The following is a 113,626-nucleotide window of genomic DNA, read 5'->3' as shown; positions in this document are numbered from 1 at the left end:
AGGCGCTGCAGGGCCATCTTGTCCTTGGACAGGTCCACGCCGTGGCCGGACTGGAACTGCTTGACCAGGTAGTCGACGACGCGCTGGTCCCAGTCGTCACCACCGAGGTGGTTGTCGCCGTTGGTGGCCTTCACCTCGACGACGCCGTCGCCGATCTCCAGCAGGGACACGTCGAAGGTGCCGCCACCGAGGTCGAAGACGAGGATCGTCTGGTCGTCCTTGTCGAGGCCGTACGCCAGCGCCGCGGCGGTCGGCTCGTTGACGATGCGCAGGACGTTCAGGCCCGCGATCTCGCCGGCCTCCTTCGTCGCCTGACGCTCGGAGTCGTTGAAGTACGCCGGGACGGTGATGACCGCGTCGGTCACCTTCTCGCCCAGGTAGGCCTCGGCGTCGCGCTTCAGCTTCTGGAGGATGAAGGCGGAGATCTGCTGCGGGTTGAAGGGCTTCCCGTCGAGCTCGATCTTCCAGTCGGTGCCCATGTGACGCTTCACCGAACGGATGGTCCGGTCCACGTTGGTCACCGCCTGGCGCTTGGCGACCTCACCGACCAGCACCTCGCCGTTCTTGGCGAAGGCGACGACGGACGGCGTGGTCCTGGCACCCTCGGCGTTGGTGATGACGGTGGGCTCGCCGCCTTCGAGAACGCTGACGACGGAGTTAGTCGTGCCCAGGTCGATGCCGACCGCACGTGCCATGGTTGATTCCTCCAGCTGACTTGAGTGGAACGGACTCAAGTGTGCATGACCCGTCCCGCCCGGTCAACAGACCTGAGCCGAGCGGACTCAACTCTTATCCGTTCCTTACGCGCAACTGGCCTGTGACCTGCGGCGATGCCCGCCGATGTGACGCGGAAGACGTCAGCACAAGCAGTGCGAGTACGACGCCCAGCACCCCGCCGGCCACCCAGAACAGGGCCGTCGCCCCCAGGGAGCCGGTGTGCACGAGGACCCCGACGGAGACGCTCACGGCGGCCGAGGTGCCCAGCACGACGCTCACCCCGCGCGGGGCGAGTCCGAGCCTGCGCAGCCGGTGCGCGAGATGGTCGGGGCCGCCGCGCAGCAGGGCCCGGCCGGCCAGCCGTCGCGCCGCCACCACCAGCAGCAGGTCCGCGACGGCCGGGGTGCCGAGGGCGAGCAGCACCCCGGCGGAGACGGCCGGATCATGCCCCGCGCGCGTGAGGACGGCCGCCCCGCCGAGCAGGAACCCGGCGAACAGCGAGCCGCACGCCCCGAGCGCGATCCGCGCGGGCCGCCGGCCCTGCATCAGGAACCCGCCCATCGCGGCCGCGAGCACACTCATCAGCACCGCCAGCCCGTCCAGCACCTCCACGGCCGCGCACACCCCGATTCCGAGGGCGGTCACCACCCCGGCCGTGCCGGCCAGCCCGTCGGCGTGGTCCAGCGCCCGGAAGCCGACCGTGACGACGACGACCCACAGCGCCGCGAGGACCCCGCCCGCCACCCCGGTGATCTCGTACGGCACGACGCACGCGGCCGCCACCGCCGTACCGGCGAGCAGGAAGCGGGTGCGCAGCCGCCAGATGTCGGCGGCGAGACCGAGCGCGGCCACGGCCGCTCCGGCCACGAGCAGGCGTGTCGTCTCGGCGTCCAGCGGGGCGGCCCCGAGGAGCTCCCCGGTCCAGGCGACCGCGCCGGCCGTGACGGCGACGGCCACGCCGCCGAGCAGCGGCACGGCGCGGGTGCGGCGGCGCCGGTCGACCAGGCCGGCTCTGAGCGCAGGGGTGCGCAGCAGGGCCGCCAGGAGGGCGGCGAGCAGCAGGGCGGCGGTGGCCGCGGCGGTCCCATAGAGCACGGCACTGAGAGGCACGGCACCAAGTTAAGGCGAATGTCATGATTTGGTACGAATGGCGCATCGAGTCGGCGTGCCGTCGCCGCGCGTCACTGAGGGGTGCCTCAGCGACGCAGATCACCGAGCGCCTGACTACAGTGCGACAAGGGATACGGGTAGTCTCAGAGGACTGCATAAGTTACCGCTTAGTAATCTCACCGAACCTCACCGAAGAACCCCTCGCAGGCCCGAGGAGCCCCGAAATGCAACTCGCCGCGATCATCGTGTCGATGGTCCTGATGGCGGTCGGCGTCGCCCTGTTCGGCCGTGCCGTCCTTCAGATCTTCCGCTTCGTGATGCTCGGCCAGCCGCTCCCGGCCGGTGCGAGGACCAACGACCCCGTGCTGCGCACGATCACGCTGGCCAAGGAGTTCCTCGGCCACACCCGGATGAACCGCTGGGGCATCGTGGGCGTCGCGCACTGGTTCGTGGCGATCGGCTTCTACACGCTGCTGCTGACCATCGTGAACGCCATCGGCCAGCTCTTCCAGGCCGACTGGCTGCTGCCGGTCATCGGCGAGTGGGCGCCGTACAACGTCTTCGTCGAGTTCATCGGCACCATGACGGTCGTCGGCATCCTCGTGCTGATCGTGATCCGCCAGCTGTCCCGGCCGGACCGTCCGGGCCGCAAGTCCCGGTTCGCGGGCTCCAACACGGGTCAGGCGTACTTCGTCGAGACGATCATCCTGATCGTCGGCGTCTGCATCTTCATGCTGCACGCGCTCGAGGGCGCGCAGCACCACGTCGACGGCTACGAGGCCTCGTTCTTCATCTCGTACCCGGTCGTCTCGGCGCTGGAGGGCCTGGACCTGTCCACCCTCCAGAACCTCACCTACCTGTTCGCGGGCCTGAAGATCGCGGCGTCCTTCATCTGGATGATCACGGTCTCGCTGAAGACCGACATGGGTGTGGCCTGGCACCGCTTCCTCGGCTTCCCGAACATCTGGTTCAAGCGCAACGCCGACGGTGAGACCTCCCTGGGCGCCCTGCTGCCGATGACCTCCGGCGGCAAGCCGATCGACTTCGCCGACCCGGGCGACGACGACGTCTTCGGTGTCTCCCAGGTCGAGCAGTTCTCCTGGAAGGGCATCCTCGACTTCTCCACCTGCACCGAGTGCGGCCGCTGCCAGTCGCAGTGCCCCGCCTGGAACACGGGCAAGCCGCTCTCCCCGAAGCTGCTGATCATGTCGCTGCGCGACCACGCCCACGCCAAGGCGCCGTACCTGCTCGCGGGCGGCGGCAAGACGATGGAGGGCGAGGAGAAGGCGTCCGAGGAGCAGCTCGCCAAGGTGCCCGCGGCGGCCCTGGCCGAGGCCGAGCGCCCGCTGATCGGCACCGCCGAGGAGAACGGCGTCATCGACCCGGACGTGCTGTGGTCCTGCACCACCTGCGGCGCCTGTGTCGAGCAGTGCCCGGTGGACATCGAGCACATCGACCACATCGTCGACATGCGCCGCTACCAGGTGATGATCGAGTCCGCGTTCCCGTCCGAGGCGGGCACGATGCTCAAGAACCTGGAGAAGAAGGGCAACCCCTGGGGCCTGGCCAAGAAGCAGCGCCTGGAGTGGCTGAAGGAAGTCGACTTCGAGGTGCCGGTCGTCGGCAAGGACATCGAGGACCTCTCCGAGGTCGAGTACCTCTACTGGGTCGGCTGCGCCGGCGCCCTGGAGGACCGCGCGAAGAAAACCACCAAGGCCTTCGCCGAGCTGCTGCACATCGCGGGCGTCAAGTTCGCGATCATGGGCGGCGACGAGAAGTGCACCGGTGACTCCGCCCGCCGCCTCGGCAACGAGCCCCTGTTCCAGGAGCTCGGCATGGAGAACGTCATGTCCCTCAACGCCGCCTTCGGCGAGGAGATGGACGAGGACGGCAAGGTCGTGCCCGAGTCGGCGAAGCCGAAGTCGGCCAAGAAGATCGTCGCCACCTGCCCGCACTGCCTCAACACGCTCGGCAACGAGTACCCGCAGCTCGGCGGCGACTACGAGGTCATCCACCACACCCAGCTGCTCCAGCACCTCGTCGACGAGGGCAAGCTGATCCCGGTGACCCCGGTCGAGGGCATCATCACCTACCACGACCCCTGCTACCTGGGCCGCCACAACAAGATCTACACGCCGCCGCGCGAGATCATCGCCGCCGTCCCGGGTGTGCGCAACGAGGAGATGCACCGCCACAAGGAGCGCGGCTTCTGCTGCGGCGCCGGCGGCGCGCGCATGTGGATGGAAGAGCGCATCGGCAAGCGCATCAACAACGAGCGCGTCGACGAGGCCCTGTCCGTGAACCCGGACATCGTCTCCACCGCCTGCCCCTTCTGCCTCGTCATGCTGACCGACTCGGTCAACGGCAAGAAGAACGAGGGCAAGGCCAAGGAGTCCATCCAGGTCGTCGACGTCGCCCAGCTCCTGCTGGACTCGGTCAAGACCCCGGTCGACCCGGAGGACTCGACGGAGTCGGAGAGCGAGACCGAGCCGGAGCCGGTGAAGTAACCCGTACGGCCCTTTTCGACGCCCCCTGCCCTCGACGGGCGGGGGGCGTCGGCGTTCGGGGCGACTCGCGCGGTTTCGCGCGCCTCTGGCTGCATCGCCCCAAGGGGCGCGGGGCTGTATCGATATGCGGCTCCGCCGCGTGGGCGCGACCAGCCACACACAACCCGCAGCCCGGGGACGTCGGCAACCACCCCCCGCCGTCCCGGCCCCTGGGCTGTCGCCCCCTGCGAACGCATGCTTCACTACTGAGTCGTTGTCGACGGTACGGACAAGGTGGACGGTGCCGATGCGAACCCCCGGGACGGGCATGGCGGCCGTCGGCTGTCTCGTGCTCCTGGCCGCGTGCGGGCCGACGGACGACCCCGGCGCCTCCGCGAAGGAGGGCACCCCGCTCAAGGCCGCCCAGGCCCCCGCCAAGCTCCCCGTCCCGCGCGGGAGAGGGAGCAAGGTCGCGGACGACTTCAACGGCGACGGCCGGCGCGACCTCGTCCTCAACGACCTGGTCAAGGCGCAGGCGCACAGCGACGACGCCGGCATCGGCATCGTCTACGGCGGCCCGCAGGGCCTCACCCCGGGCGCCCGGCAGCTGCTGAGCCCGGCACGCAACGCCGCCCCGACCGACGGCGAGCTGCCCAACGTGTTCGACGCCGAGGCCGCCTGCGACCTGGACGCGGACGGCTTCACCGACCTGGTCGTCTCCACCGACCCGCCCTTCGACGGGCAGGGACAGCCTCCGGTGCCGCTGCAGATCCTCTTCGGCTCGCCCCAGGGGCTGACCGGCAAGGCCGTCAAGCTCGTCATCCCCCCGGCCGCGCGCGCCGGGAACGACTGGCCCGACCAGCCCGTGTGCGGCGACTTCGACGGCGACGACGCCCATGACCTCGTCGTCCACGCCTCGGACCGGCAACTGAGCTTCCTGCGCGGCCCCTTCACCCGCAAGGGCGTCCCGCGTGCGGCCGGGGCACCGCTGCCCTCACCCGGCAACCTGCCCACGGGTCCGGTCGCCGACGTCAACCGCGACGGCTACGACGACCTGGTCGTACGGGCCGCCGAGGGCCCCGCCACGGCCACGCTCGTCCTCGGCGGCCCCACCGGCCCCGCCCGCACCGGCGCGGCCCTGCCCCGGGGCCTCGACGTGGCCCTGGGCCGCCTCGGCCGCGGCGCCGACCTGGACGCGGCCGTCGGCGGTGTCGCCGAGACGTCCCTGCGCTACGACCTGCCGACCGCCGACCCCGGCATCCTCGACGCGGGCGGCTCCCTGCTGGACACGGCCGACTTCGACGGCGACGGGCTGAGCGAACTCGTCTCCAGCGGCTCCGGAATCCGCGTCTTCCACGGCCGTACGACGGGACCCTCGCCCAAGGACCTGTTCACCGTCGAGGCCACCGCCCACGGCACCTCCCGGGTCCTCGCGGCGGCGGACTTCGACGGGGACGGGCTCGCCGACCTGGCGGTGCGGACGTATCTCGGGGAGACGAAGGACACGGTCGCGGTGTACGCGGGGGTCGAGGGAGGCGTGATCGCGACCACGCCGGCGGTGACGTTCTCGACGGACGACTTCCTGGGTGACTGAAACCCCACGGGTCTCTCGAACTGCCGTACAACCCTTCGGCCTTCGCGTGTGTCTCCTGGTCGCAGATCTTCAGGAGGCCTCACGCATGCACAAGCACCTGCGCACCACCCTCGCGACCACGGCCGCCGCCGCGCTGACGGGTGGGCTGCTCACCCTCGCGGCGACGCCGGCCACGGCCGCCGACTCCATGCACGTCCCGCAGGCCGACTTCAACGGCGACGGCATCGGGGACGTGGGCTTCTCGGCCTGGGGCGCCTACGTCAACGGCAAGGCGCGCGCCGGTCAGTTCGTCGTCCTGTACGGCACCACCGGCGGGGTCTCCTCCGCCAAGCGGTCGGTGATCAGCCAGAACTCCACCGGCACCCCGGACGCCGCCGAGGCCGGCGACACCTTCGGCTCCGAGCACGCCTACGCCGACTTCAACAAGGACGGCTACGACGACGTCGCCGTCTCCGCCCCCTGGGAGGACGTCAACGGGAACGCGGACAGCGGCACCGTGACCGTGCTGTGGGGCTCTGCTTCCGGCATCACCGGCCGGGGCGTCCTGGTCCCCAACCCGGCTCCCTCGGCGAACGACCAGTGGGGCAAGAACCTCGCCGCCGGAGACTTCGACGGCGACGGCAGAGCGGACCTCGCGGTCGGCAACACGTCCAACGTGGTCCAGGTCTACCGCGGGGGCATCACCGCCACCGGCACCGCGGGGCGCGGCCGCAGCTCCTTCAAGGCCCCGATCAGGTCCGGCGGCACGGCCCGCGGCCCGATCAACCTCACCGCGGGCGACGTCAACGGCGACAAGCGCACCGACCTGATCGTCGACGGCTACGAGACCACGTCCGACTACGGCTGGAACCACAACTACTACGTCCCCGGCACCTCGACCGGCCTGAACGTGGCCGCCGCCAAGTCCCTGCGCCCCGGCACGATCACCGGGATCGGCGACATCAACGGCGACGGCTTCGGCGACATCGTCAGCGGCTGGGACGCCGACACGCGCGAGCCCGACGGCACGCCGGTCCCGTACTCCGGCAAGGGCGGCAAGGTCTGGATCACCTACGGCTCGGCCTCCGGCCCCGGCACGGTCACCGGCATCACCCAGGACAGCGCGGGCGTCCCCGACGCCGGCGAGAACACCGACGGGTTCGGCTTCGAGCTGGACCTCGGCGACATCAACGGCGACGGCTTCCAGGACCTGGCCATCTCCTCGGCGGGCGAGAGCGCGGGCGACGACGCCGACACCGGCGCCGTCACCGTCCTCTACGGCTCCCGGTCCGGTCTGCGCACCACCGGCGCCCAGCTGTTCACGCAGAACACCGCGGGCGTGCCCGGCGAGAACGAGGACAAGGACTACTTCGGCTACGACGTCAAGCTCGACGACCTCACCGGCGACGGCCGCGCCGACCTGATCGTCGGCTCCGCCGAGAACGCCGGCGACGGCACGGTGACCTTCCTCCGGTCGGGCGGGGCGAAGATCACCACGACGGGCGCGCGGGTCGTCACCCCGTACGCCGTCGGGGTGTCCCTCGCGGACAAGCCGATGTTCGGCGCCAACATGGCGGACTGAGCGGCGTATCCCCTACGGGGAGGCGTCGGCAGCCCCGTAGGGGATGTCACAGCTCGGCAGCAAAGCCGGGCCCGGAGGGCCGGGCCCGGCACGTCACTCTCCGGGACCAGGTACGTTCGAAGGCGTGGCTGGATTCAGGAACGGACGCAACGGTCGGGACGACCGCGCCCCGCACGCGCGACCGCAACACCCCCCGCACGGACGGCAGGCGCCGCAGGGACCGTCGTACGGCTACCCGTCGGCTCCGCAGCCGTACCCGCACCCGCAGGCGCGGCAGCAGCCGCCGGGGGGCGGCGGGAGCTGGGGCGGCGACGGCGAGCCGGAGTACTTCGGCGGTAGCGGCGGCGGTCAGGGGCAGGGACAGGGTCAGGGCGATCCCTACGGCGCGCCCCCGCACGACCCGTACGCGGCGAACAACCCGGGCCACACCCAGGCGTTCTCGATCGACGACCACGCCCAGTACAACCAGGGTGAGACCTATCACGCGGGTGCCACGCCCCCGTCGGGCCCGATCGGCCCCCGGCTGCACTGGAAGGCGCTGCTGCGCGGCATCGTCCTGGAGCCGAGCCAGACCTTCCTGCGGATGCGCGACTACACGATGTGGGGCCCGGCCCTCATCGTGACCTTCCTCTACGGGCTGCTGGCCGTCTTCGGCTTCGACGGCGCCCGCGAGGACGCGATCAACGCCACCCTCTCCAACGCGGTGCCGATCGTCCTGACCACGGCCGTCGCCATGGTGGTGTCGGCCTTCGTCCTGGGCGTCGTCACGCACACCCTGGCCCGCCAGCTCGGCGGCGACGGCGCCTGGCAGCCGACGGTCGGCCTCTCCATGCTGATCATGTCCCTCACGGACACCCCGCGCCTGCTGGTCGCGATGTTCGCGGGCGGCGACGCCTCCTTCGTCCAGATCCTCGGCTGGGCCACCTGGGTCGCGGCGGGCGCCCTGCTGACCCTCATGGTCAGCCGCTCCCACGACCTGCCCTGGCCCAAGGCCCTGGGCGCCTCCTCGATCCAGCTGATCGCCCTGCTGTCGATCGTGAAGCTGGGCACGTTCTGAGGGACGCAGGACATGAGAAAGGGGGCTCCCGAGGGAGCCCCCTTTCACTTCTGTCCGCTCAGGCGTCGAGGACCTGGCCGGCGCGCTTGACGACGGGCGGTTCGACGGACCAGGGGAAGTTGATCCACTCGTCGGTGCGCTTCCAGACGTACTCGCACTTCACCAGGGAGTGCGACTTCTCGTAGATGACCGCGGAGCGGACCTCGGCGACGTGGTCGAGGCAGAAGTCGTGCACCAGCTTGAGCGTCTTGCCGGTGTCGGCGACGTCGTCGGTGATCAGGACCTTCTTGTCGGAGAAGTCGATGGCGTTGGGGACGGGCGCCAGCATGACCGGCATCTCCAGAGTGGTCCCCACACCGGTGTAGAACTCGACGTTCACCAGGTGGATGTTCTTGCAGTCCAGCGCGTAGGCGAGCCCGCCGGCGACGAACACCCCGCCACGGGCGATGGACAGCACGACGTCGGGCTCGTAGCCGTCGTCGGCGATGGTCTGCGCGAGCTCGCGGATCGCGACGCCGAAGCGCTCGTAGGTCAGGTTCTCCCGTACGTCGCTCATACCTGGGTCCTGTGGAAGTTGAGGAAGGAACGGGAGGCGGTGGGCCCGCGCTGCCCCTGGTAGCGGGATCCGTACCGCTCACTGCCGTACGGGAACTCGGCCGGCGAGCTCAGCCGGAACATGCACAGCTGGCCGATCTTCATACCGGGCCACAGCTTGATCGGCAGCGTGGCCAGGTTGGACAGCTCCAGGGTCACGTGCCCGCTGAAGCCCGGGTCGATGAACCCGGCCGTGGAGTGGGTGACGAGCCCGAGCCGCCCGAGGGACGACTTGCCCTCCAGCCGGGACGCGAGGTCGTCGGGCAGGGTGATGACCTCGTACGTCGACGCCAGCACGAACTCCCCGGGGTGGAGGATGAACGGCTCGTCGCCCTCCGGTTCGACCAGCCGGGTGAGGTCGGCCTGCTCGATGGCGGGGTCGATGTGCGGGTACCGGTGGTTCTCGAACACCCGGAAGTACCGGTCCAGCCGCACGTCGATGCTCGACGGCTGCACCATGGATTCGTCGTAGGGATCGATCCGTACCCGCCCGGCGTCGATCTCGGCCCGGATGTCCTTGTCTGAGAGAAGCACGCCCCGAGGATACGCAAGGCGCGCGGACCCGCCACAATCGTGACGACTCCGCGCGCTGAGCGTGCCACTCCGTGTCGAGAAGTCGGTAACGGAGGGTTACCGATCAGGATCCGGCAGGCCTACCGCTTCTGCAGCACGACCGGCACGACGCTGCGCAGCCGCGCACAGCGAGGACACCGCAGAAGCCGGCCCGGACCGAGCCGCTCGGCCTGCTGCATCGGGAACGAAGCGGTGCTGAACACGTGCCCATCGGCACAGCGGACGACGGTGCGTTCCATCAAGTCCCTTTAGTCCCTTCCCCAAGAGCCGCGTCACGCCTGGGTGGAATCCCGTGACGACGAAAGCCCACATTACGGGATGAAAGGGACGACCCTCCAGGCGGCACTCCGGCCCCATCGGGACCCTCTCCCACACCTCCACCGTACGCCCCAACTCCCGCCCCCCGCAGCCGCATCCCACCCCTGAAACGCACTCAGACCCCACGGCTTCAGCACCGGGGGTCTGCGATGAGGTAGAGTGAGCGAGCATCGACACCGGCTCCTGTCGGCGTCTTACGCGGGTGTAGTTTAATGGTAGAACATCAGCTTCCCAAGCTGAGAGCGCGAGTTCGATTCTCGTCACCCGCTCCATCCAGAGCCCCCAGGCCAGTTGCCCGGGGGTTCTTTGTTGTCTAGCCCAATTAGCACCAGTCATGCCCTCTGCGTGGGCTATTCACGGCCCACGGCATACCGGCCATCACCCTCGACCTCTTGCGAATTCGCGTGCCAGGCGGTCTTGAAGGGCTACTGGCACGGCTACATCAAGGGTGATGAGCCGGCACTGGCGAACCCCGTCGAGATGGCATACCCGCGGAAAGTCGATCGCATTCAGCGGCAGACCCACACCCCGGGCAGAGCTTCTGCGGCCGCGACTCTGCTTGAACAACTGATCCATCCTGGATTCGATCCAGCGAGGGGCGCAGAGGCGACTCGTCGGTACGTGCGGCGGAAGGCGAGCATCGCGGTCATGCAGTACCGGAAGGGCGAGGCACCGGAGCGGTACCGTGGACGCAGGTCGGAATCACACCTAGACCGCGTAGACAATGCGCGAACCGTGCGAGCAACCGCCCTTGAAGTTCTCCGGTCGCACGGCTTCGGCGAAGATGCCGCGCGCAAATGGCTACAGCGGCATCCGCCTCAGGAAGCCCTCGACGCATGGCCGCGTGGTCGGCGCCCACCGGGAGCCTAATGATCTCCGATCCCGCCCGCACACCCCGTGCTGCTTGCCTCTGCTGTTTCAGCAGAGGCAAGCAGCACCGCGCCCCTGACGCTGTTTGGCAGTCTCGGCCACTGCCGCTCACGTCAGGACGTGGGCCGCACCGTCGTTGAACGCACTCCCCCGGTCGGTGGCGAGTGGGCCGTCTCCGCTGTCCGAGGGGCGGCTGCCGCGTTCTAGACCTGCAGAATGAGCGTCTCCACCTGGCTGAGCACGGTCGCACTGGCCTGGGCCGTCGTACGGGCGGACGCTAGGCGCTCCATCCACTGGATCCTCTGGTCTGCGGGCAGCGGGTCCTCGCCCAGCCGGGAGCGCAGCCGACTGGCTTCGTCGAAGTCCGCCAGGAGGGCATTAGCGGCCTCGACGGCACGCTGATAGATACCTTCGGCCAACTCGATCCGAGCAGGTAGCTCCCGCCTGAGCTCTGCCAGCCGATCACGTGGGTCAGACAACGGAGCCTGCCCCTGCACGGTCGTGGCGCCGTCCGTTTGATCGGTACCGTCGGAACTTGTCCCCTCGCTACCGGTGTCACCGCCGGAACGAGCAGCGCGGCCCAACTCCGGCGGGAAGAGGTGGTCGAACCACTCCTTGTCGGCGACGAAGGCGGTGGCAGCACCGTTGAGGTCGGGAGCGAGCACCATCCCCGGCACGATCGGCGTTCGGTCCTCTTCGCTCCACAGGCTCTCGCCGTAGCAGACCGGCTGTCCGCCATCGGGGGCTTCGGGCGCCTGGGTCGCGTCCGGGTGGTGCAACACGGACCGCGCGAACGCAAGGAGCAGCTCCCTGCTGACACCCGGAACCGTCTCGGTATAGGCGAGCGTCAGAGCCGCGAGAGCATTCGTCGGCGTACGGCGCACACCCTTCCGACTCCCTCCCGCCTCGCTGCCCTGGCCAGGAGTGATCAGCGGCTCGGGAGCGTGCATGAGCGCGGGAGCCATCCGGCGCACCAGCGCGGCCCACGCCGTGGCATCTCCCGCTTCGGCCCCAAGGAGCAGTTCCTTGAGCGGCCTCGGGTCCTGCCCGGAGCCCTCCTTGACCTCGGCCGTGCCAAAAAGGCCGAGCGCGGAGAGGATATTGGCGCGGTGTAGGAAGAGCTGCGCGACGGCGGCGGACCACAGCCGGGTCCGGGCCTCCGCGGTCTTGCTTCGGACCTGGCTCCACGGAGCCTCCTGCAGCGCGGCCTTCACGATCGGCCAGTAGGGTCCGGTGTCCCTAACCTGACGCTTGCCCGTCTGCGGGCCGGCCGGGGGGACGTCCGGAAAGACAAGGGCGGTGATCGCCCGGATGGCGATATCGCGCAGGGCGGCCGGCGTGACCTTCTCGTCGACCGGGAGCAGGGAGGCCAGCGGTTCCAAGGGGCCGTTCGCGGTGAGGGCATCGCGTACCCCAGCCAGGTCCAGCAGCCCGGCCCCCTGGGCAGTGGGGAAGGTGTCGGCGAGAATCGGACCGAGCTTGTCCTCCTTGGCGTAGGCGTCGACGAGCGTGGCGAACAGGGAGATCAGGCGCGCGTCCTCGTCGTACGGCTGGATCCCGCGCAGGTGGTCGTTGACGTTCAGCGCCCGCAGCACATGCTCCAGCGCGGTCGGGTTGTTGCAGCCAATGACGATTTCGGCGGGCACTGTGGCAATCTTCATCGCCCGCAACGCCTTGTGATCCGGTTCCGTTGCCTCCAGGGCACCGGCCTGGTTGAAGGCGTGCGAGATTCGGTTGAGGATCTCCCGCTGGTTGAGCAGCAGCAAGCTGGGGTCGTTAGGCCCCTTGGGCAGCGGCACAGCGGCCTGCGGCATCCCTGTCACCAGGTACTCCGAGCGCAGATCGAAGATGTCCAGACGGGCCAGGGCGCGGTTGTTGGCCGTCACCGCGACCATCCGCCACAGCCGGGAGGTGGTGCCGTCGGGGTTGGTGACCTGCCACTGCTGGAGGACGCTCATGCCGCGCGTCAGCTGGCCGGCCGCGACCATGGACTCCTTCAGGTCGTAGCCGCGGGTCTTGCCCGAGCGCCGCAGGTTCTCCACGGCGTAGCCGTGGATGTGGAAGGCCACTTCGTAGGGCTGCTCAGCGAGGACGAGGGCCGCCTTCGGCTCACCGTCTTCCTCAGCCGCGCGGACTACCGGGCGCGGCCGACGCTGGCCGAGTGCGGCGAGCAAGGCTGCTTTCGCGCGCTCGGCCTCCCGCACCCGCCTGGTGACCTGCGCGTACTTCTCCTCCGCCGCGGCGAGCGCCGAAGCGGCGTGCGGGTCGTCGCCGGGCGCCCGCCGACGGGCATTGCGCTCCTTCTCGGCAAGCTTCTGGGCCTTCTCCGCGTTCACCAGGTCATCCTCGGCGGCGACGAGTTCGACGACGCGCTGGGTGGCCTCCGGGCTGGGCGGGGCCCAGGAACTGACAGTGCGGTCGTTGAGGTCCCACGGCACCGTGGCCGCGCCGTGGACGTCGCACAGGAGCAGAAGAACCTTGTCCTCGCCCGACTGGAGAGTGCGCCACGCGGAGGGGGTGAGGACCTTCTTCCCACGCGAGGTGGCGACGATCTTCTTGATCTCCGTGTCGCCGAGAGCGGTGGCGAGGCCCTCGATGATCGCGGAGCGCGGAGGGGGAATCACGCCCTCCTGCTCGCAGTTGTTCTCGACAGCGTCCGCAAGCCGCTCGCCCCACACATCGGTGCCGATGTAGGGGTAGATGCCCTCAGGCCGTTTGGTTGCCAAAGGGATTGCTTCTCCCAGCTCGAGCTGGGCGACAGCGCGCACCCGTCCGCCGAGCGCGCGACACGCGCCCGAGGCGGAGCCTCGCGGCCGCGGGACTGAAGCCGACAAAGCTGGTTGTTCGGCGCGTTCCGCTGCGTACGGTCCACCTGCCGACGCCCGCAGAAGGATCAACCCCAACGGCACCGTGTGCCTGGGCTCTCTCAACTGGTTCCTGATCCGCCGACGGCGGCATGAGGCGGACGCCGGTGACAGACCACCGACGTGCATGGTGGACTCTGCCACCGGGGTGCCCGCATGCCTCGCATCCCTTAGTCAGCACTCACTCGATCTGGTGGGATTCACTGCGAGCTCTACACTGCAAGCGGCAGTTGAGGTAGAGCGCAGCTGCTCGCAAATGGAGCGCCAGCGCGCTCCCGAGGCAGCGTCCCCCCTTACCGCAAGGGTCCGGTCGTAGAGCCTGATGGCGAAATCGCACGTGAGGTCGACCGAAATCTCATGCTCACTCCGAAACGCCACGCGACTCGGCGCAGCCGAAACCAACCGTAGGCGCGCCAAGCAATCTTCGGCCGTTGAGCACCTACGGTGCGGATCCCGATCAAGGTGACATCCTTTGTCCCCGTCTAGCTACCTGGACCGGCAGCCGACGTGACGATGCTCACGCGTTGAGACTCGGCCAACTAACCCTATCTGCATAGATGCCAGAGAAGCGCACACATAGGTTCCTCGGTGACCATTATTGATCGACTCCAGGGGGAACCTTGTCGCTTTCACGCGCGAGATTCTTAGCTTCCACATGCGCCGGGGCCACAGCACTCGCTGCATTCACCGTTCTCGGCAGCGCTCCGTCGGCCAGTGCCGCCGCCCCTAGGGAGGCCTGCAGTCTTCTCTACAGTGCCCGCATCACCTTCTGGGCGATGACGTGCAGCCAGCCGGGCGAGCCGATGATCGGCGGCTTCGCCACCTGGCGCAACGTACCGATCACATTCGATCAGACCGACACCGGCTCGGCATCCGTGCAAGTAGCCAACTACCTCCGTGTCAGCCCGAACACGTCGAGCAGTCCGTTGGCCCCCAACATCGAGATCGGCCTGTACGCGGAGAAGACAGGGAGGACTACCCGCACGTACGGGCCGCGTTGGACGGAGCTGACCACCAGCGGCGGTCGTACGAAGGCCATCACGACGGGGGTTAACCCGACCAAGCCGGACAGGCGCAACCACACCTACATGACCGTCCGCCAGGAGCGCGGCGACCAATGGGATGTCCTGTACGACTTCAACAAGGTCGGTTCCACCACCAAGCAGATCAAGGTGGTCGGCGGAAGCACCAACCGCATCGATGTGGGCCTGGAGGTTACCGGGCCGAAGTACATCAACGTCCCCGCGATCGCCAACCGCATGCAGTTCATGACCGGGAACAAGGTGTGGCAGCAGGTGGCGACGCGCAACGTGGCCCGGTCCGTCACGCTTCCTGCCTGTAGCGCGACCCACAAGCCGCCGAGTTGTTTCACGACCAAGTTGACCGACAACAGCAAGTTCACCCAGTGGACGGCGAGCAAGCCTCGTCGGCAGGCCGCTGCGGCCTCCCAGGCTGCCGCGCTCACTACCCCGTCCCACAGACCCTCTGCAGCTGCGACGGGCCTGCCCGCCTCGTTCAACGGCGTGGACCAGCAGGCTCTGCGGGCTTGCCTGGAGGCCGATCCCGACAGCTGCCTGGGCACCGTGCCCGGCCTGTCCCAGTGCGTGGTCACCGTTCGGGTCTGCAACGCCGCCGCGCTGCGCCCCGACCGAGTCATCGGGAACTCCCCCGCCGGGGCAGACGTCTCGGTGGCCGACATCCGCGCCCGAGCCGCAGCCACCTTCGCTGTCCCCAGCGGCACCCTCACCGTCGAGCCGCCCTCGTCACCTGCCGGGTTGCGAGCGCCCCTGCATGCGGCCGACGAGAGCGGCGGTGCCATCTGGACGGTGACATCAGCCAGCCCCACACCCGGACTGCAGCACACCGACCGCCGTTTCGATGGCTTCACCGCCCGCTACTCCGCACGCACTGGCGCACTGCTGGAGGCGTGCTGGGGCGACTTCTGCGACGCCTCGTGAACGGTGCCCGCCGCAGCCGCCCAGCAGCTTCCTCACGCCCGCAAGGAGTCCACGCGTGAACATACGCACCGCACTCATACGTATCGCACGCCTCACCGCCACCACGGCAGCCCTGACGTTACTCACCGCGGCCACGACCACCGCCTCCGCCGACTCGACCGTAGCCAACCCGCCCTCCGAGGGCGCGGGGTTCGTCGACGCCGCCTCCCTGCCCGCCGAGGAACTGCGCGGGCTCAGCCGCCCCATGCCCTACGCGGAATATGCCCGGTCCCGCAGAGCGAAGTCCTTGGCGCGGCAGACGGCGGCCGATCCAGCTCCCGGCGTTGAGCGGGATCTGCGACAGCAGTGCGCCGGTCACGCGGCACAGGCCAAGGCCGCGACCGGGTGGATCAAGTCCCGCTTCGAAAGCTGCCAGAAGATCCCCTTTGACCTGGTCCTGCGTGATGTGAGCGGCACGACCTCGATCGGCCGTCTCTGGTTCGACCAATGGGTCCTCGGGTTCGCCTACGACGGCAGCCGCCGCGTCGACTACATCTCCAGCATCGAGAACATAAGGGTCCAGCCCATACCGACCGAGGACGCCACCAAGTGGCGCGTCGGACAGCATTTCCGCCACATCATCAACGCATCCAGCAGCGATCCGGACCCCAAGGTGACCGCACCCCAATCCGCGGAGCGCGACGAACTGCTCGGTGTGTGGGACACCAAGCCCCACTGGACTCTCACCTACACCTCCCCCGACAGGGGCCCCCTGTTCGACCAAGGCAACCAGCAGCGCGTTTTCTCGACCGTCACAATGGACCTCAGCGCCAGCTCCCCCAGCTCCCGCCCGTTCACCGGAGGCGTCGGCGTCTACAGCTCAAGCGTCCGCTTCGACTACGCAGGCAAGATCGCCGGCAAGTACAAGGGCACTGTCTTCACAAGGGCCCGCGTGGAACTCGTGATGAGCCAGAAGGACCCGTCCGTCAACGAAAGCGCCCTGCACATCTACGACGCCCTGAAGCGCCCTGAGCGGACCTTCCCCTCCTGGCCCGGCAAGACCGTTCCAGGGGCGAAGGAACCACTGCACCGGCTCGTCGACAAGGAGAAGCAGAAGAAGAACCGCGCCCGCTCCATCAAGGAATGCGAAAAGGTGTGGGGCGACTACACGGGAACCGACCTTCAGTGCGACGAGTACCCCTTCGCATCCACGAAGGAAGGTTCAACCAAGGGCGACAACCGGTTCTCCGTCCGACTGATCGACGGCGACGACAATGAGACCGGCGGCCGCAGGCTCGACCAGATGTACACCCTCAACCGGATCCTCGACGGCGACGCCTTCTACATGAAGATCACCAACTAGTAGAAAGGGCAGCAGCGTCATGACACTCCTGGCCGAATACCGCTGCAAGGCCACACCGGCCCGCCGCGTCGTGGAGGTCTACGACGCCGACGCGTACCTCAGCGACGACGACGCCATGGCCGCTGCCCGCAGACAGGTGGTAGCCGGCAACGGCTACCACCTGTACCTCCGCAGTCTGCAGCCCGACATTGACGTCGAAATCGCTATTCGTGTCTGGGACACCCCGCCGACCCCGCCCTCCGACGCGGAAGGCCATGTTCCCGTGAGCATCGAGTCCGAGACCGGCATCCTCGTCGTCAACCAACTCGACTACGGCCCTGCGGGAGAAATGACCCTGCCTCGCTCCGGCTTGTACGAAGGCCACGCCTGGTGGGAAGGCCGCCAGGCAACCGCCGACTACTACGAGGCCAGCCTCGACCACCCCACGGACGACACCTTCGAAGACCACCTGACCCAGGCATGGAACAACTGCCCCGTCACCGAACGCTACGTCCTCGACCTCTCCTACATCCGCGAACCCGAGCCCGTCGATGACGACGACCTCTGAAATCGCCGCGGCTTCCCTTCGACACCGCGACTGCAATAACGAGCGTGCCTGTGGGCCGGTCGTACCCGCAGGAGTAACCCCACTCGGCCCGTACCTCGCCCTCGTGGCAGCGCCTGCAAAACGACCGCTGATGTGAACCTCATGTCGGGTGGGGTAAGCCCAATCGGAGCCTCGTGGACGCGGCTCTGCTTTCCTCCCCCGGCTCCGCGCCCTCCGCGTGCCCTTAAGGGCGGAGAACTACGGTCAACAGCGGTACCCGTCGACACGCATGGGACTGTAAAGAGAGGGCATCTAAGCAGGTCAGACCCCCAAGAGCACCCGAGCGCCGTCGCTTCCCAAGTTAAGAGCGCGAGTTCGATTCTCGTCACCCGCTCCATGAAGAAGGCCCAGGTCGGTGACCGGGGCCTTTTTGCTGTGCTGACCTTGTCTTTGAGGGTGGCGCCGTCGCACGTGGACAGCGTGGCCGGTGTGCCGGAGATCGTAGAACCGGAAGCCCTGGGGCATGCCGACGATCTCCCGCGCCCGTCGCCACTCGGTGCGACCTTGAATGGGCTGGGCGAGGCAATCGCACATCCCAGCCGAGGCCTGAGTAACAACTTTCTCTACGGGTTCAAGGCCCGCGCACGGCGCGGGCGCGCGCCGCCTCTGCGGCGCGGCCTGCCTCCTGTCTTCGCCCCGGCTGGCCGCGCCCGGCGGCGCGCTCGGCGACTGCGGGCATGAAGCGGGGAGAAACCCTCTGTGGCTGGGGCGGTCGGCTCCACGGCTTTAGGCAGCCACTTTGGGGCGAGCCTCTAAGATCTTGGCCCCAACGTCGTGCTTTAACGGGCAGGTCCACAGACTGCCCGACTCGCCGTCAGCTTACGGGGCCAAGATCACTCGCCCCAAAGCAGCTCCAGCCCAAAGCCGCTCCGCCGACCGTCTTGAATGCGCCCGTAGAATGCTCAGGGACTGAAGCTTAGCCGTCATGAAGTTGGAGGCGACATGGATGCCGGACTGGCTGGACTGCTCGGTGGAATTATTGGCGCAGCTGTCGGAGCCGTAGGCGCCGTTGGATCAGCGGCAGTCACTGGAAGAAAAGCAGAAAACCAAGCGCGCATTCAGTCTCAAATGCAACTTCAACAGCTCAGGATGCAAATAAGAGCGGATACAGTCCGCCAACAACATGACCCGCGCCGAGAAGCCTACGCGAACTTCCTGACGCAGGCACGAAGGATAGGCGAGTCGAAGGCTAACATCTACATGTCCCTGCACAACGCCTATATCGACAGGGAAACGCGCCCCACAGAAGAGATAGTGTCAAGAATTCACGAGCCGCTCGATGAGCTCACGGGGAAGCTAAACGTCCTCACTGAACTCTGGTCGATGGTAAATGTAGTAGGGCCGGACTCTCTCTACCTTCCCGCCAGCCGTCTCTACCGGGTCGCCTGCGAGATAGTGGAAGGGATGCTTGAATACTCTCACGAAGTCAACATTGCAATCATGGAGAATTCCATCTTTCCCGACCCCGAGGATTCATTTACAAGGGACGCCAGCTTGGATCAGGCGCTCTTGGAGGCGTCGAGCAATTTCCTTGACACCATTCGCCCGATACTAGACATCGAATCAATGCGGATATAAACACCCTCACTAAATTCCGTTCCGTACGGGACGTAGCAGGGACGTACCGCGGCGTCAATGGCGCACGCCCCCAGCACGAGCGCCCTCCCGGGCCGTCCTGGGGCCGTGGAAGGGCGCTCGTTGGTGACCAGCGCTGACAACTGGTGACAGCTAAGCCGCAGTTCAGGGCGATAATCCGGTAGATGGCCGCAGATCACGGCCGCCCGTGATCAGTTGTGGCTGTGCTGGGCCAGCGGCACGCAGAGGGCAAGGCCGGCCGACAGGGCTGTAGTCATCGGGCTCCACCACCCGGCACGACATAGAAGCAGCGTGGCTGAGGCCAGCGGGGGTGCAGCGAGGCATACACGCGCCTGGTCGGTCGGCGCATCCGCCGTCGTGACTGACCGTCGTCGGCGGAGGTCCAACAGCCGCATCGCAGGTGTCGCCGTCGGACGAGTGTCTGCGGTGATCACTCCCTGGGCCGTCCCCGGGCCGTGCGAGGGTGCCCGAGGCCGACCAACGGAGACCGACAGTGACAGGTGAGTCGCGGCCGTCTGCGGCGAACGCCCAGGTCAGAGGGCCGGGACCATATGGGTTACCAGCCAAGGGTGGACGTCGGGCAAGATGGGGCGCTTCTTTCCGCCGGACAGCGCTGTCTGGCATGTCCTGGGGGGACTTCGGTGATCATCGCTGTTTCGGACGGCCACAACCCGGCCTACCAGCTCCAGACGAGCGTACTCACGCTGATCTTTGGCATAGCCCTCATCAGCGTCGGCCGGATGCTACGGCGGACCGGACGGCTACCTGCGTATCTCGACATCAGACAGAAGGCGTTGGGCTCGCTGGTGCCGCAAGAGGGCAAGAGTGCCGGCGTCGGGAAGTTCGGCGCAACCATGATCGCCATGGGCGGGTTCTTCCTCTTCGGTACCGCCTGCCTGCTACTCGGCGCGCTGGGCGCCCTCGGTCCCTGAGGACAGGCTCTGCAGGAGCCACGCTGGCTTCGGGGCGAGTGTCTAACTGCGTGACAACGCCGACGCACACCGGCAGACAGGCACGGACGTCTACGGACCATCGCAGCAGGTGAAAGGCGCATTAGCGCAAGGTCGAGCGCCCGCCTAGGTTGCTTCGGGACGAAGCGGTCGTGAGCTATACGCCGTCGTTCTCGACCAGCAAGCCGTCAGGTCCAAAGGTGTAGAAGCGCGGCGGTCCTATGGCTTCCCCAGCGCCTTGCAACGCGGCTTCCTTCTTCGCGGGACCAGAGCCGTGTGAATCTTGTATCCGGAAGCCGTGGAGTCGGATGTGGTCTGCGTTGACGTCGTCGCCCTCGGGGCGGCCCTCCTGGACGAAGCCGCAGAGGGCTCGCAGTGCGTCTTCTCCCAGTTCCAAGGGGTGGAAGGGCAGCGGATAGGGTTCTTCGTCTTCGTCTGGCCAGGGGATGACGTCGGCTGAGCGGTCTCCGGCCCAGTAGGGGAGTTCGAACGGGAACGGTTCGCCGATGTTCTCCATGACGCCGTCATCCGGGGACAGGCGGAGGGAGCGGACGAGCCGGCCGTCTTCCCACACGGCGAAGGCAAGCCAGTCGACGACGCTGTGCATGTTGTGCAGGACGAGCCGTCGGCCCGCCACGAGGTGTTCCGGAGCTGTGTGGGAAGGTCGATCATCATCCCCCGATCACCGACGACCTCCACACCCGGCCAGGAGGCCGCATACACCGTCCCTTCCGGGGGGTACACGCCGTCCGACAGAACTGAGCCCTCGCACTCCTCGATCCCCCTGCCCGGGTAGAGCCGCCGCATCATGGTGGCAGTCCGATCACGGTCGGCCGCCCCCACTCGTCGCAACAACTCGGGTATGTCGCCGTCGGCGTACACCAGCAGTCCCGTTTTAGCTCCCAAGGCCCCTCCCAGAGCGATGCCCTTGATGGCAGACGCACCTTAGCCACCCGCACTGACAACGGAGGCGCACCACAAGCGCACCAGATCCAGCGGGGAGCAGCGGGGAATCACGGTGAAGTAGCCGGGGCCGACAGGGCAGCGGTCAAGCTGTTCACCCAGGTCAGCGCCCGGACCAGGCGCGAATGAACGCAGCTTCCCAAGCTGAGAGCGCGAGTTCGATTCTCGTCACCCGCTCCATGTGAAACCCCTGGGTCAGAGACCCGGGGGTTCTTTGTTGTCCGGCCGTCGTCTGCTGTACGCACGCATCGATCCGCCGGCCACCGACCCCGTCACCCCCGCCCGACTCTGCCTCGCGGCGGGCACCTACACCGACGGGGACCGGCTTCGGGGTGCTGCGGGCTCGGCAAGAGGATCCACCCCCGAGGTGGTGTCTGTCGCGTCTAGTGCGGGGCGGTGTCATCCGCCGGGAACGCGGGACCGTGGCCGGGCACGATGACGTCTGCGGTGGCGAGGACTCGGAGTCGGGATGTCCGGAGTGTCTCGTGGTTCGGGGCCACCGGGTCGAGGACGGGGCCGTTGGGGCGCCACCACAGGTCGCCGACGAAGGCGACGACGCCCGAATCCGTGCCTGCGAGCAGGGTGATGTCCTCGGGGCTGTGGCCCGGGGTGCGGATCAGCCGTAGGGACGGGGCGAGTTCGTGGCCCTCGGCGTCGCGGTCGGTCCACTGGTCGTTGTGGTAGATCGCCTTGTGGTCGTGGACACGGGCCTGGCCGAAGAGACCGACGTTCATGGTGTTGTCCGGGTGGTGGTGGCTGAGGACTACGTCGGTGATGTCGTCAGGACCGAGTCCCAACTCGGCGAGCGGGCCGAGGATCCGGTCCCGGCCGGCCACCATGCCGGGGTCGACGATCACATGGCGTCCCCCCTCACGGACGTAGGAGACGGTGGCGGCGACCCCGGGACCGGTGGAGAGGGTGTAGCCGGTGGTCAGGATCGTGTACACGGCGCTGCGGCCGAGCGGTGCGTCTGTCATGGCCCCAAGTCTTCGGGCTCGGCAGCCGCCCCACGAGTGGCCCTGCTGCCACTGATCGCAGGATTCGTGCCACACTCCCCGCATGCCGCCGTTCGTGACCGTCGCCGCCTACGCCCCGCCCGGTGTCGGCATGCTCGGCGCCGGCATCGTCTCCGAGGTGTTCGACCCGCGCGGCCAGGGCCTGCCCCGCTTCGACTTCGCGCTGTGCACGGACCGGCCCGGAAGGGTCCGCAGCGATGTCGGGCTGCCGCTCGTGGTCGAGCACGGGCTGGACCGGCTGGCCGCGGCCGACTTGGTGATCGCCTTGCCCTGGGCGGACTTCCGTACGCCGCCGGGACCCGCCGTACTCGATGCGCTGACCGCCGCACATGAGCGCGGCGCGCTGGTCGCGGGACATTGCGTCGGTGCTTTCGCGCTCGCCGCGGCCGGGCTGCTCGACGGGCGGCGCGCCACCACCCACTGGCGATTCGCCGGCCTGCTGGCCGACCGTCACCCGGGCATCACCGTCGAACCCGACGCCCTGTACATCGACGAAGGCCAGATCGCCACGGGCGCGGGAGCCGCTGCCGGCTTCGACCTGTGCCTGCACCTCCTGCGACGGGAGTACGGCGCCGCCACGGCCAACGCCATCGCCCGGGATCTGGTCCTTCCGTCCCACCGCGACGGCGGACAAGCCCAGTACCTGGCCACCCCGGCCCCCGAGGACTGTCAGGACGAACGGCTCGCGGACGTACTCGCCTGGGCCCGAGAGCACCTCCACGAGCCGCTTCCGGTGGCGGAACTGGCCCGCCGCGCCCTCATGAGCCGTCGCTCCTTCGCCCGGCGCTTCGCCGCCTCCACCGGCACCACCCCCCACGCCTGGCTGCTCGGCCTGCGACTCAGCCGCGCGGAGGAACTCCTCGAGACCACGGACCTCCCGGTCGAGGAGATCGCCCGCCTGGTCGGCTACGGAAGCGCGGCTGTGCTGCGCGAACAGTTCGTACGGCGCCGGGGTGTGCCGCCCCGTTCCTACCGCCGGTCCTTCACCCGCATGTCGTAGGCGACGAGGGCGCACCCCGTCCGTGCCCCTCGGAGCGGTGGAGAAGTTGCAGCAGGCGGTCCTTGCCGGGCATGTTGCCTCCCCGGCCGGGTAGGCGCGGCTCCAAGGGCCTGTTCATGGGAGCGGGCGCGAACTGCAGGGAGGGCCTGGGATGACGACGGCATTCGTCGGCACGACGACCGACTCCGGCACGGAGTTGCCGCAGATCCCGGACCCCGGGAAGGTCGCGCCCCAGGACGCCCGTGAGCTGACCCGGACGTTCCTCGAGCAGCTCGCTGTACTCGAGGAAGGCACCCAGGAGTACCAGTACGCGCGCAACACGCTCATCGAGATGAACATGTCGCTGGTGCGCTTCGCCTCGCGCCGCTTCCGCAACGGCGGCCAGGACATGGAGGACGTCGTCCAGGTCGGCACGATCGGCCTGATCAAGGCGATCGACCGGTTCGAGATCTCCCGCGAGGTGCAGTTCACCAGCTTCGCGGTGCCGTACATCGTCGGCGAGATCAAGCGGTTCTTCCGCGACACCTCCTGGTCCGTCCACGTACCGCGCCGGCTGCAGGAGGCGCGCTCCGAACTCGCCCGGGCCAACGAGGAGTTGGGGAGTCGGCTGGGCCGGGCTCCCCGGGTCTCCGAACTCGCCGCTCTGCTGAACCTCACGGACGAACAGGTCGTCGAGGTCCAGATCGCGGCGAACGGCTACACCTCCGCCTCCCTCGACGCCGCGATCACCGGTGACGGCGAGGACGGCGAGGCGGCCCTGTCGGAGTTCATCGGGGAAGAGGACACCGCTCTCCAACTCGTGGAGGACTTCCACGCCCTGGCCCCGCTCATCGCCGAGCTGGACGAGCGGGACCGGCGGATCCTGCACATGAAGTTCGTCGAGGAGATGACCCAGGCGCAGATCGGCAAGGAGCTGGGGGTCTCGCAGATGCACATCTCGCGCCTCACCTCCCGCATCCTGGCCCGCCTGCGCTCGGGCATGCTCACCACCGACTAGCGGATCTCTCGCCCGGCCGGAGTTCCTACGATGGCTCGGTCGGCGGTGCTTGATCGGCGGCTCCTCGGGTACCGCGCTTGAATGAGAGTGGTATCCGTATGGGCAGACGATTACTGAAAGCGATGTGCTCGTGACTCGTCTCAGTGGCTCCGGGGACGACCAGCCGGGCGAGCCGGGCGCCGATCCCATGTCCCTGGCGCTGGCGATCGCCGATGCCGTGGACGGTCTCACGAACCTGTGGTCGGTCGCGGCGCAGGGGGCGAGACTGCGCCTGTCCCCGCACCAGTTGCGGGCGCTGCAGGTCCTGAACTCGGAGCCCGGGCTCAATCTGACCGCCCTCGCGGAAGGCATGGACATAGGGCTGCCCACCGCCAGCCGGCTGTGCGACCGGCTGGAGGCGGCCGGTCTGCTGGAGCGGGTGCTGCACCCGCACAGGCGGCGTGAAGTGCGGCTGAACCTCACGGGACACGGTCTGCAGGTCCTGGACGAGGTGGCCTCGCGCAGGGCGCAGGCGCTGGCCGCCGTACTCGCGGCCATGGAGCCGCCCGAGCGGGAGGCGCTGATCCACGGCATGCGGGGTTTCCTGGCCGCACAGGACGGCGGCGCCACGGCCGGGGACGGCGCCGGTCCCTGACCCGGCGCGTCGGTCCCGTCGGCCGTTCCAGTCGAGGCAGACCACAGCGGCGTCGGACTTCAGGTCCCTGCTGCCGAAGTGTTCGACCAGCCCGGACACGACCGCGCGGGCCGTCTCGTGCGGTGGCGCGGGACGGGTGGCGCCGAGGATCTGGCGCAGCGCCTGCTCGCCGAAGAGGTCGCCGCCTGCGGAGCGGGTGCCGTGGACGCCGGTGCTGACCGCGAGGAGACGGTCGCCGGGCTCGATCCGGAAGGTCTGCTCCCGGTAGCGCCTCGTGGCTCAACGCTACCGCGACAGGGGCCGGTTCCAGCAGGCGCGGAGCGGGGACGGATCAGTTCGCGTGCCCCTCCCGCTCCTGCTCCGTGGGCGTCATGGTGTGGCACAGCAGCACACAGACGTCGTCGTCGCGTTCGGAGTCGTGCAGGAGGGGCTTGAGCAGGGCGTCGGCCGCGGCGTCCAAGTCCTGTTCCAGTTCCGGCGTGCTCAGCGTGCCCAGGGCGTGGGCGAGGCGCTCGATGCCGTCGTCGAGACCCTGCGCCCGGCGTTCGACCAGACCGTCGGTGTACAGCACCAGGGACGAGCCGGGCGGCAGCTCGGTGACGTGATCGGTGTACGTGTAGGGCAGCGGGATGCCCAGCATGACGCCCGGTTTGGCGTCCAGGACCCGTACGGTGCCGTCGGCGCCGCGTACGACGGCGGGCGGATGCCCTGCCGATGCCCAGACCACCTCCGGTTCGCCCGGCCGGAAGCGGGCGATCATCGCGGTGGCGTACAGCTCGGGCTGCAGGTGCCCGAGCATGCGGTGCAGGCGGGTGAGCATGTCGCCGGGGCTGTCGTCCTCGACGGCGTAGGCGCGCAGCGCTGTGCGCAACTGGCCCATGACGACCGCGGCGCGCAGTCCGTGACCGGTGACGTCCCCTATGACGGCGAGCAGGCTGCCGTCGGGCTGGAAGAAGGCGTCGTACCAGTCGCCGCCGATGTTCAGGCCCCGGGTGGCGGGCAGGTAGCGCGCGGCCAGACCCATGCCCGACGGGGTGGGCAGCTCGGTGAGCTGGGCGCGTTGCAGGGTCTCGGCGGTGTCGCGGTACTGCTCGTAACGACGGGCGTTGTCCAGCGCGATGCCGACGCGGCGGGCGAGTTCCACCAGCATCACGGACGTGTCCGCGTCGAAGCGCGGGCCGGGGGCCGTGAGGGTGAGGACACCCAGCAGGCGGCGCGCCCCGAGGGGGATGGCCAGCAGCGGCCGCTCCGGGGACAGCACGGAGGGCGGGAGGTCGCCGATGCCGGGCAGCTCGCCGGGGTGCGCGGCGGCGTGCTGGGGACGGCCGGTGCGGGCGGCCAGCACCGCGGCCGCCGAGTGCTGCCGCAGGCGGGGCGGGTTGTGCGGGCGGTTCGGGCGGTTCGGGTGGCGCGGGCTGTGCGGGGGGCGCTCGCTGTACTCGCCGGGCTCGTCGTCCCCACCGGGCTCGTCGTCCCCGCCGCGCCTGTTGTCCTCGCCACGCCTGTCGTCCCCGCCGGGCTCGTCGCTACCCGTGTTCTCGTGACTCCCCTCGTTCTCGCCGGGCTCGTCATCCCCACCGCGCTCGTCGTCCCCACCGCGCTCGTCGTCCCCACCGCGCTCGTCGTCCCCACCAGGCTCATCACTCCCCTCGTCCTCGTCACCCCCCTCGTTCTCGTCGTCGAAGATCCATACGTCGACGTCCTCCGCGTACTTGGGAACCAGCAGGTCGGACAGGCGGCGCAGGATGGCTGCGCGGCTGAGGGAGACCGTGATGGCGGCGCTGGCGTCGCCGAGGAAGGTCAGCAGGCGCCGGGCGCGCTCGGCCTCGGCGCGGGCGGTGCGCTCGGCGCGGAGCAGTTCGCGCTGGGCCAGTGCGGCGGCCTCCAGGTCGGAGTGGAGTGCCAGGACGCCCTGGTTGGTCTGGTGCAGTTCCTCGCGGTGCAGTGTGACGAGGCGTTCGCGGTCGTCCAGGAGGGTCAGTACGGCCGCGGTGTTCTCGTCGGCGCGCAGGAGGGCCTCGGGCAGCGCGATGTCGTCGCCGAGGTTGCTTCGGACGAGCTGTCGGGGCAGGGGGCAGGTGAGGGTGGGCCCGTCGTCCGGGGCCGGGCCGGCCGCGCCGGCCGGGCGCAGCGAGACCTCGAGGTGCCCGTCGCCCACGGCGGTGGTCCGGCGGGCCCGGAGCCGGAGTTCCCAGGCGCCTCCCTGACCGAGACAGCGGCGCAGGCGCGCTGTCAGCGACGTGAGGAAGCGGGCCCGTTCCAGCGTCGGCAGGTCGCCGTCCGCGGTGAGGCGGTCGACGGCGGCGCGGGCCCGGGCCGCGTCGGCGAGCGACGCGATCCTCCAGACGTCGGAGGTCGTGGTCATGGACGTCCGTCCGAAGGGTCGGGGGTCAGTACGGCCACGCTGGTGTCGTCGCGCACGGGGCGTGCGGCGCTGCCGGCGTCCCTGAGGACGACCGCGGCCACCACGGCCGGGTCATGGGCGGCGAGCCGGGGGTCGTGCGGAGGCACCCAGCGGCTGGGGAGCCCGTCGCTGTGCAGCACGAGCAGGCTGCCCGGCTGCCAGGCCGACCGGTGCAGGGGGACGGTGGCGGGGAAGTGCGCTCCGACGATGCCCGGGTGGGATATGAGGTGCTGCCACCCGTCGTCGGTGCGGAGCCTGGCGCCGATGTTGCCGACGCCGGCGTAGGAGAGCCGGCCCGTGCTCTCGTCGAGCTGCGCGACACCGGCGGCCGCGCCCCGTGTGGGCCGCAGCGCGGTGTCCATCTGCCGCAGGATCTCGACCGGCGGCAGATCCGCGCTCCTGCGCAGCACCTCGACTGCGGCGGTGGACGCCTCGGCCGCCTTTGCCCCGTGGCCGAGGCCGTCCGCGAGCATCAGCGTGACCCGGGGTCCGGAGCGGACCCAGGCGAAGGCGTCGCCGGAGTGCTCGGCATGCGCGAGGGAGGTGTTGACGCCCCCGGCCCGGACCCCCGTACGAGAGGAGTACGGCGGCAGCGGCGGCCGTACGGGGCTGATGCGCGCCACGGCGACGGTTCCCCGTCCCGGCCGGCTGTGCAGGTCGAAGTCGCCGGAAAGGCGCAGGCAGGTGCCCAGCCCGGCGCCGAGAGAGGTGCGGGCGGTCGTGTAGCCGTCCCGCAGGGCCGCCGGGACGTCGTCGATGCCGGGCCCGTGGTCGAGCGAGGCGATCTGCACGCCGGGCACGGCCTGCGCCCGGGTGCCGGACGGGCCGGCCAGATTGATGACGATACGGCCGCCACTGGCGTGCTTGACGAGGTTGGTCGCCAGCTCGGTGGCCACCAGCGCGGCGACCGCCGTGGAATGGGCGTCCAGCCCGGCGCGGGCGCAGGCCGCTTCGGCGGCGACCCGGACGTCCCGGACCCGGGTGCTGTCCTGGACCGGGATGTCCCAGACCCTGCTCATGGCGCACCCGCGCGCGGCGAGGGCAGGCCGGCGACCCAGTCGGTGACGGTGACGGTGGTGCCCTGGCCGGGCCGGCTCTCCAGGGTGAACTCCTGGACCAGCCGCCTGGACCCGCTCAGGCCCAGGCCCAGGCCGCCGCCGGAGGTGTAGCCGTCGGTCAGGGCGAGTTCCACGTCACGGATGCCGGGGCCGGCGTCGACGAAGGACAGCCGCAGCCCGCGGCGGGCGCCGTCGCTCAGCGGTGTCATCTCCATGTGCCCGCCGCCGCCGTGGACCAGGGCGTTGCGGGCCAGTTCGCTGGCCGCGGTCACCAGCTTCGTCTGCTGGACCAGGCTGAACCCCAGGTCGGCAGCGGCCTGCCGGACCTGTCGGCGGACCCAGGCCAGATCCGCGTCCGAGCCGATGGGCAGGCGTGTGGTCGAGTCGGGTGGGGCATGCATCACGCACCCTCTTCCGGGTGAGCAGGTGAGGCTGCCGAGGGGGCGCGGTCCAGCAGGGACAGCGCCCTTTCGACGTCCAGGGCGGTGACCAGGCCGGGCAGGGTGAGGCCCAGCTCGACCAGGGTGATGGCCACGGCGGGGCGCATGCCGGCCAGCACGGTCCGGGTGGCGAGCAGCCCGGCGCTCGCGGCGATCTCGGCCAGGACGCGGCCGAGGAAGGAGTCGACGATCTCCACGCCGGAGATGTCGATGACGACCCCTCCCACCGGCACCGGGCCGGAGGCGATGCGATGGGCGATGTCGTGCTGGAGTCGTTCGGCCGCTCCGTCGTGCAGTTCTCCTTGCAGGCTGACCAGCAGGACGTCGCCCAGCGCCGGCACCGGCACCGAGTCCGCTGAGGCGGCGGGGAGGACGGTCACCGCGGGCTCGCTCCCACGACCGCGCGGGAAGACAGGGTGATGCCCTGCCGGCTGAGCGCGTACGCCAGGGCGTCGGCGAGGCCGGCCCGGGTGAGGATCGTGCCGAGGTCGATGCCGAGGTGGACGATGGTCTGCGCGATCGCGGGCCGGATGCCGGAGACGATGCACTCCGCGCCCATCAGCCGGGCCGCGGCCACGGTCTTCATCAGGTGCTGAGCCACGAGCGAGTCGACGGTCGGCACTGCGGTGATGTCGAGGATGGCGTACTGGGCGCGCTGGTCCACGATCGCTTCCAGCAGGCTCTCCATCACGACCTGGCTGCGCGCGCTGTCCAGGGTGCCGATCAGGGGTACGGCGACGATGCCCTCCCACAGCCTGATGACCGGCGTGGCCACCTCCAGCAGTTGCTCGCGCTGGCGGGCGATCAGCTCCTGGCCCGCGCTCACCGTCGTCTCCATGACCACCAGTCGGAGCGTGCCCATGAGGACCGTCAGTGCGAGCGTGCACGCGGTCGCGTGGTCGTCGTGCGGATCGGCGAACTCGGCTCGCAGCAGCGCGACGGCCGGCTCGCGCAGGTCGCCTACCTCACCCGCGATCTGCGACGGGCTGAAGCCGGCCTGGGCCCGGGAGGCGGACGTCCGGCCGAGCTGGTCCCGTACGGCGGCGAAGCCCGGACCCTCGATGTCCTCGAGGCGCCCGGACCGGGCCACGTGGGCCAGGGCGTCCACCACGGCCTTGCACGCCTCGACCGCCTCGTCCCGGGAGACGGTGAAGACGACGCGGAACAGGGCGGCGTCCGCCCACCGCTGCGCGAGCTGCTCGCGGCGCCGTTCCAGGAAGCCCGCGAGCTCCTGCGCCACCTCGGGGGCCGTCTCGTGCTCCGCCACCTGCATCGTCTCCCTGCCGAGGGGCTCTACGGCCCACCATTTGGGAGCCATGAAGCAATTATTGCCGCATGGCAAACATTAATGCGAGGGTGTGCGCCGAACAACACGCGACCGTCACATTCGGCCGGGACCGCGGGGCGGTCTCCCGTGCCAGTCCAGGCACACGATCAGAGCGTCGTCGTCCGGTACGAGCTTGCCGCGGTGGCCGGTCAGCTCCCGCAGGATGGCGCGCGGCACCTCGGCGGCGGGCAGCAGCCGGGTGGAGTGGATGGCCCGGGCGAGGGCCTCGTCCCCGTACGCCTCCCCCTTCGGCGAGGCCACGGCGTGGACGCCGTCGCTGACGAAGACGAGCCGGTCCCCGGGCTCGACGTGGAAGTCCTGCGCCACGTAGTCCGTCTCCTCGAACATGCCGAGGGGGAGCTGGGCGTCGAACGTGACGCGCTCCACGGCACCGGCCCGCAGGCGCAGCAGCTGCGGGGACCCCGCGTCCACGACGCCGGCCCGGCCGGTGGCCACATCGAAGTCGAACATGAGGACGGACAGATAGCAGCGTCCCTGGTAGTGGGCGTAGACGGCCTGGTCGGCCAGGGCGGCCTGGTCGGCGATGGAGATACCGGCCCGCCGCGCGTTGCGCAGGGCGTTGATGGCCAGGTTGGTCAGCAGGGAGGCTTCTATGCCCTCGCCCATGCCGTTGGTCACGTACAGCATCAGATGGTCGGCGGTGCCGGACCAGTCGAAGTTGTCACCGAAAATCGCGTACGCCGGCTCCAGCTGGGCCCCCAGCTCGTACTCGGGGCGCGAGCAGGAGCGGCCGGGCAGCAGTTGCCACTGCATCTCGGCGGCCAGGGTGAGCCGGTCCTTGCGCCGCGCCTGGAGATACAGGTCGGTGTCGCGCTCCGCCACGAGCACCTCGTGGCCCAGCACGTCGGCGATGTCGGCCAGCTCCGGCTCCCACCGGCGTGCGGCGTCGCCGCCGGGCAGGGTCACGGACAGCACGCCGAGCCGGTCGCCGCGCACGCTGACCGGCAGATGCAGCCGCGCCCGCCCGTCCCGCAGCTCCTCGCGGTACGGCTCCTGCGCGCCGAAGGCCCGGCCCGCGGGGCTGTTGTGCACCGACACCGGCTCCAGGGTGTGCGGCAGCACCGACACCGGCTGAAGCACCGTCAGGCCGTAGTCGGCCATGAACAACTCGACGTCCTCGGCGCCGTACTGCTCGATCAGTACGACGCGGACGACGTCGAGCAACGCGTGGGGAGCCGCTGTGCGCAGGGCGCGTTCAGCGGCCATGAATCCATTCATGTGGGAAATACACCAATCTTTCGCCGGACGACGGACAAGCCTCACTGGCGAGGCCGGGACTCCCGAACGAGCCGCGCCGGGCACCCCCCGGACCCCCTGGGCCCCCTGGGTCCGGCGCCTGCGCCTAGTACGCTGACAGGCACCCCAGTGCCTGCGAGAGTGTGACCGTGACTGCCTTCCGCCGCCGCCCCGAGCCCGATGAGGTCGCGCGTGTGACCACCACGGCCGTCGAGCTGCTGGAGGTCGTGTGGGGGCGGGCCTCGACCGCACCCACCTCCGCGTCCCAGCTGCGCGTGCTGCACATCCTCGAGCACCACGACGGCATCAACCTGCGCACGCTCGCCGAGTCGCTCGCCTCGACCCCGCCGTCCACGAGCCGGCTGTGCGACCGGCTGGTCGCCGCCGGGTTCGTCGAGCGGGAGATGGGCGCGGAGGACAGGCGCGAGGTGCGGCTGCACCTCAGCGGCCGGGGCCGCGCGTTCCTCGCCGACCTGCGCGCCCGCAGGGAGAGGGAGCTGCAGAAGGTCCTCGCGGACATGCCCGCCGCCAAGCGGGTCGCGCTTCTGGAGGGACTGGAAGCGTTCTGCGCCACGGCGGCGACGCAGATACACGACGACGCCCCGGACTCGGACAGCCGTAGCGCCTGAATCCGGTTGCGCGGCACGGGTGCCACCCTCGCCTTTCGGCGATGGCGACCAGCACACGGAGCGGTCTCCGTCCACCGGAGCATTCCAGGTCCTTCCCCGCGTACGTCCGACACGGTCACTTTGTTGCCTCACGGCTATTATTGTCAAACGGCAACAGTACGTCTGACAGCCCTTACTCCGACTCGGTTACCCCGAGAGTGGCGCCCTCTGCGCTGGTTGTGCGTCATGTCTCTCGAACGGGTGGCTTCCCTCGCGTCGGGGTGGCAGTTCGTGACCAGGCGCCTACGGGTCGGCCGGCCTGCTCAGGCCGCAGCCCGAGCGGTGGGCTCCTCCGCCTCGGCCAGCAGGTCGATCAGGGTCGCCCGGGCGCGGGCCACGCGGGAGCGGACCGTGCCGATCGGGCAGTCGCCGGCCTCGGCCGCCTCGGCGTAGGGCAGGCCGAGGAGCTGGGTGAGGACGAACGCCTCCCGGCGTTCGTCGGGCAGCGAGTCCAGCAGGTCCAGCAGAGCTATGCCGTCGTCGAAGCCGGGCAGGTCGCGCGGCTGTGCGTTCTCCACGGCCAGTTGCCAGTCCGGTACGTCGGACAGACGCGGCCGGGCGGCGGCGTACCGGTAGCTGTCGACGACCGCCCGGCGGGCGATGGCCAGCAGCCAGGCCCGCGCGGAGGAACGGCCCTCGAAGCGGTGCAGGCTGCCGAGCGCGCGCAGGAACGTGTCCTGCGCGAGGTCGTCGACGGCCTGGGGGTCGGCACAGAGATGGGCGACGTAGCGCTGGACGTCGCGCTGCAGGGCCCGTACGAAACGCTCCACCGCGTCCGTGTCACCGCCGCGGGCGGCGAGCGCCCAGGCGGTCGTCGAGTCGTCGAGCAAGGCAGCTTTCTCGCCCGCGCGGGGCGAGACGGGCAGGACAGAAGTGATCACCTGGTGTCCTTCTCGTCATCCGGTGAATGGGGGACGGCCGCACCACGCCTGTACGGGCGTACGACGCCTCTTCCGGGCGCACGACGCCTGTACGGGGGTACGGCCGATGCCCGAGGCACGCGCAGGGTGACCTCGGGATGCCGGCTGTCGTCAGGAGACAGCGGTCCCCAGCGGCGGACCCCGGGAGGTGATCGCGTGGACGAGAAGACGAAGAGCGGGCGCCCGGTCCGAGCGGGGCCGGAGCGCTCCGGGACGTGGGCCGTACGGGGCGAGGGGCAGGGCGAGCAGCAGCCGCAGCGGCGCCGCCAGCCATCCGGCCACGGCCCGCAGGATGCGGAACGCCGCCCTCTCGCCGTGGGCCAGCCAGAGGCCGGTGAGGAGGGCGGCGAGCAGGTGAGCGGCGAGCATGCCGAACGACGACGCGCCACCGCCGCCGTCCATGGAATGCCCCATGTGATCCATGTGATCCATCTGGTTCATGTGATCCATGGGGTCCATGCCGCTCATGGCCCGTCGGCCCATGGGGCCCATGCCGCTCATGTCCATGGAGGCGGCGCCCGCCGACCCCGCTGCCGACTGCGCGAGCGAGAACGCCCAGTGCAGCGCCGTCTGCGCGGCGACCACGACGGTCACCACCAGCGGCAGCCCGCGCTCACGGCCCGCCAGGCCCCAGCCCGCGGCGCCGGTCGCGGCCACACCGGCGGCCAGTGCCCAGGCGGGCACGGAGGTGCCGGACATCATCACGTGGCCCAGGGCGGCGAGCAGCACGCAGACGGCCGCGAACACCACGGCCCGTACTGCGCGAGAACACCGCCCTGCTGTCATGGCGCCTCATCCTCGCATCCGGGACCGGGTCGTCAGGGGTGGGTACGGATATCGCCCTGCCCCGCACTCAACGCGCCCCCGCGTCCACCGATCGGTGGACGCGAAGTTCAACCCGTCACCTCTGCCGGACAACCGCCCTGTTCAACAAGGCTGTTGGGCATGAATTCGTTCACTGTGCGCATGGCGCAATGGAGTGCTCGGCATCCCTGGCGGGCCGTCGTCGGCTGGGTCGTGTTCGTGGTGGTGTGCCTGGGGGTGGGCAGTGCCGTCGGTACGCACAGTGCGACGACGGCCGACTACCGGGTCGGGGAGGCCGGGCGGGCGGAGGCGATGGCCGCCGAAGGGCTGCTGGAGCGCAGGTCCGCCGAGCAGGTGCTGATCTCGTCCCGGTCGGGTGCCCTGGACCGGGGCGCGGCGGACGCGGCCGCGAGGGATCTGGCCGCCCGGATGCGGCGGCTGCCCGAGGTGGCGGACGTGGCCGCCCCGCAGTTGTCCCGGGACCGATCCATCCTCATGGTCGAGGTGTCCCTGAAGGGCGAGGAGCGGGACGCGAAGGACAAGGTCGACGCACTGGTCGCGCAGACCGAGGCCGTGGCGAAGGCGTATCCGGGGCTGCTGCTGGAGGAGACCGGAAGTCCCTCCATCAGCAAGGGCGTCGACCAGCAGCGCAGTGACGACCTGGCGCTCTCGGAGAAGATCACGCTGCCCATCACCCTGGTCACCCTGCTGGTGGTGTTCGGGTCCGTGACCATGGCCGCAGTGCCGCTGCTGCTGGCGCTGTCCTCGATCGCGGCGGCCGTCGGGCTGTCGATGGTGGTCTCGCACCTGTCCCCCGACGCCGGAGTCGGTACGAACGTCATCCTGATGATCGGCCTCGCGGTCGGCGTCGACTACACGCTCTTCTACCTCAAGCGGGAGCGGGAGGAGCGTGCCCGCTCGGGCGGCCGGCTGAGCTCCGAGGCGCTGGTGGAGCTGGCCGCGGCGACCTCGGGCCGGACGGTCGTGGTGTCCGGGCTCGCGGTCGTGGCCTCCACCGCGACCCTGTATCTCGCCTCCGACGTCATCTTCTCCTCGCTTGCCACCGGCACGATCGTGGTCGTCCTGGTCGCGGTGGCCAGCTCCCTGACAGTGCTGCCCGCGCTCCTGGTCAAGCTCGGACAGCGGCAGGAGCGCAGTGCCCGGCGCCGTGCCGAGCGCGGGAAGCCGGCCCGCCGGGAGCGGGGCGAAGGCGCGGGCCGTGTCTGGGCCGCACTGCTGCGCCCCGCGAGCAGGCACCCCCTCGCCACCCTCTGCGTCTCCGTGCTCGCCCTGCTCGCGCTCGTCACCCCGCTGGCCGGGCTGAAGATCACCGAGATGAGCCGGGACACGCACTCCCGCGACATCCCCGCCATGCGCGTGTACGACCGGCTCAACGAGGCGTTCCCGGAGCACCGGGTCACGCACCAGGTCGTCGTACGCGCCGATGCCGCCCGTGCCGGAGAGGTCGCCGACGCGCTGCGCGAGGTGGCCCGGCGGGCCGGCGACGACCCGCTGTTCGCCGGCGCGTCGAGTGTCCGGACCTCCGCCGACCGGCGGATCAGCACGCTCGAACTGAAGGTGCCGTATCTCGGCGACTCCGAGCAGGCGTACGACTCCCTCGACCACCTGCGCGACGGCTACCTGCCCGCCACCGTGGGGCGGGTCGCCGGGGCGGAGTTCGGGGTGAGCGGGGACGTCGCCCGGTACACCGACTATCCCGCTCACCAGAACAGCAAACTGCCGCTGGTTCTCGGGGCGTTGCTGCTGGTGACCTTCGCGATGACCACGTACGCGTTCCGTTCCGTGATGCTGGGACTGATCGGTGTCGGGCTGAACCTGCTGTCCGCGGCGGCATCGCTCGGACTGCTCGTCCTGGTCTTCCAAGGGTCCTGGGCCGAGGGGCTGTTGGACTTCCACTCCACGGGGTCCATCGGCTCGCGCGTACCGCTGTTCCTCTTCGTGATCCTCTTCGGGCTCTCGATGGACTACCAGGTGTTCGTGGTGAGCCGCATCCGGGAGGCCGTGGTCGCGGGCGTGCCGACGCGGCAGGCCGTGCTGGAGGGCATCCACCGGTCGGCGAGCGTGGTGACGAGCGCGGCGGTGGTGATGACGACCGTCTTCGTGAGCTTCGTCTTCCTGCACATCATCGAGATGAAGCAGATCGGCTTCGTCCTCGCCGCGGCCGTCCTGCTCGACGCCTTCGTCGTCCGGATCATGATCCTTCCGTCGGCGATGCTGCTGCTCGGGGAGGCCAGCTGGTGGCCCGGGCGGCCGGGACGCAGGGCGGCCACCTCGGCTCGAACGGCCGACGCGCGGCCGGTGGTCGACGTACGTTGATCGGTATGACTGCACTCACCGCCCCCCTGACCGACGCCTTCTGGGCCGCGTCGCTGCGCCGGTGGAACACGGTGTGCTGGGTGCTGTTCGGTGCGATGGCCGTCGGGCTGGTGACGACGGCCCCGCCCGGCGGCAGCGCGTTCAAGCCGCTCGCGCTGCTGGCCTGCGTGGTGCTGTGCTACGCGGTCCTCGACCGCTTCCCGGGCAATCCCGTCGTACGGCCGCAGGTCTATCTGTCGGTGCTCGTGCTCGCGCTGGGCGGGCTGGCGTACCTGGGCAGCAGCTATGCGGCGCTGTTCATGGTGACGCTGCCGCACTACTGGATGTTCGGGCGCACACCGAAGGCCTCGATGGGATTCCTCGGGCTCGCCACCGGCGCCACGCTCGCCGGGAGCCTCGTCCGGCAGGGCTGGACGGCGGAGTTCTTCGGCGAGACGCTGGTGTCCACCCTGATCGTGGTCGCGGTGGGCGTGCTGATCGGCCTGTGGGCCCACTCGGTCGTCGCGCAGAGCAGCGAACGGGCCCGGCTCATCGAGGAGTTGGAGCAGACGCAGGCGCGGCTGTCCGAGGCGCACCAGCGCCAGGGCGCGGCGGACGAACGGGAACGCATCGCCCGGGACATCCACGACACGCTCGCGCAGGGCTTCGCGTCGATCATCGTCCTCGCGGAGGCGGCCCGCGCGGGCATGGCCGACGATCCGGCCCGAAGTGCCCAGCAATTGCGGTCGATCGAGTCCACCGCACGGGAGAACCTCACCGAAGCCCGGGAGTTGGTCGCCTCGGCCGGACAGCCCGGCCCGGGCCGGGCGGTGTCCGGGTCGGTGACGCAGACGCTGCGCCGCACCCTGGACCGCTTCGCGGAGGACACCGAACTCACCGTGGACGCCGACCTGGAGGACCTCGACTGCGACCAGCAGACCCGCATCGCGCTGCTGCGCTGCACGCAGGAGTCCCTGGCGAATGTGCGCAAGCACGCGGGCGCGTCCACGGTCGGCGTGGTACTGGTCAGGCGGCCGTACGGGGTGGAGCTGGAGATCACCGACGACGGGGGCGGTTTCGTGGTGGAGGAGTCGACGGGCTTCGGGCTGGACGGCATGCGCAAACGAGTGGCGGAACTGGGCGGGAGACTCACGGTGACGAGTTCGGTGGGCGACGGGACACGGGTCCTGGCGATGATCCCCCTGGCGGACGAGGTGGCGGCATGAGCGCACGGACCCTGCGCATCGTCGTCGTGGACGATCACACCGTGATGCGCGCCGGAGTCGTCGCTCTCCTCGCGGGCGAGGACAGTGTCGAGATCGTCGGTGAGGCGGGGGACGGACGGGCCGCGCTGGACCTCGTGGAGCGGTTCGACCCCGACGTGGCCCTGGTCGATCTGCGGATGCCCGTCCTGGACGGGGTGGCGACCACGACCGAGATCGTCGCCCGGTACCCGCGCACCCGGGTGCTGATCCTGACGACGTACGACACGGACGCGGAGATCGAACGCGCGGTGGAGGCCGGCGCCATCGGCTACCTGCTCAAGGACACCACGCGCGAGCAGCTCGTCGACGCCGTCCACGCGGCGGCCCGCGGCGAGACGGTGCTCGCTCCCCGGGTCGCCGCGAAGCTGGTGGCGCGGATGCGCCGGCCCGCCCAGGAACCGCTCACCGACCGCGAGACCGACGTCCTGGAGGCGGTGGCCGACGGCCTCACCAACGCCGAGATCGGCAGGCGCCTCGTCATCGGCGAGGCCACGGTGAAGACCCATCTGCTGCGCCTGTTCGCCAAGCTCGACGTGAACGACCGTACGAGGGCGGTCGTGGTGGCGATGGAAAGGGGCCTGCTGCCGCGGCCCCGGCCGGCGGTGCGGCGGGCCGACTGAGGGGCGGGGCCGACTTTGTGTCCTTCGTCTCCCTGCCGGGAGTCCGGTGCGTTCGCCGGGCTTCTGTCCCGCGGTGCCGACGACGGTCGCGCTCCCGGCATCGTAGGAGGTCACAGCGCTGCGAGCGGAAACGCTCGACGGTAATGCCGTGCCCCCGGAAGGCAATATCTGTGGTCGTCACATAAGAAATCGATGGGGCGCACGACAAATATTCCCGCGCCCACAATCGAGGCGAAATTACTTACCGGGCAGGGCCGACCCCGACGTGCTACTGTCGTCATCAGTTGCAGGTGTGGTTGCCAGAAGGTTTTTCCGACGGCTGATCATCACGGCGACACGGAATACGCACACTGCGCATTCCTGACACCGTTTCCGAAGGAGAAACAAAATGGCTACTGGCACCGTGAAGTGGTTCAACGCGGAAAAGGGCTTCGGCTTCATCGAGCAGGACGGCGGCGGCCCCGACGTCTTCGCCCACTACTCGAACATCGCCGCCCAGGGCTTCCGCGAGCTGCAGGAGGGCCAGAAGGTGTCCTTCGACATCGCTCAGGGCCAGAAGGGCCCGACGGCCGAGAACATCGTCACCGCCTGACACAGCGCCGCTGACGCGTACTTCGCAGCTGGGGCCCGCACCTTGGGGTGCGGGCCCCAGCTCGCTTTATTCCCAGGGCGATTCGGCCCTGTCATTTTTTTCCGGCCCGTTCTTGCGATTCCCTGCGCCGCTCACCCTGCTGCGGAAATTCCTTGATACGTGCCCGCATCGAGGAAGGTTCCGCATGAACCGCACCCGTACCACTCGCACGCGCCCCACCCGCTCGTACGACCGCTTCGAGGGAAGTGCCTCCGGCCGCTCGGGCGGGCCGCGCCGCTCCGAGGGCCCGCGCCGCTCCGGCGGTTACGGAAAGCGGCCGCAGACCGCTGCCCCGCAGGGCGAGTTCGCCCTGCCGAAGACCGTCACCCCCGCGCTGCCCGCCGTCGAGGCGTTCGCCGACCTCGCCATGCCGGCGCCGCTGCTGGCCACGCTCGGCCAGGAGGGCGTGACCGTACCGTTCCCGATCCAGGGGGCGACCCTGCCGAACTCCCTGGCCGGCCGTGACGTGCTCGGCCGTGGCCGCACCGGGTCGGGCAAGACCCTGGCCTTCGGCCTCGCGGTACTGGCCCGTACGGCGGGCCGGCGCGCCGAGCCGCGACAGCCGCTGGCGCTGGTCCTCGTCCCCACCCGTGAGCTGGCCCAGCAGGTCACCGACGCGCTCACCCCCTACGCCCGCTCCGTGCGCCTGCGGATCGCCACCGTCGTGGGCGGCATGTCCATCGGCAGGCAGGCCAGTGCGCTGCGGGGCGGCGCCGAGGTGGTCGTCGCGACGCCCGGCCGGCTCAAGGACCTCATCGACCGCGGGGACTGCCGGCTCGACGACGTCGCCGTCACCGTCCTCGACGAGGCCGACCAGATGACCGACATGGGCTTCATGCCCCAGGTCACCGCCCTGCTCGACCAGGTGCGCCCCGAGGGCCAGCGGCTGCTGTTCTCGGCCACCCTGGACCGCAACGTCGACCTGCTGGTCCGCCGCTATCTGACCGACCCGGTCGTGCACTCCGTCGACCCGTCGGCCGGTGCCGTGACCACGATGGAGCACCACGTCCTCCACGTGCACGACACGGACAAGCACCGCACGACCACCGAGATCGCGGCCCGGGACGGCCGGGTCATCATGTTCCTGGACACCAAGCACGCCGTGGACCGGCTGACCGAGCACCTGCTCAAGAGCGGTGTCCGCGCCGCGGCCCTGCACGGCGGCCGGTCCCAGCCGCAGCGCACCCGGACCCTGGCGCAGTTCAAGGACGGCCATGTCACCGTCCTGGTGGCCACCAACGTGGCGGCCCGCGGCATCCACGTCGACAGCCTCGACCTGGTCGTCAACGTGGACCCGCCCACCGACCACAAGGACTACCTGCACCGCGGCGGCCGTACGGCCCGTGCCGGGGAGTCCGGCAGCGTCGTCACCCTGGTGACGCCCGGCCAGCGCCGCGGCATGACCCGGCTGATGGCGTCGGCCGGGATCACCCCGCGCGTCACCTCGGTCCGCTCGGGCGAGGCGGAGCTCAGCCGCATCACCGGCGCCCAGACTCCCTCCGGCGTCCCGGTGGTCATCACCGCACCTGCCGTGGAGCGGCCCCGCCGCGCCTCGTCGAAGTCCCGCGACCGCCGCGGCCGCACCGGCCAGGGCCGACCCGTCGCCGCGGGGGCGCGCCGCGGGGTCCAGCGGCGGCCCGGGAACGACTCGGCCGCCTGACACCGGCCCCGGGGGACCAGGGACCAGCCCTTACCGAAGGAGACACCCTTGACGTCAGCGCGCACGCAGTACCGCATGCCCCACCCCGCCCCCGTCGAGGGACAGGGGCCCCGAGTGGGCGACGACATGACCGTCGAGGTGGCTCTGGCCCTCATGGCGGGTGCCCGGGTCGAGTATCTGACCGTGTGCGACGAGGACGACGAGCGCACGGGCCTGGTCACCCAGGGCCGGCTCGCCGTCCTCCGCGACAGCGCGACGTACACGGACCGGATGCGGCTGCGGGACGTCCTCGACGGCGTCCCCGCCCTGTCGCGCTGATCCGCCTCGCCCGCCTTCCCGCTCCCCCCGCGACTTCTCCCCTGTGAGGCATCATGCGCTGTGTCATCGCCCGGTACCCGTTCGAACTGACCAGGACCGGGGTGCTGGCCTCGATGAAGGGCGTCAGGCCCGAGCTGGTCACGCGTGAGTCCGTGACCATCGGCCGCCGCCGCTATCCCGTCACGCAGGTGGGTCAGGTCCTCACCCGACAGGACCCCCGTGACTTCACCGCCGCCGAGATCATCCGGGCCATGACGCGGCTCGGCTTCACCTGCCACGACCGCCCCGGGACCACTGCCGTCGACGGTCGCGCTCCGCTCGAGGTCGCGTCGGAGCTGCTCGGGGGCGCGGGCTCCGCGGCCGCGTAACAACGACGGTCCAGCGGCCACGTAACGACGACGGCCCCGTGGCCGCACAAGTACGACGGCCCCGCGGCCACATCAGTACATGACAAGAGTACGGGCGGACACCGCCCTCGAGGTCCCGGTGGGGGCCCTGCCGACGCGCGTCGGCAGGGCCCCCACCGCTGTGTCACCGTCCGTGTGGGAGCCAGGCAGCGGGTCAGCGGTCGATGTAGCTGAGATCGCCCACGGTCCAGGCGCTGACGTCCTTGATCGCGACGCGGTACATGCCGCCGGTCTCCGGGATGCCGAGGCTGCCCTGAAGGATCCGGGCGAGATGGAAGTGCAGATGCGTGGGCGCCTCGCCGCGACCGGGCCGGTCCTCTCGCGGACCGCGGGTGAAGACGTGCGCGAACGGGCCGAGGCGGTCCGAGTCCTTCAGGACCTCCGCCACCCGCTCCCGCCACACGGCCTCGGGAGCGAGCCGGCCGGTGATGACGGCACCGCTGACGACCACGGTCAGCGCCATCTGATTGCTGGGCTCGGACTCCACCGCGGCGGAGATGGCGACGAGCAGCTCATCAGGGTTCGACATAGGGCCAAGCCTATGGGGCCGAGCCGTCCCCGAACCGCCCAGGTGGGCGACAAGTAGCGGCTGCGAGGGCGACGGCGGGGCTCCGGCTCCACCGAAAGGATGAAACCTGCTCTTCCCGCTGTAGATTTTCCCTCTCGTCATGGGTACGCTTCTTCTCGTAGACACCGTCGAACCGGCGCCACCAGTGGTCGGTTCGGAGAAGAACGGAGGAACGAACGCCATCAGGATCGCCCGGCCCGAGACGCCCTCGGCCCGGGTACCGCAAGACCCCGGATTGGATGGTGGTCCCCGGTCACGCAGCTGCGATCCCCCGCTCCGCCCTGCCGGGCCGGGTAGCGGAAACAGAAGGTCGGCACAGCAATAGGGCCGACAGATGGTGTTGAATTCCCTTCGGGGCCCTGGTGCCGTACGGCATCAGGGCCCCTCGACGCGTTGCACAGCGAGGTGACATGACATCGGACAACCCTCTGGATCATCGTCTTGACGACGACGACTACCCCGCATACACCATGGGCCGGGCGGCCGAGATGCTCGGCACCACTCCCGCCTTCCTCCGAGCCATCGGTGAGGCCCGTCTGATCACTCCCCTCCGCTCGGAGGGAGGACACCGCCGGTACTCCCGCTACCAGCTGCGGATCGCCGCGCGCGCCCGCGAGCTCGTCGACAAGGGAACCCCGATCGAGGCCGCGTGCCGCATCGTCATCCTCGAGGACCAGCTCGAGGAAGCACAGCGCATCAACGCCGAGTACCGCCGCGCCGCCAAGGAGTCGGCGGGCACCCCCGGCTCGAGCTGAACGGCCCGTGCCGGCCGTCCGCCGGCTCTAGCCTGTGAGGCGTGACGCAGACATGCCGAGCGTGCGGGCGCCCGATCGACGGCGGTGGTGGGCCGGGGCGGGCGGCGCTGTACTGCTCGCAGGCCTGTCGGCAGCGGGCGTATCGCGAGCGGCGGCAGGTGAAGGGCGTGCCCGTCAGGGACCTGGTCGCCGAGATCGGGGACCGGCTGGGGCGGGTGCGGTGGGAGCCCGGGGTGGCGTTCCACGCCGATGTGGAGGCGCTCTCGGCGCGGTTCGCGGAGTTACGGCGCCTCGCCCGGCAAGCGCGGCGGGCCCAGGAGCAGGCCCAGGAAGAGGCCCAGGAGCAGGCCCAGGAACAGGCCCAGGAGCAGGTCCAGGAACAGCCCCAGGAAGCGGAGCCGCCGGCCGATCCGTCCGTGCGCTCCACCGACGACACGGATTTCGTCACGTCCCGCGGTGTGACGAAACCCGGCGAGGACACCTTCAGCGCGCTCGTCGAACAGCACCGGCGCGAGCTGCGAGTGCACTGCTACCGGCTCCTCGGGTCGTACGACGAGGCCGAGGACCTCAGCCAGGAGGCGTTCCTGCGGGCCTGGCGGGCGCGGGAGGCGCTGGAGGAGGTCGGCAATGTGCGGGCCTGGCTCTACAAGGTCGCCACCCATCTGTGCCTCGATTTCCTGCGCAAGCACCATCGACGGCCGGTTCCCTACGAGCCGGTGCCGGGCATGGATTCCGGGGGCGGACCGCCGCCGCCGCGCATGCCGTGGCTGCAGCCGTTCCCCGACGAGCAGTTGCCACAGACGCCCGCGCCTCAGCACGAGCCCGATGAACAGGCCGTGGCGGGTGAGACCTTGGAGCTGGTCTTCCTGACCGCCATCCAGAAGCTTCCGCCCCGCCAGCGAGCGGCGGTGATCCTGCGCGATGTCGCGGGGTGGTCGGCCGAGGAGACCGCCGACCTGCTGGGCTCAAGCCCGGCCTCGGCGAACAGCGCCGTACAGCGCGGCAGGTCCGCTCTGCGCAAGGCGCTGCCGGGGCGGCGCGAGGACTGGTCGGCCGGCCCGGCCAGTGCCGAGGATCTGGCCCTGCTCCAGCGGTACATGGACGCGGCCGCCCGGGCCGACATCGACGCAATGGTCGAGCTCGTACGGGAGGACGCGGTGCTCACCATGCCGCCGAACCCGTTCTGGTTCACCTCGCGTGAGGCGCTCTTCGCGTTCGTACGGCCGAACCTCGACCCGGCGTCGCCGATGTTCGCCGGGCACTGGCGGCATCTGCCCGTGCGCGCCAACGGCCAGTTGGCGGTCGCCGGCTACCTCCAGCGGCCGGGGACCAGCGTCTTCCGGGCCCAACTCATCGACGTACTACGGGTGAAGGACGGCCGGATCGCCGAGATCACCACCTTCGAACCTCACCTGTTCCCCGCGTTCGGGCTGCCGATGACGTGCTGACCGTTACTTCCCATCGGCAGCGATGAGTTCGCGCGGCCGGCACGTCCTATGAGTGACGGGCGCACACGGCGCCCCCACTCGAGGAGCGGACATGCTGGAGAACAAGGTCGCGGTCGTCTACGGCGGAGCGGGTTCCCTCGGTGCCGGAGTCGCGCGGGCGTACACGCAGGCCGGGGCGCGGGTGTTCCTCGTCGGCCGGACGCAGGACACGCTGCGGAAGGCCGCCGCCGAGACCGGTGCCGAGTACGACGTGCTGGACGCCCGGGACGAGGACGCCGTCGAGGCCCACGCGGCATCGGTGGTCGAGCGGGCGGGCCGGTTCGACATCTCCGTCAACCTCGTGCCGCGCGGCGACTTCCAGGGCGTGCCGCTGACCGAGATGACGGTCGAGGACTACACCCGGCCGGTCGTGCAGGGCATCGCCTGCCAGTTCGTCACCGCGCGGGCGGCGGCACGCCGGATGACCGCACAGGGCTCGGGCGTGATCCTCTCCCTGAACAGCGGGTCCGCCAACGGCAGTCCGATGATGGGCGGCACCGCCGCGGCCGACGGCGCGATCGACGCGCTGGTCCGGCAGCTCGCCCAGGAGGTCGGCCCGGCCGGTGTGCGCGTCTGCGGGATCTGGACCGCCGGTGTCACCGACACCCTCACCCCCGAGAAGCTGGCCGCCGCCGGCGCCCCGGCCATGGACGAGGCCGCGGTGGAGGGCATCCGCTCCCACCTGGACAGCCTGCGGATGACGAGGCGTTCGCCGCGGGTCGCGGACATCGCCGCGCTGGCGACGTTCCTCGCCTCCGACGCCGGTGCGGCCCTCACGGGCACCTGGGTCAACGCGACCGCCGGGATGTTTCCCAGCTGACCGGCCGCGCCGGGGTGATCCCTCGTGTCAGCGAACTCCCCCGGAATTGTCCGTTGTTGGTAACGGAGGGAGCCCCGGGCCGCGGTCCGTCGTCCTGTGAGTTGGTCGGACAGCGACCGGGGACCGGCGGGGACTGAGCGAGGGTGGGGCGGACATGGCGCGGCACAGTGGTGGGCGGGGCTGGTACGGCAAGGTGCTCGGGGCGGCGCTCGGGGTGACGGTGCTGGTCGCCGGAGCCTCGGTGTGGACCGCGCAGGCCGGTTCCGTGGGCGCGTCCCCGAAGGCGACCGCGTCGCCCGGGCCGGGTGGTGACATCGAGCCGGTCGCGGTGTCCATCGTGCACGCCTCGGACAAGGGGCCGCGCGGCGTCAACATCACCATCGACGACGGCCCGGACCCCGTGTGGACCCCGCAGATGCTCGACGTACTGCGGGAGCACGGCGTGAAGGCCACCTTCTGCATGGTGGGCACGCAGGCGCAGGCCCACCCGGACCTCGTGAAGCAGGTCGTCGCGGCCGGGCACCGGCTGTGCGACCACTCGGTGTCGCACGACACCACCATGGACAGGCAGTCCCAGGCCTACCAGAAGCAGCAGATACTCGACGCCGAGCGCATGATCACCGAGGCGTCCGGGGGCGTACGGCCCATGTACTACCGGGCCCCGGGCGGCGCCTTCACCCCGTACAGCCGTCAGATCGCCGCCTCCCGGGGCATGCGCCCGCTGGGCTGGAACGTGGACACCAAGGACTTCGAACAGCCGGGCGCGGACGCGATCGTCGCCACCGTCCAGCGCGAGCTGCCCAACGGCCCGACGCTCCTCTTCCACGACGCCGGCGGCGACCGCTCCCAGACCGTCGAGGCCCTGCGCCGGGTCCTGCCCTGGCTCAAGGAGCAGGGCTACTCCTTCGGCTTCCCGGTCCGCTAGGTCGCTGTGTTCGCCGGGGCCGGCTCGAGCGTCGGGGGAAGGACCGGGGCAGGTTCGGGATCGGCTTCCCAGCGGGTGGTGGTCCGGATGTACGCCGCCACCACCGAGGCCATCGCCAGCAGGAGCAGCGGCCCGGCCGCCCACGGGTGCTCGGCCATCTGGACGGGGACGAAGCGGTACGACGCCAGGAGCGCGGCGAAGACCGCGGTGCCGTAGGCGACCAGTCGCAGGCCCGCCCGGTCCCAGCCCCGGTCGAGGGAGCGCAGGGCCGCCTCGATCGTGACGGTGAAGACGACGCCGGCGACGAGGTCCGCGCCGTAGTGGTAGCCGAAGCCGAGGGTCGCGCAGAGTGTGGCGATCAGCCAGAAGGTGCCTGCCCAGCGCAGGATGCGGGGCGCCTTGCGGGAGTGGATGAAGATCGCGGTGGCCCAGGCCGTGTGGAGGCTGGGCATGCAGTTGCGCGGGGTGATCCCGTCGAAGGGTATGGGGTGGGGGGACCCGATCGGCGTCGGCACGTCCGGCCACAGGTCGGCCACGGCCCACGGCAGGGTGGGCGGGCTCGGCGGCCACAGGTGGGCCGAGGCCCAGTGCTCGTTGCCCGCGCCGTAGGCGTAGAGGGGGCCGACCACCGGGAAGATCATGTAGATGGCCGGGCCGAGCAGCCCGATCACCAGGAACGTACGCACCAGATGGTGCCTCGGGAAGCGGCGCTCGGCCGCCACCCGGCGCAGCTGGTACAGGGCGACGACGACCGCGGCGACGGCGAGCTGGGCGTAGACGTAGTTGAGGGCGTGGGCGCCGACCGTGCCGGTCGCCGTGAGGGCCCGGCCCACCAGCCAGGACGGATTGCCCAGCGCGTGGTCGGCGGTCGCCACGTACTGGTCGAGCACCGTGGGACGGGTCTTCGAGGTGATCAGCAGCCAGGTGTCACCGGTCTTGCGGCCGGCCACCAGCAGCAGGCCCAGCCCGACGCCCTTCAGCAGCAGGGCGCGTTCGGGGCCGGTGCGGTGTCGTACGGCGATGACGGCGCAGCCCAGCATCACCCACAGGGCGCCGCTGCCGAAGGGGTGGCCGTCGGACAGGGGTACACCGGCCGCCCAGCGGAGCAGGAAGAGGACGATGTCGATGCCGATGGTGGCCGCGGCGGCGATGAGCCGTTGCCGCCGGGTGAGCACCACCATCGTCAGCGCCAGACCGGCGTAGAGCGCGAAACCCGACTTGGGCGGCAGGACCGCCTCGCGTGCCAGGCCGGTGACCGGCCCGTACATCCCGTAGCGGTGCGCGGCGAACTCCAGCACAACGAGGAATGCGAGGACCGCCGCCCCGGCCGTGGCCCACAGGGTCGTTCGCGCTCTAGATATCAATTCTCTGGCCGCTTTGCTGTGTTCCGGTCGGTTCAGGTCATTTGTCGTGCCAGTGGCACCCTTTTCCGTCGAGGACGGGCGAAAGGGCAGCATTGGCCGCGAGTTCGCACATGCTAGCGGAGCGTCTGCGGCCCGGGGCGGCCGAGTCCGGTGCGGCCGGGCCCGGCGCGGGCCGGCTGCGTCACGGCCTGCTCATCGGCGTGCGGAGCGCCGGCCCGGGTGGCCGGGGTGCCCTGCGTCACGCGCGCGATATTCCCGTACGGCAAGGGGAGTTGCATTATTTTTTCCCCTGCCGGGCGGATTGTGGCGTGGTACCGTCGAGGGCGGCTGCTGTAGTGGTCGCCGGAATTGATTCAGAAGTTGGGACCTGCACCTCGAGGTGCGGGTCCTGTTTTTTGACGCGCGATTTCCTTGCCGGATCTGTGCCGCGTCCAGGAAAGCGTGAGGATTTCGTATGAGCCGTGCTCGCTCGCAGCGCAGACGCCCCAGCCGCCCGGAGGGGGAATTCGCGGTGCCCGCGACGACCACGCCGGCGTTGCCCGCAGTGGAGTCGTTCTCCGAACTCGCCATGCCTGCACCGCTGCTGGCCGCACTGGGGCAGGAAGGGGTGACCACGCCGTTCCCGATCCAGGCGGCCACCCTGCCGAATTCGCTGGCCGGCCGTGACGTCCTCGGCCGTGGCCGCACCGGCTCGGGCAAGACCCTCGCCTTCGGCCTTGCGGTACTGGCCCGTACGGCGGGTCTGAAGGCCGAGCCGCGCCGGCCGCTGGCCCTCGTGCTGGTGCCCACCCGTGAGCTGGCCCAGCAGGTCACCGACGCGCTCGCGCCGTACGCCCGCGCGGTGCGGCTGCGGACGGCCACGGTGGTCGGCGGGATGTCCATCGGCAAGCAGGCCGGTGCGCTGCGGGCCGGGGCGGAGGTGCTCGTCGCCACGCCGGGCAGGCTGAAGGACCTCATCGACCGGGGCGACTGCCGGCTCGACGACGTGGACATCACCGTCCTCGACGAGGCCGACCAGATGACCGACATGGGCTTCATGCCGCAGGTCACCGCGCTGCTCGACCAGGTGCGCCCGCAGGGGCAGCGGATGCTGTTCTCGGCCACCCTGGACCGCAACGTCGACCGGCTGGTCCGCCGCTATCTGAGCGACCCGGTGGTCCACTCCGTCGACCCGTCGGCGGGCGCGGTCACCACGATGGAGCACCACGTGCTGCACGTCCCCGACGCGGACAAGCGGCAGACGGCCACGGAGATCGCGGCCCGGGACGGCCGGGTGATCATGTTCCTGGACACCAAGCGCGCGGTGGACCGGCTGACCAAGCACCTGCTGAACAGCGGCGTCCGCGCCGCCGCGCTGCACGGCGGCCGGTCCCAGCCGCAGCGCACCCGGACCCTCGCCCAGTTCAAGGACGGCGAGGTGACGGTGCTGGTCGCGACCAACGTCGCCGCCCGCGGCATCCATGTCGACAGCCTCGACCTGGTCGTCAACGTGGACCCGCCCACCGACCCCAAGGACTACCTGCACCGCGGCGGCCGTACCGCCCGGGCCGGGGAGTCCGGCACCGTCGTCACGCTGGTGACGCCCGAGCAGCGGCGTGACATGGACCGGCTGATGGCGTCGGCCGGCGTCACCGCGCGGATCACGCCCGTACGGCCGGGAGAGCCGGAGCTGAACCGGATCACCGGGGCCCGGACTCCGTCCGGTGTGCCCGTGGTCATCACCGCGCCCGTCACGGAGCCGGCCCGTCGGGCCGCGTCCTCAGCCACGTCTTCCGCCTCGGCCTCGTCGGGTCGCGCCCGCCGCGGGCGCAACGGCCGCGGCCGGCCCGGCGGCTCGGCCGGACGCCGGTCCTCGGTCGGCCGGGCGGCCTGACCCACACGGGTCTGGCACAAACCGGGCCTGACACCCCCGGCGGTCGATCCGCCGGGGGATTTCCCGCGACTTTCAGGCCACTTCGCCGTCACTTCCCCTTCATATTCTTTTCAGGGGAATACGAAAGAGGCCCGCACCTCGAAGGTGCGGGCCTCTTTCAGGCTTTTGTGGCCTTGGATCAGGCGGGAACGATGTTCTCCGCCTGCGGGCCCTTCTGGCCCTGGGTGACGTCGAAGGTCACCTTCTGGCCTTCCTGCAGCTCGCGGAAGCCGCTGGTGGCGATGTTCGAGTAGTGGGCGAAGACGTCAGCGCCGCCGCCGTCCTGCTCGATGAAGCCGAAGCCCTTTTCCGCGTTGAACCACTTCACGGTACCGGTGGCCATGTCAAAACTCCTGAGGCAGTAGCGAGGCTCGCACTTCACGAGCCTCCTCATCGCTGCGATGATCACCTGCCCGGGAAAAACCTGTGACAAAAACTGGCAACCACAACTGCAACTGACAGCCAGCGTACCACGTATAAAAGCGGCTGCAAGGAAAAACGGCGCCACCGCGGGAAACCGGAGAATATCTGTTCCGGCGCTATCAGTTTTTCAGGTTCCGCCGCGGTGGAGATCCCGGGGAGAGCGGCGTCGTCACCGACCTGCCCGCCCACCGGGCCGACGCGCTTGAGCCTGCCCCGGCCGCGCCGGTCAATGGGCCGTCTCAGGAAGCCGGAGGGTTCGCGCGAAGTCGTCCAACGCCTCCATCGCCGCGGCCATCACTTCCGGATCGTCGTGGTGGCCGCGGAGCAGGACGTCGGGGAGGCCGGGCGGAGTGTGCCAGTGGTACGTCACCGAGGTCATCATGATGGTGCTGTCCGCAGGGTAGGAGCGGGTGACCCGGACCCCGTCCGCGCCCAGGTGGGGAGAGGCGAACGGAATACTGCCGGTTCGCTGCTGCCACTCGGGGATGTCCGGGTGCGGCACCGTGGCCGCGGTGACTCCGTCGCAGGAGGACGCGTCACGGGCCTCGCAGTGGAGGCGGGTGGCGTGCATCACCAGCGGCATGTAGGTCAGCGGGACGGGGTGGTAGATGAACGCCTCGTCGGCCTGGAGCTTGTCCCGGAGCGTGACGATCGTCTGCTCGTAGAAGCTCTTGTGGAATCGGCGGAGTTTGCGGGAGAGCTCGATGCCGTGGATGGCGGCCAGGCCTGTCAGGTGCAGGTCCAGCCATTCCTTGAAGTTCTTCTTGTCGATCTGGAGGTGCAGATAGCCCCAGAGGTCTGGGTCGGCATCCGTGTCGATGCGGAGCGGGGCACCGAGGTCGGTGCTCCACAGGGTCCCTTCGGACATGAGCGGTCTCTTTCTTCAAGGGCACGGCAGTAGGCAGCCTTCAGGCATAGCTCCAGCGGAAGGTGCCCATCACGGCATCGAACAACTCCACGAGGATGTCGTAGAAGGCGGGATCCGAGCCGGGCGCGATCAGGGCGCTGAAGGAGAAGGTGACGTACTGGTCGGGGGCGCTGTCCGGGACCGGAACGAGGTACTCGACCCGGCGGTGTGCGACGTCGACGCCCTGGGCCGCGTCAGCGGGTACGTCTCGCTCCGAGCGCAGGGCCGCGGTGGAGTCGAGCTCCCGCACCTCGGCACCGGGAGTCACGGAGGCGAGCGCCGCCAGGACCGCTTCCGGGCCGCTGTCGGGCCTGACCCCCGGAATCTCGACCGGCTCCGAAGCCACGATCGAGACGGGCAGCGCGACGCCGTCAAGGCGCTCGGTGGGGAGGTAGAGGGTCATGCCTCCCTTGGCTCTGGCCCGGCGGACGACCTTCTTCATCTCCTGGGTGAGCTTCAGCCGGGCCTTCGGAATGTCGTCCTTGGGAAAGCCGGCGGGCAGTTGTGCGACGGCCTTGCGGACGATGCGGTCCATCGCTTCCTCGGTGCCCGTGTGCAGCGGAATCACGTCCCAGCCGGGCGGCGGCACCAGGTTGAAACCGTTCGGGGGGCGGCGGTGCTCAGCGGTGGTCATTGCGCCCCCGCGTCACGTCCACGGCATAGGTGACGCCTACGAAGAGCGCCCATGCCGGGGCGGCGATCATGCCCGGCCAGAAACCGAAGAACAGTGAGGGCAGGAAGAAGCCGCCGCCCATGGCGAGATCCCGGGTGAGACAGGGCGGACGGTCCGCGTACCGGGGGTACTTCGCGAAGACCCAGACGTAGTGCAGGAGGCAGCCGATGATCCCGGCCTCATAGACGTGGAGCACGTCATTCATCAGTGACTTCGGCACCAGGATCATGATTCCCAACACCGGCAGGAACAGCGGCATTCCGATGATCAGCGTCAGCCGGAGCCGCCGGTTGGGGCTGGTGCCGAGCCCGGTGCGTGCGGCTTCGGCCTCGACGATGCGTCGTGCCGAGTTCAGGTCCATGGTCTTTCCTCACCAGTGGGTGTCGGGGGCGGGCTTCAGGGTGTTGTCCTTCCAGTCCGAGTACGGCGCGTTGTAGGGCTTCTCGCCGGTACCGAACTTCTCGTGGGTCCAGCTTGTCAGGTCACTCTTTCCCAGCGACTTGTCCATGACGTCCATCCCCATGCCGGTCCAGGCGATGCCGAGGCCCACCTGATAGGACTTGTACGCCTTGTCCGCCGCAGCACCCGCGGCCGCCGGGAAGGTGGCTTTGTTCGCCTGCAGCATCTTCGCCATGCCGGCCATCTCCTTGTCGCCGAGGTGCAGCACCGTCGACAACGGGCTGACCCTCAGCGGCCCCTTGGCGACCAGGCCGACGTTCTGGGAGATGGACTTGCGCATCGCGTTACGGGCCGCTCCGAGGGCCTGCCGCCCCGGCCCTTGCGGCATTTTGGTCATCATCCGCCCTGTTTCGTCCAGGATGCCCTTGACGCCCCTGAGCCCTCGGCTCAGGCCGGCGGTCCGGGCGGCCTGGGCGGCGCCCACGGTGGCCTTGGCACCGCTGGCGAGCTTCGCGGCGGCCCCGAGGCCGCCCACGACGAGCAGCCCGCCCACGACGTCGAAGATGACATCCGTCCAGGTGGCGTCACCGGATGCCACCAGCAGGAGTCTGAGTCCGATCGTGAGCGCCGCGATGCCGAGGACGAGCAGGTTCAGGCCGGGAATGGCGAGCGCCAGGAAGCCTGCCACCGTCGCGACCCAGCCGAGAACATCGATGAAAGCCTTGATCCCGTCCGCATGGTCGTGGACCCAGCCTTTGATGTTGTCCCACGTCGAGTCCTCGATCACGTCGTCGATCTCGTCGCGGATCTTGCCCTCGTGGTGACTCGCGCGGGAGTCCCGGTCACCCGTGATGGTGCTCAGCCGGACGCGGTACGAGTGGAGGGGGTCGTCGTCGGGGTGGTCGGTGCCGCTGGGTGACGCCTGGGGAGTGTCCTTGTCGCCGGAGTGGGACTTGGCCTTGTCCGCCTCGATCTCGTCCTGTTTCTGCTTGGCCTGGTGCAGCAGTTTGTCCGCGTCGGACTGGAAGTCCTCCAGTTCGTTCGCCCACGTGGTCAGATGGCCGTGCACACGCTCGTATCGTCCGGCCACCTCCCGCATGTGCTTCTCCAGCGTGGAGGACTCGTCGCGCAGGGCCTCTACGTACTTGCCCTTGAGGGTCCCGTCTTCGCTGATCGCCTTGAGGTTCTTGGCCTGAGCCCGGAGCTTCTCGGCCACCGAGATCATGTGCCTGACCTCGGCCCGGATCTCCTCCGGATCGCCGGGAACGGGATCGGATTCGCACAGCGGCTGCCAGTCCACCGGCCGGCGCTTGGATGTCGGTGTCATGGCGTCACTTCTTCTGCTTCTTCTTGTTGGCCTTGGCCAGCTCGTCGTCGAGGTCCTCGAACGACTTCTTGCTGCCGGCCACGAGCTTGCCGACCGATTCGATGGACTCGACGAGCCTGGTGCGGTAGTCGTCCCAGTTGTCGACGAAGTCCTCCATGGCTCCGGCGACGGCACTGGAGCCCCAGTGCTCCTTCATGTCGTCCCGGCGGTTCTCGATGTCCTCGAAGGTCTTCTTGAGCTGGCCGAGCTTGCGCTCGCAATCTGCGAGGAAGTCGTAGTCGACCGTCAGGTCCGGGTCTGCCACCGACGAGCCTCCCTGTGCATGTGATGTGGCGTACATATGATCACTGGTGCCTCGTGGACGCCGGTGCCGGTTCAGGAGATCTTCGGGAAGACCACACAAAGAAACCGCGTGTGCCCTGGGGCGCACGCGGTTTCCTTGTGGTCATCGGCCGACCGGCCCGGTCACTTGATGTAGACCAGGCCGTCCGTGGTGATGGTCGGGCGGCCGCTGGTGCCGACCACGACGATCTTCACGGTGTGCTTGGCGCTGGTGGACCACGTCTTGGTCCAGATGGCCTGGCGGTAGAGCGTGGTGGAGGACTTCAGGTCGACCGTCGAGACCTTCACCCCGTCGACGTACACGTAGACCTGGCCCGAGGTGGATGCGCGGGAGACCACCCAGGAGGCGGAGCGGCCGGTGAAGGTCCAGCTCAGGGTCGCGCCCTTGGAGCCGCTGGAGTAGGACTTGCCGCCCAGGTAGCTGGTGGAGGAGCGGGTGGTCCAGGTGCCGGTCTTGACCGCCGAGGTCTCCTGGAGGATGACCGGGGTGTAGACGGCCGAGGCGTCGCGGTAGTTGCCGGCGTAGTCGTACGCCCGCATCGACCAGGTGCCGGCCGTGCCGGAGGTGGAGGTGCGGTTGGAGGCCGTCGCGGCCGCGCTGAAGGTGGCGGTCGTCGGGGACAGCAGCTTCGTGTAGCGCAGGGCCTTGTCGTCGGTCGCCTTCCAGCTGAGGGTGACCGGGACGGCCGTCGTGTTCACGGTGCCGGTGCGCAGGGCCAGCTTCGGCGTGGTGGTGAACGTCGGCGCGGTGGCGTCGGCGACGACGGTCAGCGGGGTCGTCTCGACGGCCTTGCCCGACACGTGCACCGCGCGGACGGCGACGGTGTGGCTGCCCACGGCCAGCGTGACCGCCTTCGCGGAACCGGCGCCGGACGTCGTGGCGACGACGTTGCCGTCGACCAGCACCTCGTAACGGGAGATCAGCGATGCGGGCGTGGTCGCCGACCAGCGCACGGTGACCGAGCCCTTGGTGTAGTACGTCGAACCCGAGGCGGTCGCGCCGGTGAGCGAGCCGAGCTTCAGGTCCTGGACCGGGCCGGCCGCCCAGGTGCGGATCTTGGGCAGCTGGGCGTAGAGGCCGTTGCCCGGGCACTCGCTGTTGTAGCCGTCGCGGTGGCCGGAGATCCGGTTGAAGGGGTACCGCGTCCCGGCGACGAAGGACTTGCCGAAGTAGTTGGTCTGGCTCGCGCCGGCATTGAGGTCCGCCGTGCCCGCCGGGTCGGCGCCGTACAGGCTGAGCTTCCACGCGGCCACGCGGGAGACGGCCTCGAGGGCGGCGTCCGAGGCGGAACCGGAGACGTAGTTGCCGAGGACGGAGATGCCGGTCGACTCACGGTTGAAGCCGTAGGTGTGCGCGCCCAGCACCGGCTTGTCGATGCCGCCCTTGCGGCCCTCGAAGATGGTGCCGCACTTGTCGACAAGGAAGTTGTAGCCGAGGTCGTTCCAGCCGTTGCCCTGGGGCTCCGGGTCGGTGTGGTACGCGTAGATGCCCCGGACGATCGCCGGCGACTCGGAGCAGTCGTAGTCGGCGCCGGTCGTGTGGTGGACGAACACGGCCTTGATGTCCGCGTTGTACTCCGACGGGTCCGGGCTGCGGGTCTCGTCCGCTCCCCACTCGGCGCGGGAGACGACGGGCGGCTGCGGCACGGTGGCCGCGGCCTCGGCGGTCGTCGAGCCCTCGGCGGTCGTCGACACCGCGTACGCCGCCGGCTGCGGGGCGTCCATCTTCGTCTCGGCCTCGGTCACCACACCCGGGTCGACCAGGCTGACCTCGAGGCCCTTGGGGAGTGCGCCGGTGCTGCCGTCCTCGTGACGGACCTGGACCTCGACGCCGTCGGAGGGTCCGACCCACATCGGCGCGGACGCGCCGCGCATGTCGGCGTCCGGCTTGTCCGGCGGGGAGATGTCCAGCTCGAGGTCGTACCACGGGCCCCACTCGCCGGTCCGCAGGCTGTGCGTGCGCACCTGCGCCGTGCCGTCGAGCTTCTTCAGGGCGCCGTTCCAGGTGACACCGACGAGCGAGAACTGCTCGGTGTCCGTGCGCGGCAGCTCGCGCTCGCCGCTCGCGGTGCCCTTCAGGGGCAGGTGGTAGACCTCCACCGGCCGCTTGTCCTGGCCCTCGGCCTCCGGGGCGGCGGAGGGGCTGGCCGCGGCGTAGGTCGCCACGCCTCCTCCGGCCAGCACCACGGCACCGAGCGTGATCCACGCCCGTCGTTTCAGGCTCAATGGTCTGTACGCATGCGACGTACGACGACTCACGACGAATCCATCCCGATAGAGGGCCGCAGTCGGCCTTGGAAGAAGTCACAGAAGAAGCACCGAACACGTGTGCCCCTCAACTATCTAGCGTCACCCGACCGGTGAACATCACGAAAAACCGTGCAGGCGTGACGCAGATCACCGATCGGAGGCCGGATACCGCGAGTTGCGGGCCCTGCCGAACGGCAGCGTTACCGTGCGCTTCTGAGCATCCGTCATGTCCTGAAGTGTCACACTTCGCCCTATTCATGACTGGCAGGCGACCGGCTCGACGGGTTGCGGCGTTGTGTGGACGCGGGCTGCCCGGATCCGCGCAGGAGCGTCACACGGGCTGCACACCCGGGCCGGGAAGTGTCGTTAGCGTGGCTGGCCGTTCGATCACCGTGCGACGGGAACAGGAAGACGTAGATGGACTACTGCTCCGCGTGCCGGCGGCATCTCAACGGCGCCCTGGTGTGCCCCGGGTGCGGCGCCTACGCGCCTGACATAGCCCCGGCCGCCGTGCCCACCCCCGTCACCCGCCTCGCACCGGCACCGGCACCTGCGCCCGCGCCCGTCCCGGCCGAGGACGCCCCGCCCCCGACGCGCCCCGGGCGGGCGGCCCGGCGGCGTCAGCTGGCCCGCTTGAAGAAGCACAAGCGCCGGGCGGCCGTCGCGACCGCCGTCGCCCTGGTCGGCGGTGGCCTGACCCTCGCCTCGCTGGACCGCGGCACCCCCGCACGGGCGCAGGCCGCCGCGGCGCCGGACGACCGGCCCATGGGCGGAGTGGACCTCCAGGCCCCCGACCACACGCCCCAGCCGGTGTCGAGCCCGGCCGCCACGCAGCGCGCACCCCGGCAGCACATGCCCGCCGAGACCCCGGCCGCCCCGGCCGAGGCGACCGCCCCTCGGGTCAGCGTGCCGGCCCAGCGGCAGGCCCCGGCGGCCGCCCCGCAGCAGCGCGACACCCCGCAGTCCTCCACCGTCACCACCCCGCGGACGCCGCCCCCGAGCACACCGACCCTGGAGCCGACCGCGCCCACGGCACCCGAGGCCCCGGCCACGCAGCCCCCCGAGGCGGCGGCCCCGCCCACGGAACCGACGGAGCCGACCGAGCCGACGCAGCCGGCCGATCAGACCGACCCGGCGAAGGTGTGCCTGCTCGTCCTCTGCCTCGGCTGAAAACCGGTCTTGCAGGACGGCCATGGCTAGGCTGCCGCAATGACCACCGAGTTGACGCTGCTGGGCCAAGTTGCCTTTCGGAGACGGGAGATCACGGCGCCGCGGCTGCGCGGGCTGCTGGCGCTGCTGGCGGAGGACCTGCGGGGCGGGTGCAGCACCGGGCGGCTGGTGGAGGGGCTGTGGGACGGGGAGTTGCCGGAGCGGCCGGGGAAGGCCGTGCAGGTGCTGGTGTCGCGGCTCAGGACGCAGCTCGGGGCCGAGGTCGTGCTGAGCACGCCGAGCGGGTACCGGCTGGGGCTCGACGAGACGCAGGTCGACAGTTCGGTGCTGCTGCTGTGCGAGGCGGCCTGCGGCGAGCGGGCCAGGGCCGGGGACCATGCCGGGGCGCTCGCGCAGGCCGAGGCGGGGCTGGCGCTGTGGGACGGAAGTGTGGGCGCCGGGTCCGGTGAGGAGCTGTACGACCCCGTGGTGGCGCTGCGCGCCGGGCGGGTGGGGGCGTTCCGGGCGCTGGTGCGGGGGCGGGCCCTGGCGCTGGCGCGGCTGGGGCGGCACGCGGAGGCCGTGGAGCCGCTGGCCGAGCTGGCGCGGGAGCTGCCGCGGGACGAGGAGGTGCTGGCGGAGCTGCTGCGCTGCGAGGCGGCGACCGCGGGCCGGGCCGCGGCCCTGACCCGGTACGACGCCTACCGGCGCGCCCTGCGCGAGGAGCTGGGCACCGACCCGGGACCCCAACTGAAGTCTGTGCACCAGGAGTTGCTCAGCGCCGACGCGCCTCGGGTGCGGCAGGGTGTGCCGCACGAGCCGAATCCGCTGCTGGGCCGGGACGCCGATGTCGCCGCGGTGACGGGGCTGCTGCGCGAGGCGCGGGTGGTGACCGTGACGGGTCCGGGCGGGCTGGGCAAGACGCGTCTGTCGCACGCGGTGAGCCGGGCCGCCGAGCAGCGCGTGGTGCACTTCGTGCCGCTGGCCGGTGTCACGGCCGACGAGGACGTGGCCGGGGAGGTCGCCTCGGCCGTCGGCGCGGGCGAGGGCCTGCAGTTCGCGGGTGGCGGGGACCCGGTCGCGGGGATCGCCGCCGCGCTGGGCACACGGCCCGTGCTGCTGGTGCTGGACAACTGCGAGCATGTGGTGAGCGGCGCCGCCGGGCTCGTACGGGAGCTGGTGTCGCGGTCGAAGGAACTGCGCGTCCTGGCCACCAGCCGTGCCCCACTGGGGCTGACCTCGGAGTCCGTGTACGCGCTGCCGGAGCTGTCCCTGGACACGTCGGTGGAGCTGTTCGGGCAGCGGGCGCGGGCGGCGCGGCCCGGGGTGGAGCTGGACCCGGCGACGGTCGCCGAGATCTGCCGGCATCTGGACGGGCTGCCGCTGGCCGTCGAACTCGCCGCCGCCCGGGTGCGGGTGCTGTCCGTGGCCGACATATCCCGTCGGCTGCGGGACCGTTTCGCGCTGCTGCGCGGCGGTGCCCGTGACGCACCCGAGCGGCATCGCACGCTGCGGGCCGTGGTCGAGTGGAGCTGGAACCTGCTGGAGGAGGACGGCCGGGCGGCGCTGCGCGCGCTGTCGGTGTTCCCGGGCGGGTTCACCGAGGACGCGGCGGAGCATGTGCTCGGGGAGGACGGCGACGCGCTGACCCTGCTGGAGCAGCTCGCCGACCAGTCCCTGATCAAGGTGAGCGACAGCAGGTCCGGGGTGCGCTTCCACATGCTGGAGACGCTGCGGGAGTTCAGCGCCGCCCGGCGTGCCGAGGCCGGTGAGGAGGAGGTGGTGACCGGCCGATTCCTGGACTGGGCGCGGGAGTTCGGGCGGGCCCATCACGACGTGCTGTTCAGCGGCCGGCCCATGGCCGCCTGGAACCGCGTCCGGGCCGAGCAGGACAACCTCGTCCTGGCGCTGCGGCACGCGCTCGGCCGGGGCGACGGGCCCGCCGTCGCGGCCGTCACCGCCGTACTGGCCTCGCTGTGGGCCACCGACACCAACTTCCCGCGGCTCACCGCGCTGGCCGCCGAGACCGGCGGGCCGCTGTCGCACTTCAGGCCGGGCCCGCAGGACGTCGAGCCGGCCCGCAGCGCGGCCGCCGTGTGCACGGCCGCCCTGTTCATGGGGCACGGACCGCACGCCCTGCGCCAGTGGGTGACGCTGCGCCGGCTGCCGCCCGCCCCGCCGGACACGCTGCTGCGGGCGCTGTCCGTCGTCCTGTGCGCCGTACCGGACATGTATCCGCCCGGGTACGCGCGGCTGGAGGAGCTGTGCGACGCGGAGGAGCCGCTGCTCGCGGGGGTCGCGGCGTGCGTCGCCAGCTATGTGTGGGAGTCGTCCGGGCATCGGACCGAGCGGGCGCTGGAGTACGCCCGGCGCACGCTGCGGGCGCTGGCCCCGCTCGACAACCCGAGCATGCTGCTGCTCGGCCACGGCAGGATCAGCGAGCTCTGTCTGCAGGCGGAGAAGGGCGCGGAGGCGTACGAGCATCTGCGGGCCGCGCTGGACGTGCTCGGCGAGTTCGGCGACTGGGCGGACTCGATCGGGGTGCGGTGGGGGCTGGTGATGGCCTGTCTGCAGCGCGGGGAGGTCGACGAGGCGGAGTACTGGCTGGACCTGGCGGAGCTGGACCGGCCGACGGTGTCCGACCAGATCTACTCCCCCGACCTGCCGGCCCGGGCGGAGATCGCGCTGGCCCGCGGGCTGACCGAGGTCGGGCTGGGGCTGTGGCGGCGGTCGGTCCAGCGGGTGGACGCGGACAGCCTGCTGCACGAGGGCGATCCGTTCGTGGCGCCGTGGTCGCTCCAGGTGCGGGCGGCCACGCTGGCCGCGCACGCCCGGCACGGAAGGCTGGAGCCGGTGGCCGGGCTCGCGGGCGAGCTGCGCACCCGGCTGCTGCCGCTGCTGTCCGGCACACCGGGTGAGGCGTCCCCGGTGGAGGCGCCGGTGTACGGCACGGTCCTGCTGGCGCTCGGCCTCGCCGGGCTCGCCTCCGGCGACACGTCGGCCGTACGGCTGGTGGCGCTCGCCGAACGCATGCCGGTGCTGCGGGACTTCCCCTCGCTGTCCTCGGCGCGCTCCCGGGAGGCGGCCGAGCACGCCGACAGGGCGGCATACACCGACGCGAGGTCGAGGTACGCCGCCCTGGGGCCGGAGGAGCTGCGGGCCGAGGCCCTGCGGCTGCTCACCGGCGCGGCTCGCGGTTGAACTTCGCCTTGGACCAGAAGTAGCCCAGCACGCTCAGGCCCAGGCACCAGGCGACGGACAGGACGGCGTTGCGGGTGCCGATCTCGCTGCCCAGCAGCAGTCCGCGCAGGGTCTCGATGGCGGGCGAGAAGGGCTGGTACTCGGCGAACCAGCTGAACCAGCCCGGCATGGCGTCGACCGGCACGAACGCGCTGGACAGGAAGGGCAGCATGACCAGCGGCGTCCCGATGTTGCTGGCGCCCTCGGCGTTCGGGCTGATCAGGCCGATCCCGACCGCGAGCCAGGTCAGGGCGAGGCTGACCAGCGCCATCAGTCCGGCCGCGGCGAGCCACTCCAGCGGCGAGGCGTCGGGCCGGAAGCCGATGGCCAAGCTGATGCCCAGGAGCAGCACCAGCGCCATCAGCGTCTGGATCACGCTGCCGATCACATGGCCGATCAGCACGGAGGCGCGGGAGATCGCCATGGTGCGGAAGCGGGCCATGATGCCCTCGGTCATGTCGGTGGCCACCGACACCGCGGTGCCGAGCGAGGTCATGGCCACGGTCAGCATGAGGATGCCGGGGACGAGATAGGCGACGTACTCGGCGCGGTCGGCGTGGCCGCCGTTGATGCCGGCGCTCATCACGTCACCGAAGACGTACACGAACAGCAGCAGCAGGATGATCGGGGTGAGCAGCAGGTTCAGGGTGAGGGAGGGGTAGCGGCGGGCGTGCAGGAGGTTGCGCCGCAGCATGGTGAGGTTGTCGCGGACGGAGAGGGTGGCGGAGTTCATCGGGAGGTCTCCTTCTGGGCGGCCTGGGCGGGGACGGTGTTGCCGGTCAGGGCGAAGAACACGTCGTCGAGGTCGGGGGTGTGCACGGACAGTTCGTCGGCCTCGATGCCGGCCGCGTCGAGCCAGTCGAGGATGGCGCGCAGTTCGCGCTGGCTGCCGTCGCTGGGGATCTGCAGGACGAGCGCCTCGTCGTCGCGGGTGACCTCGCGCAGGGCGGTGGCGGCCCGCTCGTAGGCGTCCGGGGTGGAGAAGCGGAGCCGGACGTGGCCGCCGGGGACCAGGCGCTTGAGTTCCTCGGCGCTGCCCTCGGCGACGAGCTTGCCGCCGTTGAGGACGGCGATCCGGTCGGCGAGCTGGTCGGCCTCCTCCAGGTACTGGGTGGTGAGGAAGACGGTGGTGCCGCCGGAGACCAGCTCGCGGATGATCTGCCACATGGTGTGGCGGGAGCGCGGGTCGAGTCCGGTGGTCGGCTCGTCGAGGAAGATGATCCGCGGGCTGCCGACCAGGGTCATCGCGATGTCGAGGCGGCGCTTCATGCCGCCCGAGTAGGTGGAGGCGGGCTTCTTCGCGGCCTCGGTGAGGTCGAAACGCTCCAGCAGCTCGGCGGTGACCCGGCGGCCCTCCTGCTTGGACAGGTGCTGCAGGTCGGCCATCAGCAGCATGTTCTCCTCGCCGGTGATCAGCCCGTCCACCGCGGAGAACTGCCCGGTGACCCCGATCGCGCCCCGCACCTTCTGCGCCTCGGCGACCAGGTCGTACCCGGCGATCCTGGCCTGCCCGGCGTCGGCGGAGATCAGCGTGGTGAGGATGTTGACCGCTGTGGTCTTGCCGGCGCCGTTGGGGCCGAGGAGCGAGAACACCGTCCCGGCGGGCACCTGGAAGTCGATCCCGTCGAGGACCGTCTTGTCCCCGTAGGCCTTGCGCAGCCCCGTGGCCTCGATCGCCGGTCCGTGCTGTGTCGTCCGTGTCGTCGTCATGCGGAGGACTGTGCGGCCCGGGCGGTTCACCGCGGTTTCAAGGTGGTTTCAGCCGGGCGGGGCGGCGGTGGGGTCGGTGAAACCGGGTCGGGCCCGGCGAGACCGGCGGCCCGGCGCGGGGACTGCTCGGACAGCTGCGTATCTCCTACGGCGTGGACGTCGGCGGCAGCTTCGAGTGGAGCCCTCCCTGTCAGAGTTGCATAGGCTCCCAGCGTGATCGAGACCATCGTGTTCGACGTCGGCGAGACCATCACCCGCGACGACCGATACTGGGCATCGTGGGCTGACTGGCTGAACATTCCTCGCCACACGCTGTCCGCCCTCGTCGGCGCCGTCGTCGCCCAGGGGAAGGACAACGCAGAAGCCCTCCGCCTCGCCCGGCCGGGCATCGACCTCGCGGCCGAGTACGCAGCCCGCGAAGCAGCCGGCCGCGGCGAGTACCTGGACGAAAGTGATCTGTACGACGACGTCCGTCCCGCGCTGTCAGCGCTCCGCGACCTCGGCGTGCGCGTGATCATCGCGGGGAACCAGACCGCGCGCGCGGGGCAGCTCTTGCGTGAACTGGAGCTCCCGGCCGACCTGATCGCCGTGTCGGGGGAGTGGGGCGTGGCGAAGCCGGATCCCGTGTTCTTCGAGCGTGTCATCGAGGTCGCTCAGGCAGCGCCGAGCGCGACTCTCTACGTCGGCGATCACCCGGCCAATGACGTGTTTCCGGCGAAGGCATCCCGGCTGCGCACGGCACACCTCCGCCGCGGCCCATGGGGTCATCTGTGGGCGGACGCCGACGATGTCGTCGCGGCCGCCGACTGGCGCGTGGACGGCCTCACCGAACTCGTTGGTCTCGTCGGCGGCTGAGGCATGCGAAGCGGTCCGACGAGCCGCGGTAGTGAGCAGCCAATTCGGAGGGCTCGCCGAGCAGCTCATCGCACGGGCGATCGAACAGCCGAGCTTCCGCCGCGTGATCGTGCCCGCCGATCTGGGACTGCCCACCCTTACCGACCGGCTGAGCGAAACCAGGGATGCTCTCGTGTCGTACCTCAGCGAGCTGGACCTCAGCACGATGGCCGGCCTGGTTCGTGGGGCCGCAATGACCGAGCTGGATTACACAACTTGACGCCGTGGACGCATGTCTACGGCGGGGCAGCCGCCGACGGCGAGGAACCGCCTCCCGAAGGAACCCGTCGCTCCGCTCCGGCGCGGCTGACCCGCCCCGCGGGCAGGCCGGGTCAGCATGGGCCTCCCTGTCACGACTCGACCCGGGAGGTCCCTTGCGGCGCTGGAGGTGGGCAGCCCTTGTCGCGCCGGCGGTCTGTCTGGCCGGCTGTGCGACGCTCGGTGAGCGGGAGACGGCGGCGTCGCGGGCGGCGCTGCGCTTCGCCGAGAGTGTCCGGCAGGCCGACGGCCCGCGCGCCTGCGCGGCTCTGGCCCCCGAGACCCGGCAGGAGCTGGAGCAGTCGGCCGAGTCGCCCTGCCCCGAGGCCCTGCTCCAGGAGGACCTGACCTACGACGGCCGGGTGCGGTCGGTGCAGGTCTACGGGCAGCAGGCGCGGGTCGTGCTGGACACCGACACGCTGTTCCTGTCCCGCTTCCCCACCGGCTGGAGGATCACCGCGGCGGGCTGCGAGCCACGCCCCCAGCGGCCCTACCAGTGCCAGGTCAAGGGCGGGTGAGGCGGCGATGCGCTCCCTGTTCACCCTGCTGCTGGTGACCGTCTGCGGCGGCCTCGCCTACTTCACGGCCGTGGGACTGATGCACCGATGAGCCGCCTCACCCGGTACCTCAAGCACAACGGCCTCACCCTCGCCTTCGGCGCCGGCTTCCTGCTCACCGTCGCGGGACAGGCCGTCTCCGGGCACGCCGAGTTCAACAATCAGCTCGTCGCCGACGGACTGCACCCGCTGAGCTTCCCCGACTACCTGGCGACCTCCGACTTCGCCGTCGACGTCACCGAGAACTGGCAGTCGGAGTACCTGCAGTTCTTCCTCTACGTCTTCGCCACCGTCTGGCTGCTCCAGCGCGGCTCGCCCGAGTCCAAGGAGCTGCACAAGGCGGGCCCGGAGAGCGACAAGGAGCAGATGGTCGGCCCGCACGCGGTCGCCTCCTCGCCGCGCTGGGCCTCCGCCGGGGGCTGGCGGCAGCGGGTGTACGGGCGCTCGCTGGGCATCGTGTTCGCGGTGATCTTCCTCTGGTCCTGGCTGGCCCAGTCGATCGCCGGCACGGCCGCCTACGACGAGATGCAGTTGCGCGACCTCCAGGCGCCCCTCACCTGGTCGCAGTACATCGGCACGGCCGACTTCTGGAACCGCACCCTGCAGAACTGGCAGTCCGAGCTGCTGGCCGTCGCCTCGATGGCCATCCTGTCGGTGTATCTGCGCCAGCGCGGCTCCCCGGAGTCCAAGCCGGTCGGCGCCGCGCACACCTCGACCGGCGTCGAGGGCTGAGGGCACGTCAGCCGGTCGGTGAGGGTACGGCCGTGGGGGTGGGCGCCTCGGTGGCCGGGGAGCTGGGCGAGGCCGTCTCCGCCGGGGACTCCTCGGGGCCCGGCGGCAGGGACGGGGCGGGGGACGGCACCTCGCTGACCCTCGGAAGGCTCCGCTCCGGAGTCGGTGCCCCGCTCGTCGGCGCCGGCGCCGGGGCCAGCGGCGGCGCGGGACGGGCCGGACCGTCCGAGCCCGCGAGATACAGCGGGAGCGCGGCCAGGGCGAGCGCCGCGCACGTCAGCACGGCACCCGCGGCGGTGCGCAGCAGCCGGCGGCGGGACGCGGCCCGGCGCAGGGCCGCGTAGTGACCGGGCGGCGGGGCGAGATGCCCGGTCGGCGGGCCGAGCAGCACCGTGAGCGGGTCGTCGCGGCCGGACTCTGCGTCGTCGAAGTCCTCGTCAAAGCGAGTGGTCAAGGCTTCTCCTCAGGTGGACGCGGAGCAGTTCGCGGGCCGCGTGCAGGTCGGCCTTGACGGTTCCTTCCTTGCGTCCGGTCAGCACGGACACCTCCCGGATCGGCATGTCAGCGTAGTAGTGCAGCAGGATCGGGATGCGCAGCCGGTCGGGCAGCGACTGTACGAGGAGCCGCACCGAGGGGTCGGCCTGCTCGGGGTGCGGCCGCACCGCCGCCTCCGTCGTCGCCCGGCGCACCGCGTGCCGCTCGCGCTCCAGCTTGCGCCAGTGGTCCCGGACCAGGTTGGCCGCGGTGACGTAGAGGAAGCCGCGCGGCTCGTCCACCTTCGTCCAGCGCGCCCACAGCCGGGTGAACGCCTCCGAGGCGACCTCGTGGGCGGTCTCGTCGTCGTCGACGAGCCGCCGGCACCAGCCGGCGAGACGCGGGTACAGGGCGGCGAACAGCTCGGAGGCCGCCTGGTCGCGGGACCGTTTCAAGCCTCGGGGCTCCCCTGGATCAGCGCGGCGGACACGATCACGTTGTCGCGGTACTCGTCCCCGGTACGGGGCCCGCCGCAGGTGATCAGCCGCAGCTCCGGGCGGCTCACGTCACCGTAGACGTCGTCGGCGGGAAAGTCGGCCTTGGCCACCGTCCGTACGGTGGTCACCGCGAACACCGCCGTACGGCCGTTCTTCAGCCGCACCTCGACCCGGTCGCCGCGCCGCACCCCGGCCAGCCGGCGGAAGACGCCGTCGCCGTAGGGGCCGACGGTGACATGGCCGAGCAGGACCGACGGGCCGGTCTGGCCGGGCGTGGGCGAGTGCCGGTACCAGCCGGCCCGGTCGTGCTCGGTGACCGGCGGCACCTCCACGGTCCCGTCCTCGGCCAGCCCGAGCCGGATGACCGGGGTGTCGACATCGGCGGCCGGTATCCGCAGCCGCACCGGCTCGGACCGGGCGAGGGGACGGGCGGCCGGGCGGGGGGACGCCTCAGGCCGGTCGACGGCCCGGTCGGCGTGCCGGTCCTCGCCGCCGCCCCCTCCTCCACAGCCTGTGAACAGCGCGGCCGCGCCCGCCGCACCGGCTGCGGCGAAGGCCCGCCTGGACAGTGCGGTCATGCCCCGGTCGCCCGCCGGCGCCGTACGACGAAGGCGATCCCGCCGGACGCGGCGAGCAGCGTCGCGGCCCCGGCCGCTCCGACGCCCGCCCGGGAGGAGCCACCCGTCGACGCCGCCACGCCGGTGTCGGGCGCGCCGCTGGGCACGACGGACACCTGGCCGCCGTTCTTTTCGGACGCCTCCGTCGGCACCGGTGACGGCACGGCGGTCGCCGGTGCCTCGGTGGGCGCCGGGGTCGGGGGGGGGGGGGGGGGGGGGGGGGGGGGGGGGGGGGGGGGGGGGGGGGGGGGGGGGGGGGGGGGGGGGGGGGGCGGGGGGGGGGGGGGGGGGGGGGGGGCCCCGGGGGGGGGGGGGGGGGGGGGGGGGGGCGGGGGGGGGGGTGGGCGAGGCGGAGGGGGCCGGGGCCGGGCTGTCGGCGAAGGCGGCCCCGCCGCCCGCCAGGACGGCGGCACAGGCAACGGCCAGGGCACTGAGGACGGTGCGTCGCATGGGTCTCGTTCTCTCTCGTCGGTGACGGATCGAGCTCAGAGACGAGACAGCGACGGACCGGGTTGTAAAGAGATGGCAAAGGCCCGCCCGCCCGCCCCGCGCACCCGGGCCGCCTTCAGCATGACGGCCCCCCCTCGTCCTCGTCCTCGTCGCGCGCTGAGTGTGAGCGCGGGGGGACGCTGCGCTCGCCGAAGCTCACGGGCGCGTTACGGAACGCTCAACCGCTGGTGTCCGCAGGGTGATGGGGCGACCATGGGCGCATGACTCCGGCCCAGCGCGCCCGGGAACGTCTCGCCGTGTGGCCCGACCTGACGCCGGGTCCGGCCGGCTGCGGAACGGGCCAGGCGCTTCGCTCCCCGCACGGCGAGATAGTCCACTTCCACACCGGCCACGACGTCGACCTGCATCTGACCGACTCCTCGCTGGGCCGCTGGTCCGCCGACCTGCGGGAGTCCACCGCCGTCCGACTGGTGCCGGGCTCGCGCTGGGTGACCGTCCACCTCGACTGCGACACGGACGTCGACCTGCTGCTGAGCCTGGTCAGCATGGCCCTCAAGGCGCAGCAGACCGAAGGGGACCACTCCGGCTGCAATCTGCACCGGGTGACCGTGCTGCCGCGCGACTGAACGGCCCTCAGCCGTCGCCCAGTTCCTCCAGAAAGTCCGCCGACGGCACGAAGAACTGTGTGCCCGTCACCGGCCGGGAGAAGTCCAGCAGCGGGTCGGGGCCGGTCTCCTCGGCGCCCAGGTACATGCGGCGCAGCATCGTCTCGGGGACGTCGGGATCGGCGGCGTAGGCGATGAAGTACGTGCCGAACTCGCCGTGCCCCGGCCGCCCGAAGGGCATCGCGCCGCGCAGGATCTGCCGCTCGGCGCCCTCGGCGTCGGTGACGGTGTTGACGTCGACGTGCGAACCGGGCGCGTGGATCTCCAGGTTGGTCAGCTTGGTGCGGCCGACCGTGCGCTCCTGCTCCTCGACCGACAGCTTCTCCCAGGCGTCGACCTCGTGCAGATACTTCTGGACGAGGGCGTAACTCCCGCCGCGGAAGCGGGGATCCTCGTCGCCGACGAGCGCGGTCTCGGCGGCCTCCACCCCGACCGGGTTCTCCGTGCCGTCCACGAAGCCCAGCAGATTGCGGGAGTCGAAGTACGCGAACGCCTGCACCTCGTCCTGCACGACGGCCGTGTCACCGAGCCGCCGGACGATCTCGGCGGCCAGCGCGAAGCACAGGTCGGGCCGCTCGGCGCGGACATGGAACAGCAGGTCGCCGGGGGTGGCCACGGCCCGGTGCCGGGGCCCGGCCAGCTCCCGGAAGGGCCGCAGCAGGGCCGGGCGCGGTCCGCCGGCCAGCCGGTCCCAGGCCTGGGCGCCGATCCCGGCCACACAGGTCAGCCGCCCCTCGGGCCGCCCGAAGCCGATCGCCCGCGCCAGCCCCGCCAACTCCCCGAGCAGGACGCGCGTACGGTCCTCCCCACCGGGCTCGACGGTGACGACGAGGAACACCGCGGCAGCGGTCGGCGCCTCCAGGACAGGCTGCGGCCGCAAGGGCGACGACGGCGACGGCATGGTCTCTCCCTCTCGTTCCGGGCACGCCCTCAGGACGCCCCCGCCCCCGCCCGGCGGACACCGGGCCCTTCCAGGGCGTCACGATGCCCCACACGCGTCCGGCCGTCACCGCTCCCGACCCCTCGTCCCGGAGCACGCTCCGTGGCCGGAATGCGCCTCAGCGCCCGTGATGCGCCCGCGGCACGCGGTCAGCCCGCCGCGGCCCGCTGCACCTGCGGCCGGCGCCGCAGCGCGGGGTCGGTCAGCGAGGCCGGCTGCCAGACGCCGTCCGCGCGGTACAGGTCCGTGCCCGGGGGCACGATCTCGTCGATGCGGTCCAGCACCTCGTCCGGCAGCGTCAGCGCAGCACCCTTGAGCAGCCCCTGGAGCTGGTCCAGCGTGCGCGGGCCCAGGATCACCGAGGTCACGGACGGGTGCACCAGCGGGAAGGCGACTGCCAGTTCCGGCAGCGTACAGCCGAGGTCGTCGGCGACGCCGATCAGCTGCTCGACGGCCTCCAACTTCCTGACGTTCTCGGGAAGTTCGGGGTCGAAGCGCCACGGCGTGATCGCCGCACGCCCCGCGCTCAGGTCGATGGCACTCCCCTTGCGGTACTTGCCGGTGAGGAAGCCGGAGGCGAGCGGCGCCCAGGTCAGCGCGCCCATGCCGTAGCGCGCGACGGTCGGCAGCACCGCGCGCTCCACCCCGCGCGCCAGCAGCGAGTACGGCGGCTGCTCGGTGCGGAAGCGCGGCAGTCCGCGCCGCTCGGCGACATGGTGGGACTCGGCGATCTCCTCGGCCGGGAAGGACGAGCAGCCGAACGTCCGTATCTTGCCCTGCCGTTGCAGATCACCGAGGACGGCCAGGGTCTCCTCGACGTCGGTCGTCGGGTCCGGCCGGTGCACCTGGTAGAGGTCGATCCAGTCGGTGCCGAGCCGGGTCAGGCTCTCCTCGACGGCGCGGGTGATCCAGCGGCGCGAGTTGCCGCTGCGGCCTCGGCCCTCCCCCATCGGGAAGTGCACCTTGGTCGCGAGGACGACGTCGTCGCGCCGCCCCCGCAGCGCCTTGCCGACGATGGTCTCGGACTCGCCGGAGGAGTACATGTCCGCGGTGTCCACGAAGTTGATGCCCGCGTCCAGCGCGGCGTGCACGATCCGTACGCAGTCGTCGTGGTCGCCGTTGCCCACGAAGCCGAACATCATCGTGCCCAGGCAGTAGCTGCTGACCTCGATACCGGTGCGCCCCAGCGGGCGATAACGCATGCTCATGCCGCGCACGCTAAGTGCTGGAGCGCACTCCAAGTCCAGCGGGTTTCCTCAGTGGGAGGATCTGCCCGGGTCGTCCTTGGCGAGCCGGGCGAGCGGCGCGATGAGCAGCCACAGGATCGCCAGGCAGACCAGCCCGGCGCTCCACGTCCTGTGCGTGCCGCTCAGCCAAGGCACGGCCAGCAGGAACGGCACCCCGTAGATCAGCAGCCAGCCCAGCGCCCCGAGCGGTGTCCAGCAGTCGTCGCCGGAGGCGCCCAGGCCGAACCCGCTGACGACCGCGCCCATCAGGCCGGTCAGCACCAGGGGACCGCCGAGGCACCACCAGGGCGAGGGCGGCGTCCCGTCCTCCACGCCGAGGGCGAGCAGCAGCCCGCCGATGGGCACGCCCATCAGCAGCACGTTCCCGGTGCGCAGCACGGCCCACATCCATTCCGGGTCTCCGCCGGCCGGGTCGAGCCCGGACACCGCGAGCCTCTTCGTGCCGGCGTCGGTGACCAGCCCGCGCCGCACCCACACCGCGTTGCGCCACAGCAGCAGCGTCCACAGCGCCCAGCAGCCGAGCGCGGCGAACCCGGCCATCAGGACGTACGGGTGCGTCTCCCGCTCCGGCCGCACCGCCGGCAGCCCGGCGGCCGTCCAGCCCAGCACCACCGCGGCCCCGGCGAGCAGCCGCGCGGCGACCGTGCGCAACAGCCCCGTGCGTACGGCCCGTTCGCCGTCCGCGTGCAGGGTGCGCACCTGGAACAGCAGGACCCGGCGGCCTCTCACCACAGCGCCCCGAACACCATGACGACGCCGACGACCAGCAGCAGGCCGCCGGGGACGATCATCGTGAACAGCTTCAGCAGCAGGAACGGCGGCCACTGCACATGCGCGGCCGTGCCGGGGTTGCGGGGGTCGTACACGATGTGGGTGCGCTGGACGTTGCGCCGGCAGTTGTAGAGGTGCTCCTGGCCGTCGGCGTCGGTGTAGCGGTAGTAGGTGGACCCCCGCCGCCGCGAACTCGCGTACGCCTCCACGGTGATGCCGCGCCGCGCCAGCGTGATCCGCCGGGTGGTCTCCTCCAGGCCCCCGAAGAACAGCAGCAGGCCGATGAACAGCGGCAGCAGCCCCACGATCACCCCGAGGACCCGCACGCCCTGGGTGGAGGCGACCCAGGCGGCGTAGCCGAGGTAGGCCAGCACCAGCAGGATCAGCGGTCCGAAGAGCCACCACACCGATGTCTCGCGCGACCCGCTCGTCGTCACCAGCGCGCTGCCCGCCGGGTCGCGCCGCGGCGGCAGCACACCGCTCAGCGCGGCGACGAACGCGCTGGTGGCGGTCGGGTTGCCGCCCTCGACGCGATGCACGGCCCCGTCGGTGAGCACGACCTCCACGACCCGCTCGGCCGGGGTGCGGACCTCCCGTACGGCGGCCAGCGGGATGTCGGTGCGCCGGCCGGAGCGGTCGATGCGGAGGGCCTCCGCGTCGTAGGTGGCCGTGACGCGGCGGCCGTTGAGTATCTGGGACATGCACAGTGGACCGCCGGACGGCCCGCAGGGTTGCCCCGGATCTCGGTGGAGTCGGGGCTGCCCCGCCGACCAGGGGCAGCCCCGCGTGTGTACCGCCGGGAGGAGGCTCGGGCCGGACACCTTTGCCATGACAGCCGTGGGGGAAATACAACTGCCGGCACCGGCACTGCCGTCCTCCGGGCGGTGTCCCCAAGGTTGGCGTGCCGGGCGGCCCGCCGCATCGGTGACCCGCGGAGATCCGTACACCTATTCCGCCCGCCCCCCGCGGACGTACGACCCGCTCCGGTCGCCCGGAAGGAGTACCTCCGTATACCTAGGTGTGCACGGCCGGGATCTCCGTGCGCGAGGTGATGCCCAGCTTGGCGAGGATGTGCTCGACATGGGCGTCGACCGTGCGCTTGGAGATGACGAGCCGCTCGGCGATCTCCCGGTTGGACAGGCCCTGGGCGACCAGGGAGGCCACCTCGCGTTCGCGGCGGGTGAGGGCGTCGACGGACCGTTCCGGTGAGGGGCGGGGGGCCGGTGGCCGGGCCACGGTCGCGGTGCCGCGCACGGGAGTGCCGTCGGGGCCGTCACTGCCGGTCCGCACCGCCTCCGGCACCGCGTCCAGCGCTTCCTCCAGCACCTCCCGCCCCGACATCCGCTCCCCCGCCTGCCGCCACCGCTCGAACTCCTCGGCGCCCAGCGCCGCGCGCACGGTCTTCTGGACGGCCTCCTGCTCCTCCAGCAGGCGCGGCAGCATCGCCACCGGGTCGCCGGACAGCCGGCGGGCGCTGTCGGCGTAGCCCAGCAGCCGGGCCGCCCGCGGCCAGCGCTCCTGCCGGGCCGCCTGCCAGGCCAGACCCAGACAGGCCAGCGCCGCCACCAGCACCTCGCCGACCTCGCTCGCGGCCTCCAGGCCGCGCCGCAGCGGGCCCTCGCTCTCCTCGTACTGTCCGGCCAGCCACAGGATGACGCCCTGCACGGTCAGCGTGGAGGCGTACAACTGCCGGTCCCCGGTGCCCTGAAGGAGCTCCAGGCCAATCCGGCACAGCTCCAGCGCCCCGGCCGTGTCCCCGAACACGGCCCGTAACAGGGCCCCTTCGTAGTGCACGACCCCGATGCCGAGCGTGTCGCCGGAGGCCACGATCCGCAGCCGGGCGTCCTCCAGCGCGGCCAGGCCCTCCTCGACCTGGCCGCCGATCGCGGTCATCGCGCCCAGATAGGCCTCGGCGAACAGCTCCACCCGCGCCTCGCCGCAGCGCCGTGCCGTCTCGTGGGCCTGCGGGAAGTACTCCAGGGCCGTCGCCAGGTCGGCCGTCCACACCGCGGACACGCCGGTCATCAGCAGACCCCAGGCCCGCTCGGGCCCGTCGTCCGCGGTGTGCCCGAGGCCCTTGTCGATCCAGTAACGGCCCTCGGACAGGGTGCCCATGGCCCGCCAGTACGGGGCCAGCCGTGCGGCCATCTCCAGTGCCTCGGGCGCCCTGTCGCCGCCGCCGAGGCCGTACTCCAGGGCGGCCCGCAGATCGGGCAGCTCCTCGCGGACCGTGCGGTGCAGGGGGATCTGGGCGGGGGTGAGCAGCTCGTCCCAGGAGCGGCCGACGAGTTCCTCGTAGTGGGCGAAGTGCCGCTGCCGTACGGCCGTCTCCTCGTCCGGGGTGCGGGCCAGGTGGCCGGCGCCGTACTCGCGGATGGTGTCCAGGAGGCGGTAGCGGTCGCCGTCCTCGCCGATGCGCTGCACGACCGACTTGTCGACCAGCCCGATCAGCGCCTCCACCACCCGAGGCCCGGCCAGTTCACCGCCCGCGCAGACGCGTTCGGCGGCGGCGAGCGTGAAGGAGCCGGCGAACACCGACAGGCGGGCCCACAGCAGCCGCTCCAGCGGGGTGCACAGGTCGTGGGACCAGTCGATGGCGGTGCGCAGGGTCTGGTGCCGGGTCAGCGAGGTGCGCCGTCCGCCGGTGAGGACCTCGAAGCGGCGGTCCAGCCGGGCGACCAGCTCGGCCAGCGGCACCGCCCGCAGCCGTACGGCGGCCAGCTCCAGGGCGAGCGGGATGCCGTCGAGCCGGTCCACCAGGGCGAGGGTGCGCTCGCGGTCGGCGCCGGTCGGCGCGAGCCCGCCGGTGACGGCGGCGGCGCGCTGCACGAACAGGTCGACGGCGTCCTGCCGGGCCAGCGGCGCGATCGGCACGCAGTGCTCGCCGGGCACGTCCAGCGGCTGTCTGCTGGTGGCGAGCACGCTCAGCCCGGCCGCCTCGCGCAGCAGTATGTCGCAGAGCATCGCGCACGCGTCGACGAGATGCTCACAGGTGTCCAGCACCAGCAGCAGACGGCGGCTTCTGAGGTGCTCCACGACCGCGTCCAGCGGGCTCATCCCGGACTGCTCGGGCAGTTCCAGCACGCCCGCGAGCGTGGCCGGGATCAGTTCCGGGTCGTGCAGCGCGGACAGCTCCACCAGCCGCACCCCGTCCGCGTACCGCCCGGCGCGCGAGGCGGCGGCCCGCAGCGCGGTGCGGCTCTTGCCGACCCCGCCGGGGCCCACCAGCGTCACCAGCCGGGAGCGCGCCAACGCCGCGTCGATCAGGGCGAGTTCCTCGCCGCGGCCGACGAAGCTGGTGAGTTCCACGGGTAGCTGACCGCCCCGCCGCTGTCCGAAGCCGAATCCCATGCGACCCCCGTAGCGTTCCATCCGACCATCACAGCGTAGGCAACCGGATGCCGAGCGTGAATGGCGCGAGGAACCCGCCCCCGGGTGAACCTGAGGCCGGCTCCGGGGCCGCCGGATGCGCCGTCCGGGCGCCCCGGCATGCGCGGGGCGCGGCACCGAACTTCACTGGAGAGAGCGAGGCATCCCGACGGAGGCGGCACAGACATGGACGGTTCCCTCACGCGCCGGGCGGCGGGCGCGGCCCTGGCCCTGCTCGCCGGTACGGCGGCCCTGACCGGCTGCTCCGACGACGACAGCCCGTCCTCGACCGTCAGCAAGGCCGCCTCCGCCGTGGAGTCGGCCGCATCGAGGGCCACCGACGCCTGGGCCTCGGCGACGGCGGAGGCCGGCCGGAAGTTCGACGAGATCAAGAACGGGACCGACGCCAAGGACGACGTGGAGGTCGCCGCACCCTCCGTCGGCTCCGACGGTCGGGCGACGGCCCAGGTCACCGTGGCGAACGACGCCGACTCCGCCAAGTCCTTCGCCGTACAGGTCGACTTCAAGGACAAGGACGGCAACTTCCGGGACGCCGTCGTGGTGACCGTCTCCGACGTGCCCGCGGGCAAGGAGAAGACGGCCACCGCCCGCAGCAACCGCAAGCTGGACGCCGAGGTCCGCGCGGAGGTGTCACGCGCGGTGCGCTACTAGCCGTTTTCACCCGTACGGCCGTACCTACGGCCGACGGCCACGGCCACGGACACGGACAGGGACAGGGACGGACACCATGACCGAGGCACCGGCGCCGGCGCCGTTCACCGAGCGGGACTACGCCGAGCGCATACGCCGCGCCACCCAGGACGCGGTCGCCGCCGGGCTCTCCGGGCTGCTCGTCACCCCCGGCCCCGACATGGTGTGGCTGTGCGGCTACCAGCCCACCGCGCTCACGGAGCGTCTCACCCTGCTCGTCCTCGCCCCCGAGTCCCAGCCGCGCCTGCTGGTGCCCGCGCTGGAGCGGCCCGACGCCGAGACCGCGCCCGGCGCGGGCGTGCTGCGCATGACGGAGTGGCGCGACGGCCAGGACCCGTACGCCGCCGCGGCCGGTCTGCTGCGGCCGGGCGGCCGCTACGGGGTGTCCGACTCGGCGTGGGCGCTGCATCTGCTGGGCCTGCAGGAGGCGCTGCCGCTGACGGCGTACCGGGCGCTGACGACCTCGCTGCCGATGCTGCGGGCGGTGAAGGACGAGCACGAGATCGCGCGGCTGGAGGCGGCCGGGGCGGCGGCGGACGCCACGTACGAGGAGCTGCTTTCGGTGCGGTTCGCGGGCCGCAGGGAGTTCGAGGTCGCGGCCGACCTGTCCCGGCTGCTGCTGGAGCACGGCCATGAGCAGGTCGACTTCACGGTGGTCGGCTCGGGCCCCAACGGCGCCAACCCGCACCACGAGGCGGGCGACCGGGTGATCCAGGAGGGCGACATGGTCGTGCTGGACTTCGGGGGCCTGCTCGACGGCTACGGCTCCGACACCACCCGCACCGTCCATGTCGGCGAGCCCACCCGCGAGGAGATCCGGGTCCACGGCATCGTCCGCGAGGCGCAGCAGGAGGCGTTCGAGGCGGTGCGGCCGGGAGTGCCCTGCCAGCTCATCGACCGGGTGGCCCGCGCGGTCATCGAGAACGCCGGCTACGGAGACCACTTCATCCACCGCACCGGCCACGGCATCGGCGTCACCACCCACGAGCCGCCGTACATGGTCGAGGGCGAGGAACAGCCTCTCGTCCCCGGCATGTGCTTCTCCGTCGAACCCGGCATCTACCTCCCGGGCCGCTTCGGCGTGCGGATCGAGGACATCGTGACCGTCACCCCGGACGGGGGCCGCCGGCTGAACAACACGGACCGGGAGATGGCGCTGGTGGAGTGAGGGTGCGGCGTAGGGTCCCGGTCAGAGGGACCCCGTGTCCGGGCCCGGTGAAAGGAGCCCTGCCATGACCGGTCAGACCGTTCCGGTGATCATCGACTGCGACACGGGGGTGGACGACGCCCTGGCGCTGCTGTTCGCCGTGCGCCACCCGGGGCTCGATCTGCGGGCCGTGACGTGTGTCGCCGGGAACACGGACGTGGACGGTGTCGTCCGCAACACCCTGATCGTGCTGGAGCAGGCCGGGGCGCCCGACATCCCCGTCGCGCGCGGGGCCGGGCGGCCGCTCGTCGAGGTGCCGCGGTCGGCGCGGCATGTGCACGGGGAGGACGGGATGGGGGACCTGGGGCTGCCCGCCCCGGCCCGCACGCCCGTGGAGCTGGACGCGGTGGCGCTGCTGCGCCGCGAGATCCTCGCCTCCCCGCGCCCGGTCACGCTGATCCCCACCGCGCCGCTGACGAACATCGCGCTGCTGCTGCGCACCCACCCGGAGGTCACCCGCAACATCGAGCGGATCGTGTTCATGGGCGGCGCGGTGGCCTGCGGCAACGCCACACCGGTCGCCGAGTTCAATGTGTGGCACGACCCGGAGGCGGCGGCGATGCTGCTCACCGCGGACGTGCCGATCACCATGTACGGGCTGGACGTGTTCCAGCGGGTCCTGGTGCCGGGCCCGGACGTACGGCGGCTGCGGGCGAGCACGGAGCCCGGGGCGCGGCTGGCGGGCGACCTGCTGGCCCACCGCCCGGCCACCCCCGACGAGGACGGCGACGACCCGGCGGGCGGCATCGGCGACGCGGGCGCGGTCTGCGCGGTCGCCGACCCGGAGGGTCTGACCACCCGGCTGCTGCCGGTCGAGGTGTCCCTCGCTCCGGGGCCGACCCGCGGCCAGACCCTCGTGGACCGCCGCCCCCGCCCCGGCGAGGCCGAGATCCACGGCGGCGGCCGCGAGCAGGCCCTCGTCGACGTCGCCCTGGACGTCGACGTGGACCGCTACGTCAGGCTGTATCTGGACACGGTCGAGGGCCCCGTCGGCTAGGGCCTGCCACCGGAAGGGCCGTTTGATCGTCTTCCTCTCGGGCAACGCCGTTGCCGCCGGGGGAGCAGGGGGATCAGACGTGCGCGCGACACCTTTCAGCCGTCATGGAGCCGGCCGGCCGGTCCTGGCCGGACTCGCCTTCGCGACGGTCGCGGCGGCCGTCGTGGTGGGCCGGCCGGGCCTGGAGACGGTCGTGGGCTGCGGCGGCGGCAACGACCCCTGGCCGTCCCAGACGGCCCGCAACTGGGTGACGTACGCCGACCATGTGGTGGTGGCGTCGCCGACCGCCGAGGAGGAGACCAACAGGCGGGAGTACCGGACCGGCGCGGTGCGCTACGCGACGGACCGCCTGGTCACCTTCCGCACCGACGGCGTCCTGTGGAGCGCCGAACGCCCCGCGCACGCGATGGGCCGCGACTTCCGCCTGACGGCCCCCGGCTGGGCCACCTACCGCGCCACCGGCAACCGCACCGAGCTCACCACCGGCGACGCGCCCCGCCTGGAGCCCGGCCACACCTACCTCCTCGCCCTGCGCTGGGACGCCGGCCGGTGGACCCCGCTCGGCGAGGGCGCCGCCGTCCCCTTCGACGACGGTGTCGCCGGCCGCGGCGAATGGTGCGGCCGCGTCCTGCCCGAGCAGGACGTCGCCCGCGGCGAACGCTTCTCCCGCCGCGACGACCAGAGCCTGGAGGAGACCCTGCTGGGCCAGGGCGAGGCGGCGGTGAGCCGGGAACTGGGGCGCGCGGAGGGCAGGTGAGCGCCCTTGCCGACCCGCCGTCACGCTGATGTCGGAGCCGCCGGCCTCGGGATACGGCCGGGTCGTCGAGATCCCCTACGGCGAACCGGTCACCTTCACGCTGGCGACGGGCGAGCGCGTGGAGATCGACACGAGCACCTTCCCCACCCGGGACGTCTGAGGGGACTTTCGGGGCGGGGCGGCTCACCCGGACGGACCGCCGCGCTGGTGGTGGGTGCGGGGTGGTGGTGGCGTTGGTCTACGTCCCCCTGCCGTAAGTCCCCCCGGAGGCACCCTCGATGACTCGCCATGCGTCGCCCGGCTCCTCCCGTGTCCTGTTCGGCTCGCTGCTGTGCGCGGGCGCGTTGCTGGTCACGAGTGCGTGTTCCGCTCTTGTCATGGGTGAGAGCGCCGACCCGTCCGGCTCGGCCTCGTCCGCCGGCACGCGTTCCGCGAAGCCCAGCAAGCAGCCGCCCTCGCCGACGGCTCCGGCCGCGCTGACCGACGCGCAGGCGCGGGCCGCGCTGGTCAGCTGGGCCGACCTGGGGGAGCCGTGGGCGCCGACGCAGGGGGCGGCGACCTGGCGGGACGCGTTCTTGAAGGCGACGGCGGCGCAGCCGGACTGTGCGCGGCTGCTGGAGGCGCTGTACACCGACGAGCTGCTGGGCGCGCCGGGCCGGGCCGCGGTGGGCCTGGACGACGACTGGGACGAGGCCCAGCTGCGCCACCAGGTCGCCGTGCGGCCCCGGGCGGAGGTGGACCGGGCGCTGGAGTGGCTGGCGACGCTGCCGGACACGTGCTCCGGGTTCACGGCGAAGGCGGCACGGGACCGTGCGCTGCAGGTGACGGTCTCGGACCTGCCGCTGCCGGAGGCGGGGGACGCCCGGCAGGGCCTGCTGGTGACGGTGACGGACGAGGAGGGGGACGAGCCGGTGACGCTGACCCTGCTCGCGGCGGCCGTGCGCGTGGGCGACGACGCGTTCACGGTGACCGGCGGCGGTCTGGGCGACGTACCGCCCGAGGCGGTCGACGCGGTGGTGGATCTGGGCGCCCGCCGCCTGGCGGAGGTCCGCCGCCAGGCACGCGTGCAGGTGTGAGCTACGGGCCTGTCGTTCGGAGCAGGCCGGCTGCGAGGGACTTCCGCGTCCTGGCCCCGGCGACGCCGGCCCTACATCGACAGGTCCGGCTCGAAGCGCTCTCGGTGCGCCACGATGTCTCGGGCCGCCTCCGGCAGGGTGCGGCCGCGGGCGAAGGCGTGGGCGCGCAGCCGGGCCAGTGCCTCGTCGGCGGCGATCCGCAGCCGGGCCATGATCATGCCGACGGCCTGGTGGACGGTGTCGTGCGCGGCGGCCAGCTCACCGAGCCAGGGCGCCCGCCGGCCGTCCTCCGGGCCTCCTTCGCCGTCGTAGGCGTACTCGTCCTGGCACTGCAGGGTGGTCAGGGCGACCGTCACGACTCCGGCGATGAGCTGTGCGGTGCGCAGATCGCGGGCGGACAGCTCGGCCGGGATGTCGCGGCACAGGTCGAGGGTGCCGACGCAGTACGGGTCGCAGCCGAGCGGCAGCGCGTACAGGGCCTGCACGCCGAGGGTGGTCGCCAGGGGCGCGAAGACGGGCCAGCGTTCCACGTCCGGGCCCGCCGACAGGTCCGGGGCGAGGACGGGCGTCCCGGTGCTCGCGGCGTCCAGCGAGGGCCCCTCGCCGAGGTCGGCCTGGAGCTCCATCACCTGCGCGGCCCGCTCGTCGGTCGCGGTCAGCGGCACCGGCATCCCGTCGCCGCTCAGCAGCACGCTCGCGCAGGTCATCCGCAGCAGGCTGCCGGCCACGTCGCACAGCCTGCCCAGCATGTCGCCGGGCCCGGCGAGACGCACCTCGTCCGCCAGCGCGTCAAGGGCCCAGGCCAGGTCCCGCTCGTCGCTGTGACCCACGGCAGAGCCCTCCTTCCCGGCGATCGTTCCACCGCTCGCAGGCGCCCTCCGACTACCCGGGGTATGCCACGCAAAACCCCCTGAGGACGGCCGGCCACGGGCTCAGAGCGGGGGCTGGGCGGGCGCCGGCCCCAGGGTGGTGGTGCCCGGGGCGGTACGGTGCCCGAGCCCGGTCCGGTACGCGTCCAGAGCGGCTTCCACCCGGCCGGTCCGCCGCAGCAGATCCCCGAGCATCCGGCACAGGTCGGCGAGGTCCCCGGCCGCCCCGGCCCGCTCCAGCAGGCTCAGTGCGCGGACGTAGTGCTCCTCGGCGGCCTCGGTGTCGCGGGCGTCCTCGGCGATGATCCCGAGCAGCCGGTGGGCGGCCGCCGAGTGCACGGCCCCGCGCTCGGAGGACAGGTCCCCGAGCACGTCCTGAAGCAGTTCGGAGGCCTCCTGCGACTTCCCGCGCCGGTGCAGTACGTCGGCCAGCTCGACGGTGACCTGGCTGCTGTAGAGGGCGGACCGCTGCGAGGCGAGCATGTCCTGGGCGGCGCGCAGCTCGCTCTCGGCGCGTTCCAGCTCGCCGTTCTGGGCGCAGACGTAGCCGCGCATCCAGTGGCAGTTGGCCAGCTCGGTGCGAATCTTCAGCTGCCGGTACATCTCGGCGGCCTTGGCGAGCGAGGCGTCGGCCTCGGCGATCCGCCCCTCGGCGAGCAGCGTCCGTGCGACGGACCGGTGCATCCGCGCCACGAGCGCCGGGTCGCCGGCCTGCGGGGCCAGCGCGAGGGCGAACTCGGCGGCCTGGGCGGCGCGGGCGTGGGCGCCCATGTCCATGTACGGCGCGATGGCCCCGGTGTAGAGCAGCAGCAGGGCGTCGGGATCGTGCAGGCCGCCCCGGTTGAGCTCGTCGAGGGTGGACTCCAACAGGTAGACGGCGTAGCGCAGTTCACCGGCGAGGTAGTGCGCGACGGCCCGGCCGCGCAGCGCGGGCACCCGGGCCGGCAGGGGCGCGTCGGCGAGCACGGCCTCGGCCCGCTCGAAGTGCTCGCGGGCGGCGGCGATGTCCCCGGTGTCGAGCCCGCACTCCCCGAGCCCCAGCAGGGCGGCGGCCTGTTCCTCGAGGAGCCCGTACTCCTCGGTCTCCTCCAGCAGCCCGGCGTAGAGCCCGGCGGCCTCCTCGGCCTCCCCCAGGGCGAGGGTGCGCTGCGCCTCGGTGAGCCGCAGCCGCAGGTCGGTGGCGAGCCGGGCGGGCCGCCCGGTGGCCAGCTCCTCGAACTCGACGCCCAGCCGCTCGGCGAGATGCCGCAGGGCGTCGTCGGAGGGCCGTACGCGCCCGGCCTCCAGGGTGGAGATGTAGGCAGGCGTGTAGACGGGCTCGGCCAACTGCCGCTGTGTCAGCCCCCGCTCACGCCGCAGCGCCTGCACGCGTCTGCCGATGACCTCGGGCTCGTCCCTCTTGGGCATGGACTTCATCATGCCAACTCCCGCCCTTCCCTTGTGCCTTGCCGGGCAGAGCCCCTAACTTAAGCGACCGATTAAGCGCAGTTAACCATTCTCTATCGAGAGGTCGCCGTGCCCATACGCAACAGCACGCGCACACGCTGGATCGCCTCCCTCGGCGCGGGGATCGCCGCGACAGCGGCACTGATCGCGGCCGGGAGCGCCGTACCGGCCCAGGCGGCGGGGGATCCGGGCGACGTCCACGAGGTGGAGTACTTCACGGCGGGCCGCCCCCATCACACGGACGTCCGCACGAACAGGGCTCCCACGCAGCCGCACGCCCCGATCGCCACCACCCCGGTCACGCCCTTCCAGCAGACGGGCCCGACCTCGGGACGCCTGGACCTGGTGGTCATGGGCGACGGCTACACGGCCTCCCAGCAGGGCGACTTCAGCGCAGACGCCCGCGAGAAGCTGGAGGAGATCTTCGCGATCGAGCCGTACCGCAGCTACCGGGGCCTGTTCAACATCTGGCTCGTCGAGGCCGCCTCCGCCGACCCGGGCGTCACCGGCGACCCCACCGCCGACGTCACCCGCGACACGGCCCTCGGCTCCTACTTCTTCTGCGACGACATCGAGCGCCTGCTCTGCGTGAACCCGGACGCGGTCACCACCTACGCCAACAAGGCCCCGGCGGCGGACATCGTCTTCGTCATCGCCAACTCCACGAAGTACGGCGGCGCGGGCTACACCTTCGACACCCCGCCCGACAACGCCACGTACCGAGGCATCGCGACCATGTCCTCGGACAACGAGCGCTCGTACCTGATCGGCGCCCATGAACTGGGCCACTCCATCGGCAACTTGGCGGACGAGTACCAGTACGCGGGCTACGGGGCCTACCCCGACCCCGAGCCGGCCACCGTCAACCTCACGACCTACCGGGACCTCGGTACGGCCAAGTGGTACCGCTGGCTGGGCGAGCAGGACCCCACGGGCTCGGTCATCGGCACGTACGAGGGCGGCGGCTACTACGAGACGGGCATCTTCCGCCCGACCGACACCTCGATCATGCGCACCCTCGCCTCCACCGAGTTCAACCTCGTCGGCCGTGAGGCGATGATCGCCGGGTTCTACGCCCACGCGGACGCACTGACGTCCCCGACCCCGACGACAGCGCCGCTCACGCGGACGACACGCGTGAAGGTCGACGTGGCTCCGGTGACGGGCCTCGCCGCGCCCACGCTGACCTGGTACGCCGACGGCAAGCGGGTCGACCGCGCGACGAACGACCTCTCGGCCACGCCCTTGGAACTGGGCGTACGAGGGTCTGGTCCGCACACCATCAGGGCGACGGTCTCCGACGGTTCGGCGTCCCTCCGAGCCCCGGGCGCCCGCGCGGCGGCGACCAACTCCCTTACTTGGTGGCTGCGCTGAGACCCGTCAGGAAATCGCCCCAGGCGGTGGCGGTGAGGGTCAGCACGCCGTGAGCGGGGTTCTTGGAGTCGCGTACGGCAATGGCGGCCGGGGTGAGATCGGCAACCTCGACGCAATCACCTCCGGTGTTGCCGCTGTAGGACGACTTACGCCACTGCGCACGCGTCAGGTCCGAGCTGCTCCCCATAGCGTTCCTCCATCACGCGAGCGATCAGTGCGGCCGAGTCCCTCGGAGAAAGGGCCGAGGCCTGCACGGAAGCGTAACGGAGGGCGGCTTCCCGGACGGTTTCCGGGTTGGCCGTCATGTGGCCCGCGATGAGGTCTTCGGTGTAGACGAGGTCGGGGTTCTTCTCGAAGCGGAGAAGGTTGAACGAACCAGCCAGGCTGGCGTGCTCACCTGCTTCGAAGGGGAGCACCTGGACCCGGACCCAGCGCTGGTTCCGGAAGCTCAGCAGGTGGTCGAGTTGCCTGCGCATGATCTCGGGGCTGCCGATCGGACGGTGCAGGACGGCCTCGTCCAACACCACCAGCGCCAAGGGCGGTTGCTCCCGCTCAAGAATCCGCTGGCGTTCCATTCGTGCGGCCACCGATTCATCGACGTTGCCCTTAAGGCCAGTCTCCAGCAGCGCCCGTGCGTACTCTTCCGTCTGCAAGAGCCCGTAGACGACCTGGGCCTGGTACGTCGAGATGTAAGCCGCCTTCGCCTCCATCTCGGCGTACGGCTGGAACCAGCTAGGCAACTGGCTCTTCAGCACCAGCCCCACCAACCGCGAGAAGAACCCGTCGGTCATCAACGCGGCATCCACCCGCTCGGCGAACTCCCGCGTCGGTACCTTCATCGCGGTCTCGATCTGCCCGATCAGGGAGCCCGTGCAGAAGACGACACCCCCCAGCTCTTTCTGCGTCAGCTCGGCCGCCTCCCGTTTGCGGCGCAGCTCGTAGCCGAAGTAGTCCAAGGGAGAGGCATTGGGGTCAAGTTCGCGCACATGGACCATGCAACCCAGCGTAACGAGGCCATTTCACCACGTGTGCGGAAACCAGGAAATCGCCGTAACGAAAATCACGACAAAAGACCCTCTGCACCCACCTGCCTCCCCCTTACCTTGGAGGAATGTCTCCTCTGGCCAGAATCAGCACCTCGTACGGGCCCCGCTTCGCGGAGTTCGCGTTCGAGCCTGCCTTCACGGCCGCGGTGGACCAGCACGTGGCGGAACTCAGGGAGCGTCTGGGGGCGGCCACGCCGGACCTCAGCCCTCAGCCGCCGCACCCCGAGCACCTCTCGGACTACGCGCTCGGCTTTCTGGACGCGCTGAGCGAGATGGACTGGCGCGAGCCCGTCGGGCACGACTACGCGGTGTGCCGCCTGACCGCCATCACGTGGCTGGTCAAGCGGCACGGCCTGCTTCCGGAGCCTCGTAAGGCCCAGGACTGAGTCACATCTCGGTGGAGCCGGGCGGCATGTCGCGCCGGCCCTCCATGCCGCGGTCCATGCCCATGTCGGTGCGCTCGCGAGCGGGCTGGTTGCGCATGGCGTCCTCGCGGCCGGCCTGGTAGGCGGACATGCCGCCGCGGGCCTGCGCGGTCTCGCGCTCGGCGGTGGTCAGCCAGCGCTCCCAGCGCTGCCGCATGGGCATGATCATGCCGCCGCCGACACCGACCACCACGACACCGACGATCGTGGCGAGGACCGCATACAGGATCGGCCCGGTGATCGCGGTGGCGATGCCCGCCTGGCCGAGGGCGGCGATCACGCCGAGGGCGACGATGGCGGCCCAGACCATGGTGGCGACCGTACGGCCGTAGGACACGGACGACAGCGCACTGGCGACGATGGACCGGACGGCGTTGGCGATGGCCATGGCGACGACGACCAGGACGACGGCCACGATGCCTCGGGGCAGCCAGGCGACGATGCCGTTGATCATCGAGCTGACCGGGTTCGGGCCGAAGACGCCGAGGGCCAGTTGCAGGGTGATCAGCATCAGGGCGAAGTACACGATCCGGCTGATGATCCCGGTCATGTCGTACTTGGAGTCCCGCAGCAGGCGCTCGGTCCCGGCCCGCTCCGACAACCGCTCGGAGCCCACCTTCCTCAGGACCCGGTCCAGCACCTTGGCGATCATCTTCGAGATGACCCAGCCGATGACCAGGATGACCAGGAAGGCGACGAGTTTCGGCACGAACGTGGCGATCTTCGACCAGGCGTCGTTCAGACCCTGGGTGAAATCGACGGCGAGGTTGGCCATGGCGGGCACGTCCTTCGGTCGGAGGCAGGGGCATCCCCCTGCCTCCGGGATATCGCGGTCCCGCGCCGGCGGCCCGTTGTGCACCCCCATCCGAGTGGTGGAAGTACCTCTACTTCACCAACTGGTCGGACATCAGGCGGCCCAGCCGCCCCCGTACGTCCTCCAGGGCGCCCTGCCGCCGGCCGGGCACCCTGGAGCGCAGTTCCACGAGCGCGGGACCGAGTTCACGGGCCCGCGCTCCGTCGTCGATACGGCCCCACTGGTGATGGGCGCGGTCCACCGCGGACTCGACCTCCGGGGCGTCCGGGGCCTGCCCGGCGGCGAGCCGGGCGGCGGCGACCGTCAGCCAGGTGCGGCAGCTGCGCACCGGGTCCCCGGCGAGCATGGCGAGGTCGGCGCGGACCTCCGTCCAGTGCAGGGCCTCGGCCGACCCGGGCCCGTGGGCCCGTACGGCGGCCTCCTCCCAGCGTGCGGCGAGCGCGTCGGCGTCGGTGTGGCGGCCGGCCTGGACGGCGGCGGTGATCGCGGCGTGCGGGTCGCCCCCGGTCAGGGGCGCGGGTGTGCGCAGCTCCAGGCCGGCGGGCTCCTCCCCGGCCACCCTGCCGAGCGCTTCCTCGTGCAGCCGCTCCAGCGGCGGCCGGTGCCCGCTGCGCAGCACCGTGGCCACGGCCCTCATGTACGACGGCCGCCCCACGCTCCGTCTCCTGGGCGGCGGCGCGATCCTGCCGTACACCTCCGTACCGCGACCGCAGTCCAGGGGACGGTCCCGCAACTGCTCCCAGGACTCGGTGTCCGCGTGCAGGTCGAGGACGAGCGTGGTGGTGCCCGGCGGGCGCAGCCGCAGTTCCTCGCGGAACCAGTGCCAGGGCAGGGCGGTGTAGCGCACGGTCGCCGGGGTGGTGCGGGCGAGCGCGAGGTGGGGCAGGCGCTGGCGGCGGTCGAGCTGGAGCTGGCCGGCGACGAACACGGTGAGCGGGCCGGGGGCCGCCGCGGCCGCGCGGAGCCGGGTCAGCACGGCCTGCGGGTCGAGCGGATCGGCGAGTTCGACGACGTTGGCGGTGTCGGTGCCCGACAGCACGGCGGGTGCGACGGCCGCGAGGACCGGCAGCACCGCCGCCGCGTCCACCAGCCGTCCCCGGCCCACCGGCGAGGCCGCGAGCAGCAGCACGGTTCCGGGCATGGTCCCTCCCCTGTCGATCACCTACCGCGCCCTCACCGTAACGGGTGGCCATCGGGTGCCGCTGCGGAAGGCCGTCCCTTACGCCCGCCTGCGCACGGCGAACACCGTCGTGTCGTCGGCCAGCCGCCCCCCGCAGTGCCGCAGCGTGCCGTCGCGGACGTAGGCGACCAGGCGGGACGGCTCGGCGGTGCGCGGGTCGGCGGCGACGGCGCGGGCCACCTCGGTGGCGAGCGGGTAGAAGCAGTCGGCCGCGTCGCGGGCCTCGGTGACCCCGTCGGTGGTCATCAGGACGGTCTCCCCGGCGGCGAGGGGCACCCGGTGCACCGGCGGGGGTCCCGCGGCGGCGGCCAGCTCGCCGAGGCCGAGCGGGAGGCTGTCCGCGTCCGGGAAGGCACGCACGCCCCGCGGGCCGACGACGAGCGGGGGTTCGTGGCCGAGGACGACGACGTCGACGGCGTCCGGGGCGTCCTCGGGGAAGCCCAGCAGGACCGCGGTGGCGAAGCGGTCGCCGTCGGGGAAGCCGAGTTCCTCGTAGTGGCCGCGGTGCCGGATCATCCGGGTCTCCAGGCGTTCGGCGACCGTGCGCAGGTCGGCCTCGTGGTAACCGGCCTCGCGGAAGGTGCCGAGCAGCGCGGCGGCCGTCTCGACGGCGGTCAGGCCCTTGCCCTGGACGTCGCCGAGGAGCACGCGCGTGCCGTGCAGGCCGGGCTGGATGTCGTAGAAGTCGCCGCCGACGCGGGCGTCGGTGTCCGCGGCGAGATACACCGCGGCGTGCTCCAGGCCGCCGAAGCCGGGCGGCAGGGGGCGCAGCACGGTGCGGCGGGTGGTCTCGGCGATGTCCCGCATCCGCAGGATGTGCTCCTCGCCGCGCACCCGGACCACACAGGCGAGGGTGGCGAGGATGCCGCCGAGCGCGGCCAGGACCAGGTCGGCGGCTCCGGCGTCGTACTGGTGGGGCAGCAGGGCGTCGGCGATGAGGTAGACGATCGGCGCGAGCACCGCGAAGGCGGCCGTGCCCGCGATGCCGCAGATCGCGGCGGCGATGCCGGGCACCAGCACCACCCAGGAGATCATCCGGAAGTCGGGGCCGGTCACGTAGTCGGCGCCCACGACGGCGGCGAGCAGCAGCAGCGGGGGCAGCCAGGCGACGCTGTGGCCGCGGACCCGGAGCAGCTGGTGCCGCTGCACGGCGTCCCGCCGCCCGGCCCGGGGATACCGGTCGAGCAGCCGCTGCCCGCCGCCACCACTCACCGGACGACCCACGGCACCGCTCACGGCCCCAGCGAAACACGGGCCCGCACGCCCCGCATCCGCTCCGCTACGGGCCGACTTGCCTTCGGGCCGTACGGGGTGTGCCCTTGAAGGCGGGGGCGAGGAGAGAGAGGAGTGCTCTCATGGCTCATGCGGCACCCGCGCCCGGACGCCCCGGACGTACCTCCAGGACGGCGACCAGGACGCCTTACACCACCCCGTCCAGGACTCCGGACGTGTTCAGCGCGCGTACCCACCGGATCGCACAGTGGGCGGTCCCCGTCACGCTGGGACTGGTCTACGGCTACTGGGTCGCGGCCAACAACCGCAGCGGCGGCGAGATCACCGGCTGGAACCTGCTGCTGGGCTTCGTCAGCGCGCTGGCGTTCATGGCGCTGTGGGTGGCCCTGTGGGCACTGGCCCCGCTGATGAAGCGCGAACTGCATGCGCTGCTGTGGGCGGCGTTCGCGGGCTCCGCCTTCGGGTTCATGTACAGCCAGGCCGGGAACACCGCGCTGCGCTCGACCGGCATGGCGCTGGCGGTGGCGGCGACGGTGTTCGTGATCCTCTTCTACCGCTACTACACGCACGAGGACGCGGCGGGACGTCGCATCCGCTGACTTCCCGCGGGCAACCGTGAACCCCGGTGGTGTTGGCCACCGGGGTCCACGTTTCCCTCATCCCTCCACTCACCGGACGACGGGAACCCGTTCCCAGCCGTCCGACGAGGCTCCGGTGACGCTCCAGCTCCATGAGCCGGAGACGCTCCACGACCCGGACGCGCTCCAGGAGGCGCCCTCGAAGGGGTCGTTCCAGTTGCTCCAGCGGCCGTCCTTCCATTCGGGACAGGGGTCCGCGCAGGTCGGCACATGGTGCCGGTCGGGCTCGACGAAGGCGGCGCTCGCCCAGCCCTGGGCGCCGACGAGCCAGTACCAGTACGGGTTGCCGTTGACGCTCTGCCCGATGACCTTGCACTTGATGCGGTCCTGGCTGCCGGGCGAGAGGCGGTCCACGACGGGCGCGTGGGTGGTCGGTGCCATCCGCACGTTGAGCGCGGTGCGGGAGACGACAGTGCCCCGGATCGGACCGTGGGATCCGTCGCCGTCGTGGTCGCCGGGGAGTTGGCCGGCGTACGTCGGTGGGGCCGCCGCTGCTGCCGTGGCTCCCGCCGTGACGGCGAGTGAGGCACCCGCGAGCAGGGCTGCGGTCAGGGTCCGCAGGGCCAAAGTGGTGCGCATGATCGGCCTCCTTTCCCCAACTCCAGGAAACACCCGTTCGGGTGAACGCTCCACCGGAGGCGGGAACGCCCAGTTCGACAGGGGTGCGCACCCGGTGTGCACCCGTTCGGCTGCGGACCGCTGGCGCGCGCGGCGCCGGAGGCCTTGCCTGGAAGGGTGTCTTTGCGCCTGCGGACCGCGTTGTCGGCCGCTCTCATCGCCCTGTCCTGTCTGCTGGTGCCGTTCGGCGCGCTGGCGGCCTGGGCGGCGTACGGCCTGGCGGACACGGGCCGTTATGTCCGCGCGATGGAGCCGCTGGCCGGTGACCCGGCCGTGCAGGACGCGCTCGCGGACACGGTCGGGCAGGGCCTGGCACGCGAGCTGCACCTCACGGTCGCGCAACCGCAACTGCGGGAGGCCGTACGGTCCTTCACCGGCACCGACGCCTTCCGCGCGGGCTGGGACCAGGCGAACCGCTCCACGCACGGCGCCGTCCTGCGCGCCCTGCACGGCGAGGACACCGGCCCGGTCACGGTCGACCTGGCGCCGGTCGCCGCCAGCGTGAAGCACCAACTGGCCGCCGACCACGTCGCGTTGGCGCAGCACATCCCGGTCGCGCACCGGGAGGTGGCGGTCGTGCCGGCCGGTGAACTCGCCGGGATGCGCGAGGGGTTCCGGGCGCTGGAGGTGGCCGCGTTCTGGCTGCCGTCGGCGGCGGCCGTGCTCGCCGTCGCCGGGATCGCCGTCGCCGCCTGCCGCCGCCGCGCGGTCACCGCGACGGCCCTCGGCACGGCCCTCGGCGGCGCGCTGCTCGGCGTGGCGGTGGCCGTCGGGCGGCACCTCACCGTCGCCGACCTGCCCGCCGAGGTCTCCGCCGCGGCGGCGGGCGCGGTCTACGACGCCCTGACCGCGACGCTGCGCACGGTGTCCTGGCTGCTGCTGGCGCTGGGCCTGACGGTGGCGGGCCTCGCCCGGCTCACCCGGTACGCGGGGCGGGCGCGCCGGGTGCCCTGACGGGCGGGCCCGCTCGCGCCACATCGGCCAGCGTCCGCAGCGCCCGCACCAGCGCCTCCTCGGGCGCGGAGGCGAGCCCCAGCCGGACCGCGTCCGGGGTGCGGGCCGGGTCGACGGCGAAGGCGGGGCCGGGGGTGACGGCGATGCCGTGCGCGGCCGCCGTCGCGGCGAAGGTGTCCGCGCGCCAGGGCGGGGGCAGCTCCCACCAGGCGTAATAAGCCTGCGGGTCGGACCGTACGGTGAAGCCCGCGAGCTGCTCGGCGACCAGCCGCTGCCGCCGGGCCGCGTCCGCACGCTTGGCCGTGACCAGCCGCTCCACGGTGCCGTCCGCGCACCACCGTACGGCCGCCTCCAGGGCGAAACGGCCCGCGCCCCAGCCACCTGAGCGCAGCGCGGCCGCGACCGCCGGCACCCGCTCGGGCGGGACGACGAGGAAGCCGACGGTCAGCCCCGGCGCGACCCGCTTGGACAGCCCGTCCACGACATGGGTGAGGTGCGGGGCGTGCGCGGCCAGCGGGGTGGAGCCGGGGCGGAGGAAGGACCAGATGCGGTCCTCGACGATCGCCGTCCCCAAGCCGGATGCTGTGGCGGCGAGTTGGCTGCGCCGCTCCTCGCTCATGGTCCGCGAGGTCGGGTTGTGCAGGGTCGGCTGGAGGTAGAGCGCGGACAGCGGGGCCCGGCGATGGGCGGCGGCGAGCGCGTCGGGGCGCGGGCCCTGCTCGTCGCAGGGGAGGGGCACCAGGTGGATGCCGAGCCGGGCTGCGATCTCCTTGACCAGCGGATACGTCAGCTCCTCCACGCCGACCCGGCCGCCGGGCCGCACCAGGGAGGCAAGGGTGGCGGCGATGGCCTGGCGGGCGTTGCCGGCGAACAGCACCTGCCCGGGGTCGGGGCGCCAGCCGGGCGCGGCCAGCAGCGCGGCGGCGGCCTCGCGAGCGGCCCCGGTGCCGGTCGCGGCGGCGGGCCGCAGCACCTCGGCGAGCACGTCGGGCCGGCGCAGCGCCTCCAGCGCCGGGGCGATCAGCTCGGACTGGCCCGGCGCGGAGGGGTAGTTGAGCTCCAGGTTCACGGGCGCCGAGGTGTGGGCCTCGGTGAGGGCGCGCCCGCCCGCGGTGGGTGGCGCGGCCCGCACGAAGGTCCCGCGACCGACCTCGCCCACCACCAGGCCGCGCCGCACGAGTTCGCCGTAGACCCGTCCGGCGGTGGACGCGGCGATGCCGCGGCGGCGCGCGAACTGCCGCTGCGGGGGCAGCCGTTGCCCGGGACCGAGCCGCCCCGAGGCGATGTCGGCGGCTATGCGGTCGGCGATGCGCCGGTAGTCGTCCATGAGACCCATGATGTGGCACTGCCTCGGCATTGCACCGAGGGCAAAGATCTTATTGCGCCGAGGAGTTGGGGCCGCCTAGGGTCGCAGCCATGGCACTCTTCCTTGCATACGAGGACAAAGGCGGCGATTCCTCCGCGACCCCGCTCGTCCTCGTCCACGGCCACCCCTTCGACCGCACGATGTGGACCCCGCAGATCGAGGCGTTCTCGACCGGGCGCCGGGTGATCGCCCCGGACCTGCGCGGCTACGGCGCCTCTCCGGTCGTGCCCGGCATCACCCCGCTGTCCCTCTTCGCCCGGGACATCGAGGAGCTGCTGGACGAGCTGAAGGTGGACGGCTTCGTCCTCGGCGGCCTGTCCATGGGCGGCCAGATCGCGATGGCCTGCCTCGACGTCTTCGGCGACCGGGTGCGCGGCCTGCTGCTGGCCGACACCTTCGCCGAGCCCGAGACGGAGGAGGGCAGGCGCGGGCGCAACGCGATGGCCGACCGGCTGCTGGCCGAGGGCATGGCCGGATACGCCGACGACGTGCTGGAGAAGATGGTCGCGCCCTACGCCCACCCGGACGTCAAGGCCCATGTCCACCGCATGATGACCGGCACCGACCCCCAGGGCGCCGCGGCGGCCCTGCGCGGCCGCGCCGAACGCCCCGACTACCGCCCCGTGCTCGCCCGCGTCACGGTCCCCTCCCTGGTCGTGGTCGGCACCGACGACGAGTACACCCCCGTCTCCGACGCCGAGGCCCTGCACGCCGCCCTGGCCGACTCGGTCCTGCACATCGTCGAGGGCGCCGCCCATATGCCGAACCTGGAGCGGCCCGAGGAGTTCAACGCGGCACTGGCGGAGCTGCTGGCGCGGGTGGACGGCGGCTGAGCAAGCTCCTTTCGGACGGGCCGCGTTCACCAGTGGTTCACTCCCAGTCCCCGCTCCCGCACAAACGTGCTCCTAGCGTCCGACGAGCTGAGTCCAAGGGAAGCCAGGGGAGAACCACGTGCGCATTCAGCTGCCCATCATCAGAACGTCGAACGAGTCGCATCCGGGCGGCCGTTCCGCCCTGACCTGCCGCTTCCGCTGCGGTGACGCCTGTTTCCACGAGGTGCCCAACACCAGCGGCAACGACTACGTCGGCGATGTCATCGCGGGCGCGCTGAGCCGTCGTAGCGTGGTGCGCGCCGCGGCCGTCGTCACCGCGGCCGCTGCCGCCGGTACGGCCGCCGGTGCCGCCGTGGCCCCGAAGGCGCAGGCCGCCACGGCTGTCGGTAAGCCCGCCGCGCGGGCCGCGCGTGGTCTGCGCTTCACCCCGGTCGCGCCCAACACGGCCGACCAGGTCACCATCCCCGAGGGCTACGCGCAGAACATCGTGATCCGCTGGGGCGAACCGATTCTGCGCGGGGCCCCCGCCTTCGACGCGACCAAGCAGAGCGCCGCCGCGCAGGCCGGCCAGTTCGGCTACAACTGCGACTTCCTCTCCCTGCTGCCGCTGCCCGGTGAGCCCGGCCGACAGGTCCTCGTCGCCAACCACGAGTACACCGACGAGATCCTGATGTTCCCCGGCTACGACGCCGAGAACCCGACCGAGGAGCAGGTCGAGATCGCCTGGGCCGCGCACGGCCTGTCCGCGGTCGTCGTCGAGGGCAACCGCGCCGACGGCAGGCTCGTCCCGGTCACCCGGCACCCGCTCAACCGCCGCGTCACCGCCACCACCGCCTTCCGCCTGACCGGCCCCGCCGCCGGCTCGGACCTGCTGAAGACCTCCGCCGACCCGACCGGCACCAGGGTCCTCGGCACCCTCAACAACTGCTCGGGCGGTACGACGCCGTGGGGCACGACCCTGCACGGCGAGGAGAACTTCAACCAGTACTTCGCCAACGGTGCCCGGGCCACCGACAAGCGCTACGGCCTGGTCGCCGGCCCCACCGAGCGCAAGTGGGAGCGTTTCGACAAGCGCTTCGACGTCGCCCAGGAGCCCAACGAGGTCCACCGCTTCGGCTACGTCGTCGAGTTCGACCCGTACGACCCGACCTCCACGCCCCGCAAGCACACCGCGCTGGGCCGCTTCAAGCACGAGGGCGCCACCGTCCGGCTGACCGACGACGGCCGCCCGGTCGTCTACACCGGCGACGACGAGCGGTTCGACTACTTCTACAAGTTCGTCTCCGCCAAGCGGATGAAGAAGGGCACGTCCCGCGCGGTCCGCGAGCACAACCTCTCGCTGCTCGACGAGGGCACCCTGTACGTCGCCAAGCTGACCGGTGACTCCCCCGCCCTCGAGATCGACGGCACCGGCAAGCTGCCCGCCGACGGCGAGTTCGACGGCTCCGGCCAGTGGATCCCGCTGGCCACGGCCACCGCCGACGGCGCCGTCTCGCACGTGGACGGCATGACCGCCGAGGAGGTGTTCGTCTTCACCCGCCTCGCCGGTGACAAGGTCGGCGCCACCAAGATGGACCGGCCCGAAGACATCGAGCCCAACCCGCACACCGGCAAGGTGTACGTGGCCCTCACCAACAACTCCCGCCGCGGCACCACCGGCAACGCGCCCGTCGACGAGGCCAACCCGCGCATCGGCAACAAGCACGGCCAGGTCCTGGAGCTGACCGAGCGCTGGAACCGCGCCGAGAGCCGGACCTTCGCCTGGAAGCTGTTCCTGGTCGCGGGCGACCCGAACGACCCCGCCACCTACTTCGCGGGCTTCCCCAAGGACCAGGTCAGCCCGATCTCCTGCCCGGACAACGTGGCCTTCGACCCGCACGGCAACCTGTGGATCTCCACCGACGGCAACCAGCTGGGCTCGCACGACGGGCTCTTCGGTGTGGCCACGCGTGGCTCGCGCCGCGGTGAGCTCAAGCAGTTCCTGACCGTGCCCGCGGGGGCGGAGACCTGCGGTCCGCTGGTGCAGAGCCGGCGGGTGGTCGTCGCTGTGCAGCACCCGGGGGAGATCGACGGGGCGACGGCCGAGAAGCCGCTGTCGGCCTGGCCTGATGGGCCGGGGAAGATCAATCGGCCTGCTGTGGTCGCCGTATGGCGTCAGGACGGATCTGATATCGGGATGTGAAGGTCGCCTTCGCGAAGGGGTGGCTGTTGACGTCCGGCGGCTGCGGGCTGTTCGTGGCTGGTCGCGCAGTTCCCCGCGCCCCTGAAAGAAGGTCAGCGAGGTGAGGCGATTGCCCTCGCCGCCGCCACTTCCTGCCTCAGGCGTTCCAGGACGCTGTCCGCCGGGCCGGTGAGGTCGGTGCGGACGGCGATCAGGACCTCCGCCTCGCGGACGCCCTCCGACAGCTCCCGCAGCTGAAGGATGACCTGGGCGATCTCCGCCTCCGACGGCGGCGCGGCTCCGTGCTTGACGCGGACCCGCGCCGCCGTCGTCGCGTCCACGATGCGTTCGACGGCCACGACCAGCGGCCACCAGGCGGCGGCCCGGCGCCCGGTGGGCGGCGGCTCGGTCAGGGCGCGCTGGAAATCCGTACGGATGACGGACAGGTCGCGGTAGAGACGGCGGCGCATCCGGGCGCGGGCGGCGGGCTCGACGGTGTCGCCGAACGCGGACTCCACATAGCGGGCGGTGTCCGCGACCGCGTCCGCGAGGCGGTCGCCGACGCGGGTGTGCCAGCTCTCCGGCCACAGCAGATACCCCACGGCCAGCGCGATCGCGCAGCCCATCAGGGAGTCCACCAGACGCGGCAGCAGCAGCCCGGTGCCCTGGCGGTTGAGGACGTCCGACAGGAGCAGGATCACGGGCGTGATGGCCGCGGTCTGATAGCCGTAGCCGCGCGGGGTCAGGGCCGGGATCAGCGGGGCGAGCACCAGCATCACCGGCACGTCCCACCAGCCGCGGGGCACCTCCGCGAGCACGGCCGCCGCGATCACCAGGCCGCCGACGGTGCCCAGCGCGCGCAGCAGGGCCCGCGAGAACACCGAGCCGAAGTCCGGCTTGAGGACGAAGGTGATGGTCAGCGCCACCCAGTAGGAGCGCGGCACCGGGATGATCGACACCAGTACCTGGGCGATGCCGATGCACAGCGCGAGCCGCAGCCCGTAGCGCCAGGACGCGGCGGACAGCATCACATTGCGGGCGGCCTGCGCGGCCCTGCTGCGCAGCGCGGCGGGGCGGCCGAGCCGGTCGTCGAGCGCGTACGGGTCGACGTCCGGAGCGGTGACGACCTCGGCCGTGTGCCGCAGGGCGTGGTCGACGGCCCGGCTGGTCTCGTCGGCCGGCTCGGGCAGACCCAGCGCTATCGGCCCGGTGTAGCCGGTCCGCACGGCCTCGGCGAGATGCCGTACGGCCTCCGGCACCTCGACGGGCAGCGGCTTGCCCCGCAGATGAGCGGCAGGCGCCGCCTCGACCACGGCGATGACGGAGTTCAGCTGGGCGAGCAGCCGGGTCAGATCGGGGCTGCGGCCGTGGTGGCGGGCGCGCCGGGCCAGGACGAGGTCGTACGACTGGTTCAGCGACTGGGTGACGGCGTGCCGGGCGTCGTCGTAGCCGTCGGTGGCGCAGGCGGCGAGCAGCTCGGCGACCCTGCGGTAGGTGTCGGCAACGGCGTCCCGCTCGGGCACCCCGGACCGCAGCGGCCAGGCCAGCAGGGCGAGCACCAGCACGAGGAGCCCGCCGCCGGTCATCAGCAGCGGCGCCAGCCACCACTGGCCGGGCATGGGCAGCCCGGCCCCGACGACGGCGTTCAGCAGGAGCAGCAGCCCCGACACGGAGGCGACGGCCCCGATGGTGGAGATCATCCCGGATACGAGCGCGATGCCGGTGACGGCGAGGACCGCGACCCACCCGTGCCCGAAGACGAGCGACCCGAGCGTGATCCCCACGGCACCGAAGGCCTGCGGGATCGCGATGTTCAGAATCCGCATCCGGTAGGCGTCCGCCGTGTCACCGATGACCCCGGACAGCGCCCCCATCGACGCGAGCGCCCCGTACGCAGGCTGCCCGACCGCGAGACCGATGACGAGCGGCAACGTCATCGCGAGCGCCGCCCGTGCCACAGCCGCCTTGTTCATGGGCGCGACCGGCTGCGACTGCAGGTTCCGCACCAGCCAGTCGGGAGGGGTGAGGCTGAGGGGGAACTCGCGCGACATGCGCCCATTATGGGTCGATGCGCACGGGGCCCCGCAGGTCGAGCCGAGGTTTTCGGGATCGCGGCGGGGGAGGTCCGGGCCTGTTCCGCGGCAGGATTCCGCCCCTCCCCATGATCGTCATCCCGTGCCGCTAACCTTACGTGTCCGTCCTGGCCAGCGATCGACGGGCTACAACTCACGCGAAGGGTTGCGCACATGGGCATTCTCACTCTCCTGCGGAACACATTCGGCCGGTCACGCAAATCCCGCCACGCCGACCCGGAGGGTACGAACCCGACACCCGCAACCCCCGAACCGACGACCCCGGACCCTCAGGTCCCCGAACCCCGCACCTCCTCCTCCACGGACGACTCCGAGGAACACGAGCTGGTCGCAGCGGCCTTCGCCAAGGTGGCCGTCCCGCGGCCGGCGCGGTCGGAAGAGGACGTGGCGACGGGTGAGGAGCCGGTCGAGACGGAGAAGCCGGTCAAGGCCGAGGAGCCGGTCAAGGCCGAGGAACCGACGGTGACGGCTGAGCCGGAGCCCGAGCCTGTGGCGGTGGCTGAAACGGAGCCCGCGCCGGAGCCGGAGGCGCAGGTTGCGCCCGAGCCCAGCCCGGAGCCGGAGCCGGAGGCTGAGCCGGAGCCCGTGTTCGAGCCCGACCCGGAGGCACTGGCGGCGCTGGTGGCAGTGGTCGAGCAGGGCTCGAAGCAGGAGTCGGAGCAGAAGCCGGAGCCGGAGCCGACGGCCGTGGCCGATGGCGAAGCCGAGGTCGAGCGGGCGGAGCCCGAGGCCGCGGCCGCCGACGGCGAGGACGCCCCGCAGGGGCCACCGGCAGCCGACGACGAAAGCCGCACTGGCGGTGCGGGTGGGAAGACGGAGACGGCCGAAGGCGAAGCCGAGGCCGAGCAGCCCGCCCCCGAGCCCGCGGCCGCCGACGGCGGGACCGCCCCGCAGGGGCCACCGGCAGCCGACGACGAAAGCCGCACGGGCGGTGCGGGTGGGAATCCGGAGACGGCCGAAGGCGAAGCCGAGGCCGAGCAGCCCACCCCGGACCCCGCAGCCGCAGACGGCGACGCCAAGCCCGAACCCGCCCTCCCCCTCAGCCGCCTCAAGAGCCGCGCCCCCTCCCTGGCCACCGCCTACAAGGCAGCCACAGGCACGCTCAAGAAGACCGGCCTCACCGGCACCCGAGCAAAGCTCTACCTCGTGCTGGACCGCTCCGCGAGCATGCGCCCGTACTACAAGGACGGCTCCGCCCAGGCCCTCGCCGACCAGACCCTCGCCCTCGCCGCGCACCTCGACCCCGAGGCCACGGTCCACGTCGTCTTCTTCTCCACGGAGCTCGACGGCACCACCGACCTCACCCTCACCCCCGGCCACGAGACGAAGATCGACGACACCCACGCCGAGCTCGGCCGCATGGGCCGTACCAGCTACCACGTGGCCGTCGAGGAAGTCGTGGCCCACCACGACAAGCACGCCGCCCCCGGCACCCCCGCCCTCGTGATCTTCCAGACCGACGGCGCCCCGGACGCGAAGACCCCCGCGACCCAGTCCCTCACCGAGGCCGCGAAGAACCACCCGCACATCCACTTCGCCTTCGTGGCCTTCGGTGAGCACGACAACAAGGCCTTCGACTACCTCCGCAAGCTGAAGACCGGCAACACCTCGTTCTTCCACGCCGGCCCCACCCCGCGCGAGCTCACCGACGCCGAGCTCTACACCGGCGTACTCGCCACCTGGAAGCCGTAACAGAAGAACCGGAAAGAAAAGAACCCGCGGCCGCCCCTTCCCACCCCTCAAAACGGGAAGCGGGCGGCCCACCCATGTCGGCTACGATTTCAAGGTTCGAAAAACAACCGACCTGGGAGCAGCCAAGCCATGGCTCGACACCTCATCACCAGCGCCCTTCCGTACATCAACGGGATCAAGCACCTGGGCAACATGGTGGGGTCCATGCTCCCGGCGGACGTGTACTCCCGGTACCTCCGCCAGCGCGGCCACGACGTCCTCTACATCTGCGCCACCGACGAGCACGGCACCCCGGCCGAGCTGGCGGCGAAGGAGCAGGGCCTGCCGGTGGCGGACTTCTGCGCGCAGGCGCACGACGCCCAGAAGGCGGTCTACGACGGCTTCGCGCTGGCGTTCGACTACTTCGGCCGCAGCTCGTCGCCGGAGAACCGGGAGATCACCCAGCACTTCGCCCGCAAGCTGAACGAGAACGGCTTCATCGAGGAGCGGGCGATCCGCCAGGTGTACTCGCCGACGGACGGCCGTTTTCTCCCGGACCGCTATGTCGAGGGCACCTGCCCCCACTGCGGCTACGACAAGGCCCGCGGCGACCAGTGCGAGAACTGCACCCGGGTCCTCGACCCCACCGACCTGATCAACCCGCGCTCGGCGATCTCCGGCTCCACCGACCTGGAGGTCCGCGAGACCAAGCACCTCTTCCTGCTGCAGTCCAAGCTGCAGCACGAGGTCGAGGCCTGGGTCGCCCGGCACGAGGCGGACTGGCCGCAGCTGGCCTCCTCCATCGCCCGCAAGTGGCTGAACGAGGGCCTGCACGACCGCGCCATCACCCGTGACCTGGACTGGGGCGTGCCCGTCCCGGCGGACACCTGGCCGGAGCTGGCGGCCGAGGGCAAGGTCTTCTACGTCTGGTTCGACGCGCCGATCGAGTACATCGGCGCGACGAAGGAGTGGGCGGACCAGGACCCGGAGAACCGGGACTGGAAGTCCTGGTGGTACGAGGCGGACGACACCGTCCGCTACACGGAGTTCATGGCCAAGGACAACGTCCCGTTCCACACGGTGATGTTCCCGGCCACCGAGCTGGGCGTGCGCGAGCCGTGGAAGAAGGTCGACTACGTCAAGGCCTTCAACTGGCTGACGTACTACGGCGGCAAGTTCTCCACGTCCCAGAAGCGCGGTGTCTTCACCGACCAGGCGCTGGACATCCTCCCGGCCGACTACTGGCGCTACTTCCTGATCGCCAACGCCCCGGAGTCGGACGACTCGTCCTTCACCTGGGAGCACTTCACTGCGACGGTGAACAAGGACCTGGCCGACACCCTCGGCAACTTCGTCAACCGCGTGCTGTCCTTCTCGCGCAAGCGCTTCGGCGACGACGTCCCCGCGGGCGGCGAGCCCGGCGAGGCGGAGGCGCGGCTGGGCGAGGAGATCGCCCGGCTGCTCGCCGAGTACGAGGAGCAGATGGAGGCCCTCCAGTTCCGCAAGGCCGCGGCCGCGCTGCGCGCCCTGTGGTCGGCCGGCAACTCCTACCTGGAGGAGAAGGCCCCCTGGCTGGAGATCAAGACGGACAAGGACGGCGCGGCCCTCACGCTGCGCACCGCGATGAACCTGATCCACCTCTACGCGGTGGTCTCCGAGCCGTTCATCCCGTCCACCTCCGCGGCGATGCGCCAGGCCTTCTCCCTCACCGAGGACACCGCCACCTGGGTCTCGCAGGACGAGGCGAAGGCCCTCACCTCCGTGCCCGCCGGCACCCCGTTCACCGTCCCGCCGGTCCTCTTCGCCAAGCTCACGGACGAGGACCTGGCCACGTACAAGGAGCGCTTCGGCGGCACGGAGGAGTAGTCGCGCGGGTCGGTGAATCCCGGCCCCGGGGTGGGCCTTTCGTGGTCTGATGTCGTGCATGGCACGGCCGGGCCGCAGGTACCTCATCGCCGTCGGTTCATCGGTCTACGACGAACCGCTCATCGCCGATCTGCCGGGCGTCCCGGCCGATGTGCGGCGCGTGTGCGAACTGCTCGCGCCGATGGGCTACGAGCGGGTCCTCGACAGCCTGTCCACCGACCCGAGCGCCCACGAACTGGCCCAGGGCATCGAGCGCTGGGCCAGCGGGGCCGACCTGGGTGAGCAGGACCTGGTGGTGGTCTACGTCGCCGGACACGGCGTCCGGGGCCTGGACCGGCACTACCTGCTGTGTGCCGACTCCGAACCCGGCGTGTGGAGCACGGCGCTGGCCAGCGAGGATCTCGCGCGCCCGCTGGTCAACAGCCCGCTCGGGCATCTGCTGGTCGTCCTGGACACCTGCTACGCCGGGGCGGGCACCGGCGAGATCGCAGTCCTGGCGGCCGAACTGGCGGCCACGCAGCGCGGCACGGCGGGCCGCAGCCTGCTGGCGGCCGCCCGCGGACGTGAGGCCGCCGTGGAGAACGTCTTCGTCGACGCTCTCGCCGAGGCGCTGACCCGGCCGCGAACCGGGGCGCGCCAGGAGTTTCTCGGCGTACGCGAGGTCACGGAGTGGGTGAACGGGTATCTGCGCGCCCGTGGAGCCCGCCAGCACGCGCGGCACACCGTCGTCGACAGCGACGGCCAGGACCCGTTCTTCCTCAACCCCGCCCACATACCCGGTCTCCCGGCCGACGACCTCGACGTGGCCACGCTGTCCCGGCTGCGCAGGAGCCAGCACGGTCACTTCGATCCCCGCAGCCGCGGTGTGGAGCACGCGGGTGAGAAGGGGGACCACTTCACGGGGCGCCGACGCGCGCTGTCCGAGCTGCTGCGTTTCACATCGGCCGGCCCTCATGACCGTAAGGCCCGTGTGGTCACGGGCGATCCGGGGTCGGGGAAGTCGGCGACGCTGGGGCGCGTGTGGGCGCTGGCCGACCCGGACCGGGCAGGCGGGCCCGAGCTGCCCGTCGTACCGCTGCACGCCCGCCGTGCCACCCTGGAGGCGCTCGTCGCCGAGGTCGCCGGGGCCCTGGCCCTGCCCGATGCCCGCCTCGACGACGTCCTGGAGGCGCTCGGCGAGCGCACCCGGCCGGTGGTCGTGCTGGTCGACGCACTGGACGAGGCGGGCACCGCGGGCGAGGCCTCGGAAGGTGCCCGGATCGCGCGGGAGCTGCTCCAGCCGCTGAGTTCGCTGCCCTGCGTACGGCTGATCGTGGGGACCCGGCGCCATCTCGTCCCGGGCCTCGGCCGCGCTGTGGAGGTCATCGATCTCGACCGGCCCGAGTACATCGGACCCGACGACATCCGCACCTACGCACGCAGCCTGCTGCTCGACGCGGGGGACCCGGACAGCCTCTCCCCCTACCGCGGCCGGGAGGAGCTCGCGGCGACCGTGGCCGACGGGATCGTGGCACGGGCCGGGAGTTCCTTCCTGGTGGCGCGGATGACGGCCCGCGCTCTGGTGCGCGGGCAGATCACCGTCGATCCGGGTGTGCCGGGCTGGCAGGAGGCCCTGCCATCCGACGCGGGGCAGGCGTTCGCCGCGTATCTCAGCCGGTTCGGCCCGCACCAGGCGCGGGTCGAGCGGCTGCTGCGGCCGCTGGCGTACGCCCAGGGTGCCGGGCTGCCCTGGTCCTCCGTCTGGGCACCGCTCGCCGAGGCGCTGTCCGGAGTGCCCTGCCCCGAAGACGAACTGCACTGGCTGCACCAGCACGCCGGCGCCTACATCGTGGAGTCGCCGACCCCGGCCGGGTCGGTGTTCCGGCTGTTCCACGAGACGCTCGCCGAACATCTGCGTACACCCGGCAGGGACGCGGAGAGCCACCGCGCCATCGGCGAGGCGCTGCGCGCGCTCGTCCCCGCCGACCCGCTCTCCGGCGCCCGCGACTGGCTCGCCGCCCATGCCTACGTGCGCGAACACCTCGCCACCCACGCGGCGGCGGGCGGCATGATCGACGCCCTGCTGTCCGACGCGGACTTCCTGGTCCATGCCGTCCCCGCCGCGCTGCTGCGCGCCCTGGAATCGGTGACCACGGACGCGGGTCACCAGGCCGCCCGGATCTACCGGGCATCGGCCGCCGTGCACGCGCAGGCGGGGCCCCGGGCCCGTCGTCAGATCCTCGCCGTGGACGCCGCGCGCCACGGCGACGCGCGCCTCGCCGGCCGGCTGGCGACGGAGGGCGCGTGGCGGGTGGCGTGGGCGAGCGGTTCCCTGGTCCACGCCGCCCATCGGGCGACCTTCAGGGGTCATGAGGAGCTCGTCCAGCAGGTGTCGTGCATCGACGTCGACGGCCGGCCGACCGCCGTGTCGGTGGACGACGACGGGACGGTGGTGACGTGGGACCTGCTGGAGGAGCGCGAGATCAGCAGAATCGACCTGGATCTCGGCTGGCTCGCCTCGGTGCACTGCCTGGACGTCGACGGCCTCCCCCACGCGGCGGTGGGCGCGGCGGACGGCACGGTGCTGATCCTGAGCCTGGACGATCTCGCGGTGAGGGCCGTCCTCGCCGGCCACACCAGATACGTCACGCAGATCGCCCACTTCGACCACGCGGGCGAACGCCACCTGGTGACGGCCTCGTATGACGGCACAGTGCGCACGTGGAGCCTGCGCGCCCACGAACAGACCGGCGTCCTCGACGGGCGCGACGGTCGTGACGCGGAGCTGTCCGCCGTCGTGTGTCTGCTCCACGACGAGGTCCCCCACGCGCTCACCGGCTCCTCGGACGGACACCTCAGGCTGTGGAACCTGGCCGACCGCACGCTCACGGCCGCCCTCGACACCGGGGAGGCCGTCCGCTCCGCGCACTGCTTCCAGCTGGACGGGCGGCTGTACGCCCTGGCCGGGAACGAATGGGGCGAGGTGACGATGTGGGACGTGCGGGCGGAGGAGTTCGTCGCGCAGCTCCTGCGTCCTCACACCGAGGCCACCACCCCTATCGCCTCCAGCGTCCTCTCCGGCGTGCCGCACGCGCTGCTGGGCTGCGACGACGGCACGACGAGGGTGTGGAACCTGGCCACCCGCACGGAGGTCGCGGTCATCAGCGGCCACACCTACGCGGTGCACTCGGTCGCGGGAGTGGACCTGAAGGGCCGTCCGCACGCGGTGACATGTTCCGGGGACAGAACCGTACGGCTGTGGGACCTGGCCGCCGCGCTCACGGCCGAGCGGCCCGTGGGGCACCGGGACTGGGTGGACGAGGTGGCGTTGATCGAGTGGGAGGACGGCCGCCGGCTGGCGGTGAGCGGCTCCCGGGACTACACGGTGCGCCTGTGGGACGCCGCGACCGGCACGGAGGCGGGACATGTGCCGGTCGGGACCGGCTGGCCGCGCTGGCTGGACCTGATCGAGGTGCACGGTCGGACGTACATGGGAATCGGGCACACGGACGGGGCCCACCTCTGGGACCTCGAGAACCAGGCCGCCGAGTTCCACGCCTGGAAGGGCACGATCGGAGAGGCGGCCTTCGTTTCGGTCCGGGGTGCTCCCTACGCGCTGCTGGCCCCGCGCGGAGACGCTCCCGACCTCTGGGACGTGCACCAGCGGCAACTCCTGTGGACGTTGACCGAGTCGGAGCACTGGTCCTCCGTGGCGGTCTGCCACGACATCGACGGGCGCACGCTGCTGCTGGTGGGCTCACGCCTGGGACATGTGGACGTCTGGGACTTCGACAAGGCCGAGCGCGTCGCCTGCCTCGAGGGTCACGGCGACCAGGTGGCCGCCCTGGCCACAGCTCCCGTCCACGGCCGCCCCCACCTCCTCACCGCCTCCTGGGACGGCACGATCGGCGTCTGGGACCTGCTCGACCTCTCCCGGCGCACCGTCCTGCGAGCCCATACCGACCGCGTGTCGACGATCTCCCGCTTCGACGTCGACGGCCGCCCCTACGCCGTGACCGGCGGCTGGGACCGCATGGTGCTGACCTGGGACCTGGAGACGCTCCAGGTCGTCGACCGCCTGCACCTTCCGCTGGAGGTGGAGTCCTCGGCGCTGAAGGACGGGCTGTTGCTCCTCGGGGCGAGGAGCGAACTGATCGCCCTTCACCTGGCCACGTACAAGGAGCGCTTCGGCGGCGAGCCGGAGGCCTGAGCCGGGCGGTCAGTCGCCCATGAACCACACGTGGCTGCCCGGCGTCGCCGCGCACTCCGCGAGGAGCGCGGCGAGGTCGAGCAGGGCCGCCTTCTCCCCCTCGTTCGCCGACCGGCCGGCGAGGGCCTCGGCCTCCTGCGCGGCGACCCCGGCGTCCTGCTCGCCGAAGAACGTGTCGCCGTACGGGTCCACCCGGCTCAGCCGGTCCGCGTCCCGTGGCCCGATGCGCTCCAGCGCGCGGGCGAGCGCGTCACCGTGCTCGTACGATCCGCGCAGCAGGGTGTCCCGTGACCGTCCTCCGCGGCTGTGCAGTTCCAGCTCGATGCCCATGGCCGAAGCTTCGCAGGCTGTGCTCAGCAGCGACACAGCCGGGTAACAGCCCTTCTCCGCCCCCACAGGCACCGGGTATACCTGGCCCAAGATCACATGACTCACCTGGTCATGCGACATACATGTGGGGGGACTTTTCCATGGCTCTTTTCGGCAACGCGCACCCGATCGACCCGGCGCAGGCCGCGCAGGACTACGCGCGGCTGCTCGGGCAGGGGGAGACGGTGCACGCCGCCTACCTGCTGATCCGCGACACCATCCTGTTCACCGACCGCCGGCTGATCCTGGTCGACAAGCAGGGCATCACGGGCAAGAAGACGGAGTACCACTCCATCCCGTACCGCAGCATCACGCACTTCGCGGTGGAGACGGCCGGCACGTTCGACCTGGACGCCGAGCTGAAGATCTGGGTGTCCGGTTCGCAGCTGCCGATCACCAAGACCTTCACCAAGGGTGTGGACATCTACGAGGTGCAGGCGATCCTCACCCAGTACGTGGCACGCTGACCGCCAGGTAGGATTCGGCCACTTGTGCGAGGGCGCGGGCCCTCGCTGGGGAGGGTACTCACGTGGGCAGATTCGCCCCGAGACGGGGCGGTCTGACCGCTGCCGTCTCCTCGCTCGTGGTCGCCATGACGGCGACCTCCCTCGTCGTCCTTTCACCGAAGGACGGCGAGGCCGCGGAGTCCGCCGCCGCGGACACCACCGGGATCACACTCACCGATCCCAGCACCACCAAGGCACGCACCGAACGCCCGTACGTCACGGGCGACACCGGCTTCCTGCACCGCCATGAGGGCCGGGACGGCCTGCTGTGGACGGACTACGCGACGGGCCGGACCGTCACCGTCGAGGACGCCAACGGCGTCTACACGCCCGACTCCGCCTGCGCCGACGTCGATTCGGCGTGCCGCGACGCCTGGTACGGCTCGGACAGCGACGTGATCGCGCTGCCGAAGACGGCGTCCGACGCCCGGGCCACCTTGTGGGACCCGGCGACGGGCACCACCAGGACGGTGGAGTGGAACGCCACGGACCACGGCTACTACCGGGCCCTGGCGGGCGACACGATCCTCACGACCTACTCCCTGCTGGACGAGGTCGACGGCACCTGGCGCATCCGTCCCATCGGCGGTGAGCCGACGAGCGTGACGAGCACGGACGTACGCGCCGCGGACTCCTCCGGTGTCCTCGTGGCGTACGGCAACTACGGGCTCGGCTACATCGACGTCGGGACGGCCACGGCCACCGTGGCGTTCGACGAGACGGTCTACCGCCCGAAGACCGTGATGAGCCAGGACCGCGTCGGCTGGTACGACACCCACAGCGGCTATCTGCACCTGAAGTCCCGCGCCGACCTCGCCGCCGAGGAAGAGGTGGTCGAGGTGCCCGAGCTGTCCTACGGCCTCGCCGGCGAACCGGTCCTGGTCGGCGACTGGCTGCTGGTGCAGCGATACGTGAACGACACCACCACCAGGCTTGTCGCGGTGAACGTCACCGACCCGTCCGTGAAGTACACCCTGCTGCCCAGCGCCGGCGAGTACACGCTCGCGAGCGGTGACGGCTCCGCCCTCGTCACCGGCGGCAGCGCGATCACCGACCGGTGGGTCCAGCGGGTGAGCCAGGCCGCGGACGGCACGCTGAAGCTGGAGAAGGTCTACCAGCCCCCGGCCCTGGAGAACACCAAGACCGGCATCGCCCTCAGCCGCGGCAGCCTGCGCGTCGCCGCGGACAACCCGGCGAGCACCACCACGGACACGACGTCCGTGCGCACCCTGACCACGAACGGCTCGACCACGCTGACGGCGTCCGCCGCCACGGCGAGCGGGTCGATGTACGAGCCCGTGTGCCCCTACCCCGGCACCACCTGCTCGGCGCTGTGGGGCAACGTCGACGGCCACCACGTCTACCTGGACACCAACGGCGGCACCGGCGAGGGCGGGTTCGGCGACGACGACCGGCTGGTCGCGATCGGCGGCCACGAGCTGGAATTCGGCACACGCGGCGGCTCGATCGTCGACGTCTCGGACGAGTACGCGGTCTACAACGCGGCCGGCACGCAGTACGTCGGCCGGTTCGGCTACGGCCAGCGGCTGAAGCGGTCCGCCCGCGCCGCCGCCCTGAGCGGCACCACGCTGTGGAGCGCGGGCACGCTCGGCACGATCTCGTCGTACGACCTCGTCGCGATGCGGACGCTCGCCACGGTGACCGTGCCGGGCCTGGCCTGTGTGCCGAGCGAGCTCCAGGCGGCCGGCCGCTGGGTGTACTGGGCCTGCGGCACGAGCTCGGCGGGTGTGTACGACACCAAGGCCCGAACGGCGAAGGCCGTCACCCCCGGTGACGTGCTGCTCGGCGACGGCTTCACCGTCCGCCACGACCACGGCACCGACGAGCTGGTCCTGACCGAGGCGGCCACCGGCGCCACCCGCGTCGTCGCCTCGGGCCTGCCCGACACCGGCCTCGCCGTCGACCGCCGCTACCGCTGGACGGTCGACGAGTACACGGGCCTGGTCGCCTGGTTCGACGGCTACGAGCGCACGCACGTCGCCACCACCGGGATCACGCCGTCCGCTGTGACCGCCATCGACTCGGAGACGGAGGACTACACGGAGCCGTCCAGTTCGATGCCGTGGAACGGCCAGTGGCTGCTGTCCCGCCCGGTCACCTCCTGGTCCCTGACCTTCACCTCCGTCCAGAGCGGTGCGAACGGCAAGGCCACGCGCACGATCAGCGGCGGAGCGACCCCGGCCCGCGTGGCGGTGCGGTGGAACGGTCTGGCGTCCGACGGAACCCGCTTCCCCAACGGCCACCTGACCTGGGTCCTGAGGGCGACCGGCGTCGGCAGCGCCTCCGTGAACACGGTGGCCACGGGCGGCGTCTTCGTCCAGCGGGGCATGCCGGTCCGCCGCGACTTCGTCAGCCCCGACGGCCCCGACGGCCGCGGCGACCTGCTCACCCTCGGCTCCACGGGCGCGCTGACGTTCCATTCGGGCACGGGCACGGGCAAGCTCGGCGAGCGGACGGCCGGCACCGGCTGGCCCACCTCCGTCACGGCCGTCCCCTTCGGCGACCTCAGCGGCGACCGCTGCAACGACGTCCTCGTCCGCCTGTCCAGCGGCGCCCTGCGCCTCTACAAGCCCGGCTGCAACGCCGCGCTCAGGCCGTCGACGCCGTACACCACGCTCGCGACCAGCGGCTGGACGACGTTCGACGTCCTCACCTCGCCCGGTGACGTGACCGGCGACGGCCGCCCGGACCTCCTCGCCCGCAAGGCGTCCACGGGCGCGGTGTACCTCTACAAGGGCCTCAGCACGGGCAAGCTGTCCACCGCGGTGAAGCTCTACTCGGACTGGCGCACCTACAAGAGGGTCGTCGGCGTCGGTGACATCACCGGCGACGGCCGCCCCGACCTGATCGCCCAGGACAAGGCCAACGCCCTCTACCGCTACGACGGCAAGGGCGACGGCACGTTCGCGTCCCGCGTGAAGCTGGCGTCCACCTGGGGCAGCCGTTACAACGCGGTCGTCGGTGTCGGCGACCTCACCGACGACGGCAAGGCCGACCTCGTCGCCCGCGACACCAGCGGGTACCTGTGGCGCCTGTCGGGCACAGGCAAGGGCACGTTCGCCTCACCCGTGAAGATCGGGACCGGCTGGGGCGGCTACAAGTCCCTGTCCTGACCACCGGCCGACCCCGGGAGTGAGCCGGGGTCGGCCGCCCCGCACAACGGTCCGGGTCGGAAGCACCCGGTCAACTCCCGCTCCCACAAGGTCAATCGCGTTCACTGTTTCCTCACAAGCGACGTAGAGTCCCCCCGGGGAGGCACCCGCCTCCCACGGGGAGGGAACACCACACATGGGCAGATCAGCCCTGCCGCGCCACCGTGCCGCGGCCACCGCACTGGTCACCGTCTCGCTCGTCCTGGGGGCCGCCGCGCTGCCGGCCGCTCCGGCCGCCGCCGCGGACGGACTGCCGCCGTGGACGGCCGCGGTGACGCTGTCGAGCGAGTCCACGCGGGTCCAGGACGTCGCCGTACGCACCGACGGCAGTGCCGTCGCGGTGTGGATACGGCGTGACAACAACGGCGACGCCGGCATCCTGTGGGCCGCCACCCGCGAGGCCACGGGCGACGCCTGGAGCAGCCCGGTGCAGCTCAGCACCGCGCCCGTCCTGGAGGCCGAACTCGAGGCCCGGGCCGACGGCTCGGTCGTCGCCCTGTGGGCCGAGTTCCCGAGCCCGACCAACCAGGGCCCCGCCACGGGCCCGTCCCGCCTGTCCCGGGCCATACTCGGCGCCGGGCAGACGGAGTGGTCGATACCCACCGACCTGGTCATCCCCGAGCAGCAGCTCGGTGTCCGCGGCCTGGACCTCACGGAGGGCCGGGACGGCACCCTCGCCGCCGTATGGACCGCCCTGCCGGTGAACGCCGTGGCGGCCACGTCGAGCGAGGTGTACGCGAGCGTCATCGCGCCGGACGGCAGCCACACCGCGCCGCGAAAGGTCAGCAACGCCTCCGCGTACGCCGGGCCCTACAGCGGCATGCGGGTGAGCAGCCCCGAGGTGGCCTCCGACGCGTCCGGCGAGATGGTCGTGTCGTACCGGATGGAGCCGTTCGGGTACGGCACCGTGCACGTCATGACCGTCGTCCGGCCCGCCGGGAGCGACGTGTGGCAGACCCCGCAGCTGGTCACCACCGACGTGGCCCCCCTGGGGGCCCCGACACTGTCCGCCGGTCCGCAGGGGGCGGTGCTGGTGTGGCCGGACAAGAACAAGACGCTCCAGGTGATGCGCCGGTGGTCGTACGCCGGGGAGTGGGGGCAGCCGGAGACCGCCGCCACCGGCGTGGAGCAGCTCGCCCAGTTCCCGGACCCGCTGGTCGCCGCGGACGGTGACGTGACGCTCGTCTGGTCCGACCGGGGCAACCCCGGCATCCGGACCACCAGCGTCGACACCGACACCGGCCGGTGGTCGGCTCCCCAGGTGCTGTCCACCGGCCGCGTCGGATACGACGGCATCTCCGTCCCGCTGTACGACGTGGAGATGGCCCCCGACGGGTCGGTCCACGCCCTGTGGCACCAGGACGGCGAATACCCCAACACCCAGTACCTGCTGGAGGCCACGCGCGTCGGCGGGCAGTGGACGACCGCGCGCGGGGTCAGCGGCAGCATGCACGAGTACCTCAGCGGGCAGATCGCGGCGCGCTCGGCGACCGACGCCACCGCCGTCTGGCACTGGTCGCAGTCCACCACCACCTGGGCCGCCGGTCTCCAGGCGTCCCGCACGGCCTGGCCGCAGCTCGGCGTCGTCACGTCGGACGTGCCCGCGTCGGTGAACTTCCAGAACACGCAGTGGGAACCGACCTGGCAGACCAACCACCCGGTCGCCACCTGGACGCTCACCCTCACCGACCGGGCGGGCCGCACCCTGCGCACCCTCACCGGCGCCCCCGGGTCGACGTTCTTCCGGGTCTCGTGGAACGGCCGTACGACCTCCGGCGCCTGGGCCGTCAACGGCAAGGTGAACTGGACGCTGAAGGCCACCCAGCCCGACGTCCCGGGCACGACCACGCTGGCGAGCGGTTCGGTCATGGTGGCCGGGGCCGCCCCGGCTTTCCACGACTTCGGCGGCGCCCAGGTCGCCCCGGACGGCGGCGGCGACCTGCTCATGCTCACCAGCACCGGACGCATGCAGCTGCGCCACACGAACCTGACCGCCACGCGCGAGCTGGGCACCGGCTGGCCCACCAGCGTCCGGGCCGTCGCCTTCGGCGACCTGAGCGGCGACCGCTGCAACGACGTCCTCGTCCGGCTGAGCACCGGCGCCCTGCGCGCCTACAAGCCCACCTGCGGCGGCGCCCTGAAGACCAGCACGCCGTACACCGCGCTCGGCACCGGCTGGAACCAGTACGACGTCCTGACCGCCCCCGGTGACCTCACCAAGGACGGCCGCCCGGACCTGATCACCCGCAACGCCTCGACGGGCGCGGTGTACGTCCACAAGGGCACGAGCACGGGCAAGTTCGCCGCGCCCGTGAAGCTGTACACGAGCTGGAAGGCGTACAAGAAGATCGTCGGCGCCGGCGACCTCAACGGCGACGGCATCGGCGACCTCCTCGCCCAGGACACCTCGAACAACCTGTACCGCTACCTCGGCACGGGCTCCGGCACCTTCGGCGCCCGGGTGAAGCTGGCCGCCGGCTGGGGCTCCTCGTACAACCTCGTCCTCGGCGCGGGCGACGTCACCGGCGACGGCAGGGCCGACCTGGTGGCCCGCGACACGGCCGGGGTGCTGTGGCGTCAGGCGGGCACCGGGACGGGGACGTTCGGGGCGCGCGTGAAGGTCGGCACGGGCTGGGGTGCGTACAAGGGCGTGTTCTGAGCGTGTTCTGAGCGTTTACAACCATTCAGAGTGCTGAGCGGTCCCCTTCTTCGATCATGCGTCGAAGAAGGGGACACTCATGCGCAGATGGGGTGCGGCCGCGGTCGTGGCCGCCTCGGTGATCGCGGGGACGCTGGTGCCGGCCGGATCGGCCGCCGCCGTGCACGGGGCGGTGCCGGGGGACTTCGACGGCGACGGGTACGGGGACCTGGTGCTGCCCGTTCCGGGCGCGACCGTGCAGGGCGCCGAGAGGGCCGGTGCCATCGTCGTGGTGTACGGCTCGTCCAGCGGCGTCTCCTCGGCGAGCCGGCGCCAGACGATCAGCGAGGCCAGCGCAGACGTCGATGGCGGGGCCAACCCGGACGACGCCTTCGGCACCTCCACCGCCACGGCCGACCTCAACCGGGACGGTTACGCCGATCTGGTCGTCGGGGCGCCGTACGACGAGGGCGCCGTCAAGGTGCTGTGGGGGAGCCGGAACGGTCTGCACACGGGCACCCGCCTCTCGTCGTGGCAGGCGTTCCAGGACGGCCTCGACGTAGCGGCGGTCAGCCTGGGGACGGGCTCCAAGACCAAGGTCCTGATCGGCGGCGTCCGGTACACCCGGGTCGTCAAAGGCCCCTTCGCCAAGGACGGCTCCTACGGGTCGAGGGTGTGGAGCCTGACGCCCGACACCGTCGGCTCGGTCGCCCTCGGCGACTTCAACCGCAGCGGCAGCCCCGACCAGGTGGCCTTCGGGGCGCTCCGGCCCGAGCTGAGCGGCAGCCCGATCATGGTCAACCACGGCGGTACCGAGACGTGGCCCGAGCCGCTGGAGCACGGCAACGGCCTGATCGCCGCCACCGGTGACGTCAACGGCGACGGTTACACCGACCTCGTGGTCGGAGACCCGCTGGAACCCGTGACCCCGGGCGCCGACGGTGAGCTCGGCGGGCGCGTGCTGGTCTACCGCGGCTCGGCGAACGGCATCACCCGCGCGCAGCAGCCCGAGGTGATCACCCAGCAGACCTCGGGCGTCCCCGGCACCAGCGAGGCGGGCGACCGCTTCGGCGGCGGGCTCACCGTGGCCGACCTCAACCGGGACGGCGCCGCCGAGATCGTGGTCGGAGCGCCCTACGAGGCCATCGGCACGGTGGAACGGGCAGGCACGGTCACCGTGATCCCCGGCCGCCGCTCGGGCGCCCTCGGCACCGGCGGCTACTCCTTCCACCAGGACACCGCAGGTGTCCCCAGCGCCAGTGAGGCCGGCGACTTCTTCGGCACCACGGTCGCCGCGGGCGACCTGAACCGGGACGGCCGGCCCGAGCTGACCATCGGCGCGGCAGGTGAGAACAACGGCAACGGCGCGGTCTTCGTGCTGCCCGGCGGCTCGACGCGCCCGACGGGCACCGGCAGCCGCGTCTTCACCCTGGAATCGCTCGGCATGGCACAGGCCGACGGCTGGCTCGGCGGCAAGGGCCTGCTCAGGCTCCTGTGACGGCCCGCAGCGACAATCTCCGTACAAGGTGACGTAACCAGCCGTACAACCAACCGGCGCCGTGACAAGTCCCCTTTCCCAAAGGGCGTTGGGAAGGGGACAGACATGGGCAGATGGGGGGCGGCCGCATTCGTGGCCGCCGGACTGATCGCGGGGACACTGGCACCGGCCGGCCCCGCCGCGGCCATCCATGGCGCGGTGCCGGGCGACTTCGACGGGGACGGCTACCGCGATGTGGTGCTGCCGATACCGGGCGCGGACATCGGTCAGCACACACGGGCCGGTGCCGTCGTCATCCTGTACGGCTCCTCGGCCGGGGTGACGACCAGGAGCCGGCGCCAGGTCATCACCGAGGACTCGCCCGGCATTCCGGGGGATGTCCGCGACTCCGACCGGTTCGGCACCTCCACGGCCACCGCGGACCTGAACCGGGACGGCTACGCCGACCTGGTCGTCGGGACGCCCTACGAGGGCGGCGGCGGCACGGTGCGGGTGATCTGGGGCGGCAGGAGCGGTCTGGGCAAGGGCAGCTTCCTGCCGATCGTCGCGGACGGCGCCGACTGGCACGGCGTGGACGTGGCGGCCGTCAGCGCCGGGCCCGGCGACAAGACCAAGGTCCTGGTCGGCGGATCGCAGCACACCGCCGTGTACAAGGGCCCGTTCAGCAGCACCGGCAACGCCTTCGCCTCGGCCTACCAGATCGGGTGGGCCAACACCGTGGGATCGGTGGCGCTCGCCGACTTCGACCGCAACGGCACTCCCGACCAGGTGTACTTCGGCGGACGGCGGGCCGATGTGACGGGCAGCGACATCGTGCTGGTCAAGGACGGCTTCACGGGCGGCCGGGAAACCATGCAGCAGGGCAACGGGTTCATCGCCGCGACCGGTGACGTCAACGGCGACGGTTACCCCGACCTCGTGGTCGGCGACCCGCTGACGCCGGTGACCCCGGGCGTCGACGGCGAGCTGGGCGGGCGGGTGCTGGTCTGGCGCGGCTCGGCGAGCGGCCTCGACCCCTACGCGAAGCCCGAGGTGATCACCCAGGAGACCGAGGGCGTGCCCGGCACCAGCGAGAAGCAGGACACGTTCGGGGCCGCCCTCGCGGTGGCCGACCTCGACCGGGACGGCGCCGCGGAGATCATCGTCGGGGCGCCGTACGAGGCCGTGGGCGCGGTCCGCCGCACCGGCATGGTCACCGTCATCCCGGGCCGCCGGACGGGTCCGCTCGGTCCCGGCGGCTACTCCTTCCACCAGGACACCCCCGGTGTTCCCAGCGTCAACGAGACCCGCGACTGCTTCGGTACGACCGTGTCGGCCGGGGACGTGAACGGGGACCGCAAGCCCGAGCTGTTCATCGGCGCGGCCTGCGAGAACCACTACAACGGCGCGGTGTTCATGCTGCCGGGCGGCACCAAGCGGCCTACCGGCACCGGCAGCCGCGTCTTCACCCTGGAATCGCTCGGCATGCCCCAGTGGTACGAGGGCTGGCTTGGCGGCAACGGACTGTTCTGGGTCATCTGAGAACACCAGAAGGGGGCCGGCGACATCTCGCCGGCTCCCTTCTCGCTTCCGCCTTACTTCGGCTGCGGCTTGCGCACCGACAGGTGCAGCTCCTTCAGCCGCGCCTCGTCCAGCTCGGTCGGCGCGCCCATCATCAGGTCCTGGGCGTTGCCGTTGAGCGGGAAGGCGATGGTCTCGCGGATGTTGGGCTCGTCGGCCAGCAGCATCACGATGCGGTCGACACCCGGGGCGATGCCGCCGTGCGGCGGGGCGCCGAAGCGGAAGGCGCGCAGCATGCCGGCGAACTGCTCCTCGACCGTGTCACGGTCGTAGCCCGCGATCTCGAAGGCCTTGAGCATGATCTCGGGCTCGTGGTTCCGGATGGCGCCGGAGGACAGCTCGACGCCGTTGCAGACGATGTCGTACTGCCAGCCGAGGATGTCCAGCGGGTCCTGGTTCTCCAGGGCCTCCAGGCCGCCCTGCGGCATCGAGAAGGGGTTGTGCGAGAAGTCGATCTTGCCGGTGTCCTCGTCCTTCTCGTACATCGGGAAGTCGACGATCCAGCAGAACCGGAAGACGCCCTCCTCGAAGTGCCCGGCACGCTTGGCGGCCTCGACCCGCACCGCGCCCATGATCTTCGAGACCTCGTCGAACTCGCCCGCGCCGAAGAACACGGCGTGGCCGGCGGCCAGCGACAGGCGCTTGGTCAGCTCGGCGACGTTCTCCTCGGTGAGGAACTTGGCGATCGGGCCGGACAGCGAGCCGTCCTCGGCCACACGCACCCAGGCCAGGCCCTTGGCGCCCTGCGAGACGGCGAAGTCACCGAGCTGGTCGAAGAACTTACGGGGCTGGGCGGAGACGTCCGGCACCGCCAGGGCGCGCACGTGCTTGCCCGCGAACGCCTTGAACTCCGAGCCCTCGAAGACGTCGGTGATGTCGACGAGCTCCAGCTTGGCGCGCAGGTCGGGCTTGTCGGAGCCGTACTTCAGCATCGCCTCGCGGAACGGGATCCGCGGGAACGGCGAGGTGACGTGGCGGCCGCCGCCGAACTCCTCGAACAGCTCGGTCATCAGCTTCTCGACGGGCTGGAAGATGTCCTCCTGCTCGACGAAGCTCATCTCGATGTCGAGCTGGTAGAACTCGCCCGGCGAGCGGTCGGCGCGGGCGTCCTCGTCGCGGAAGCAGGGCGCGATCTGGAAGTAGCGGTCGAAGCCGGAGATCATCAGCAGCTGCTTGAACTGCTGCGGGGCCTGCGGCAGGGCGTAGAACTTGCCCGGGTTCAGACGGGACGGCACGACGAAGTCACGGGCGCCCTCGGGGGAGGTCGCGGACAGGATCGGCGTGGCCATCTCGTTGAAGCCCAGAGCCGTCATCTTGTGACGGATCGCGGAGATCACGGCCGTGCGCAGCATGATGTTCTTGTGCATGCGCTCGCGGCGCAGGTCCAGGAAGCGGTACTCCAGGCGCCGCTCCTCGTTGACCCCGTCCTCGGCGTTGATCGTGAACGGCAGCGGGGCGGCCGCGCCGAGCAGCTCGACCTCGCCGACCTCGACCTCGATCTCGCCGGTGGGCAGCTCGGGGTTGATGTTCTCGGCGCCGCGGGAGACGACCTTGCCGTCGACGCGGACGGTGGACTCCTTGGAGACCTTGTCCAGGGCCTCGTAGGCCGGGGTGCCCGGACGGGCCACGAGCTGCGTGATGCCGTAGTGGTCGCGCAGATCGATGAAGAGGATGCCGCCCAGGTCGCGCCGATTGTGCAGCCAGCCACTCAGCCGGACGTCGGTGCCGACGTCAGAGGCGCGGAGCTCGCCGCAG

Annotated in this window: 99 protein-coding genes, 1 tRNA gene and 3 pseudogenes (2 of these 103 only partly in view); 53 read left to right on the top strand and 50 right to left on the bottom strand. The window is 71.4% G+C overall.

Features of this window, described 5'->3' with window-relative positions; translation table 11 throughout:
• On the bottom strand, positions 1–695 hold the beginning of the coding sequence (dnaK, locus tag ACIQ6Y_RS14625) for a molecular chaperone DnaK (protein ID WP_404037484.1). Its footprint begins 1,162 nt before the window's first position; the window shows 695 of its 1,857 coding nt (coding positions 1–695); its start codon is at positions 693–695; its stop codon lies beyond the left edge, outside the window.
• 94 nt (positions 696–789) lie between these two features.
• A complete protein-coding gene (locus ACIQ6Y_RS14620) occupies positions 790–1,812 on the bottom strand; it encodes an MraY family glycosyltransferase (protein WP_404038365.1) in 1,023 nt (340 codons plus the stop codon).
• Positions 1,813–2,051: 239 nt separating this feature from the next.
• On the opposite strand from ACIQ6Y_RS14620, the gene ACIQ6Y_RS14615 reads away from it, so the two are divergent.
• The 4 genes from ACIQ6Y_RS14615 to ACIQ6Y_RS14600 all read left to right on the top strand — a co-directional run bounded on the left by ACIQ6Y_RS14615 (position 2,052) and on the right by ACIQ6Y_RS14600 (position 8,525).
• Positions 2,052–4,334, top strand: a complete 2,283-nt coding sequence (locus tag ACIQ6Y_RS14615) for a heterodisulfide reductase-related iron-sulfur binding cluster (protein WP_404037481.1) — start codon at positions 2,052–2,054, stop codon at positions 4,332–4,334.
• Positions 4,335–4,620: 286 nt separating this feature from the next.
• Positions 4,621–5,907 (top strand): FG-GAP repeat domain-containing protein, encoded by a 1,287-nt coding sequence (locus tag ACIQ6Y_RS14610; protein WP_404037478.1) that lies wholly within the window; start codon positions 4,621–4,623, stop codon positions 5,905–5,907.
• Positions 5,908–5,992: 85 nt separating this feature from the next.
• Complete coding sequence (locus tag ACIQ6Y_RS14605) at positions 5,993–7,468, top strand: VCBS repeat-containing protein (RefSeq protein WP_404037476.1); 1,476 nt, start codon at positions 5,993–5,995, stop codon at positions 7,466–7,468.
• Positions 7,469–7,511: 43 nt separating this feature from the next.
• Entirely contained in the window at positions 7,512–8,525 is a 1,014-nt protein-coding gene (locus ACIQ6Y_RS14600) for a YIP1 family protein (protein ID WP_404037473.1), read from the top strand.
• Positions 8,526–8,583: 58 nt separating this feature from the next.
• On the opposite strand, the gene ACIQ6Y_RS14595 is transcribed toward ACIQ6Y_RS14600, so the two are convergent.
• Positions 8,584–9,081, bottom strand: coding sequence for a phosphoribosyltransferase (locus ACIQ6Y_RS14595; RefSeq protein WP_404037471.1), 498 nt, complete (start codon positions 9,079–9,081; stop codon positions 8,584–8,586).
• Positions 9,078–9,653, bottom strand: coding sequence for a dCTP deaminase (gene dcd / locus ACIQ6Y_RS14590; RefSeq protein WP_404037469.1), 576 nt, complete (start codon positions 9,651–9,653; stop codon positions 9,078–9,080). Before dcd ends, ACIQ6Y_RS14595 begins: the two co-directional genes overlap by 4 nt.
• A 555-nt stretch (positions 9,654–10,208) precedes the next feature.
• On the opposite strand from dcd, the gene ACIQ6Y_RS14585 reads away from it, so the two are divergent.
• A tRNA-Gly gene (locus ACIQ6Y_RS14585) sits at positions 10,209–10,282 on the top strand.
• A gap of 801 nt (positions 10,283–11,083) precedes the next feature.
• Here the strand turns inward: ACIQ6Y_RS14585 and ACIQ6Y_RS14580 are convergent.
• Positions 11,084–13,606 (bottom strand): hypothetical protein, encoded by a 2,523-nt coding sequence (locus tag ACIQ6Y_RS14580; protein ID WP_404037466.1) that lies wholly within the window; start codon positions 13,604–13,606, stop codon positions 11,084–11,086.
• Positions 13,607–14,520: 914 nt separating this feature from the next.
• Between ACIQ6Y_RS14580 and ACIQ6Y_RS14575 the strand changes: the two genes are divergently transcribed.
• The 3 genes from ACIQ6Y_RS14575 to ACIQ6Y_RS14565 are packed head-to-tail and all read left to right on the top strand — an operon-like array spanning position 14,521 to position 17,591.
• On the top strand, positions 14,521–15,702 hold the full coding sequence (locus ACIQ6Y_RS14575) for a hypothetical protein (RefSeq protein ID WP_404037463.1): 1,182 nt from the start codon (positions 14,521–14,523) through the stop codon (positions 15,700–15,702).
• A 55-nt stretch (positions 15,703–15,757) separates the two neighbouring features.
• The gene (locus ACIQ6Y_RS14570) at positions 15,758–17,044 is read left to right on the top strand and encodes a NucA/NucB deoxyribonuclease domain-containing protein (protein ID WP_404037460.1); all 1,287 of its coding nucleotides are present in this window, start codon (positions 15,758–15,760) and stop codon (positions 17,042–17,044) included.
• Between the two features lie 19 nt (positions 17,045–17,063).
• Entirely contained in the window at positions 17,064–17,591 is a 528-nt protein-coding gene (locus ACIQ6Y_RS14565) for a hypothetical protein (protein WP_404037457.1), read from the top strand.
• A gap of 410 nt (positions 17,592–18,001) precedes the next feature.
• Here the strand turns inward: ACIQ6Y_RS14565 and ACIQ6Y_RS14560 are convergent.
• A pseudogene (locus ACIQ6Y_RS14560) lies at positions 18,002–18,125 on the bottom strand (site-specific integrase); the annotation flags it as partial.
• 447 nt (positions 18,126–18,572) lie between these two features.
• On the opposite strand from ACIQ6Y_RS14560, the gene ACIQ6Y_RS14555 reads away from it, so the two are divergent.
• Both ACIQ6Y_RS14555 and ACIQ6Y_RS14550 read left to right on the top strand, forming a co-directional pair.
• On the top strand, positions 18,573–19,208 hold the full coding sequence (locus ACIQ6Y_RS14555; protein WP_404037454.1) for a hypothetical protein: 636 nt from the start codon (positions 18,573–18,575) through the stop codon (positions 19,206–19,208).
• A 659-nt stretch (positions 19,209–19,867) separates the two neighbouring features.
• Entirely contained in the window at positions 19,868–20,158 is a 291-nt protein-coding gene (locus tag ACIQ6Y_RS14550; RefSeq protein ID WP_404037451.1) for a hypothetical protein, read from the top strand.
• A gap of 175 nt (positions 20,159–20,333) precedes the next feature.
• Here ACIQ6Y_RS14550 and ACIQ6Y_RS14545 read toward each other — a convergent pair.
• A pseudogene (locus tag ACIQ6Y_RS14545) lies at positions 20,334–21,019 on the bottom strand (DUF6928 family protein).
• A gap of 503 nt (positions 21,020–21,522) precedes the next feature.
• Complete coding sequence (locus tag ACIQ6Y_RS14540) at positions 21,523–22,116, bottom strand: MBL fold metallo-hydrolase (protein ID WP_404037449.1); 594 nt, start codon at positions 22,114–22,116, stop codon at positions 21,523–21,525.
• 82 nt (positions 22,117–22,198) lie between these two features.
• On the opposite strand from ACIQ6Y_RS14540, the gene ACIQ6Y_RS14535 reads away from it, so the two are divergent.
• From ACIQ6Y_RS14535 to ACIQ6Y_RS14525, 3 genes are all read left to right on the top strand, one after another.
• Positions 22,199–23,155 (top strand): GlxA family transcriptional regulator, encoded by a 957-nt coding sequence (locus ACIQ6Y_RS14535; protein ID WP_404037446.1) that lies wholly within the window; start codon positions 22,199–22,201, stop codon positions 23,153–23,155.
• A 151-nt stretch (positions 23,156–23,306) separates the two neighbouring features.
• Positions 23,307–24,152, top strand: a complete 846-nt coding sequence (locus ACIQ6Y_RS14530) for an RNA polymerase sigma factor SigF (RefSeq protein WP_404037443.1) — start codon at positions 23,307–23,309, stop codon at positions 24,150–24,152.
• Between the two features lie 130 nt (positions 24,153–24,282).
• Entirely contained in the window at positions 24,283–24,786 is a 504-nt protein-coding gene (locus ACIQ6Y_RS14525; protein ID WP_404037440.1) for a MarR family winged helix-turn-helix transcriptional regulator, read from the top strand.
• A 39-nt stretch (positions 24,787–24,825) separates the two neighbouring features.
• On the opposite strand, the pseudogene ACIQ6Y_RS14520 reads toward ACIQ6Y_RS14525, so the two are convergent.
• From ACIQ6Y_RS14520 to ACIQ6Y_RS14490, 7 genes and pseudogenes are all read right to left on the bottom strand, one after another.
• Positions 24,826–25,044 (bottom strand): annotated as a pseudogene (locus ACIQ6Y_RS14520) (SpoIIE family protein phosphatase); the annotation flags it as partial.
• Between the two features lie 73 nt (positions 25,045–25,117).
• Positions 25,118–27,151, bottom strand: a complete 2,034-nt coding sequence (locus ACIQ6Y_RS14515; RefSeq protein WP_404037437.1) for a PP2C family protein-serine/threonine phosphatase — start codon at positions 27,149–27,151, stop codon at positions 25,118–25,120.
• On the bottom strand, positions 27,148–28,209 hold the full coding sequence (locus ACIQ6Y_RS14510; protein ID WP_404037435.1) for a SpoIIE family protein phosphatase: 1,062 nt from the start codon (positions 28,207–28,209) through the stop codon (positions 27,148–27,150). The genes ACIQ6Y_RS14515 and ACIQ6Y_RS14510 overlap by 4 nt, the downstream gene beginning before the upstream one ends.
• A complete protein-coding gene (locus ACIQ6Y_RS14505) occupies positions 28,206–28,649 on the bottom strand; it encodes an anti-sigma regulatory factor (protein WP_404038362.1) in 444 nt (147 codons plus the stop codon). Before ACIQ6Y_RS14505 ends, ACIQ6Y_RS14510 begins: the two co-directional genes overlap by 4 nt.
• Positions 28,649–29,068 carry an STAS domain-containing protein gene (locus ACIQ6Y_RS14500; RefSeq protein ID WP_404037432.1) on the bottom strand — a complete coding sequence of 140 codons (420 nt, stop codon included), beginning with the start codon at positions 29,066–29,068 and terminating at the stop codon, positions 28,649–28,651. Before ACIQ6Y_RS14500 ends, ACIQ6Y_RS14505 begins: the two co-directional genes overlap by 1 nt.
• Complete coding sequence (locus ACIQ6Y_RS14495; RefSeq protein WP_404038359.1) at positions 29,065–29,961, bottom strand: STAS domain-containing protein; 897 nt, start codon at positions 29,959–29,961, stop codon at positions 29,065–29,067. Before ACIQ6Y_RS14495 ends, ACIQ6Y_RS14500 begins: the two co-directional genes overlap by 4 nt.
• A gap of 108 nt (positions 29,962–30,069) precedes the next feature.
• Positions 30,070–31,254 (bottom strand): PP2C family protein-serine/threonine phosphatase, encoded by a 1,185-nt coding sequence (locus ACIQ6Y_RS14490; protein WP_404037430.1) that lies wholly within the window; start codon positions 31,252–31,254, stop codon positions 30,070–30,072.
• A 212-nt stretch (positions 31,255–31,466) separates the two neighbouring features.
• On the opposite strand from ACIQ6Y_RS14490, the gene ACIQ6Y_RS14485 reads away from it, so the two are divergent.
• On the top strand, positions 31,467–31,901 hold the full coding sequence (locus tag ACIQ6Y_RS14485) for a MarR family transcriptional regulator (protein WP_404038356.1): 435 nt from the start codon (positions 31,467–31,469) through the stop codon (positions 31,899–31,901).
• A 302-nt stretch (positions 31,902–32,203) separates the two neighbouring features.
• On the opposite strand, the gene ACIQ6Y_RS14480 is transcribed toward ACIQ6Y_RS14485, so the two are convergent.
• Together ACIQ6Y_RS14480 and ACIQ6Y_RS14475 are read right to left on the bottom strand one after the other, a co-directional pair.
• Positions 32,204–32,821, bottom strand: a complete 618-nt coding sequence (locus ACIQ6Y_RS14480; protein ID WP_404037427.1) for a sigma-70 family RNA polymerase sigma factor — start codon at positions 32,819–32,821, stop codon at positions 32,204–32,206.
• 150 nt (positions 32,822–32,971) lie between these two features.
• Entirely contained in the window at positions 32,972–33,646 is a 675-nt protein-coding gene (locus tag ACIQ6Y_RS14475; protein WP_404037424.1) for a hypothetical protein, read from the bottom strand.
• A 159-nt stretch (positions 33,647–33,805) separates the two neighbouring features.
• Here ACIQ6Y_RS14475 and ACIQ6Y_RS14470 point away from each other — a divergent pair, with 159 nt between their 5' ends.
• From ACIQ6Y_RS14470 to ACIQ6Y_RS14440, 7 genes are all read left to right on the top strand, one after another.
• The gene (locus ACIQ6Y_RS14470) at positions 33,806–36,001 is read left to right on the top strand and encodes an MMPL family transporter (RefSeq protein WP_404037421.1); all 2,196 of its coding nucleotides are present in this window, start codon (positions 33,806–33,808) and stop codon (positions 35,999–36,001) included.
• A gap of 5 nt (positions 36,002–36,006) precedes the next feature.
• Positions 36,007–37,206, top strand: a complete 1,200-nt coding sequence (locus ACIQ6Y_RS14465; protein ID WP_404037418.1) for a sensor histidine kinase — start codon at positions 36,007–36,009, stop codon at positions 37,204–37,206.
• Positions 37,203–37,865, top strand: coding sequence for a response regulator (locus tag ACIQ6Y_RS14460; protein ID WP_404037415.1), 663 nt, complete (start codon positions 37,203–37,205; stop codon positions 37,863–37,865). The genes ACIQ6Y_RS14465 and ACIQ6Y_RS14460 overlap by 4 nt, the downstream gene beginning before the upstream one ends.
• Positions 37,866–38,253: 388 nt before the next feature.
• Positions 38,254–38,457 carry a cold-shock protein gene (locus ACIQ6Y_RS14455; protein WP_020113641.1) on the top strand — a complete coding sequence of 68 codons (204 nt, stop codon included), beginning with the start codon at positions 38,254–38,256 and terminating at the stop codon, positions 38,455–38,457.
• A gap of 184 nt (positions 38,458–38,641) precedes the next feature.
• Positions 38,642–40,156, top strand: a complete 1,515-nt coding sequence (locus ACIQ6Y_RS14450) for a DEAD/DEAH box helicase (protein WP_404037411.1) — start codon at positions 38,642–38,644, stop codon at positions 40,154–40,156.
• Between the two features lie 75 nt (positions 40,157–40,231).
• Positions 40,232–40,474 carry a CBS domain-containing protein gene (locus ACIQ6Y_RS14445; RefSeq protein WP_404038353.1) on the top strand — a complete coding sequence of 81 codons (243 nt, stop codon included), beginning with the start codon at positions 40,232–40,234 and terminating at the stop codon, positions 40,472–40,474.
• A gap of 53 nt (positions 40,475–40,527) precedes the next feature.
• Positions 40,528–40,842: an SCO5918 family protein gene (locus ACIQ6Y_RS14440; protein WP_404037408.1), complete on the top strand. Its 315-nt coding sequence runs from the start codon at positions 40,528–40,530 to the stop codon at positions 40,840–40,842.
• Positions 40,843–41,035: 193 nt separating this feature from the next.
• Here the strand turns inward: ACIQ6Y_RS14440 and ACIQ6Y_RS14435 are convergent, their stop codons facing one another.
• Positions 41,036–41,410 carry a hypothetical protein gene (locus ACIQ6Y_RS14435; RefSeq protein WP_404037405.1) on the bottom strand — a complete coding sequence of 125 codons (375 nt, stop codon included), beginning with the start codon at positions 41,408–41,410 and terminating at the stop codon, positions 41,036–41,038.
• A 449-nt stretch (positions 41,411–41,859) separates the two neighbouring features.
• On the opposite strand from ACIQ6Y_RS14435, the gene ACIQ6Y_RS14430 reads away from it, so the two are divergent.
• From ACIQ6Y_RS14430 to ACIQ6Y_RS14415, 4 genes are all read left to right on the top strand, one after another.
• The gene (locus ACIQ6Y_RS14430) at positions 41,860–42,204 is read left to right on the top strand and encodes a MerR family transcriptional regulator (protein WP_404037402.1); all 345 of its coding nucleotides are present in this window, start codon (positions 41,860–41,862) and stop codon (positions 42,202–42,204) included.
• Between the two features lie 41 nt (positions 42,205–42,245).
• Complete coding sequence (locus ACIQ6Y_RS14425) at positions 42,246–43,652, top strand: RNA polymerase subunit sigma-70 (RefSeq protein ID WP_404037399.1); 1,407 nt, start codon at positions 42,246–42,248, stop codon at positions 43,650–43,652.
• Positions 43,653–43,743: 91 nt separating this feature from the next.
• Positions 43,744–44,511: an SDR family NAD(P)-dependent oxidoreductase gene (locus ACIQ6Y_RS14420; protein WP_404037396.1), complete on the top strand. Its 768-nt coding sequence runs from the start codon at positions 43,744–43,746 to the stop codon at positions 44,509–44,511.
• A gap of 154 nt (positions 44,512–44,665) precedes the next feature.
• The gene (locus ACIQ6Y_RS14415) at positions 44,666–45,436 is read left to right on the top strand and encodes a polysaccharide deacetylase family protein (RefSeq protein WP_404037393.1); all 771 of its coding nucleotides are present in this window, start codon (positions 44,666–44,668) and stop codon (positions 45,434–45,436) included.
• Here ACIQ6Y_RS14415 and ACIQ6Y_RS14410 read toward each other — a convergent pair.
• Both ACIQ6Y_RS14410 and ACIQ6Y_RS14405 read right to left on the bottom strand, forming a co-directional pair.
• The gene (locus tag ACIQ6Y_RS14410; protein WP_404038351.1) at positions 45,433–46,776 is read right to left on the bottom strand and encodes a phosphatase PAP2 family protein; all 1,344 of its coding nucleotides are present in this window, start codon (positions 46,774–46,776) and stop codon (positions 45,433–45,435) included. The two genes, ACIQ6Y_RS14415 and ACIQ6Y_RS14410, sit on opposite strands and share 4 nt — an antisense overlap.
• Positions 46,777–46,913: 137 nt before the next feature.
• Positions 46,914–47,042: a hypothetical protein gene (locus ACIQ6Y_RS14405; RefSeq protein WP_404037390.1), complete on the bottom strand. Its 129-nt coding sequence runs from the start codon at positions 47,040–47,042 to the stop codon at positions 46,914–46,916.
• A gap of 212 nt (positions 47,043–47,254) precedes the next feature.
• On the opposite strand from ACIQ6Y_RS14405, the gene ACIQ6Y_RS14400 reads away from it, so the two are divergent.
• Entirely contained in the window at positions 47,255–48,673 is a 1,419-nt protein-coding gene (locus ACIQ6Y_RS14400; RefSeq protein ID WP_404037387.1) for a DEAD/DEAH box helicase, read from the top strand.
• A gap of 178 nt (positions 48,674–48,851) precedes the next feature.
• Here ACIQ6Y_RS14400 and ACIQ6Y_RS14395 read toward each other — a convergent pair whose 3' ends face one another.
• From ACIQ6Y_RS14395 to ACIQ6Y_RS14365, 7 genes are all read right to left on the bottom strand, one after another.
• Positions 48,852–49,055: a cold-shock protein gene (locus tag ACIQ6Y_RS14395; protein WP_020871138.1), complete on the bottom strand. Its 204-nt coding sequence runs from the start codon at positions 49,053–49,055 to the stop codon at positions 48,852–48,854.
• Positions 49,056–49,361: 306 nt separating this feature from the next.
• Positions 49,362–50,003, bottom strand: coding sequence for a hypothetical protein (locus ACIQ6Y_RS14390; RefSeq protein ID WP_404037384.1), 642 nt, complete (start codon positions 50,001–50,003; stop codon positions 49,362–49,364).
• Between the two features lie 40 nt (positions 50,004–50,043).
• Positions 50,044–50,676: a hypothetical protein gene (locus ACIQ6Y_RS14385; RefSeq protein ID WP_404037381.1), complete on the bottom strand. Its 633-nt coding sequence runs from the start codon at positions 50,674–50,676 to the stop codon at positions 50,044–50,046.
• Positions 50,663–51,076: a hypothetical protein gene (locus ACIQ6Y_RS14380; protein ID WP_404037378.1), complete on the bottom strand. Its 414-nt coding sequence runs from the start codon at positions 51,074–51,076 to the stop codon at positions 50,663–50,665. Before ACIQ6Y_RS14380 ends, ACIQ6Y_RS14385 begins: the two co-directional genes overlap by 14 nt.
• 9 nt (positions 51,077–51,085) lie before the next feature.
• Positions 51,086–52,441 (bottom strand): hypothetical protein, encoded by a 1,356-nt coding sequence (locus ACIQ6Y_RS14375; RefSeq protein ID WP_404037376.1) that lies wholly within the window; start codon positions 52,439–52,441, stop codon positions 51,086–51,088.
• Between the two features lie 4 nt (positions 52,442–52,445).
• Complete coding sequence (locus ACIQ6Y_RS14370) at positions 52,446–52,745, bottom strand: hypothetical protein (protein ID WP_404037373.1); 300 nt, start codon at positions 52,743–52,745, stop codon at positions 52,446–52,448.
• Between the two features lie 161 nt (positions 52,746–52,906).
• Positions 52,907–55,003, bottom strand: a complete 2,097-nt coding sequence (locus ACIQ6Y_RS14365) for a peptidoglycan recognition protein (RefSeq protein WP_404038348.1) — start codon at positions 55,001–55,003, stop codon at positions 52,907–52,909.
• Between the two features lie 447 nt (positions 55,004–55,450).
• On the opposite strand from ACIQ6Y_RS14365, the gene ACIQ6Y_RS14360 reads away from it, so the two are divergent.
• Together ACIQ6Y_RS14360 and ACIQ6Y_RS14355 are read left to right on the top strand one after the other, a co-directional pair.
• Positions 55,451–56,203, top strand: a complete 753-nt coding sequence (locus tag ACIQ6Y_RS14360; protein ID WP_404037371.1) for a hypothetical protein — start codon at positions 55,451–55,453, stop codon at positions 56,201–56,203.
• A 39-nt stretch (positions 56,204–56,242) separates the two neighbouring features.
• Complete coding sequence (locus tag ACIQ6Y_RS14355; protein ID WP_404037368.1) at positions 56,243–59,383, top strand: ATP-binding protein; 3,141 nt, start codon at positions 56,243–56,245, stop codon at positions 59,381–59,383.
• Here the strand turns inward: ACIQ6Y_RS14355 and ACIQ6Y_RS14350 are convergent.
• Entirely contained in the window at positions 59,361–60,155 is a 795-nt protein-coding gene (locus tag ACIQ6Y_RS14350; protein WP_404037365.1) for an ABC transporter permease, read from the bottom strand. The two genes, ACIQ6Y_RS14355 and ACIQ6Y_RS14350, sit on opposite strands and share 23 nt — an antisense overlap.
• Entirely contained in the window at positions 60,152–61,132 is a 981-nt protein-coding gene (locus ACIQ6Y_RS14345) for an ATP-binding cassette domain-containing protein (RefSeq protein ID WP_404037362.1), read from the bottom strand. The genes ACIQ6Y_RS14350 and ACIQ6Y_RS14345 overlap by 4 nt, the downstream gene beginning before the upstream one ends.
• Positions 61,133–61,345: 213 nt before the next feature.
• Here ACIQ6Y_RS14345 and ACIQ6Y_RS14340 point away from each other — a divergent pair, with 213 nt between their 5' ends.
• The 4 genes from ACIQ6Y_RS14340 to ACIQ6Y_RS14325 all read left to right on the top strand — a co-directional run bounded on the left by ACIQ6Y_RS14340 (position 61,346) and on the right by ACIQ6Y_RS14325 (position 63,573).
• Complete coding sequence (locus ACIQ6Y_RS14340; RefSeq protein WP_404037359.1) at positions 61,346–61,987, top strand: HAD family hydrolase; 642 nt, start codon at positions 61,346–61,348, stop codon at positions 61,985–61,987.
• Between the two features lie 31 nt (positions 61,988–62,018).
• Positions 62,019–62,246, top strand: coding sequence for a hypothetical protein (locus tag ACIQ6Y_RS14335; protein WP_404037357.1), 228 nt, complete (start codon positions 62,019–62,021; stop codon positions 62,244–62,246).
• A gap of 154 nt (positions 62,247–62,400) precedes the next feature.
• On the top strand, positions 62,401–62,802 hold the full coding sequence (locus ACIQ6Y_RS14330) for a hypothetical protein (RefSeq protein ID WP_404037354.1): 402 nt from the start codon (positions 62,401–62,403) through the stop codon (positions 62,800–62,802).
• An 87-nt stretch (positions 62,803–62,889) separates the two neighbouring features.
• Complete coding sequence (locus tag ACIQ6Y_RS14325) at positions 62,890–63,573, top strand: DUF6766 family protein (RefSeq protein ID WP_404037351.1); 684 nt, start codon at positions 62,890–62,892, stop codon at positions 63,571–63,573.
• A gap of 7 nt (positions 63,574–63,580) precedes the next feature.
• Here the strand turns inward: ACIQ6Y_RS14325 and ACIQ6Y_RS14320 are convergent, their stop codons facing one another.
• The 4 genes from ACIQ6Y_RS14320 to ACIQ6Y_RS14305 are packed head-to-tail and all read right to left on the bottom strand — an operon-like array spanning position 63,581 to position 65,268.
• Positions 63,581–64,027, bottom strand: a complete 447-nt coding sequence (locus tag ACIQ6Y_RS14320) for a hypothetical protein (protein ID WP_404037348.1) — start codon at positions 64,025–64,027, stop codon at positions 63,581–63,583.
• Positions 64,011–64,502 carry an RNA polymerase sigma factor gene (locus tag ACIQ6Y_RS14315; RefSeq protein WP_404037345.1) on the bottom strand — a complete coding sequence of 164 codons (492 nt, stop codon included), beginning with the start codon at positions 64,500–64,502 and terminating at the stop codon, positions 64,011–64,013. The genes ACIQ6Y_RS14320 and ACIQ6Y_RS14315 overlap by 17 nt, the downstream gene beginning before the upstream one ends.
• On the bottom strand, positions 64,499–65,122 hold the full coding sequence (locus tag ACIQ6Y_RS14310; protein ID WP_404037342.1) for a class F sortase: 624 nt from the start codon (positions 65,120–65,122) through the stop codon (positions 64,499–64,501). The genes ACIQ6Y_RS14315 and ACIQ6Y_RS14310 overlap by 4 nt, the downstream gene beginning before the upstream one ends.
• Positions 65,119–65,268 (bottom strand): hypothetical protein, encoded by a 150-nt coding sequence (locus ACIQ6Y_RS14305; protein ID WP_404037339.1) that lies wholly within the window; start codon positions 65,266–65,268, stop codon positions 65,119–65,121. The genes ACIQ6Y_RS14310 and ACIQ6Y_RS14305 overlap by 4 nt, the downstream gene beginning before the upstream one ends.
• A gap of 603 nt (positions 65,269–65,871) precedes the next feature.
• Here ACIQ6Y_RS14305 and ACIQ6Y_RS14300 point away from each other — a divergent pair.
• Entirely contained in the window at positions 65,872–66,237 is a 366-nt protein-coding gene (locus tag ACIQ6Y_RS14300; protein ID WP_404037336.1) for a luciferase family protein, read from the top strand.
• Between the two features lie 7 nt (positions 66,238–66,244).
• Here ACIQ6Y_RS14300 and ACIQ6Y_RS14295 read toward each other — a convergent pair whose 3' ends face one another.
• The 5 genes from ACIQ6Y_RS14295 to ACIQ6Y_RS14275 all read right to left on the bottom strand — a co-directional run bounded on the left by ACIQ6Y_RS14295 (position 66,245) and on the right by ACIQ6Y_RS14275 (position 72,585).
• A complete protein-coding gene (locus ACIQ6Y_RS14295; RefSeq protein ID WP_404037334.1) occupies positions 66,245–67,177 on the bottom strand; it encodes a Dyp-type peroxidase in 933 nt (310 codons plus the stop codon).
• A 188-nt stretch (positions 67,178–67,365) separates the two neighbouring features.
• On the bottom strand, positions 67,366–68,418 hold the full coding sequence (locus tag ACIQ6Y_RS14290; RefSeq protein ID WP_404038345.1) for an aldo/keto reductase: 1,053 nt from the start codon (positions 68,416–68,418) through the stop codon (positions 67,366–67,368).
• 54 nt (positions 68,419–68,472) lie between these two features.
• Complete coding sequence (locus tag ACIQ6Y_RS14285) at positions 68,473–69,195, bottom strand: hypothetical protein (RefSeq protein WP_404037331.1); 723 nt, start codon at positions 69,193–69,195, stop codon at positions 68,473–68,475.
• Positions 69,189–69,935 (bottom strand): DUF3592 domain-containing protein, encoded by a 747-nt coding sequence (locus ACIQ6Y_RS14280; protein ID WP_404037328.1) that lies wholly within the window; start codon positions 69,933–69,935, stop codon positions 69,189–69,191. The genes ACIQ6Y_RS14285 and ACIQ6Y_RS14280 overlap by 7 nt, the downstream gene beginning before the upstream one ends.
• 313 nt (positions 69,936–70,248) lie before the next feature.
• Complete coding sequence (locus tag ACIQ6Y_RS14275; RefSeq protein ID WP_404037325.1) at positions 70,249–72,585, bottom strand: LuxR C-terminal-related transcriptional regulator; 2,337 nt, start codon at positions 72,583–72,585, stop codon at positions 70,249–70,251.
• 204 nt (positions 72,586–72,789) lie between these two features.
• Between ACIQ6Y_RS14275 and ACIQ6Y_RS14270 the strand changes: the two genes are divergently transcribed.
• From ACIQ6Y_RS14270 to ACIQ6Y_RS14245, 6 genes are all read left to right on the top strand, one after another.
• Positions 72,790–73,275: a hypothetical protein gene (locus tag ACIQ6Y_RS14270; RefSeq protein ID WP_404037323.1), complete on the top strand. Its 486-nt coding sequence runs from the start codon at positions 72,790–72,792 to the stop codon at positions 73,273–73,275.
• Between the two features lie 76 nt (positions 73,276–73,351).
• Complete coding sequence (locus tag ACIQ6Y_RS14265) at positions 73,352–74,482, top strand: aminopeptidase P family protein (protein ID WP_404037320.1); 1,131 nt, start codon at positions 73,352–73,354, stop codon at positions 74,480–74,482.
• A gap of 64 nt (positions 74,483–74,546) precedes the next feature.
• Positions 74,547–75,518, top strand: coding sequence for a nucleoside hydrolase (locus tag ACIQ6Y_RS14260; protein ID WP_404037317.1), 972 nt, complete (start codon positions 74,547–74,549; stop codon positions 75,516–75,518).
• Positions 75,519–75,597: 79 nt separating this feature from the next.
• Positions 75,598–76,275, top strand: coding sequence for a hypothetical protein (locus tag ACIQ6Y_RS14255; protein ID WP_404037314.1), 678 nt, complete (start codon positions 75,598–75,600; stop codon positions 76,273–76,275).
• A 28-nt stretch (positions 76,276–76,303) separates the two neighbouring features.
• Positions 76,304–76,435, top strand: a complete 132-nt coding sequence (locus tag ACIQ6Y_RS14250; protein ID WP_404037311.1) for a hypothetical protein — start codon at positions 76,304–76,306, stop codon at positions 76,433–76,435.
• A 118-nt stretch (positions 76,436–76,553) separates the two neighbouring features.
• Positions 76,554–77,351: a hypothetical protein gene (locus ACIQ6Y_RS14245; RefSeq protein WP_404037308.1), complete on the top strand. Its 798-nt coding sequence runs from the start codon at positions 76,554–76,556 to the stop codon at positions 77,349–77,351.
• Positions 77,352–77,422: 71 nt separating this feature from the next.
• Here ACIQ6Y_RS14245 and ACIQ6Y_RS14240 read toward each other — a convergent pair whose 3' ends face one another.
• Together ACIQ6Y_RS14240 and ACIQ6Y_RS14235 are read right to left on the bottom strand one after the other, a co-directional pair.
• Positions 77,423–78,181 (bottom strand): GAF and ANTAR domain-containing protein, encoded by a 759-nt coding sequence (locus ACIQ6Y_RS14240; protein ID WP_404037306.1) that lies wholly within the window; start codon positions 78,179–78,181, stop codon positions 77,423–77,425.
• Positions 78,182–78,283: 102 nt separating this feature from the next.
• Positions 78,284–79,627, bottom strand: a complete 1,344-nt coding sequence (locus ACIQ6Y_RS14235) for a tetratricopeptide repeat protein (protein WP_404037303.1) — start codon at positions 79,625–79,627, stop codon at positions 78,284–78,286.
• 108 nt (positions 79,628–79,735) lie between these two features.
• Between ACIQ6Y_RS14235 and ACIQ6Y_RS14230 the strand changes: the two genes are divergently transcribed.
• On the top strand, positions 79,736–81,040 hold the full coding sequence (locus ACIQ6Y_RS14230) for a M64 family metallopeptidase (protein WP_404037300.1): 1,305 nt from the start codon (positions 79,736–79,738) through the stop codon (positions 81,038–81,040).
• Here ACIQ6Y_RS14230 and ACIQ6Y_RS14225 read toward each other — a convergent pair.
• Positions 81,021–81,227, bottom strand: coding sequence for a DUF397 domain-containing protein (locus tag ACIQ6Y_RS14225; protein ID WP_404037297.1), 207 nt, complete (start codon positions 81,225–81,227; stop codon positions 81,021–81,023). The genes ACIQ6Y_RS14230 and ACIQ6Y_RS14225 overlap by 20 nt on opposite strands.
• Positions 81,187–82,035 carry a Scr1 family TA system antitoxin-like transcriptional regulator gene (locus tag ACIQ6Y_RS14220; RefSeq protein ID WP_404037294.1) on the bottom strand — a complete coding sequence of 283 codons (849 nt, stop codon included), beginning with the start codon at positions 82,033–82,035 and terminating at the stop codon, positions 81,187–81,189. The genes ACIQ6Y_RS14225 and ACIQ6Y_RS14220 overlap by 41 nt, the downstream gene beginning before the upstream one ends.
• A 116-nt stretch (positions 82,036–82,151) precedes the next feature.
• On the opposite strand from ACIQ6Y_RS14220, the gene ACIQ6Y_RS14215 reads away from it, so the two are divergent.
• On the top strand, positions 82,152–82,472 hold the full coding sequence (locus ACIQ6Y_RS14215; protein ID WP_404037292.1) for a DUF6401 family natural product biosynthesis protein: 321 nt from the start codon (positions 82,152–82,154) through the stop codon (positions 82,470–82,472).
• A gap of 1 nt (position 82,473) precedes the next feature.
• On the opposite strand, the gene ACIQ6Y_RS14210 is transcribed toward ACIQ6Y_RS14215, so the two are convergent.
• From ACIQ6Y_RS14210 to ACIQ6Y_RS14200, 3 genes are all read right to left on the bottom strand, one after another.
• A complete protein-coding gene (locus tag ACIQ6Y_RS14210) occupies positions 82,474–83,286 on the bottom strand; it encodes a hypothetical protein (protein WP_404037289.1) in 813 nt (270 codons plus the stop codon).
• A 109-nt stretch (positions 83,287–83,395) separates the two neighbouring features.
• Positions 83,396–84,466: a hypothetical protein gene (locus ACIQ6Y_RS14205; protein WP_404037286.1), complete on the bottom strand. Its 1,071-nt coding sequence runs from the start codon at positions 84,464–84,466 to the stop codon at positions 83,396–83,398.
• 78 nt (positions 84,467–84,544) lie between these two features.
• Complete coding sequence (locus ACIQ6Y_RS14200) at positions 84,545–85,741, bottom strand: PP2C family protein-serine/threonine phosphatase (protein ID WP_404037283.1); 1,197 nt, start codon at positions 85,739–85,741, stop codon at positions 84,545–84,547.
• A gap of 119 nt (positions 85,742–85,860) precedes the next feature.
• Here ACIQ6Y_RS14200 and ACIQ6Y_RS14195 point away from each other — a divergent pair, with 119 nt between their 5' ends.
• Positions 85,861–86,337 carry a hypothetical protein gene (locus ACIQ6Y_RS14195; RefSeq protein ID WP_404037281.1) on the top strand — a complete coding sequence of 159 codons (477 nt, stop codon included), beginning with the start codon at positions 85,861–85,863 and terminating at the stop codon, positions 86,335–86,337.
• Positions 86,338–86,406: 69 nt separating this feature from the next.
• Here ACIQ6Y_RS14195 and ACIQ6Y_RS14190 read toward each other — a convergent pair whose 3' ends face one another.
• Positions 86,407–86,955 carry an SH3 domain-containing protein gene (locus ACIQ6Y_RS14190; RefSeq protein ID WP_404037278.1) on the bottom strand — a complete coding sequence of 183 codons (549 nt, stop codon included), beginning with the start codon at positions 86,953–86,955 and terminating at the stop codon, positions 86,407–86,409.
• 156 nt (positions 86,956–87,111) lie between these two features.
• Between ACIQ6Y_RS14190 and ACIQ6Y_RS14185 the strand changes: the two genes are divergently transcribed.
• On the top strand, positions 87,112–87,948 hold the full coding sequence (locus tag ACIQ6Y_RS14185) for a hypothetical protein (RefSeq protein ID WP_404037275.1): 837 nt from the start codon (positions 87,112–87,114) through the stop codon (positions 87,946–87,948).
• Here ACIQ6Y_RS14185 and ACIQ6Y_RS14180 read toward each other — a convergent pair.
• A complete protein-coding gene (locus ACIQ6Y_RS14180) occupies positions 87,911–89,275 on the bottom strand; it encodes a PLP-dependent aminotransferase family protein (protein ID WP_404037272.1) in 1,365 nt (454 codons plus the stop codon). The genes ACIQ6Y_RS14185 and ACIQ6Y_RS14180 overlap by 38 nt on opposite strands.
• A gap of 89 nt (positions 89,276–89,364) precedes the next feature.
• Here ACIQ6Y_RS14180 and ACIQ6Y_RS14175 point away from each other — a divergent pair, with 89 nt between their 5' ends.
• Positions 89,365–90,147 (top strand): alpha/beta fold hydrolase, encoded by a 783-nt coding sequence (locus tag ACIQ6Y_RS14175; RefSeq protein ID WP_404037269.1) that lies wholly within the window; start codon positions 89,365–89,367, stop codon positions 90,145–90,147.
• 118 nt (positions 90,148–90,265) lie between these two features.
• Entirely contained in the window at positions 90,266–92,329 is a 2,064-nt protein-coding gene (locus ACIQ6Y_RS14170; RefSeq protein ID WP_404037266.1) for a PhoX family protein, read from the top strand.
• Between the two features lie 92 nt (positions 92,330–92,421).
• Here the strand turns inward: ACIQ6Y_RS14170 and ACIQ6Y_RS14165 are convergent, their stop codons facing one another.
• A complete protein-coding gene (locus tag ACIQ6Y_RS14165) occupies positions 92,422–94,359 on the bottom strand; it encodes an FUSC family protein (protein ID WP_404037263.1) in 1,938 nt (645 codons plus the stop codon).
• A 195-nt stretch (positions 94,360–94,554) separates the two neighbouring features.
• Between ACIQ6Y_RS14165 and ACIQ6Y_RS14160 the strand changes: the two genes are divergently transcribed.
• From ACIQ6Y_RS14160 to ACIQ6Y_RS14150, 3 genes are all read left to right on the top strand, one after another.
• Positions 94,555–96,093, top strand: a complete 1,539-nt coding sequence (locus tag ACIQ6Y_RS14160; protein ID WP_404037260.1) for a VWA domain-containing protein — start codon at positions 94,555–94,557, stop codon at positions 96,091–96,093.
• 129 nt (positions 96,094–96,222) lie between these two features.
• On the top strand, positions 96,223–97,938 hold the full coding sequence (gene metG / locus ACIQ6Y_RS14155) for a methionine--tRNA ligase (protein WP_404037257.1): 1,716 nt from the start codon (positions 96,223–96,225) through the stop codon (positions 97,936–97,938).
• Positions 97,939–97,996: 58 nt separating this feature from the next.
• Positions 97,997–102,127 (top strand): caspase family protein, encoded by a 4,131-nt coding sequence (locus ACIQ6Y_RS14150; RefSeq protein ID WP_404037254.1) that lies wholly within the window; start codon positions 97,997–97,999, stop codon positions 102,125–102,127.
• Between the two features lie 9 nt (positions 102,128–102,136).
• On the opposite strand, the gene ACIQ6Y_RS14145 is transcribed toward ACIQ6Y_RS14150, so the two are convergent.
• A complete protein-coding gene (locus tag ACIQ6Y_RS14145; RefSeq protein ID WP_404037251.1) occupies positions 102,137–102,457 on the bottom strand; it encodes a hypothetical protein in 321 nt (106 codons plus the stop codon).
• A gap of 140 nt (positions 102,458–102,597) precedes the next feature.
• Between ACIQ6Y_RS14145 and ACIQ6Y_RS14140 the strand changes: the two genes are divergently transcribed.
• From ACIQ6Y_RS14140 to ACIQ6Y_RS14120, 5 genes are all read left to right on the top strand, one after another.
• Entirely contained in the window at positions 102,598–102,963 is a 366-nt protein-coding gene (locus tag ACIQ6Y_RS14140; protein ID WP_404037248.1) for a PH domain-containing protein, read from the top strand.
• Positions 102,964–103,025: 62 nt separating this feature from the next.
• Complete coding sequence (locus ACIQ6Y_RS14135) at positions 103,026–106,136, top strand: FG-GAP repeat domain-containing protein (protein WP_404037245.1); 3,111 nt, start codon at positions 103,026–103,028, stop codon at positions 106,134–106,136.
• Positions 106,137–106,311: 175 nt separating this feature from the next.
• Positions 106,312–108,834 (top strand): FG-GAP repeat domain-containing protein, encoded by a 2,523-nt coding sequence (locus ACIQ6Y_RS14130; protein WP_404037242.1) that lies wholly within the window; start codon positions 106,312–106,314, stop codon positions 108,832–108,834.
• Positions 108,835–108,913: 79 nt separating this feature from the next.
• Positions 108,914–110,311: an FG-GAP-like repeat-containing protein gene (locus ACIQ6Y_RS14125; protein ID WP_404037239.1), complete on the top strand. Its 1,398-nt coding sequence runs from the start codon at positions 108,914–108,916 to the stop codon at positions 110,309–110,311.
• Between the two features lie 105 nt (positions 110,312–110,416).
• On the top strand, positions 110,417–111,832 hold the full coding sequence (locus ACIQ6Y_RS14120; protein ID WP_404037236.1) for a VCBS repeat-containing protein: 1,416 nt from the start codon (positions 110,417–110,419) through the stop codon (positions 111,830–111,832).
• A gap of 53 nt (positions 111,833–111,885) precedes the next feature.
• On the opposite strand, the gene aspS is transcribed toward ACIQ6Y_RS14120, so the two are convergent.
• A protein-coding gene (gene aspS / locus ACIQ6Y_RS14115; RefSeq protein WP_404037234.1) for an aspartate--tRNA ligase crosses the window boundary here: on the bottom strand, positions 111,886–113,626 show its 3' portion. Its footprint extends 23 nt past the window's final position; the window shows 1,741 of its 1,764 coding nt (coding positions 24–1,764); its start codon lies beyond the right edge, outside the window; the stop codon is at positions 111,886–111,888.

Source organism: Streptomyces sp. NPDC096205 (genome assembly GCF_044763135.1).
Lineage (GTDB): Bacteria > Actinomycetota > Actinomycetes > Streptomycetales > Streptomycetaceae > Streptomyces.
Note: the sequence above shows the minus strand (reverse complement) of the source record. Positions and strands in the feature narration are given on the sequence as shown.

Coding starts and splice junctions, on each gene's coding strand:
- ACIQ6Y_RS14180 (WP_404037272.1), bottom strand. CDS start 89,275: ATGGACGACTACCGGCGCATCGCCGACCGCATAGCCGCCGACATCGCC.
- ACIQ6Y_RS14465 (WP_404037418.1), top strand. CDS start 36,007: ATGACTGCACTCACCGCCCCCCTGACCGACGCCTTCTGGGCCGCGTCG.
- ACIQ6Y_RS14510 (WP_404037435.1), bottom strand. CDS start 28,209: ATGAGCAGGGTCTGGGACATCCCGGTCCAGGACAGCACCCGGGTCCGG.
- ACIQ6Y_RS14565 (WP_404037457.1), top strand. CDS start 17,064: ATGACACTCCTGGCCGAATACCGCTGCAAGGCCACACCGGCCCGCCGC.
- ACIQ6Y_RS14265 (WP_404037320.1), top strand. CDS start 73,352: ATGACCGAGGCACCGGCGCCGGCGCCGTTCACCGAGCGGGACTACGCC.
- ACIQ6Y_RS14360 (WP_404037371.1), top strand. CDS start 55,451: ATGGACTACTGCTCCGCGTGCCGGCGGCATCTCAACGGCGCCCTGGTG.
- ACIQ6Y_RS14165 (WP_404037263.1), bottom strand. CDS start 94,359: ATGTCGCGCGAGTTCCCCCTCAGCCTCACCCCTCCCGACTGGCTGGTG.
- ACIQ6Y_RS14260 (WP_404037317.1), top strand. CDS start 74,547: ATGACCGGTCAGACCGTTCCGGTGATCATCGACTGCGACACGGGGGTG.
- ACIQ6Y_RS14385 (WP_404037381.1), bottom strand. CDS start 50,676: ATGACCACCGCTGAGCACCGCCGCCCCCCGAACGGTTTCAACCTGGTG.
- ACIQ6Y_RS14220 (WP_404037294.1), bottom strand. CDS start 82,035: ATGGTCCATGTGCGCGAACTTGACCCCAATGCCTCTCCCTTGGACTAC.
- ACIQ6Y_RS14380 (WP_404037378.1), bottom strand. CDS start 51,076: ATGGACCTGAACTCGGCACGACGCATCGTCGAGGCCGAAGCCGCACGC.
- ACIQ6Y_RS14125 (WP_404037239.1), top strand. CDS start 108,914: ATGCGCAGATGGGGTGCGGCCGCGGTCGTGGCCGCCTCGGTGATCGCG.
- ACIQ6Y_RS14400 (WP_404037387.1), top strand. CDS start 47,255: ATGAGCCGTGCTCGCTCGCAGCGCAGACGCCCCAGCCGCCCGGAGGGG.
- ACIQ6Y_RS14530 (WP_404037443.1), top strand. CDS start 23,307: ATGACGACGGCATTCGTCGGCACGACGACCGACTCCGGCACGGAGTTG.
- ACIQ6Y_RS14205 (WP_404037286.1), bottom strand. CDS start 84,466: ATGCCCGGAACCGTGCTGCTGCTCGCGGCCTCGCCGGTGGGCCGGGGA.
- ACIQ6Y_RS14160 (WP_404037260.1), top strand. CDS start 94,555: ATGGGCATTCTCACTCTCCTGCGGAACACATTCGGCCGGTCACGCAAA.
- ACIQ6Y_RS14610 (WP_404037478.1), top strand. CDS start 4,621: ATGCGAACCCCCGGGACGGGCATGGCGGCCGTCGGCTGTCTCGTGCTC.
- ACIQ6Y_RS14555 (WP_404037454.1), top strand. CDS start 18,573: ATGGATGCCGGACTGGCTGGACTGCTCGGTGGAATTATTGGCGCAGCT.
- ACIQ6Y_RS14575 (WP_404037463.1), top strand. CDS start 14,521: ATGACGTGCAGCCAGCCGGGCGAGCCGATGATCGGCGGCTTCGCCACC.
- ACIQ6Y_RS14295 (WP_404037334.1), bottom strand. CDS start 67,177: ATGCCGTCGCCGTCGTCGCCCTTGCGGCCGCAGCCTGTCCTGGAGGCG.
- ACIQ6Y_RS14345 (WP_404037362.1), bottom strand. CDS start 61,132: ATGACGACGACACGGACGACACAGCACGGACCGGCGATCGAGGCCACG.
- ACIQ6Y_RS14490 (WP_404037430.1), bottom strand. CDS start 31,254: ATGAATGGATTCATGGCCGCTGAACGCGCCCTGCGCACAGCGGCTCCC.
- ACIQ6Y_RS14460 (WP_404037415.1), top strand. CDS start 37,203: ATGAGCGCACGGACCCTGCGCATCGTCGTCGTGGACGATCACACCGTG.
- ACIQ6Y_RS14275 (WP_404037325.1), bottom strand. CDS start 72,585: ATGGGATTCGGCTTCGGACAGCGGCGGGGCGGTCAGCTACCCGTGGAA.
- ACIQ6Y_RS14430 (WP_404037402.1), top strand. CDS start 41,860: ATGACATCGGACAACCCTCTGGATCATCGTCTTGACGACGACGACTAC.
- ACIQ6Y_RS14145 (WP_404037251.1), bottom strand. CDS start 102,457: ATGGGCATCGAGCTGGAACTGCACAGCCGCGGAGGACGGTCACGGGAC.
- ACIQ6Y_RS14250 (WP_404037311.1), top strand. CDS start 76,304: ATGTCGGAGCCGCCGGCCTCGGGATACGGCCGGGTCGTCGAGATCCCC.
- ACIQ6Y_RS14310 (WP_404037342.1), bottom strand. CDS start 65,122: ATGACCGCACTGTCCAGGCGGGCCTTCGCCGCAGCCGGTGCGGCGGGC.
- ACIQ6Y_RS14150 (WP_404037254.1), top strand. CDS start 97,997: ATGGCACGGCCGGGCCGCAGGTACCTCATCGCCGTCGGTTCATCGGTC.
- ACIQ6Y_RS14235 (WP_404037303.1), bottom strand. CDS start 79,627: ATGCCCAAGAGGGACGAGCCCGAGGTCATCGGCAGACGCGTGCAGGCG.
- ACIQ6Y_RS14455 (WP_020113641.1), top strand. CDS start 38,254: ATGGCTACTGGCACCGTGAAGTGGTTCAACGCGGAAAAGGGCTTCGGC.
- ACIQ6Y_RS14390 (WP_404037384.1), bottom strand. CDS start 50,003: ATGTCCGAAGGGACCCTGTGGAGCACCGACCTCGGTGCCCCGCTCCGC.
- ACIQ6Y_RS14475 (WP_404037424.1), bottom strand. CDS start 33,646: ATGACAGCAGGGCGGTGTTCTCGCGCAGTACGGGCCGTGGTGTTCGCG.
- ACIQ6Y_RS14435 (WP_404037405.1), bottom strand. CDS start 41,410: ATGTCGAACCCTGATGAGCTGCTCGTCGCCATCTCCGCCGCGGTGGAG.
- ACIQ6Y_RS14595 (WP_404037471.1), bottom strand. CDS start 9,081: ATGAGCGACGTACGGGAGAACCTGACCTACGAGCGCTTCGGCGTCGCG.
- ACIQ6Y_RS14355 (WP_404037368.1), top strand. CDS start 56,243: ATGACCACCGAGTTGACGCTGCTGGGCCAAGTTGCCTTTCGGAGACGG.
- ACIQ6Y_RS14420 (WP_404037396.1), top strand. CDS start 43,744: ATGCTGGAGAACAAGGTCGCGGTCGTCTACGGCGGAGCGGGTTCCCTC.
- ACIQ6Y_RS14470 (WP_404037421.1), top strand. CDS start 33,806: ATGAATTCGTTCACTGTGCGCATGGCGCAATGGAGTGCTCGGCATCCC.
- ACIQ6Y_RS14540 (WP_404037449.1), bottom strand. CDS start 22,116: ATGACAGACGCACCGCTCGGCCGCAGCGCCGTGTACACGATCCTGACC.
- ACIQ6Y_RS14450 (WP_404037411.1), top strand. CDS start 38,642: ATGAACCGCACCCGTACCACTCGCACGCGCCCCACCCGCTCGTACGAC.
- ACIQ6Y_RS14535 (WP_404037446.1), top strand. CDS start 22,199: ATGCCGCCGTTCGTGACCGTCGCCGCCTACGCCCCGCCCGGTGTCGGC.
- ACIQ6Y_RS14615 (WP_404037481.1), top strand. CDS start 2,052: ATGCAACTCGCCGCGATCATCGTGTCGATGGTCCTGATGGCGGTCGGC.
- ACIQ6Y_RS14495 (WP_404038359.1), bottom strand. CDS start 29,961: ATGCAGGTGGCGGAGCACGAGACGGCCCCCGAGGTGGCGCAGGAGCTC.
- ACIQ6Y_RS14215 (WP_404037292.1), top strand. CDS start 82,152: ATGTCTCCTCTGGCCAGAATCAGCACCTCGTACGGGCCCCGCTTCGCG.
- ACIQ6Y_RS14350 (WP_404037365.1), bottom strand. CDS start 60,155: ATGAACTCCGCCACCCTCTCCGTCCGCGACAACCTCACCATGCTGCGG.
- ACIQ6Y_RS14120 (WP_404037236.1), top strand. CDS start 110,417: ATGGGCAGATGGGGGGCGGCCGCATTCGTGGCCGCCGGACTGATCGCG.
- ACIQ6Y_RS14440 (WP_404037408.1), top strand. CDS start 40,528: ATGCGCTGTGTCATCGCCCGGTACCCGTTCGAACTGACCAGGACCGGG.
- ACIQ6Y_RS14280 (WP_404037328.1), bottom strand. CDS start 69,935: ATGTCCCAGATACTCAACGGCCGCCGCGTCACGGCCACCTACGACGCG.
- ACIQ6Y_RS14245 (WP_404037308.1), top strand. CDS start 76,554: ATGACTCGCCATGCGTCGCCCGGCTCCTCCCGTGTCCTGTTCGGCTCG.
- ACIQ6Y_RS14290 (WP_404038345.1), bottom strand. CDS start 68,418: ATGCGTTATCGCCCGCTGGGGCGCACCGGTATCGAGGTCAGCAGCTAC.
- ACIQ6Y_RS14210 (WP_404037289.1), bottom strand. CDS start 83,286: ATGGCCAACCTCGCCGTCGATTTCACCCAGGGTCTGAACGACGCCTGG.
- ACIQ6Y_RS14375 (WP_404037376.1), bottom strand. CDS start 52,441: ATGACACCGACATCCAAGCGCCGGCCGGTGGACTGGCAGCCGCTGTGC.
- ACIQ6Y_RS14325 (WP_404037351.1), top strand. CDS start 62,890: ATGAGCCGCCTCACCCGGTACCTCAAGCACAACGGCCTCACCCTCGCC.
- ACIQ6Y_RS14190 (WP_404037278.1), bottom strand. CDS start 86,955: ATGCGCACCACTTTGGCCCTGCGGACCCTGACCGCAGCCCTGCTCGCG.
- metG (WP_404037257.1), top strand. CDS start 96,223: ATGGCTCGACACCTCATCACCAGCGCCCTTCCGTACATCAACGGGATC.
- ACIQ6Y_RS14605 (WP_404037476.1), top strand. CDS start 5,993: ATGCACAAGCACCTGCGCACCACCCTCGCGACCACGGCCGCCGCCGCG.
- ACIQ6Y_RS14270 (WP_404037323.1), top strand. CDS start 72,790: ATGGACGGTTCCCTCACGCGCCGGGCGGCGGGCGCGGCCCTGGCCCTG.
- ACIQ6Y_RS14195 (WP_404037281.1), top strand. CDS start 85,861: ATGGCTCATGCGGCACCCGCGCCCGGACGCCCCGGACGTACCTCCAGG.
- ACIQ6Y_RS14175 (WP_404037269.1), top strand. CDS start 89,365: ATGGCACTCTTCCTTGCATACGAGGACAAAGGCGGCGATTCCTCCGCG.
- ACIQ6Y_RS14600 (WP_404037473.1), top strand. CDS start 7,512: ATGTCACAGCTCGGCAGCAAAGCCGGGCCCGGAGGGCCGGGCCCGGCA.
- ACIQ6Y_RS14505 (WP_404038362.1), bottom strand. CDS start 28,649: ATGCATGCCCCACCCGACTCGACCACACGCCTGCCCATCGGCTCGGAC.
- ACIQ6Y_RS14445 (WP_404038353.1), top strand. CDS start 40,232: ATGCCCCACCCCGCCCCCGTCGAGGGACAGGGGCCCCGAGTGGGCGAC.
- ACIQ6Y_RS14140 (WP_404037248.1), top strand. CDS start 102,598: ATGGCTCTTTTCGGCAACGCGCACCCGATCGACCCGGCGCAGGCCGCG.
- ACIQ6Y_RS14515 (WP_404037437.1), bottom strand. CDS start 27,151: ATGACCACGACCTCCGACGTCTGGAGGATCGCGTCGCTCGCCGACGCG.
- ACIQ6Y_RS14415 (WP_404037393.1), top strand. CDS start 44,666: ATGGCGCGGCACAGTGGTGGGCGGGGCTGGTACGGCAAGGTGCTCGGG.
- ACIQ6Y_RS14395 (WP_020871138.1), bottom strand. CDS start 49,055: ATGGCCACCGGTACCGTGAAGTGGTTCAACGCGGAAAAGGGCTTCGGC.
- ACIQ6Y_RS14300 (WP_404037336.1), top strand. CDS start 65,872: ATGACTCCGGCCCAGCGCGCCCGGGAACGTCTCGCCGTGTGGCCCGAC.
- ACIQ6Y_RS14225 (WP_404037297.1), bottom strand. CDS start 81,227: ATGGGGAGCAGCTCGGACCTGACGCGTGCGCAGTGGCGTAAGTCGTCC.
- ACIQ6Y_RS14130 (WP_404037242.1), top strand. CDS start 106,312: ATGGGCAGATCAGCCCTGCCGCGCCACCGTGCCGCGGCCACCGCACTG.